Genomic DNA, 115343 nt, shown 5'->3' on the forward strand with positions numbered 1-115343 from the left:
CTGAAAAATAAGATGGCACAAATTATGTCATCCATTGCTGGATTCACGCTGGAACAACAGGTTCCCTTCACCGATAAACCGGAAGAATTTGGTCGCCTGTGGGCTATTCGTAAAGGCATCTTCCCGGCGATTGGTGCCGTTCGTCCGGTGGGATCAACGGTAATTATTGAGGATGTAGCGTTTCCGATTGAGCATTTGGCTGCCGGGGTACGCGACCTGCGTAAATTGTTTATCAAACATGACTACAATGCGGTTATTTATGGTCATGCGCTGGATGGCAATATGCACTTTGTCTTCCAGCAATCTTTCGACTCTCCGGCAGAAGTCTCCCGCTATCAGATCTTTATGGAAGATATTGCTCACTTAGTGGCGGTTGAATATAAAGGCTCACTCAAAGCTGAACATGGTACCGGCCGTAATATGGCGTCTTTTGTCGAGCTGGAGTGGGGAAGTGAAGCTTATGAGCTAATGTGGCAACTGAAAAATCTGCTCGATCCAAATCATCTGTTAAGTCCTGGAGTACTGCTTAACCGTGACCATCAGGCCCATCTGCAAAACTTAAAATTGCTGCCTGCCGCCGATAAACGCGTAGATAGCTGTATTGAATGTGGATTCTGTGAACCCGTTTGTCCTTCCACCAGCCTCTCTTTCTCTCCTCGCCAACGCATCGTGATGTGGCGCGAGATTAGCCGCCTGCGCCGCAGCGGTGATGATAATAAGCGACTCAAAAAACTGGAGAAAGACTTCCTTTATCTGGGTGATGCAACCTGTGCCGCTACCGGCCTGTGCGCGCGCCGCTGCCCAGTGGGAATTAACACAGGTGAACTGATCCGCGACATTCGTACCCAACGCAATATGCGCTATGAACGCATCGCCCGTTGGACCGCCGACCACTTCACGACGATTACCGGTGGTGCTCGTCTGGCATTAAATACCATTGCCGCCACGGGTAAGATTATTGGTCAGCCACGTTTTGGCAAAATGACCAAAGCGATACACGTTGCCAGCGCAGGATATATACCGCTGTTAACTCCGTCTTTCCCGCGTGGAGCCACATCACCAAAAGCGCCGAAATTAGTCGCCGGCGATCTGAAAGTGGTCTATTTACCAAGCTGTGCATCACGCACCATGGGACCATCAACCAATGATGCAGACCAACGTCCTCTCACAGACATCGTAGAAAGCCTGTTAAATAAAGCGGGCTTCTCGGTGATTTATCCACAAAAGCTGGATAGCCTGTGCTGCGGTATGCCTTATAACAGCAAAGGTATCACCTCTGTTGCATCGGAAAGACTCGCTGATATGGAACAAGCGCTTTGGGAAGCCAGCGAACAGGGGAAATATCCAGTACTGATTGATACCAGCCCTTGTGCCCTGCGCGCGGTAGAAGGCTTCACCAAACCAATGGCACTGTTTGAGCCGGTCGGTTTTGTAAATCACTATCTGTTGGATAAGTTAGCGTTCACTCCGGAAGATAGCCCAATCATGCTGCATGTCACCTGTTCCAGCGTGAAGATGGGTTTATCAGCACCAATGAAAAACCTATTAGATCGCTGCTGTACTCAGGTCGTTATTCCTGACGGTATTCACTGCTGTGGTTTTGCCGGAGATAAAGGGATAAAGACCCCAGAGCTAAATGCCAGTGCACTGCGTCTGTTGAGTCAGCAAGTACCGGCTAACTGCGTAGAAGGCGTATCCAACAGCCGCACCTGTGAGATTGGCTTAACGGAACATTCCGGTGTGCCTTATCGTTCCATATTGTATGTCGTGGACAGGGTGACTAAGCCGTTAAGTTAGTCAGTGCTTACATAAAAACCTGTTTTTTTTATAGTGTGTGCCCGGTTTCTTTAGCCAATCAAATGGATTGGATAGAGGAATCAGGCGCAATATCCTTTAGCTCGTTGGAGGATGACCTTTACAGACGCAGGCGAGCGCTGGCCCAAAGGTGTTTTTGTCATGGCCCTAGGCCGCCCGACGCACACTCAAGCTGAGTAGATGGCCTTCACGGCCAGCACCTAGTGATATTTGCTGATGTTTTTTACGGCCGGAATATACGCTGAAATGGAAATGGGCAAATCTGTTAGTAGCCCAAGATTCCTTAGACTACTAACAGTATAAATTACAAGATTACGGCATGACCTTCGCCGACTTAATCACAATCGGCGTAACCGGAACATCCTGATGTTGACCAGAAAACTGAGTTTTCTCTTTCATCATTTGGTCTACAACGTCCATTCCTTTCACCACTTTACCAAACACCGCATAACCAAAGTTACCTGCAGACTGGTCAAGGAAATCGTTATCAACCACGTTAATAAAGAACTGGCTGGTTGCGCTGTCAACCGCATTGGTACGCGCCATCGCAATAGTTCCTCGCTCGTTTTTCAAACCATTAGCCGCTTCGTTTTTAATTGGAGCATTTGGCTTCTTCTGATTCATCTCAGCGGTGAAACCACCGCCTTGCGCCATAAAACCGGGGATCACGCGGTGGAAAATCGTTCCGTCATAAAAACCATCTTTAACATAAGCAATAAAATTTTTGGTAGAGATCGGAGCTTTGTCCTGATCCAACTCAATTTCAATATTACCCATAGAGGTGGTCAGCATAACGTGTGGATTCGCAGCCAGTGCAGCAGGAGCAAGTAATACCAGAGAGAATAGCGCCGTTAAGGTGATACAAATACGCTTCAACATAGGAAAATACCTTCTTGTTAGGTAGCAATAAATTTAAACCTTCCCGATTCTAGTGATTTTCCCCCTCATCGGCTACTGATTTAGCGGACAAAAAAAGGGCCGGATAATCTATCCGACCCTTCATCTATTCAGCAAACGTAAATCAACGCTTAAAGCTCACGTTTTCCGGCTGATTCAGATACAACGTGGTTTGGCTTGGAATAGTCTGGGCAATCACCTTGCCCCGGCGTACAGAATAACGTACCGGTGTCTGACGGCGAACCGCATCAAAACCGTTCTCCGCCGGTAAAATCACCAGATTACCTGAACGCCCGGTTTCAATACCATAATCCTGTAGGTTCAACGTTTTAGCACTATGGGTAGTAATCAGGTTCAAACCATCATTAATCTGACCATAGCCCATCAGTTGGCAAACATGCAGCCCCATATGCAACACCTGCAGCATATTCGCCGTACCCAGTGGATACCAAGGGTCATACACATCGTCATGACCAAAGCAAACATTGATACCCGCTTCCAGCATCTCTTTTACCCGCGTAATTCCACGGCGTTTTGGGTACGTATCAAAACGGCCCTGTAAGTGAATATTCACCAGCGGATTAGCAACAAAGTTGATACCAGACATCTTTAACAAGCGGAACAGACGAGAAGTATAAGCCCCATTATAAGAGTGCATCGCGGTAGTATGGCTGGCGGTAACGCGCGCACCAGTACCATCACGATGGGCCAAAGCCGCCACCGTCTCAACAAAACGTGACTGCTCGTCATCAATCTCATCACAATGCACATCAATTAAGCGATCGTATTTCTGCGCCAGTGCAAAAGTCTTATGCAGTGATTCCACGCCGTATTCACGGGTGAATTCAAAATGAGGAATGGCACCAATAACATCTGCACCGAGGCGCACCGCCTCTTCCATCAGCGCCTCACCGTTTGGATAGGAGAGAATCCCCTCCTGCGGGAAAGCAACAATTTGCAGATCCACCCACGAAGACACTTCCTGCTTCACTTCCAGCATCGCTTTCAGCGCAGTCAAGGTTGGGTCAGACACATCCACATGAGTACGAACGTGCTGGATTCCATTGGCCATTTGCCATTTCAGGGTTTGCATTGCACGCTGTTTCACATCGTCGTGAGTCAACATCGCTTTACGTTCAGCCCAACGCTCAATACCTTCAAACAAGGTACCAGACTGGTTCCAGTTTGGCTCACCGGCGGTTTGGGTAGTGTCCAGATGGATATGTGGTTCAACAAACGGAGGAATAGCTAAGCCGCCTTCCGCATCAATCGTCTGTCCAATAACCGGTGCCGCAGAATCTTGTGGCTCAATGCGACTAAAGACACCATTTTCAATAGAAAGCTGCCAAAGGCCATCACGCCCCTGTAGACGAGCATTGGTAATAACAACGGAATTATTCTGCATGACCTACCTCTGGCAGTTTGACAAATTTACGGTTAACTAACGGATTAAACAGCATGTAGCTAATAACACCACCTAACACGGCATTAACCGGCACAATACCCGGTAAGTAGTTACCGGCCACGATACCGATAGCAACAGCCAGAATTGCTACCCAGTTTACCGTCAGAAAATGAGCCTTACTGAAGTCAGCAGCGTAGCGGCGATGGTTCATCAGATAGTCAGCGATAATCACGCCACCAATTGGTGGGATCGCGGCGGACAGGAAAGTCAGCCAACCAACGAAGTTATTATACAGCCACAGTGCCGTCAGCGTACCGATAACGCCGTTAACCACGGACAGAGTTCGGCTGGAAAATCCGGTAATATTGGCAAAACCCAGACCAGAAGCATACAGCGCGTTATCATTGGTGGTCCAGATATTCAAACCCAGTACCACAATGGCCGGAATCAAAAGGCCCTGAGCAATCATTACGTCAGAAATATCCGCCTGCCCTACCGCAGCAGCACCTGCCGCTCCAAAGATAAACATCAGGGAGTTACCGAGGAAAAAAGCAATCATTGCTACCAAAACGGCACCTTTAGCACTGCGGCCAAAGCGCACAAAATCAGCGGTTAACGTACCGGCACTGATAAATGAACCGACTACCAACGCCAGCGCGGTAGAAAAGTTAAGTGGAGTTTCAGGCACAATAGCGCGTAAGTGATCCAATCCACCAACATCATTCACCGCTAACCAGACAGAGTAACTACCAAGAATCGCAATCGCTGGTACCGCAATGGCTGACAAAACCGTTAACGCAGAGATACCGAAGAAGATAGTTACCGTCATCAACAGACCGGAGACCATAATCAGCATATTGGTATCCAATCCCGTCGCTTTGCTAACCGGAATAGCAAACATTGCCACGCCCACGCCAAACCAGCCAACCTGAGTACCGCCTAACAAGAAGGAAGGGAGCCATGAACCTTTAATACCAAATGAGTAACGCGCCAGAAGGTGGGTAGAGAGTCCGGTTTTAGAACCGATATAACCAAGAAATGCTGTATAGATACCGAGGAGGAGATTACCGAAGAGAACCGCTAAAAAGAAATCATTATAGGAAAGACCGGTACCGAGCGTTCCTCCGGTCCACATACTGGCTGAAAAAAACGTTAATCCCAACATGACGAATGTCAATGAAATCACGCCTTTCCGCGCAGTCAGGGGGACAGGCCCCTGACTATAATTGTTATCTTGCGACACAATATCTCCTTAAATCCGGGCCAAAAAATTCGCCGTATAATATATGCATCTCATAATAAAGCAATCGGTTTCGTTGAGTTTAATGTCGAAACACATCCTATATAAATGAATTGTAAAGTGATTTTTTGTCAGAAAATGAGCGTGAATCGCCCTCGGGCAATAGATTAAGAAAAGTATTGGAAAAATAGTTATGATGTGAAGATGACATCATTAAAATATTCAGGCTAAAAATCGATGCTCGTGGTGATAAGACTATGTGTTGTATTGCCACAGCGTTCGAAAAATACAGGGATGCGATAAAATAACAGAATGAGTAGTTTACTGACATTGAAGAACTGGCGAACTTATGAACTTGTTTGGCTCGCTACCTTTTCAACCATCGCTATTGTCTTAACCATTCTTTGGCGCGATAGTGGGTTCGGCCTCTCCGTTTTTTTAACTGGGGTTTTCTGCGTAGTGCTGGCTGCCAAAGGCCACATCTACACCTACATTTTCGGGATGTACAACACCCTCGGCTATGCTTACCTGTCTTGGATAAATCATCTAAACGGCGAAGTCGCATTGAACCTGCTGTTTTTTGTGCCAATGAACATTTTTGGTTTCATGATGTGGAAAAAGAAAATGAATGGTCATCAGGTGGAAATGCGTAGCCTGTCCTGCCAAGGGCTGATGCTATCAATAGCTGTCTGTATTGTTGGTAGCCTCGCTGTGGGTGTCATACTGGCTCAGATCCCGAAACAAAATACGCCCTATATTGACGCCACGACCGTTGTTCTGTCCATTGTCGCTACTCTACTTATGGTTTGGCGCTATAAGGAGCAATGGCTAACCTATATCGTCCTCAATATTTTCACCATCATTATTTGGATTTACCGCTTTGTTCATGGCGCTGAAAACAGTGCCATGATGATCGTTATGTGGAGCGCCTTTTTACTCAATGCCATCTATGGTTATTGGAATTGGCATCAAGGGACGAAAAAACAAGTTTGAAGGATAACCATGAGCACCACAGGATTAACATTAGGAAAATTCGCGCCGTTTCATAAGGGGCATCAATATGTCATTGAGACGGCTCTGAAAGAAGTCGATGAACTTTACGTCCTAATTTACAACACATCAGTGACGACTATCCCACTTTCAGTACGGGCTAACTGGATTCGCAAACTCTATCCGCAGGTTAAAGTGATTGAAGCTTGGGATGGCCCTGAAGGCTATTCCAACGATCGCGATTTTGAAATTGAGCAAGAGAACTACATCTTAGCCATGCTGAACGGTCAAAAGATAACCCACTTTTATTCCAGTGAATTCTACGGCGATCATGTCAGTAAAGCATTGGGTGCCGTAGATCGCCGCATTGATGAAGCGCGTGTGGCAGTGCCAATTTCGGCAACAGAGATTCGGCAAAATCCTTTAAAGCATCGCCAGTTTATTGATGATGTAGTTTATTCTGATTTGATTACTAAAGTTGTCTTCGTGGGTGCGATGTCCACGGGAAAATCAACCATTACAGAAGCTTTAGCCAAGCGTTACCAAACAACGTTTGCCAGTGAATATGGCCGTGACTATTGGACGCTACATCAGGTCGACCGACGTATTGGATTTGAAGATTTCAATCAAATCGCGATTGGTCATATTCAGCAGGAAGATAGGGCTGTTGTTAATGCTAATCGCTATTTGTTTGTTGATACCAATGCTATAACTACCTATATGTTTGCTCTGGATTACCACGGGAAAGCGCCTGAGTTATTAACACAATTGGCATTGGAAAATTTCGCACGCTACGATCTGTTCTTTCTATGCGAAGATGACATTCCCTATGATGATACTTGGGACCGCAGTGGCGAGCAGAAACGTCACATATTCCATCAACAGATTATCGCTGATTTGAAAGTAAGAAAAATCCCTTATATTTCACTACAGGGATCGCTGGATGAACGGATAAAAAAAGTTGATGCAGTACTAAAACGATTTGAAAAATACAGCAACGCAATGATGCAACCTTGGAATGATTAAGCTCAAAATCGCAATGATACACTTACCATCATATGGATTATTCATGAATATTTTCAGAAAGATAGGGGTTATTGGTTCCACCCTGCTGGTTTTATTCTCTGCTTCTGCGATCGCTTCAATCCCCGTTGAAACCGATGTGCATACGCCAGCAGCCAAAGTGAGCGATACCACACTAGCGAATTTTTATCAGGTGGATAAAAATCTCTACCGCTCCGGTCAACCGGGTGCAGAACAGATGCAAGAGCTGGAACGTCGGGGAGTTAAATCCATTTTGAACCTGCGTAACTTCCATACTGATAACCGCGAAGCAGAAGGCACATCACTGAAGCTTTACCACATCCCTATGGAAGCGGGTCGTTTCACCGAGCAGCAAGTAATACAGGCTCTAAAGCAGCTCTACCATGCACCAAAACCGGTGCTGATTCACTGTTGGCATGGCAGCGATCGTACTGGGTTGATGGTAGCAATGTACCGTATGGTATTTCTCAACTGGTCAAAGCAAGAGGCGATTGAAGAACTTAAAAAGCCCGAGTTTGGCTATCACCAATGGGCTTACTACAACATTATTCAGTATCTGGAAAAAGTGGACGTAGAGAGCATTCGTAAGCAGGTAACGGAAGCCGAAGAATAGAACGGCAGTAGTGACAATCGTTTGTATCAGCATTCCATCTTTTTAATGGAATGCTGATATAACGGCAAAATAAGTTATGGCATCGCCACAAACCCAACAGCCTGATTAACCTTTTCTATTGTCTCTTTGGCGCGTGCACTGGCTTTGGCTGCGCCTTCACGCATCACTTGCTGCAAGAAAGCTTCATCATTACGAAAACGGTGATAGCGTTCTTGAAGTTCAGTCAACATATTCGCTACCGCCTCAGCCACTTCAGTTTTCAGATGGCCGTACATCTTGCCTTCAAACTCTTGTTCCAGCGTAGCGATCGACTTGCCGGTTACCCCAGACAACATATCTAACAGGTTAGAAACTCCGGCTTTATTCTCAATATCATAACGCACCACCGGCGGCTCATCGGAATCAGTGACCGCACGTTTCAGTTTTTTCATCACTGATTTTGGATCTTCCAGCAGGCCAATAACATTATTGCGATTCTCGTCAGACTTAGACATCTTCTTGGTTGGCTCCAGCAGAGACATCACTCGAGCACCAGACTTAGGAATGAACGGTTGTGGAATTTTAAACACATCGCCATACAGTGCGTTAAAACGTTGTGCCACATCACGACTCAACTCCAGATGCTGTTTCTGGTCTTCTCCAACCGGAACCTGATTGGTCTGATACAGTAGAATATCCGCCGCCATTAACACCGGGTAGTCAAACAGGCCCGCGTTAATATTCTCCGCATAACGGCTGGATTTATCTTTAAACTGAGTCATACGGCTCAGCTCGCCAAAATAGGTATAACAATTCAGAACCCAGCTCAACTGTGCATGTTCAGGAACATGGGACTGAATAAAGATGGTGCTCTTCTTTGGGTCGATACCACAAGCCAGATACAGCGCCAGCGTATCCAGCGTGGCTTTACGCAGTTTTTCTGGATCCTGACGAACGGTAATCGCATGTAGGTCAACAATGCAGTATATACAGTCATACTCATCCTGCATCTGAACCCATTGACGCAGCGCTCCCATATAGTTACCAATGGTCAATTCACCTGATGGCTGTGCGCCACTAAATACAATGGGTTTACTCATGATTTCGTCCTAATTCATCTTTGATGTAAGCTGCCCGATAGCGGGCAGAAGATCGGCGAATGAAGCTAATACACGGTCAGGATGACTCAGTGCAATAGATTCGCCATAGTTATATCCGTAGGAAAATCCTATCGTTGGGCAACCAGCCGCCTGGCCGGCCTGAATATCGTTGCGGGAGTCGCCGACAAAAACCAGTTCATCCGCTCGCAATCCTAACTGGCCTAAAACCAGATAGATCGGTGCCGGATGCGGTTTCTTTTCAATCACATCGTCTCCGCCGATAATCACACTAAAATAGTCTAAAATACCCAATGAACTCAATAAAGGCCGAACAAAGGGAGTCGGCTTATTGGTTACCAGTGCCATCTTCATGCCACTGCGAGCTAGCGCTTTCAGGGTTGATTCCACGTGGGGGTAGAGCTGAGTTCCCGGTTCCACAAATTTATTATAATAACGGTCAAACAGGGTACGAGCACCATCCTGATACTCTTTTGATGACTCACCACCGGCCCAGCTCAATGCACGCATAATCAGCACATTTGCGCCATTACCAATCCAATGAGAAACGCGCTCTTCACCAGCAGCAGGCAGGCCTAACGATTTCAATGTGGCATCAATAGCCGCAGCCAGACCCGGTAAACTATTTACCAGCGTACCATCAAGATCGAACCCAACCCCTTTAATACCGGTCAACATACTCATTGAGTGGCCTTTGCCAGTTCCTGTCTCATTTGATCAATAACCGCTTTATAGTCAGGCTGATTAAAAATAGCTGAACCAGCAACAAACATATCCGCACCTGCCGCTGCTATCTGCCCAATGTTATCAACTTTAACGCCACCATCGACTTCCAAGCGAATATCAAAACCACTGTCATCAATCATCTTGCGAACCTGCCGCAACTTATCGTAAGTGGCTGGTATAAAAGACTGTCCGCCAAAACCTGGGTTAACCGACATCAGCAAAATCACATCCAGTTTATCCATGACATAATCGAGATAGCTTAACGGTGTAGCGGGATTAAAGACTAAACCGGCTTTACAACCCTGTTCTTTAATCAACTGAATCGTGCGATCAACATGTTCCGACGCTTCAGGATGGAAAGAGATATAAGATGCTCCAGCCTTAGCAAAATCAGGGATGATTCGATCAACCGGTTTCACCATCAAATGCACATCGATGGGTGCAGTAATACCGTAGTCACGCAGTGACTGACAAACCATCGGACCAATGGTTAAATTCGGTACATAATGGTTGTCCATAACGTCAAAATGCACTACATCAGCACCGGCTGCCAATACTTTCGCCGTATCATCACCCAAGCGGGCAAAATCAGCAGAAAGAATAGAAGGAGCTATCAGAAATTTATTCATGCATATATCCACTGGTTATCGAAACATTGTTTAAAACAGGCGGTTTGGTTTAAGAATGTTTAACTTCCTGTACCCAGAGTATTTAATCAACTTGGGCGATACAAGGCCAATAATTCATCAACTTTTGTTCTGCCCGCCACATTGCGGCTGATGGTCCTACGCCCTCTAACTACTACCAACTGAGCCTCTTTATACCATTCACGGGTCAATTCGGTTGCATGGTTAGAGATCAGTACCGGAACACCTAAATTACCAGCCACATCCCGCGCCAGCAAGGCCAAATGTTGTTGATCTTTAAGGTTGAAGTTATTGGTGTGATAGGCCGTAAAATTAGCGGTTGCAGATAAAGGAGCATAAGGCGGATCGCAATATACCACAGCACCCGACGAAGCTTTCATCATGGTCTGCTCATAATTCTCACAAAAGAACGTAGCTCTTTTCGCCTTTTCAGCAAAAAAATAGATTTCGGCTTCCGGAAAATAGGGACGCTTATAACGACCAAAAGGCACATTAAATTCGCCACTCAGGTTATAACGGCACAATCCGTTATAACAATGACGATTCAAATAGATAAATAGCAATGCCCTACGATAGCGATCGCGGCTTTGGTTAAACTCTCTACGCAACTCGTAGTAAACCACTTCCTGATTATGCTCGTCATTAAACAATTCTCTGGCATCTTTTACTACTTGCTTGGCACACGCTTTAACAATCTCATATAAATTAATCAGATCGCTATTTATATCTGCCAGAATATATTTATCATAGTCAGTATTAAGAAACACGGAACCTGCGCCAACAAAAGGCTCGATTAGACACTTCCCTCTAGGCAAATGCTCGCGAATTTCATCGACTAGAGGATATTTTCCCCCGGCCCATTTTAAAAAAGAACGATTTTTTTTCATGCTGCGAGTCAGTTACTTATACAATTCACAACGGCGTTTTGCACTCTGTTTCAAGCAGCACATTTGCTCATCTTATGGTTATTTTTGTTTTAGATCCTGATGCACTTGTTGCATCGATCTTACCCATGGCTTGTTAGCCTGAACTTCTTGCGGCATACCTGATAATGCAGAACGCGCTTCCGTAGCTGAAGCATAATTGCCGGTGACCAAAACAAACCACGGCTTTCCATCGCGGAGAGTTGAATACACCCAGTAATCCGTCATGTTGTTCTTTTTAGCAAAAGCTAACAACGAATCAGAACGGGAAGCACTGCTAACCTGTAGCGTCACTCGATTCGCCGGAATAGCTGACAGTCCAGAAACGGTGCCTGCCGTCGTAGAACTTTTAGCCACAGGCGCAGTTGGCGCTTCGCTTACCTTTGGTGTGGCTGGTTTTGGTGTCGAGGTTGGTTTTGGTGTTGTCGTTGGCTGACTTACCGGCTTAGACTGGGTTGTTGACCGTGGGGAGCTTGCTGCTGGCTGAGAATACTGCGCCGGTTTTTTTACTGGAGCCGTACCCGTTGGCTGCTGCCCAGCAACAGTAGTTGGTGTACCAGAACCTGGCATTTCAGTCTCTTTCAAACGGTTCAGTTGCTCTTGCTGTGCAGTTAGAGCATCTGTTATCTCCCCTGGAATTTCAACACGCTGTTGATTTGGTGAACCAGATAGTGGTTGAGATTCTGTCGGTGTACCGGAAATCGGAGGTGGCGTAATTTCCTGCGGTGGATTATTAACTGGCGGAGTATCCGTCGTTTGCTGTGGCGTACCAGAACCTGAGTTGGTGCCCAAATTGACTTCACGAGGCCCATTATTTTGTGGTGAAGGCGCTTTTAAGGCCGAACTCACCAAAAAAATCAGAAGCAGTAGCACCAGAATACCAATACCAATCTTGATATGCTGACGAGATACCGATGCGCTCTTTTGTGGTTTGCTACGCTCACGACGTGCAACCCGATCGTCAACATCCAGTTTCATTTCATCAGATTCAAAATCGTCTTGATCTTCTACTCGCACTTTCCAACCCCTTCAGGTAAATGATATATAGCAATAACAACGCATTTATAAATGACAAAAAATATAGGCGTTGGAATTATATCAGGCAATTTCCTATTGCTGACAACACAACTTGGTGGTCAACTCCACTTTTTACTTCAGACTGGCCGATGGCCGTCGGCAATACCAAACGTAATTTACCCGCCAGCGTTTTTTTATCGCGCAACATGTGAGGAATATAGGCTTCTGGTTTCATACTATCAGGCCCATAAATCGGGAGATCGGCACGTAGTAGCAAGTGTTTAATTCGCTCAATATCCTGCTGGCTAAAAATGCCCAGTAATTTAGCCGTTTCAGCAGCCATTACCATACCCGCAGATACCGCTTCACCGTGCAGCCAGTTACCGTAACCCATTTCAGCTTCTATCGCATGACCAAAGGTGTGACCAAGATTTAACAGTGCTCTGACACCGTTTTCCCGCTCATCAGCGGCCACCACTTGTGCTTTAATCTCACAACAGCGGCGGATGCAGTACCCCATCGCTTGTTCATCCAATGCCATCAATCGATCAATATTTTGTTCAAGCCAATCGAATAAATCCGCATCCAAAATGATGCCGTACTTAATCACTTCAGCCATGCCCGAGGAGAGCTCACGCTTAGGCAGTGTTTTCAAACAGTTGAGATCGATAACCACTGACGCAGGCTGATAAAACGCGCCGATCATATTCTTACCCAGCGGATGATTAACCGCGGTTTTGCCACCAACGGATGAATCAACCTGAGACAAGAGTGTGGTTGGCACCTGAATAAAACGCACGCCGCGTTGATAACATGCCGCTGCAAAACCGGTCAGGTCGCCAATCACACCACCACCTAACGCAACCAGCGTGGTATCACGACCGTGATTATTCTCCAGCAAGCGGGTGAAGACCAGATCCATCACTGACAGCGTTTTATATTTTTCACCGTCAGGCAATATCACAGAATCAACAATAACACCTAAGGTTTCCAAGCTCCTTCTTACTGTTTCCAGACAGAGCGGAGCAATAGATTCATTAGTAACAATTAATGCTTTGTCTCCAGACCGGAGAGGAAGAAAAGAATCCGGGTGGCTAAACAAACCAGCCTCAATCGTAATAGGATAGCTACGCTCTCCTAAAGTAACACTTACCCTCTCCATAGCATGCCTTTTTAATCTTATTCTTAGATTTAATGCAAAATGAACACATTAAAAATCAGCGGTTTTCGATTAACTGAATAATTTGGTTTGCAACAACTTTAGCGCTTTGATCGTCCGTCTGAATGGTGACATCGGCAATCTCTTCATATAAAGGATTACGTTCCAACGCTAAAGCTTCTAACACTTCGCGCGGTGTATCAACCTGCAACAGAGGACGCTTCTTATCGCGCTGAGTACGCGCCAGCTGCTTTTCGATTGTGGTTTCTAAATACACCACAATACCGCGTGCGGATAAGCGATTACGGGTTTCTTTCGATTTTACAGAACCGCCGCCAGTCGCGAGGACAATGCCTTGCTTTTCCGTCAGTTCGTTAATAACTTTTTCTTCACGATCGCGAAAACCTTCTTCGCCTTCTACGTCGAATACCCAGGCTATATCAGCTCCAGTACGGCGTTCAATCTCGTGATCGGAGTCTACAAACTCCATATTAAGCTGTTGAGCCAACTGACGACCTATCGTGCTTTTACCTGCACCCATAGGACCGATCAGAAAGATATTGCGTTTCTCTGCCATATTTTATTGGTATTACTAAGATAATTCGTTAATGACAACCCGCCCCTTAAGGTAAATACATAAACGGGAGTTCACCTGAAACCTCATATGCATGATGTGTGAGATCAGACTGGAAATTATCTCAACACTATAGGTGGTTTGGCAACCTAATAAATTTTAGCACCCCAACTTCCTGATGGCAGAACACAAATAATTCCATCAAATTTTAGGCTCAAACCTCATGCCAGACCAGTTTCAGATAGACACTTGTAAGCTAAATCCGCCTACGCGTCAAATTTGGATGCTATTGGATAAATCACTTTCTGGCAATTTATGCCATTTTTAATGGTCATTATCATGAAAAATATATTTTCTCCCAGCGCTATCCATTCAATGTTTTCCCTGTTGATATTACTGCTGGGGATGTAATGATAGTCGGAGTGATAAATATCACCAGCTCTCGTTTACTCTGCTTATGTGAATTACGCTGAAACAATGCGCCCAAAACAGGTATGTCGCCCAATACGGGAACCTGCTCTTTTCCTGATACTTTATTTTGCTGAAAAATACCGCCCAGCACGATGGTTTCTCCATCAGCCACAGAAACCTGAGTTTTAATTTCTTGTGTATCAATCGTTAGAATTTCACTTCCATCGCCCTTTTTCAGCCCTTTTCCCGGCATGTTCTGGCTAATTTGCAGCGCCAGTTCTAGCTGACCTCCCGGAAAGATTTGTGGCGTAACTTCAAGTCCAAGCACCGCTTGCTTAAATTCAATGGATGTTGCACCGCTGGCGCCACTGGAAACTTCATAAGGAATCTCCGTTCCCTGCTTGATACTGGCGGTCTGCCGGTTTACCGTCATGAGTCGAGGACTGGCAATAATATCTACACTGCTTTCAGCTTCCATGGCTGACAACTCCAACCCCAGCAAGCGCCCGTTTAAACGTGCTACCTGAAAGCCTATTTGTCCAGCAGCCGAGCCTGCGGCCAATGTCACATTAAACTGGCTGTTGATACCCGCGCCCTCTGACAGCGAGTCACCACCCCATCCCCATCTGACGCCCAGTTCCTGCAAATTTTCATGGCTGATGGTGACAATATGTGCGGTTAACAAGACTTGTGGTTGCGGACTGTCTATCTCCTGTAGAAAAGACTCTATTGACGGCATGGCTGATGCGATGTCCCGGACAATAACAATATTGGTTCTTATATCAGCAACGATATTTCCCCTGTCTGACAGAAAATGGCCTTTTTGGCCGTTGAGTAACTTAACTAACTCATTAACATCCGCATACCGAACCCGATACTTAAAGGTAGTTAGTGGTAATTCCTCGGTTTGCTGCTCCTCAAGCTGTTTATCACGCTGATTTTGAGCTTCTTTCTCCTGACGCGGGATAACCACCATCACATTACCATCCAGTTCTGCATCCAACTGGCCTGCCTTTAAAATAGCGGATAACGCCTGCTGCCAAGAAACTTGATTAAGGCGAATACTCAACTTTCCTTTTACGCTATCCATCACCACTAAGTTCAACTGTTGGTAGTCCGCTAACGCTTGCAATATCACACTTATCGGCGCATCTTGAAAATCCAGCGAAACAGGGGTTTCAGCCACCGGTTCTACGAGCGCAGGCGCAACATCAGCCGGGAATGCTGGCAATGGTAGGCATAGAACACCACACAGACAAATAAAGCGTATGTGTATAAGAAAATCCATTACTTACTTCCTTAGTTTAAGTTCAATAATACTTCGACTGCGACAGGTGCGACTGCCCGCTGATTTATCGGAGAATTGAGCGCTGCCGTACAACAGATGATCCAGTTGCCAATAAAACAAAGGCAATGGCTTTTGCCTCGTAATACGTATCCAGCTACCGGCCTGAGTTTGTATCCATCCATACCAGTTTCCATCACGCCCAATCACTCCACGTAGAGCCCAATTCAGCAGTTGTTGCTCTTCTTCAACAATAGCTGCCGGGCACTGTGCAACTTCATCAGGTATAAAGGGATTACGGCGAGGCGCGTCTTGCGTTAACACCTCGGCAGGCAAGAGCAGTAATAAAACCAGAAAGCGCCACTTCATACTGGGCCTTGGTTTAACTGGTATAAACGAACGGTCATATTGATAGTCAAGCGAGGCCCCCCGTCCAGCGTTAGGTGGCTAATAGTTGTTAGACGGACTCCGTCACTAATCAATTTAATTAATTCAACAAATTGGAAATAGTTAGCACTCACTTTTAATTGCCAGTCGTATAAGGTCAGCGTTCCTCGCTGAGAAACGAAGGGGGCACCGATGTCGATCAGATGACAGCCCGATGCTGAAATATATCCGGTAATCAGTCGAATAAACTCAGCGCCATTGTCCGGTTGATAATGATAGGGCTGGAGTTCACTCTCAATCTGCTGGATTTGCGCCTTCAGCAGGTTTATCTCCGGCAGAGCGGCCCATTGCTGTTGGTAAACCAACGCCTGTTGCTTTGCTTTATCTAACTGAATTTGAACCTGCTGATTAACCTCAGTTAAAGGGACAACGGTGAAATACCAACCCAACATCCCCATCAGAATACTGGCAAAAGCGATGATGGAATGGCGCAGCCATAGCGGTGCGAATATCACATACTGCCAGTCAATTTGTGCCCCCCCTATCACAACGCAGCCCCTGTCCAGTTGGCCGTAAAAATAAAAGAGAACACAGAAAATTCATCGTCCACGGCCATCATTTTCCCCAATTGAAGCCCTGCCATTAATGATGAGCGCCCTAACTTTTGCTGAAACTCCATAGCGCTCAGATAGCCATTACCCAGACCTTCAATCACCAGTTTCTTTTCCTGAAATGCTATTTTTTTCAACCAAATGGAATTAGGTAAAGCAGATTCAATATCGGTAAATAATGTCTGCAATAAGAGAGACTGCTGTCTTATTTTCTGAGTTTGGTTCTGTAACTGAGTTAAGGTCGAGACAGTTTGTTGAATATCCTTAATGTGTTTAATTTCATTCAGCTTTATTGTGTTAGATGCCGTCATATCTACCAGTCGTTTAGAGAGCATTTGCTGATGACTCATTGCAGCAAAGTAAGGGGCTATCAAGCAGAGTAATGTGGCCACTACATAGCAGAAAACCATCACAACAAAGCGTCGAATCGCCTTTTTTTGCCGTTGGGCTCGCCAAGGCAGAAAATTCACCAGAAGCATCAACAATCCTCTGAACGTAGGGCAAGACCACATGCTAAAACAAACTGTTGAGGCGCTTCGGGTAACGGCGGTTGCATTTGTTGCAGTGCCACGAAAGGTGACCAGCATTGAATGTAAGAGGGAAAAGCTTCCGATGTTGGCAAACCGCTATAGCTAACCTGACTAACGGCATAGCCGCTGATTTGCCGATAAGTTTGCTGCGCATACTCGATTCGTTCCAAAACCGTCATCGCATTATCAGGGATAACCTGATAATAAAAAGGATGGTTAAGCGGTGAAACCAACAGGTACTTTTCATACAGTTGATGAATCAACAACGAATCAGTAGGTACACCGCCAGACAGTGCCATATAACGCAATACACAGGGGGTAGTATCGATAATGTCGGGAAAAATATCGGCACGAGCCAACTCGGTTTTCCAATGTTCGATAACCGATCGCCGTGTTGCACTAACCACGATTTCCCCACTCGCCGACCGTTCGGAGCTCGTTGAAGAAATGAGCCGGTAATCGACTGCCAATTCGCGAGCAGCTAACGAAAATAGCTTACTCATCGATGCCTCGACTAACCATGTCTGTTCTTGAAGAGAGAGTGAAGGCTCTGGTAGCTTTATTGACTGCTGTAGAATAACTTCAGCCGGTAGTGCAATTCGCAAAGAAACACGCTTTGGTAAATTACGCCGCCATTCCCTTAGAGCAGCCATGATTTCTGGTGATAACATGGCTGTATTATCGCCAATACACGAGGATGAAACCGGCTGACAATGCCAGTGACGCAATTGCCAACCATATCGCTTGCGCTGTACCGCCAGTGCACAGAAGCTATTTTCCTGAATATCTAAGCCAACCTGCCAAATCTGCATATTCCAGAAATCTCCTTTCCCTTATTTTCTCTTATCCATCGATAAAAGAACGTATCCACAATGTCATGTTGCCTTTATACTATCGGCCGATTGTTTATAAACCACTCAATGTCCATTGCATGGGAATTATCAGGTGAAGTTCGTAAAGTATTTGTTCGTCATTGCAATTTTTTGCTTTTTTTTGGGAATTGGCGCGATTTTTGGCCTCTATAAATACCTTGAACCGGAGCTACCGGATGTTTCAACGTTAAAAGAAGTCAAATTACAGATGCCTATGCAGGTATTTAGCGCTGAGGGTGAGCTTATTGCTCAATTTGGTGAAATGCGCCGTATTCCAGTGACGCTGAAACAAATGCCGCCTCAATTAATTCATGCATTTCTGGCAACCGAAGATAGCCGTTTCTATGAACACCACGGTCTTGACCCTATTGGTATTGCCCGTGCGCTAGTTGTTGCCGTTGGTGCAGGTTCAGCCCAACAAGGGGCTAGTACCATCACACAGCAGTTGGCAAGAAACTTCTTCCTTAGCCCTGAAAAAACCATTACGCGTAAGGCTAAAGAAGCCTTTCTGGCCATTCGTATTGAAAGATCGTTGACCAAAGATGAAATTCTTGAACTTTATCTGAATAAAATTTATCTAGGCTCACGGGCGTATGGTATTGGTGCTGCCGCACACGTCTATTTCGGTAAAGATGTCAGCCAACTGACTTTAAGCGAAATGGCGATGATCGCCGGTCTGCCCAAAGCCCCATCCAGCTATAATCCGATCAATAATCCTGAGCGCGCTCTGGCACGTCGTAATACCGTGCTTTATCGTATGCAGGAAGAAAAATACATTACTCAACAAGAGTATATGGATGCCAAAAATTCACCATTGGTCGCCAACTACCATGAACCCGAAGTCGCATTTACCGCTTCTTATCTGTCGGAAATGGTACGTCAGGAAATGATTGATAGATTTGGCGAAAATGCTTATACCGATGGCTATAAGGTTTACACCACTGTTACCAAATCCTTGCAAACAGCAGCAACCGATGCTGTTCGCAACAACATTATTGATTACGATATGCGCCACGGCTACCGCGGTCCAGAACACGTGTTGTGGAAAGGGGCTGAAACCCCGTGGGGAAAAAAGCAAGTTATTGATTTTTTGAAAGGGGTGCCTAGTTATGGGCCTCTGATCCCTGCGGTGGTAACGAAAACGGAAAGCCAACATGCTACCGTTATGCTAAACGATGGTGAAGCGCTGGCATTACCTTTCTCGGCAATGCGTTGGGCCAGACCGTTCATTAACGATCGCGCAATGGGCGGCAGCCCAGGAAAAGTGACCGATGTCGTTAAAGTAGGTCAACAGATTTGGATCCGCAAAAGTGGTGATCACTGGGTTCTGTCACAGATCCCTGGCGTTAACTCTGCACTAATCTCATTAGACCCGCATGATGGTGCTATAAAAGCATTAGTAGGTGGATTTGATTTTAACCAAAGCAAATTCAACCGAGTGACTCAATCTGTTCGTCAGGCGGGATCTAACATTAAGCCATTTGTCTATGCTGCGGCGCTGGATAAAGGATTGACCCTTTCCACGCTGTTAACTGACTTGCCAATTACGTTAAACGTTGGCGGCGGCAGAACTTGGTCACCTAAAAACTCACCGCCAACCTATGCAGGGCCTCTACGTTTACGGGTTGGTTTAGGTTTATCCAAAAACGTCATGATCGTTCGCGCAATGCGCACCATTGGCGTGGATTATGCCGCTGATTTTCTACAACGCTTTGGTTTCCCTGAGCAAAATATTTCACGAACCGAGTCATTAGCACTAGGAGCCGCATCATTTACTCCGATGCAATTAGCTCGTGGTTATGCGGTATTTGCTAACGGTGGTTATTTGGTTGATCCTTATTTTATCGCCAAGATTGAAAACGATACCGGTACGCTCATCTACAGCGCCACCCCTAAGGTCGCCTGTGGGTTTACCTGCGATCTTCCCGTTGTTTATGGTCCTACCGCAAAATCTCAGGCGATAGTGAGTAATACCGTTGACCCGCACAGTAAAGAAGATGCGGAGGCCACTGCTGCGGCGCTGGCTGCGGTGGCAACAGGCAGCCTACCGAACGCAGATCCTGCCGATGACAGTTCCGATGATGTCGATCCATTAACTGAAAATGCGGTTAACAACATAGCTCCAGTGCCAAATCTGGCGAAAATTGATCCGTCCAAGACCCCTCCGGCGGATCCTTACGCTCCTCACGTTATCAGTTCTGAGTTGGCCTTCCTTATACAAGATGCACTGAAGAGTGATATCTCTGGCGAGCCGGGCGGTGGTTGGAACGGTACTGGTTGGCGTGCAGCAAGGGATCTGAAGCGTAATGATATCGGTGGTAAAACAGGGACGACCAACAGTTCAAAAGATGCTTGGTTCTCTGGTTTTGGCCCGTCTACCGTAACGTCGGTCTGGATTGGATTTGACGATCACCGTCGTGGCCTAGGCCGTGGTGAAGCCGGTGCACAGAGTGCTCAACCCGCTTGGATTGACTTCATGAAGGTGGCTCTGGATGGCTTACCAGTACAGACGACGCCACAGCCTAAAGGCATTATCAGCGTGACTATTGATATGTCTACAGGGCAGCTTCCAAGCGGTGGTCGTAGCCGTTCAGAGTACTTTATTAAAGGTACTGAACCGACTTCACGCGCTTACTCTGAGGTTGGTACTACCGTCACCGATAGCGGTGGTAACACCCATGAGTTGTTCTGATAAATTTTAGAATCATTAACGTAGAAAGGCCGTTCAGTTGAACGGCCTTTTTGTCATTTAATCGATACTACGACTCGACTCGCTGCTGCAAATATTCCCGCGCTAAAAACAATGCGCTAACATTACGCGCTTCGTTAAAATCCGCTTCATTAAGCAAATCGATCATGGTCTCCTGCGGCCAAGTCACCAGCGTCAGGGGTTCCGGCTCATCCCCTTCCAGTTTCTGGACATAGAGATCTTCAGCCAACACGATGGTCATGGTACTGGCAAAATAGGTCGGGGCCAATGTCAACTTTGATAGGATAGTCAGTTTTTTTGCACCATAACCAATCTCTTCCATCAGTTCACGGTTAGCAGCAACCAACACATCCTCATCCGGTTCTACCAGACCCTTAGGAAAACCCAACTCATAGTCTTCAATGGCTACGGCATATTCACGAATCAATAAAATATTGTCACCACTCACGGGAACGATCATCACCGCTTGGCGGCCTTCCGGTAGCAGGCGTTCGTAAACCCGGTTTTCTCCGTTGCTGAAAGCTAAATCAACTGACTGAATACGAAACATGCGAGAACGTGCGATTGTCTCAACATTTAGTATCTGGGGCTTCTGCTGCACTTTACTCATCAAAGATGACCTCGGGGATAATTCCTTTCATACCAATAATAATGTTAACTGGCTTATACTTATTATTACTGACAATATGAAGCATTAATATGACAATATTTCGGAAGTAGCACGCAATTCGTCTTACTGGCTTTGTATTCTGGCTGATACCACTTTACTATAAGTAAATGTTTACATCAGCTTTTTGATACCATCGTAAACTAACTATAAGATAGTTTAGATCAACAAAACTGATACGCTAAAAGGTGCAGACAAGAGAGCTTCTGACAGTTGCCCGCTGAATGAAAAACTTAGCCCCTATTTATCAATCAATATACGACAGAATGGCAGGCCAACGAGTGAGAGTTATCCATGTTTCCCAGTGATGATATAAGCATATTTACCCTATTACTGCTTATCATTTTTATTGCGCTGTCCAGCGTAGGGTTCTACCAATTGTTTATTCACTGGAGGGCGAAAAACGACCAATCTCAGGCTGATCATCTGCCTTTTGTACATAATAGCACCCGTAAACTCTCAACAGATGAAACGTTGGCCATCAATGAGTATCTCGAATTCTTGGAAAAAGTACGCAAAGAGGGAAATAAATCAGGTTCTTTCCTGAAATCAGCCCTGATTCCCTATAGCGATAATGTATACTCTTCCAACTCACCGATTATGTCGTTACCTTCTCCTGACGATAAAGAAAATATAAGACGTTATTACATTGATGGTATTGAGGTTTATTTAGAACCTGAATGGATTGAGTATATTGAAAATAATAATCAGGTTGATATCATCAAAACACAGACCATTCCGCTGGTTATCTCGCTAAACAATCATAAGCTGACTGACTTTGTACAGTCCAAGCACCCAAATAATACCGCTACGGTACCTCAACTTAAACATCCGGCACCAAAAGACAAAGAGAACAGTGATAATGTTGAGTTGATTCGTCTACGCAAAGAGACCACGGCTGAATACAATCTAAAGCCGAAAAAGAAAGTGTATGAATCCCTCATTATCGCCCTCTCTTACGTTCTTTTCTTCTTTAGCCTGATTAGTTCTACTGAATTGTTACCTTGGCTAGTCGTTCTGGCGATCATGCTGTTGGGTATCGGTATTTGGCGCATGTTCCGTGGTGAACTAAAGCAAACTCAATATAATATCCACTGCTTACGTGGTATTCCCAAGCGCTGGGGATTATTTGGTGAATCGGATAACGGTCAGTTAACCAATATTTCTATTGGCGCTATCGACCTCATCTACCCACCGCACTGGCAGCCTTATGTCGGTTACGATCTCGATCATAAAACCAATATTGATATTTATCTGAATCGTTATGTGGTAAAGCAGGGGAAATTCCTCTCGCTGCATAATGAATCGGTTAATTTTCCACTCTTTCATTGGGGAAAAAACCTTGTACTGGCGTTATCTTCTCTACTCGTGATCATATTCTTGCTGACGTCAATTCCTATGAAGCGGCCTCTGGATCTCAGTTTGGCCCTGCTGGATGGTTCAAAAAACATCAGTGTGACCTCGCCGGAACAGCTTAAGACCTCACAAATTGAAATTGGCGATCACTTAACTGTTCAAGGCTCCGGTATGTGCAGTATTCCCGCTATTTACCGTAGCGATATCCTTTATCCCTTTATGCCTTTTGACTGTACAGAAATGTATTGGGGTTCAGTAAATTTACCTTCTCTACCGTCATCAGAAGTGATTGATAACGCGATTGCGCTGCTAGATACCATGAACTATCAGCTTAATCCGCTAAATAATCAGGCGATAAAAAACAATCCTGACTTGGCCAGAACCGCAGAACGCGCAGGCATGACTGTAGTGCCAGATTTTTCTGACATTGTGCTAAAAACCGAAAATTTATGTAAAGATTCGGGTGACTGTCGCCGGTTGAAGAGTTCATTGCTGATTTTAAGTAATGAAAAAGACTGGGATGAACTGGTAGAAAAATCGCAGGTTCATTCATTGAAAGACACCGATGTTTTCCTACGCCCAGTAGCGGCGGATACACTTCGTTCACAGGTAAATTCGATTGTTTCATCATTCTTCTACAGCCAGACCCATCAGGCAGCACAAGCGCTATACAATAAACCGAAAGGCGGATTTTATATTCGTAATGATGATGACGAGATGCAGATGGTCGACAGTGATGAAATCAAAGAATTGACCCATCCAAGCATTCCGTTGAACACTCTGTATGACAATACAGCGATTAAACAGTGGTTTGAGTTACAGCGCCTATCGAACAAGCTACTGAACGCTCACTTTAGCGCCAGCGGTATTGTGATTGATATTCAACCCATTGAAAATGGCACCACCAAAATCTCACTACACAGTGAGTCCAGCTTGGTTTCATTCTGGCGTTATGTGGGAGCCAGCCTACTGTTTATCATTATGACCTTTAGCCTGATTTATAACATCACGCTATTCATTATTCGGCTACGCAAAAACACCCATCGGACAGAAAAAATTCAGGGTTATTACGATCGCTGTTTTGCCAAGGATTTCAGACACACCGTTCAACAAAGCTAATATCAGCTTTTCATCTTTAGGGCGAAATACCTTGATTTATTGTATTTCGCCCATATGTTGAAGTATCGGCAATTTCATCCCCGTTTCATACTCCCGGCAAGCGCAATAGCGAAGTTAGCTATTCCATCTATTGCCGGAGTCATTCAGGAGAATCAGTGATGGCAACTCCACTCGAAGAACAGGGCATTCGGCTCGATAAGTGGCTTTGGGCTGCCCGCTTTTATAAAACGAGAGCCATTGCTAGAGAAATGGTTGATGGTGGCAAGGTTCATTACAACGGTCAGCGTTCCAAACCCAGCAAACTGGTAGAGATTGGTGCTGAAATTCGCCTGAGACAGGGGAATGATGAAAGAACCATCATAGTTAATGCCTTGAGTATACAGCGCCGGGGAGCCAACGAAGCACAGCAGCTTTATCAGGAAACGCCGGAGAGCGTGATTAAAAGAGAAAACATTTCTCAGTCACGCAAGCTGAACGCATTAACAATGCCTCATCCGGACCGCCGCCCGGACAAGAAAGAGCGCCGTAATCTGATAAAATTTAAATATGGTGATGATGAGTAATCTCCCGCTGTTTTGAGAATAGTCATTGCCCTAACGAGAGAAAATACATGCAAAACGCCGATCTGTTACACCGCTATTTATTTGAAAAACATGATGTTAGAGGTGAACTGATCTCACTCAGTGACACCTATTGTCAAATTCTTGAGAACCATGACTATCCGGTTGCGGTACAGCGCCTGCTGGGGGAGATGTTAGTTGCTACCAGCTTGCTTACCGCTACACTAAAATTTGATGGTGATATCACCGTTCAACTTCAGGGCGATGGCCCGGTTAAGCTGGCGGTGATTAACGGCAATAATCTCCAAGAGATGCGCGGTGTTGCTCGCCTCCAGGGAGAGGTGAGTGATAACTTCACGCTGAAACAAATGATTGGCAATGGTTATCTGGTTATTACCATCATTCCTAAAGAAGGCGAACGTTATCAGGGCGTCGTTGGTCTGGAAGGTGAAACCGTTGCTGAATGTATTGAGGCCTATTTCCTCCAATCCGAGCAGCTCCCTACTCGCCTGTTTATCAGAACTGGAGCTTATCAAGGGAAAGCGGCGGCAGCGGGGATGCTGTTACAAGTTCTGCCGGCCCACAAAGGCAATGATAATGAATTTGAGCATCTGGCAACGTTGACGGGAACCGTCAAAGCAGAAGAGCTCTTCTCTCTGAACGTCGAAGAAGTTCTGCACCGTTTATATCATGAAGAGGATGTAACCCTATTCGATGGTCAAAACGTTAGCTTCCGTTGCACTTGCTCCAGAGAGCGTAGCGCACAAGCCTTAATGGCTGTTGCACAGGATGAAATTGATTCTTTAATTGCTGAAGAGGGTCATATTGATATCCACTGCGATTATTGTGGTAATCACTACCTGTTTGAAAAAATGGATATTGATGCCTTAAGATTAAATGGCAGCACCACGTTAGAAAACGACACGCGTCATTAATACACGCAGTGCCGGGAATGAAGCATCATTATTCCCGGCATTTTTATCTTTATTCTCTGCTTATATCCCCTCATTAATCGTTTCACTTCTCAGTTACAGCAATGCAGATCGCATCTTCTATCAAAATTTAGAACAATATGCCGATCCTTGATAGTTATCTCAGTCATCGTCAGGAAAGCCTTTACAATAAGCATCAGTATTCATCTTTTTAAGGAAAAATTATGAGCACAACACGTATCACTCCCCAAGATCTGACTACCTACGGTATCCAAGACGCCACTGAGATAGTGTACAACCCGAGCTATGATTGCCTATATAAAGAAGAAACTCGTCCTGATTTACAAGGATATGAGAAGGGAACAATGACAACCTTAGGTGCCATTGCAGTAGATACCGGCATTTTCACCGGTCGCTCGCCAAAGGATAAGTATATTGTTCGTGATGACACCAGCCGCGACACTGTTTGGTGGGCCGATCAGGGTAAAGGTAAAAACGATAATAAACCTATCACTCCGGCTGTCTGGGCAGAACTCAAAAAACAGGTTGCGAATCAATTGTCAGGTAAGCGTCTGTTCGTGGTCGATGCTTACTGTGGCGCTAACCCTGACACTCGTCTGAAAGTACGCTTTATTACCGAAGTTGCATGGCAGGCCCACTTCGTGAAAAACATGTTTATCCGCCCAACGGATGAAGAACTGAAAAATTTTGAGCCCGACTTTATTGTTATGAATGGCGCAAAATGTACCAATCCTAACTGGAAAGAGCAGGATCTAAATTCAGAAAACTTCGTTGCCTTTAACCTGACTGAACGCGTCCAACTGATCGGCGGTACTTGGTACGGCGGCGAAATGAAGAAAGGTATGTTCTCCATCATGAACTATCTGCTGCCATTAAAAGGCATTGCTTCTATGCACTGCTCTGCCAACGTGGGCAATAAAGGCGATGTGGCGATATTCTTCGGTCTGTCCGGCACCGGTAAAACGACACTTTCAACCGATCCCAAACGTCAGCTTATTGGTGATGATGAACACGGTTGGGATGATGATGGCGTATTCAACTTTGAAGGCGGCTGCTACGCGAAAACCATCAAACTCTCCCAAGAAGCTGAACCTGATATCTATAACGCTATCCGACGTGATGCCCTACTGGAAAACGTGACGGTACGTGCCGATGGCAGCGTAGATTTTGATGATGGTTCAAAAACTGAAAACACCCGGGTTTCCTATCCGATTTATCATATTGAAAATATCGTTAAGCCCGTGTCTAAAGCAGGACATGCGAAAAAGGTCATCTTCTTAACCGCTGATGCCTTTGGCGTTCTACCTCCGGTGTCTAAGCTGACGCCAGACCAAACCCAGTATCACTTCCTGTCCGGTTTTACTGCGAAACTAGCAGGTACCGAACGCGGTATTACTGAACCAACGCCAACCTTCTCTGCCTGCTTTGGTGCAGCCTTCCTTTCATTACACCCAACTCAGTATGCTGAAGTATTGGTGAAGCGAATGAAAGCGTCCGGCGCACAAGCCTATTTGGTTAACACCGGCTGGAATGGTACCGGCAAGCGCATCTCCATTAAAGATACCCGTGCCATTATCGACTCGATTCTGAACGGTGAAATCGAAAATGCAAAAACTATCCAACTGCCAATCTTTGATCTGGCAATACCAACCTCTCTACCGGGCGTAAATCCTGCGATTTTGGATCCGCGTGATACTTACGCCAGTGAAGCAGAATGGAAAGAGAAAGCGGAAAAATTAGCAGACCTGTTCGTCACTAACTTTGATAAATATACCGATACGCCAGCCGGTGCAGCACTGGTCGCGGTTGGCCCCAAAGTGGTCATTAACTGTTAGTTAAATAGAAAGGCACCGACTGGTGCCTTTCTTCTTTGTTAAAATTTGTTAAGACCTATTCCACCATCAAAAATGACTACTCATCAGATTTACTTTCCGTCAGGTAAATCTTAACGCTGAGCCCACCACGTTCACTGGTTCCCATCATGATCTCGCCGTCATGACCATCAATAATGCGACGCAAGATCGATAAGCCTAGGCCTGTACCGCTGATGCTACGAGCGCTATCACCTCGAACAAAGGGTTGGAATAGCATTTCTAACTGATCTTCAGGAATACCAGGGCCATCATCATCGACTTGAAACCACACCCGGCCCTCTTCCTTACCGCTGCTAACTTTAATCCAACCATTACCATAGCGGGAAGCATTCACAATCAGATTAACAATCGCGCGTTTAATAGAAAGTGGATGAATATTGGCAATCAACTCACCTTGATATAAATCGGTGGCAATATCTCGATCGAGCCCACTGGCAGACACCACTTCAGCCAGAATAATATTGATATCACCCGGTTCAGTACGCTGTTCTCTACCGGTACTCAGATAATCAATAAACTGCTCAATAATGGCATTACACTCTTCAATATCTTTATTAATCGACTCCGCCAGATACTCCTCTTTCGACCCCATCATCTCGGTTGCTAGACGGATTCGGGTCAGCGGAGTTCTGAGATCGTGGCTCACACCAGCCATCAGTATGGTGCGATCATTATCCAACTGCTTAACGCCGGAAGTCATGCGGTTAAATGCTCGGGTAACAGAACGTACCTCTGATGCACCATACTCTCGTAATGGTGGAGGCGTCATGCCCATCCCCACCTGCTGGGCGGCATGTTCAAGATCTGCCAATGGCCGGTTCTGAATACGAATAAATAGCCAAGCACCGCCAATGACCATCAGAATAATAGCCAAGGTATAACGAAACAGGGGGGCAAACTCGCCCTGACGTATCTCAGTCAGAGGAACACGAACCCAAACCTTAGGAGCAAACTCTGTCTTTAGCCACACAACCGGCGAGTGATTCCCTAACTGAATGCGAACCTCTGTCGGTCCATCAAGCTGCTGTGACATCTGCTTACTGAGAAAATCATAGCGCTGCGACCAGCGCAATCCACTCTCTTCTGCCGATTCATCCGTATGCAATGAAATCCCCAATTCTCGGTACATCTCTTGCTGGAATTGGGGAGGAATAATCAGGTAAGTTCCATCCTCAAGTTTTAAGCGATCGGTCGTTAACATCCGTACTTCATAAGCTAATACTTTATTAAACTGCTGAATACTTGGCAAAATGGCAAAGTTCAGCACAACAAAGTAGGTCGTCACCAAGCTGATAAACAGCAAGAAGATAATCAGTAATAAAGTACGTGCAACCGCACTGCGGGGAGGGAACCGCCAAAAAATCATGCAGCGCTACCGTCCGGCACAAAAACGTAGCCTAGTCCCCATACGGTTTGGATATAACGCGGGTGTGCCGCATCTTCTTCCACCATGCGGCGCAGGCGAGAAATCTGAACGTCAATAGAACGTTCCATCGCACTGTACTCACGCCCACGAGCCAGATTCATCAATTTATCCCGGGATAATGGCTCTCTCGGATGGCTTACCAAGGCTTTCAATACCGCAAATTCACCGCTAGTTAACGGCATTGGCTCCTCACCTTTAAACATTTCACGAGTGCCCAAGTTCAGCTTAAACTTACCGAATACGATAACCGCTTCTTCCTGTGATGGCGCACCAGGCAGTTCACTGGCCTGACGGCGTAACACTGCTCTAATTCGGGCCAATAGCTCTCTCGGGTTGAATGGCTTAGGAATATAATCGTCCGCACCAATTTCAAGGCCGACAATACGATCAACTTCTTCGCCCTTGGCGGTAACCATAATAATAGGTATCGGATTACTCTGACTGCGCAAACGGCGGCAAATTGATAGCCCATCCTCACCGGGAAGCATTAAATCCAGTACCATCAGATGGAAGGATTCCCGAGTTAATAAGCGATCCATCTGTTCTGCGTTTGCAACGCCACGTACCTGAAAGCCCTGTTCGGTAAGATAACGTTCTAATAGACTACGCAAACGCATATCGTCATCAACGACCAGAATCTTATGATTCTCTTGCATGATTTCGCTCCAAAGGTTTCCTGTGAACAGCTAAACTCAAATCTCAAAATAGGTTTAGCTGAGACAACACAATTTGCATAACTGACACGGGAAAATTGTTACAAAGATTAATCACTGTAAACTTGTGTCTGGTCAGCGCCATAACGCCTATCGGTTAACGCTTGTTACGAACCTCGTTAACCGACTTTAAAACAGTTTTATTCTTCAAAGGGTTGATAGCGAATATCCAATACCCAATAGCTAACTCGACCATTCGGTGTATCTACACTCACTTCATCATCCACTTTTTTACCAATCAGTGCCCGGGCCACCGGCGAATCGATAGATATCCATTTTTTTGCCGGATTAAACTCATCAGGCCCCACTAAACGGAAAACGTTAGTCTCTCCCTCTTCGTTTTCCACTTGAACCCAAGCACCAAAAAATACTTTACCTTCCTGCTGTGGGTTAGGGTCAACAATCTTCAGTATTTCCAGTCGCTTAGTCAGAAAACGAACCCGGCGGTCAATTTCACGCAACCGTTTCTTACCATAGATGTATTCAGCATTTTCAGAGCGATCGCCCATCGCGGCGGCTTCAGACACAGCTTGAGTCACGACAGGGCGCTCTTCACGCCATAAATACTTCAATTCCTTGTCCAGTGCTTCCCAGCCCTGACGGGTGATGTAATTACTTTTTGCCATTAGATTCTCTGCACTTCAAACTATTTCAAATTGTAGCTTAATCAGAATATTTTCACCTTAGTTTATAGTCATTCACCCAGCCTTGTGTCGGTTTCTTCTGGCATTTTTATTCAGTAATCCGTATAACGACTCTAATTTTTCACTCAGACAGATATAGGGTTTATGAATAATCTATTAAGTCGCACTATTGCCAATGAGCTACAGGTAAGACCTGAACAGGTCCTGTCCACCATTAACTTATTAGATGAGGGCAACACCGTTCCCTTTATTGCCCGTTACCGTAAAGAGGTCACTGGCGGGCTGGATGATACGCAACTCAGACAGTTGGAAACTCGATTGGTCTATCTGCGCGAACTGGAAGACCGCCGCCAGACGATTCTGAAGTCCATTGACGAGCAGGGTAAACTGTCTGATGAGCTGGCTTCTGCCATTCATGGCACCATGAGTAAAACCGAGCTGGAAGACCTCTACCTGCCTTATAAACCTAAACGCCGTACTCGTGGGCAGATCGCAATCGAAGCGGGTCTAGAGCCATTAGCTGATTCATTATGGCAAGACCCGCAACAGGAACCGGAACAAGCGGCGTTACCTTACGTAGACAGTGACAAAGGCGTGGCAGATGTCAAAGCCGCACTGGATGGTGCTCGTTACATTCTGATGGAGCGATTTTCAGAAGACGCTGGGTTACTCAGCAAAATACGGGAATACCTGTGGAAGAATGCTTATCTGACCTCTCGCGTGTTAGAAGGCAAAGAGCAGGAAGGTGCAAAATTCCGCGATTACTTTGCCCATCAGGAGCCCATTTCAAGTACCCCTTCCCACCGGGCGCTGGCTATGTTCCGTGGCCGCAATGAAAGTATTTTGAGTCTGGCACTGAATGCCGATCCGCAGCATGATGAGCCACCGCGTGAAAGCTATTGCGAACAAATTATTAGCGACCATCTGAATTTACGCCTGAACAATGCTCCCGCAGATAGCTGGCGTAAAGCGGTGGTTAACTGGACTTGGCGCATCAAAATTTTGATGCATATGGAAACCGAATTGATGGGCAGCCTGAGAGAACGGGCTGAAGATGAAGCGATCAACGTTTTTGCCCGAAATATGCAAGATTTACTCATGGCTGCGCCGGCGGGTATGCGGGGCACCATGGGCCTGGATCCAGGTCTGCGTACCGGTGTGAAAGTCGCCGTGGTAGATGCAACCGGTAAGCTGGTAGCCACCGATACCATTTATCCACATACCGGTCAGACAGCCAAAGCCGCCGCTATTGTTGCTGCACTCTGCATCAAACATAACGTAGAGTTGGTTGCCATTGGTAATGGTACGGCTTCAAGGGAAACTGAACGTTTCTATCTGGACTTGCAACACCAGTATCCGGAAGTAAAAGGCCAAAAAGTCATCGTTAGTGAAGCCGGTGCATCCGTCTATTCAGCTTCTGAGTTAGCCGCTCTGGAATTCCCTGACTTAGACGTATCTTTGCGCGGCGCAGTTTCTATTGCCCGTCGCCTGCAAGATCCGTTAGCGGAGTTGGTGAAGATTGAACCGAAATCCATTGGCGTAGGTCAGTATCAGCATGACGTTAGCCAAACGCTGCTGGCTCGCCGTCTGGATGCGGTGGTTGAGGACTGTGTAAACGCCGTTGGCGTCGATCTGAATACCGCTTCGGTTCCCCTGCTAACCCGCGTTGCCGGTTTAAGCCGGGTGATTGCACAGAATATTGTCGACTGGCGCAATACCCACGGTCGTTTCAATAACCGTAGCCAATTAATGGATGTTAGCCGCCTCGGCCCGAAAGCATTTGAACAGTGTGCGGGCTTCCTGCGTATTAATCAGGGGGATAACCCACTGGATGCCTCAACGGTTCACCCAGAAACCTATCCGGTGGTTGAACGTATTTTGCAGGCGACGCATAAAACCCTGCATGACTTGATGGGCAGCCCTGATGCATTGCGCGGTATAAAAGCGTCAGACTTTACCGATGAACGCTTTGGTGTACCTACCGTTACCGATATTCTGAAAGAGCTGGAAAAACCGGGCCGTGATCCACGCCCTGAGTTTAAAACCGCTAATTTTGCTGAAGGGGTGGAAACCCTGAATGATCTGAATATCGGTATGATTCTAGAAGGTACGGTGACTAACGTAACTAATTTTGGTGCGTTTGTGGACATTGGTGTGCACCAAGATGGTCTGGTACATATCTCTTCTTTGGCTGATAAGTTCGTGGAAGATCCCCACACCGTGGTCAAAGCCGGTGATGTCGTTAAAGTCAAGGTGATGGAAGTCGATCTGGACCGTAAGCGTATTGCCTTATCCATGCGGCTAGATGAACAGCCTGGGGAAGGAAGTAGCCGGAAATCAGCACCTGCCGATAACGATAGCAAGCCACAACGTCGCTCGGCGCCACAGAAGGCAAAACCAGCCTCCGGCGGCAACAATAACAATAGTGCGATGGGCGATGCACTGGCTGCGGCATTGAATAAAATGAAGCGCTGATAGAAATGTAATCAATTATCATGGCTGCCAATGAATAAATATTTTCTGACCGCAGCCGTGATTATTATTCCGTTTGGCATGAATCATTACCCTATGTAATCCTTGGGTTATTAACCTGTTAGATCAATAGTGATAACACATTCCACTTAACCACTTCTGAAATAAGCCTAATTTATTTTTTCGGCGGTTAAACGATAGCAACTCCACACACGTTCTTTTCTGACATACTGCAATACCTGTCAAATTAATCACAACATAATCAGTATGTTAAATTTATTTGCATTTTGATCAGCGCTTCAATTTTCCGATACTTTCTATTATGTCGGCCTAGATTGGTAGACAAAAGCAGTAATAATTATTTACGCTTAGTCAGCCACATAGTATTGTATACGAGAATCATTCTTAATAGCATTATTATTACGGACATGAAGCGTTGCGTAAATGACCGGATGACAAGGTTCATCCCGGGAAGCAGAATTTAGAACATCATTTATAGCTAAAGATCATTTCCCGATAAATCTTATATTGTTATAAACATGAGTTAAGGTTAACCAGAACGCTATGACTCCTCTACAACCTCAGTGCTCATACAAAATCACCGGGTTCGCACCTGAGATCAACCCTGCATATCGTCAAAAATTGTTATCTCTCGGGCTATTACCCGGTTCAGTATTCCGCGTTATTCGCGTAGCACCATTAGGCGATCCGATTCAAATCGAAACACCACGGGTGTGCTTAGTTTTGCGAAAGAAAGACCTGAATTTTATTAGGCTCGCACTGGTTGAATAACTTAAAACCAGTTCGGTAAATAGAAGTCTTACTCACTTTTATCTCTTTTTGGCTGAAAAATGAAACAACTTACTATCGGGTTAATCGGTAACCCAAACTCAGGTAAAACCACACTGTTTAATCAGCTTACCGGCTCGCGTCAACGCGTAGGCAATTGGGCTGGGGTCACTGTTGAGCGTAAGGAAGGCCATTTCAAAACCGATGACAGCCAGGTAACCTTGGTAGATTTACCGGGAACCTACTCGCTAACCACAATCTCTGAGCACACTTCCCTTGATGAGCAGATTGCCTGTCATTATATCCTGAGCGGAGAAGCCGACCTGCTTCTCAATGTGATGGATGCTTCCAATTTGGAACGCAGTCTGTATTTGACGCTTCAGCTGTTGGAGCTGGGTATTCCCTGCATTATCGCTCTCAATATGCTGGATATTGCTCGCGATCAGCATATTGAAATTGATATTGAAGCCTTATCGAAAAAGTTAGGGTGCCCAATCATTCCATTGGTTTCAACCCGTGGGCGGGGCCTGAAAGAACTGAAGTCTGCGATTGACGGCCCGCAGCTAAATCAACATCAATCGCTAATCACTTACCCTGATATCATTGAAGATCAGGCGGCCAAGCTGGCTAGCCTGATGCCAGCCCAATTGCCAGACCAACAAACTCGCTGGCTGGCTCTCCAAATGTTAGAAGGTGATATTTATAGTCGATCGCTGTCCGGCGCGGCGGAAACCCAGCTACTGCAGGCCCGTTCTGTGCTGCAACAGCATTATCAGGAAGATCCGGGGCTAATCATTGCTGATGCACGCTATCAAACCATTGCCACCATTTGTCACGATGTGCATAACCTGAGTCAGGCACAACCGAGCAAGCTAACCCAAACTTTAGATAAAATCTTGATTAATCGCTGGCTTGGGTTGCCTATCTTCCTGTTTGTGATGTATCTGATGTTCGTGCTGGCCATTAACATCGGTGGTGCACTACAACCGCTGTTTGACGTTGGTTCTGCGGCCATTTTTATCTCTGGCATTCAATGGGTTGGTCACGCACTGAGCTTCCCTGAATGGCTAACAATTTTTCTGGCGCAGGGTGTCGGTGGCGGTATCAACACGGTACTCCCATTGGTACCGCAAATTGGCCTGATGTACCTGTTCCTCGCTTTTCTGGAGGATTCCGGTTACATGGCGCGCGCAGCCTTCGTCATGGACAAACTGATGTATGCGCTAGGATTACCCGGCAAATCGTTTGTTCCGCTGATCGTCGGCTTTGGTTGTAACGTGCCTTCCATCATGGGTACCCGTACTCTGGATGCACCACGCGAACGTTTAATCACGATACTGATGGCCCCGTTTATGTCCTGCGGTGCCCGATTGGCGATCTTTGCGGTTTTCTCCGCTGCTTTTTTTGGCAAAGATGGCGCACTGGTGGTCTTCTCGCTGTATATACTGGGTATCGTAGTGGCTATTCTTACCGGCCTAATGTTGAAATTCACCATTATGCGCGGCGAATCGACGCCATTTATTATGGAGTTACCGGTTTACCACGTTCCCCACTTCAAAAGCCTGTTGTTACAAACCTGGCAGCGTCTGAAAGGCTTCGTGTTGCGTGCCGGTACGGTTATCGTTATCGCCAGCGTATTAATTGGTGGTCTCAACAGTTTTTCATTTTCCGGCAAACCGGTGAATAACCTGAATGATTCGGCCCTAGCCTCTACCAGTAAAGTGCTGACGCCGCTGCTTCATCCTATTGGCGTTACTCAAGATAACTGGCAGGCTACTGTTGGCTTAATTACCGGTGCTATGGCGAAAGAAGTGGTGGTAGGTACCCTAAATACCCTGTACACCGCAGAGCAGATTACCAACAAGCCATTCGACTATGAAAACTTTAATCTGCTAACTGAGCTGGAAGGTGCGGTAATAGAAACGTGGGAAAGTCTGAAAGGTACTTTCACTCTCAGCGCATTAAGTAACCCGATTGAGGCCAGTAAAGGCGATGGCGAGATGGACGGCACCTCAATGGGCGTCATGAGCAGCAAATTTGGCAGTATTTCTGCCGCCTATAGCTACCTGATCTTCGTGTTGCTTTACGTTCCTTGTGTTTCAGTTATGGGGGCAATTGCCCGTGAGAGCAGTAAAGGCTGGATGATCTTCTCTATCTTCTGGGGATTGGATATCGCCTACAGCCTGTCAGCAGCGTTCTATCAAATAGCCAATTTCTCTGCTCACCCGCAGCAAAGTAGCGTGATTATTGCCGCCATTGTGATATTTAACCTACTTCTGATGTATGCCCTGTACCACTTACGCGATAGGGTAACCACCAGCATGCCGAAAGCGGCCCCAGAAGTTTGCTGTAAAAATAATAAAGCGGGGAATTGCCACTAAAATGGTCAGCTTAATTGCCATCCGTGATGCCGTTGCCCTACAAGGCATCGCGGAATTAAATCAGCTCAGCCGTCAGTTTGACCAACCTCCAGTGCTGATGCAGGCTATGCTAAAACAGTTGGAAACAATGGGAAGAATTGAACGGGTAGAAGCTGACAACAGTTGTCTGATAGGCAACTGTAAGGATTGTCCTGAAGGGAAAAAGTGCCTGACTGAAGCTTACAGAATCAAAAAGAATATCTCAGCCTGAATCAGTCCATTCCCTTCGTTACCCCATCCTCATTTTCTAGCGACAACGCCCGGATAAAACTCAGCAACTGATGACAAAACTCATCCGGATGAGAGATAAACGGTGCATGGGCCGCATGATTAATCAGAATCGAGCGGGATTGTGGCCATAATGCATCTAACTGAGGAATCATCCGTCTCGGTACTAACCCATCAAGAGAACCATAAATTCGTAGTAGAGGTATGGGTAAGTTAATCAATGCCTGACGCAAATCATTCTCTGCCAGCAAGTCCAATCCACCGTGCAACACACTAACTTCGGGCATCGGACAATCCAGCACCACTTGGTTTAATTTTTGGGCATCGTTTCTAGCATTAGGCGCCCCTAGCGTTTGTAACGCCATAAACTGAGCGACCGTTTGTTCAAAGTTCTGACTGAGCTGCACTTCAAAACCACGTAACACATCGGCTCGAATACCCGGCCACTGATCTTCATCGCTGGCACAAAAACAGGGGGAAGAAGCCACAGTAATTAAAGCCTGCATGCGCTCTGACGCCATTAAAGCTATTTTACTGGCAATCAGTCCCCCCATTGACCACCCGAGCCATACTGCCTGTTGAGGCGCATTCTCCAGCACAACCTCTGCCATCTCTCGTAAACTGAGTACACCGTATCCCTGACTACGACCATACCCGGGCAAATCCACCAGATGAAGTCGAAAATGCGGCGCAAGTCGGTCGGTAATGCAACCCCAAACCTCGGCATTCAGTCCCCATCCGTGCAGTAGCACAAGATCGATCTGACCTTCACCAAAAATCCGCCAGTAAAGAGATGTCATGAAGTAAAGTCCACTAAGCAAACCCGTCAGGGAAACCAATCAAGAGAAGATAACCTACTATGCCTTTTATCGATAGCCTATGCTGGCTCTGCCAGCGACCTCTAGCGATAGCTCACCACGGTATTTGCAGTATTTGTTTGAGCCTGTTACCCACATTACCTCACTGCTGCCATCGCTGTGGTTTACCCGCAGAACCACTATTATCATTCTGTGATGAATGCCAACGAAAGCCTCCAGCCTGGTCACAGCTTATTGCCGTCAGCGACTATAGCTATCCGATAAAATACTTTATCACCCGACTGAAATTTTATAGAGAGGATAAATATGTCCCTCTGCTTTCACGGCTGCTGCTTTTAAGGTGGCTCGATGCTCACCGCAACCAACAAATAGAACGCCCGCAACTATTGCTTACCGTTCCACTACACCATACACGCCATTGGAAACGAGGGTTTAACCAGACCGCGCTGATTGCCCATCGGCTGGTACGTTGGATCAACATTCCTTACCGAGAAGATATCCTTATCCGCCATCGCGCTACACCACCTCAACAAAGCTTAAAAGCCGAGCTGCGCCAGCATAATCTAACCAATGCCTTTTCCTGTGCTGGGGATATACGTGGCCTACACATCGCTTTGCTGGATGACATTGTTACTACGGGCAATACGGTGGCAGAAATCACCCATTTGCTATTACACCACGGGGCCGCTTCAGTACAAATTTGGTGTTTATGTCGAACCTTGAAGAGTGAGGGTAAATAGGCGTATTATATCCGACAAGAAAGGTCAACTACTGAGTATGTCATGATTACAATTACTGATTCGGCACAAACCCACTTTAAAAAATTACTGGCTAATCAGGAAGAAGGCACGCAGATCCGTGTTTTCGTGATTAACCCTGGTACGCCTACCGCTGAGTGTGGTGTCTCTTATTGCCCACCGGATGCGGTTGAAGCCAATGACACTGAGCTAAAATTTAATGAGTTCTCTGCCTATATTGATGAAATTAGCGCGCCCTACTTAGAAGATGCAATGATTGATTTTGTTACCGACCAACTGGGCGCACAGCTTACGCTGAAAGCACCAAACGCTAAAATGCGTAAAGTTGACGACGATGCACCTTTGATTGAGCGCGTTGAATATATGCTGCAATCACAAATCAACCCTCAGTTAGCAGGACACGGCGGCCGAGTTTCTCTGATGGAAATTACCGATGAAGGTTATGCCATTCTGCAATTCGGCGGCGGCTGTAACGGCTGTTCGATGGTGGATTACACGCTGAAAGAAGGCATTGAAAAAGAACTGCTCCAAAAATTCCCTGAGTTGAAAGGGGTTAAAGACCAGACCGAGCATGAGAGTGGTGAGCATTCTTATTATAAGTAATCGTTGAACAGGGGCCGTTGGCCCCTTTTTGATTCATTCAGAAAATACAGAAGATAAAACTATTCCACGTACGGTTGCTTTCTGACCGCAACATCCGCCAGCCATGCGGTGACTCGTTGTTTTTGGCTTTCGTCCAGCCACATGCCCATCTTGGTGCGACGCCAGATGGCATCATCTAAGTTATGTACCCATTCTTTAGCAACCAGATACTCTAGTTCTGCTTCATACAGACCGTGACCAAAGTCTTCGCCTAAATCTGTCAGGCTAGTTTTGTTTTCCAGAATCATCTGACTACGAGAGCCGTAAGTATGGGCATAGCGAATGGCTAAGCTAGCCGGTAACCAGCTATATTTACGGCGCAATGCTTCTGCATAACTATTACGATCGGTTCCCATTCCGCCACCTGGCAATATGCTGTTTTTGGTCCAGGCTGGGCCAATACCGGGGTAATAGTTAACCAGTTTTTCCATCGCATGCTCAGCCAGTTTACGGTAGGTGGTTAGCTTACCGCCAAAGACAGATAGCAATGGTGCTTTACCTGCATCGTCCGCCACTTCCAGCGTATAGTCACGGGTTACTGCCTGTGCTGAATCAGACTCATCATCACACAGTGGACGCACGCCAGAATAGGTCCAAACAATATCATCTTTAGCCAGTTGCTTTTTAAAATGATCGTTATATACCTTAAGCAGGTAATTCACTTCATTATCATCAATTTTTACATCAAGAGGATCGCCATGATATTCCACATCGGTGGTACCAATAATAGAGAACTCACCCAACCAAGGAATAACAAACACAATACGGTTATCCTCGTTTTGCAAAATATAGGCTTGCGACTCAGAATGCACCTTTCGCACCACGATATGGCTGCCCTTAATCAGGCGAATACCCCGTGGAGACTTAAGCTGTAGGCCATCATCATAAAATTGTTTTACCCATGGGCCAGTCGCATTAACCAAACCTTTCGCTCGCCAAGTCGATACTTCACCGCTGACTTCATCTCGAGCTTCAACCACCCAAAGATTCTCTTCACGCCATGCGCGAGTCACTTTGGTTTGGGTCCGGACTTCACCACCACGTTCAACCACTTCAAGGGCATTCAACACCACTAACCGCGCATCGTCTACCCAGCAATCAGAATATTCAAAACCGCGAGTCAGCTCAGGCTTTAACACCGAGCCAGAACCAAACTTTAAACCGTTACTGGCCGGTAAGCTGGTGCGCTTACCTAGATGATCATAAAGAAACAGCCCAGCGCGAATCATCCAAGCTGGACGCAAATGCGGCTGATGTGGCAAACGAAAACGCAGAGGAAAAGCAATGTGTGGTGCCAAGCGTAACAATACTTCGCGTTCAGCCAATGCTTCACTGACCAGACGAAATTCATAGTGTTCCAGATAGCGTAATCCGCCATGAATCAACTTGGAACTGGCTGATGAGGTAGCGCAGGCAAGATCTTTAGCTTCCAGTAGTAAAACGGAAAGCCCACGCCCGGCAGCATCCGCAGCAATACCCGCGCCATTGATCCCTCCGCCGATAACAATCAAATCTTTGGTTTCCATTTTATCTACCTCAGCATGCTCGAAAGAGCCTTTAATGTTCGAATTCGAGCATTACTGTAGATGAAAACAAACAAATTAGCCAGTAATTAACCAAATAAAAACATTAACGCGTGATAGCAATAACATTATATCCACAATAATATAAAGGTTAATTCAGGCTGTTCTTATGAACTGTTATATAATTAGCGTTACCATCAATAAGTGATATGCATCGTTTCTGGAGGGGCTATGAACAAATCTATGCTAGTGGGTATTGGCTTTGGAATTGCGATCGCATTAGGTATTACCGCCATTGCTTCTGATGGTATTAGCCTCTTTTCTACTCAGCCAAAGTATGCTGAGGTCGTTTCCGTCACGCCAGTTAAAGAAACCATCAAAACACCCCGTAAAGAGTGCCAAGATGTCACCGTAACCCATAAAAAACCGGTGAAAGACCAGCATCAAATTGCAGGTTCAATTCTGGGTGCCGTTGCCGGTGGAGTACTGGGCCATCAGTTTGGTGGAGGGCATGGTAAACAGTTAGCAACCATTGCTGGCGCAGCCGCCGGGGGCTATACCGGTCACGAAGTTCAGGGGCATTTACAGAACAGTGATACCTATGCCACTACAGAAAAACGCTGCAAAACCGTAGAAGAGACTTCAGAGAAAATTCTCGGTTACGACGTGGCTTACAAAGTCGGGGATAAACCGGGAAATGTTCGTATGGACCACCAACCCGGAAAACAGATCCCGCTGGATGATAAAGGCCAGCTCATAGTGACGGCACCTGTAGTTCACGCGAAATAAGGGGGTAACCTCAACGGGCCGTATAATCCAACAACCCTATTGGGCTATCAAAACTCACTTAGCACAGTTCCAACTTCACGTCATACTGTTTGATAATACTCATTACGCTGGCGGGTGGTTCTTCGTCGGTAAACAGATAGTCAATCAGCCCCATATTGCCTAAATTAACCATCGCATTACGACCAAATTTGGAATGATCGGTAACCAGCATCACACTGCGGGAATTTTCTATAATCGCCCGTTTGGTACGAACTTCATGATAGTCAAACTCCAGCAAGCTACCGTCCATATCAATACCGCTGATGCCCAAAATACCGTAATCCAGACGAAACTGAGAGATAAAATCCAACGTTGCTTCGCCAATAATACCGCCATCCCGGGAACGAACTTCTCCCCCGGCCAAAATCAAACGAAAATCAGGCTTGCTGGTCAACAGCGTTGCAACGTTCAGGTTATTAGTGACTACCCGTAAATTCTTATGGTTCAACAACGCATGAGCCACCGCTTCCGGTGTGGTACCTATGTCGATAAACAGCGTTGCACCGTCGGGAATATAACTGGCAACACGCTCAGCGATACGCGCTTTTTCCTCCAGCCGCATCACTTTACGATCGTGATAAGCCGCATTGACAGCCGAGCTTGAAGGCAGTGCGGCACCGCCATGATGGCGCTGGATTTTATTTTGATCCGCCAACTCATTCAAATCGCGACGAATAGTCTGTGGGCTTACACCAAAATGTTCTACCAGTTCTTCAGTACTAACATAACCATGCTTACGCACTAAATCGATAATAGACTCATGCCGTTGAATTTGTTTCACTTAGAGACCCTATACGCGTATATCCTTCGCGCCCTTTATGAGTGTTTATTAAGACCTTTTAGACGGTCGGGTATCCCACCATGCTAATGCCAGACCAACGACTAACCCACCCAAATGAGCGACATTGGCCACTGACATACCCAATATGCCAAACGCATCAAAATAGCCTGCAACTAACCACACAATCGCAAATACCATCAGAGAACGCTGTAAAGAGATGCCTCTTTCCGGTGCTCTCTCACCAGACAGCCAGCAATATCCCATCAGGGCATAAACCACTCCGGATAACCCACCAAATAGATGACCGCTAAATACGGCCTGTCCATAACCCGAGAGGATGGCAGACAGCAACGTGATTTCTAATAGCTTTCCTGTTCCCAATCGTTTTTCCAGTGGGCCACTTAGATACCACCACCACACCAGATTGAAAAGAATGTGTATCAGAGAAAAATGTAAAAACGCATGGGTTACCCAGCGCCATATCTGAATATATTGGCTACTGTCTGCCGGATAGGCAAGTATCTCCATTAATGCATCATCACCGAACAACTGCATCAACAGATAGACAATCACGCAGGCTGCAATCACGATAAACGTTAAAGGCCCCGCCTGATTTCTCAGCGTTGCCAATGTATCCGTTCGACGATAAGTAATATTGGCATCAGATCGCCCTGATTGCCAACTAGCAGCCAGATAGCGGGGATCGTTTGGATTATGCAGAAATTTACCCAGTTCCTGATGCGCCAATTGCTCAGATGCGTCATCAGCCAGCCATAGCTCTACTTGCTGCTGTTGATAGCGAATATCGATAGTCACATTTAGCGTAGCCATATAGTCAACAAAAGCTTGTGCCATACGGGGATTAGAAAGAACGATTAGCCGAACCATCCAGACTCACTTTACTATTAGTCAGATAATATAAAATTTAGCGTATCTATACCGATTGCCCTAATACATGCCGCCAAAGGTAATACACTAACGCTTGCGTAGACATAATCTACCACAACATCAGGGGATATATTAACAGGGCGAACCCCAAGCTAATAAATGAATAATGTAGAGAAACCCGTCAACAAGCGAAGAGTATATAACGCGGGGGAATAAAAAGATTTATCAGCAGGCTACCTTAAAAACAGTAGCCTAGTCGTTCACACAATCAGGAGGTGACCACCTGCTGTGGATAGTGGCGAGCCCAAGACTCGAAACCGCCTTCAATACTGTAAACCTGTTCAAAGCCCTGATGAACCAGATACTGTGCCGCACCACGGCTGCTAATGCCGTGATAACACATAACAAAAATCGGGTGGTTGAATTCAGTCTCTTGCATAAAGCGATTTAGGCTAGCGTCCGTTAAATGAATTGCTTCGGGAGCATGGCCTGAGTGAAAACTCTGTACATCACGAATATCGACCAGCGTTGCTTCACCCTGTTGCAAACGTAAAAAGGCATCACTCACACTGATAGTACTAAACTGTTCCATAATTTCGCTATATCATAGTAAAACACTCAACTATTATAACGAAATTTTCTGATTGTCGTCACCCTTTGGCTAACAAAATTTATGATTTTTATATCCCCAGCCCGACTCAACGGAGCCAACTAAAAGTCAGGCAAAATCGATGCCAATAAAAAGGTGGCTTTACGCCACCCTTTTTCAATTTCCAGTTGCCCCGAATCAGGCTTCAATTGCGACGCGAAGTTTTTTCATCGCATTCTTTTCAAGCTGACGCACACGCTCGGCAGAAACACCGTAACGATCTGCCAGTTCCTGCAAAGTTGCCTTGGTCTCATCATTATTGAGCCAACGGGCACGGATAATATGCTGACTGCGTTCATCCAGACCATTCATAGCCTGAGTCAATTTATCCGCGGCATCATTGTCCCAGTTTTCGTCTTCAATGCTTTCAGCAAAATCTGACGTTTTATCTTCCAAGAACATGGCTGGCGCAACGACGCTATTTTCATTTTCATCATCAGGAGAGATATCAAAAGCCATGTCCTGAGCCGCCATACGGGATTCCATCTCAAGCACATCTTTACTTGAAACCCCTAGCTCGCGGGCAACCAACTCCACTTCATCCTGATTAAACCAACCTAAACGCTGCTTAGACTTACGCAGGTTAAAGAACAGCTTACGCTGTGCCTTAGTGGTTGCGATTTTCACAATACGCCAGTTACGCAGAACGTATTCGTGAATTTCAGCCTTAATCCAGTGAACCGCAAAAGACACCAAGCGGACACCCACTTCCGGATTAAAACGGCGAACCGCTTTCATCAGACCAATGTTACCTTCCTGAATTAAATCAGCCTGAGGTAAACCATAGCCTGAATAGTTACGAGCAACGTGAACAACGAAACGTAAATGAGACAGAATCAGCTTTTTAGCCGCTGCCAGATCGCCGTCGTAATGCAGCCGTTCAGCCAGTTCACGCTCTTCATCCGCTGTTAACATCGGATAGGTATTGGCAGCCCTGATATAGGCCTCCAAGCTACCTTGAGGAACCAGAGCCAAAGTTTGCATTTCTTTAGTCATTCAAACCCTCTCATAGAGAAACTAATATACTGGTACGTTTGAACTGCATCTTTACAGATCTATCCGATTGATGCGTAAAGGTCAACCAATTGCATATTCGATAATTAGACTAATATCTCAGTCATAAGTTCACAATCTAGAGGATAAATCTTTTAACTCCATGATTGATAATACCAAAACAAGCACTGTGCCTTCAACATGTTCAATTTATGAACCAAACGTCTCCTAGTATACCAAAAATTCACTACCTCGGTGTAAATTGGCGTAAATGTCTGATCGTTGCTAACCAGGCCGCAACCCAGCCAATCATGGCGGCAATCACCAGTAATAACAGGCTTTCATCCCAGCCTAATCCGTTGATCGAGAATAGTGTTCCAAAAACTTTTGCCGTTTCTGCTACTGAAGCATCCAACGACCAAACCAGTGCCTGAGACATAATCAGCGAAAGTACTGCACCAAATAGTCCCAGCAACATACCGCCATTCAAAAATGGTCGCAAAATAAACCCGTCGGTTGCACCAATCAGTTTCATAATGCTGATGGTCTCCCGACGGCTGAAAATATTGAGCCGTACGCTATTACCAATCACCAAAAACACCGCAACAATCATCAATATGGCGATGGTACCGGAGATATTCCCCACCAGATGCGTCAAGGCTGACAAGCGCGAGAACCAGCTATCATCGGTTTTCACCTCAGTGACACCCTGAATCTGCCCTATATTGTCTCGTAGCTTAACCAATGCATCAGAGCCAAGAAAATCGGCTTTCGGAGAAACAATCACCAGCGCAGGTAGCGGGTTATCGCTCAACATATCCAGTGCAGAACCAAACCCAGACCACTCACGGAACTCACTCAGCGCGCTATCCCGTGACACGTAGTTAATACTATTGACGCCATCCAGCCCTTTAATCTGAGTACTGATGTCATCAGCCGCTTTATCATTAAGTTTCTTGTCCAGATACACCGTAATTTGTGGCGTTGGATACCATTGGGATGCCGCAGAATTCACGTTTTTCCACACCAAGTAACACAGGCTGGGTAGCGTTAACGAAATGGCAATCACCATCACCGTCATAAACGTAGCTAACGGCTGGCGCAGCATATCAACCAAAGTATTATTCCAGGCATAGCGCCACTGTTCACGCCATCCCCCTGTACTACGAGTGGGTATTTTAGCCGCTGGCTTGGCTTTTTTAACCGGTGCCTTATTCCCCCGCATAACTTTCTCCTCCACTCAGTCGCCCATGACTCAGCGTCAATATCCGGTAGGAGCGGCTAGAAATCAGCCCGGTATCGTGGGTCGCCATCAGTACGGTTACGCCAGCGCGATTAAACTCTTCAAACAGACGTAATATGCCAGCCGATAACTCATCGTCCAGATTTCCCGTTGGTTCATCGGCCAATAGCACTGCGGGTTTATTCACCACCGCACGAGCAATACCAACACGCTGCTGTTCACCGCCAGACAGTTGTATCGGGAAACACTTTGCCTTATCTAACAAACCGACTTTATCCAGCGCAGCAGAGGCGCGACGGCGAATCTCTTCCGGACTGGTTCCGCAGATAATCAACGGAAGCGCGACGTTGTCGTACACCGTGCGATCCGCCAGCAGGTTATGATCCTGAAAGATCATGCCAATCTGACGTCGTAAAAAGGGAACTTCCGCAGACTTTAATCGGCTGACATCATGACCAGAAAACCAGATATGCCCTGTACTTGGACGTTCAATACCACAAATCAGTTTGAGCAGCGTACTCTTCCCTGCACCGGAATGACCGGTTAAAAAAGCCATTTCGGCCTGCTGCAGATGGAAGTTCACTCCCTGTAACGCCTGCTGTCCACCTAAATAGGCTTTACTGACTTGCTCAAAACGAATCATCGTTTTAATCCTCTCGGGCAAAAAGCGCCTCTATAAAATCATTGGCTTGGAAAGGCCGTAAATCTTCAATACCCTCTCCTACGCCGATATAGCGAATAGGAATACCAAATTGATCAGCCACCGAGAAAATCACCCCCCCTTTCGCCGTTCCGTCGAGTTTGGTCAAGGTGATACCGGTTAAACCAATAGCTTCATTAAATAATTTTGTCTGGCTGATGGCATTTTGGCCGGTGCTGGCATCAATGGTCAGCATAATTTCATGAGGCGCATTTTCATCCAGCTTTTTCATCACCCGCACAATCTTTTTCAATTCTTCCATCAGGTGAGATTTATTTTGCAAACGCCCAGCAGTATCGGCGATCAGCACATCAATACCCCGAGACTGCGCTGCCTGAATAGCGTCAAAAATCACTGATGCGGAATCAGCACCGGTATGCTGGGCCACAACCGGGATCTTATTGCGCGTGCCCCATACCTGCAACTGCTCAACGGCGGCGGCACGGAAAGTATCACCTGCGGCTAACATCACTGATTTTCCCTGATCTTGGAACTGACGGGCCAGCTTACCGATGGTGGTGGTTTTTCCAACGCCATTAACACCGACCATCAGAATCACAAATGGCTTATGAGCGGTAACGTCCAGCGGTTGCTCAACGTTTTTCAGAATGTCAGCCATTTCCTCTTTCAGTTTACCGTACAGGGCTTCGGCATCTTTCAGATCGCGACGGCTGGCGTGCTCAGTCAGGGAGTTAATAATTTTACTGGTGGTGGTAACACCCACATCGGCAATCAGCAACTGCTCTTCTAACTCTTCAAACAGTTCATCATCAATGCGTTTACCGCGAAACAGACTGATAAAACCGGAACCGAGATTTTGCTTGGTCTTTAACAAGCTGCGTTTCAGACGCGCGAAAAATCCCTCTTTGGTCGGCCTTTCCTGCTCTTGCTGAAGCTGTTCTTCTTCCAACTGCTCAAGAATTTGTTCTGGATCTTCGCCATCGATGCGATCGGATTCAGCCAGTAGCGCCTGTTCAATTTCGTCATCCAACTCGGCGTGAGAAAGCTGAGGTTCATCGACAATGTCGGTATCCTCAAACTCCGCTACGGCATTGGCAGTCAGTGCCTGCGCGACTTCATCATCCGTTGCGGTCAATTGTTTTTCACTGGCAGGCTCACCGACGATCTGAAACTCATCGGCCTGTGGTTCCACCCACGGTGTCAGCGCATCATCATAAACCGGTGGTGTGGCATCAGACTCTGCGGTTTGTGACAGATCCAGATCCGGCGTCACTTCTGAAGAGGGATCCTGCTTCAGTTCATCACTGTAGTTGGTTTCATCAGATGGGTTAGCGGCATCCACTTCTTGTGGATTACTCTGTTCCATATCGTTTTGTAATTCATCATCTTGCTTAGATTCTTCATCCTGTCGGTTGAAGCCTAACCAGGAAAATAAACCGCGTTTTTTATCTTTTGCCATGTTGTAAAAACAACCTCCACCCTAGTATTACGCACGCTGTCATTAAATTAAGTTTAACACTCATCAGGTAACGATAGATATCAATTCACTATCCGATTTCCCCGCTGTTGCAAGAGCGACGCATTTTAACATTCCATCAGACAAAATCATTCAATCCTCGTGCCGGACTACTCGGAAATTGTCAGACGTTACCCTTTAATCAACTTTCTCCGCCAAATGCGTAAACCAAATACATTGATATACAAACCCGCCATGATCAAAAATGCGCCCAGTAGCTGTAATGACGTTAGCTTTTCGCCCAATAGCAGCGCGGAACTTGTCATGCCAACCACCGGCACCAGAAGGGAGAGCGGCGCAACCCGCCAGGTTTCGTAACGCCCAAGCAAAGATCCCCAAATGCCATAACCAATAATGGTCGCCACAAACGCCAAATACACCAGCGATAAAAGCGTGATGGTATCAATCTCAATCAGACTCTGTAGCATCAAACCAGGCCCTTCGAAAAGGGCGGATGCCAGCAGAAATGGAATAACCGGAATCAGCGCACTCCACACCACCAGCGACATAACGGCAGGGCGCGCTTCATGTTGCATAATCAATTTGTTAAAAATATTTCCGCTAGCCCAGCTAAAGGCAGCCCCCAGCGTTAGCATAAAACCCAGCATGGTCACATCCTGACCATTGAGGCTCGCTTCCACCAACACCAATACACCTATCACCGCCAGTGCAATACCCGCAAACTGTTTAGCCTGCAGACGTTCATTAAACACAGAAGCGGCAATGATGAGGGTAAAAAATGCCTGAGATTGCAGCACTAATGAGGCCAATCCGGCAGGCATTCCAAACTTGATAGCGCTAAATAACAAGGCAAATTGACCAAAACTGATAGTCAGCCCATAACCCAGCAGTAGCCGGAACGGTATCTTTGGACGCGCTACAAATAGCAGTGCGGGAAAGGCCACCAGCATAAAACGTAATCCTGCCAGCAACAGCGGCGGCATATTGTGGAGACCCATTTTAATCACCACAAAGTTAAAACCCCACACCACCACCACTAATAACGCCAGCAGTCCATCTTTGCGTGTCATACCCTTCCTCACGAACTCGTCTATTTTTATAAAAGAAACCACGTTAACCAAAAAATCCCTTACGGGAAAGGTCATTTATTAACATAGAAGTGAAAAGTACACTATGATACGTAACTCGCAATACAACTTTGTAATAGCGTGATATCTCTGACTAATTAATAAAACATACCCTAAGTTATATGCTTGGCAGGAAAATGCTCTCAACCATCACGCGCTCAACCGTTGCATTATTAGCATCATCGCTGCTTTTAACCATCGGCCGTGGCGCAACATTACCGTTTATGACCATCTATCTGACACGGCGTTTTGCCATGTCCGTTGATGAGATCGGGCTGGCAATGACCATTGCGCTAACAGTCGGCGTGGTGTTTAGTCTCGGGTTCGGTATCTTGGCCGATAAGTTTGATAAAAAGAACTATATGCTGCTGTCCATTCTGGCATTTATCGGCGGGTTTGTCGCAATTCCTCTGGTTGCTCAAGTAGAACTGGTCATCTTCTATTTCGCGCTGATTAACTGCGCCTACTCGGTTTTTTCTACTGTGTTGAAGGCTTATTTTTCTGATGTACTTGGGCCCAGTGAGAAAGCAAAAATCTTTTCTCTCAACTACACCTTTTTGAATATCGGCTGGACCGTTGGCCCGCCATTAGGCACGCTGCTGGTTATGTACAGTATCAATATGCCGTTCTGGCTGGCGGCTTGCTGTGCTGCATTTCCACTGGTATTCATACAGCGTTATGTCGAGCGAGTTCGTATCGATATGCGCTCAGAGAACAGCGTTGCTTGGTCTCCTTCAGTATTATTACGCGACAGGGCACTGCTTTGGTTTACCCTCTCCGGGATACTGGCGGCGTTCGTCAGTAGATCGTTCGCCTCCTGCATTTCTCAATATATTTTGGTGGTCGCTGACAGCGACTTTGCCGAGAAGGTGGTCGCCGTGGTACTACCGGTAAACGCCGTGGTGGTAGTCACCCTGCAATATGCAATAGGCCGTCGACTCTCCGAATCTAACATCCGCCCCTTAATGACCATCGGTACCTTTTGCTTTGTTCTTGGCCTGCTGGGCTTTATGTACTCAGGCAACAATCTGCTCTTTTGGGGGCTTGCGGCGGCGGTTTTTACCTTTGGTGAACTCATTTACGCGCCGGGGGAATATATGTTAGTCGACAATATAGCCCCACCGGGAATGAAAGCCAGCTATTTTTCTGCTCAGGCGTTGGCTTGGCTGGGGGCTGCGGCCAATCCACTGGCAACCGGTGTGATCCTGACTACGTTACCGCACTGGTCACTGTTCATCATTCTGATCGTCGGAATTGTGCTGGCTTGGCTATCGATGCTGCGAGGTATGCAGGTAACACCTTGGAACCGTGCATAACAAACCCACGGATAGACATCAGCCGTGTAGAACATGACGGTCAATAATGTGCATTTCTAAATATCACAGGCTATCGCTATAATAGCCGTAGAATAATCAGTCACCGTCAGTCAATAGCAGAGCGTATGAGTAAGAAACCACAGCCGCAGAAAACCGGACAAATACGAATCATCGGAGGCCAATGGCGAGGCAGAAAGCTTCCTGTGCCTGATAGTCCTGGGTTACGCCCTACGACCGATCGGGTGCGTGAAACGCTGTTTAACTGGCTGGCTCCAGTATTGGATGAAGCTCGATGCCTTGACTGTTTTGCCGGCAGCGGCGCATTAGGGTTTGAGGCACTCTCCCGTTATGCGGGAAAAACGGTGCTGCTGGAGTCGGAAAGATCGATTGCCCAACAGTTACAACAAAACCTGCAACGGCTGAATTCCGATAAAGGTCAGGTGATCCATACCAATGCCCTTCAGTGGCTGGCTCAGGCCGGTACGCCGTTTGACGTGGTGTTTCTCGACCCGCCCTTCCGCCGTAACTTACTGACTGAAACCTTCACGCTACTGGAACAACAGGGCTGGCTGGCTAACGAAGCTTGGATTTATGTAGAAGCTGAAACAGAACATGCCGTTAGCGATGCTCCGGCTAACTGGCATCTGCATCGTGAAAAAACGGCCGGACAGGTAGCTTATCGGCTGTATGTTCGACGAGCTCCCTTTCTCCATGAACCGCAGGAAATGAATAATGATTAAACAACTATTTATCAATCTGGGCCGCCTGCTAATGCTTGGGGTCTGGGGAATCCTGCTGTTAAACCTGTTTCAGCCGTTCCCCAGCCCGCTGAAATACTTTATGCACGTGGCGATGGTATTTATGTTCTTTATGCACGGGTTACAGTTGATGATGCTCAAATCTACGCTGCCTAAAGACGGCCCTAAGCTCACGGCCTCGCAAGAATTTACTATTTTCGTCTTTGGTGTATTTGAATTGCTGGCATGGCAGCAGAAGAACGACAAGAAGTAGTTTCTGATGTCCCCAGCGTCCACCATTTCAATGTGAGAGGCCGGGGAAAGCCATCACATGATTATTTCCGTTACTCATTCCGCGGGCAATCTCTGGGCGCGTTATCGGAAAAAGTCATCAACACAATCGTTCCATTCATGGCCTAAAACTGACCATTCACCACTAGCCGCTGGCGGAAAACCACTCCGGCAGTACCCCTGTTTACCATCGAAATCAAATACCGCATGCGGATAGCCATTTATCAGCAAAACACATTTTCGGCTATCTTCTGACCATCCGATTTTAACCTCAGAAGGAATATGACCATCAGATACATCTGACGCATTATAAATATGCACCGCATCTTTAATTGGATTACCTTCCAAAGACTCATCAAGTGCATAAAAATAGCCAGTCCCACCGTCATCTTCGAACACCGTCACGAATGTCCCGTCAGGCGATCGACTTTCAATCACCTGAGCCTCTCCGATGATTAGTTGAGCCTGCATCGTCACTAAAACTGTCATATATTATCTCGTAAAAAATTAGCCATATGCGTTTACCAAAAACAGTAAAAGAACTATTCGCTAACCTTACGGATCAAATAGCGATACGGCAGTTCATCCGTAGAAGATTCCAGCAGTTCATGGTCCATAAACCGACAAAAACCGGGAATATCACGCGTCGTCGCAGGATCATCAGCCACAATCAGCAGCGTTTGACCGGCATCCATATGACGAACGGCTTTACGCACCATCATCACAGGCTCAGGACAACGCAATCCTAACGCATCAAGGGTTTTATCAGGATTATCAAATAAATCAGTCATTAAGTTCTCAAGTCACTTTATCAATACCACCAATAACGTGGCTAGTTTAATACGATAAGCCCCCAGTGCAAATCCACTGAGTAAAAATCTGTTACCTTCCTGCAAAGGTATAAGCCATGAGATAAGCAACAAAACTGACGAAAGCCAATCGAAAGAAGAGATTTACAGGCTGGCAGATGAGTTTTATCCACATCACCATTGCATTCCCCTCTCAACTGAGTATCATCTCCACCTCGCAATAAACCGCGTATAATTTATTCACTATTTCATTTAATGCATAGGTTGGGTTCCCTTACCCCAACAGAGTGTTGATACTCATTTAAAAAGGCTACTATCATGTTTAATTTTTCTCCGCAGCAGCGGCTAAAAGCGCTGTTCTGGCTATCGTTCTTCCATATTTTGATTATTGCCTCCAGCAATTATCTGGTTCAATTACCGATTAATATTTTCGGTTTTCATACCACTTGGGGCGCATTTACTTTCCCGTTCATCTTTCTGACCACCGACCTCACCGTCAGGGTATTCGGCGCGCCATTGGCACGCAAAATTATTCTGGTGGTCATGATACCGGCACTGGCCATCTCTTATCTGTTATCTACCCTATTTTATGATGGTACATGGCAGGGCTATCACGCGATTTACAGCTTTAATCTGGTGGTTGCCAGAATTGCCATCGCCAGCTTTATGGCCTACGTACTGGGGCAGATTCTGGATATCTATGTATTTAACCGCCTGCGCCAGCTAAAAACGTGGTGGATCGCTCCCAGTATCTCTGCCGTTTTCGGCAACCTGAGTGATACCATCGCCTTCTTCTCTATCGCATTTTATAAGAGCAGTAACACCTTTATGGCCGAGAACTGGGTGGAAATTGCGCTGGTGGATTACGCCTTTAAACTGATTATCTGTGCGCTGTTCTTCTTGCCAATGTACGGCCTTCTTTTGAATGTGCTGCTAAAGCGATTGGTTCAAGTAAATACCCCACCGCAACTCCAACACGGCTAAGTGCAGGATAAAATTTGGCGGAAAAGCGGTAGAAATGATATTTTTAGGTCCTGTTAACTAAATCTGGAAAGCATTTGCTTATCAATGTTAAGGAAGTACCATGCAAAAGTTAGTCAAAATTGTAGGAGTCTGTTTGTTTGCCGCCAGCCTTATGGCTTGTGATGGTAGTAAAGATCAACCGGCAGCAACCGGAAGTGGTACTTCAGCAGAACAAATCGACGAGGCCAGCGTATTAGGTGGTAAGGTCAGCTTCACCGTTCCAGATGGCCTGCAAGATCAGAGCGGTAAGAATACTTCCCAAATGACCAATATGGCGGTATATGCCGATAATGCCGCCCAGAAAATGCTGATTATTATCAGCAGTTCAATGCCGGATGACGTCTTGGAAAATTTGATGACTCGCATGGAAGCACAGCAGAAAATGCGTGATGCCGATCTGGCCATCGTCAAAAAAGAAGAAGTTACTGTTGATGGTCAAAAGCTTCAGCGTCTTGATACCGTTATTCGTATCGACGGCAAGAAAAACTACTCATCCACCCTACTGGGTCAGATTGATAAGCAACTGTTGACCATGCAGCTCACCTATCCGATCGAGCAGCAAGCAGATGCTGAGAAAGCGATGAACCAGTTCATCAGTTCACTGAAAATCAAACCATAATATTGCCCATTTCAGCGCAATAAAAAAGGGGCAGCCCATCGGCAGCCCCTGATAACAACGCCATCTCTACAATGTCCCGTCATCGAATAACGCAATTATATTGAAACTACTGACAACGAATAAATCAGCCCCTGCGAATATTCCAACCGTAAAAACAGTGTGCTTGCTCCAATCAGCTACGGAACGCGCTGTGCCATTTTAAGGTACCGAACTATCAAACTTTGTCATCAATCTGATTATATTCGTCATTTATTCTGCTAATGCCTGAGCCAGTAGGGTTATCGGATGCTCGCACTTCTTACTGGTGGACATCTCGATTTGCCACTTACAGGTTTCACAATCGGACACTACAAAATCAACGCCGCTTTCCTCAATTTGGCGAAACAGCGATGCGCCAATCCCTTGCGATGTTTCATAGTTCTCTTTCTTAAAACCATAAGTCCCGGCGATACCACAGCACTGAGATTCCAACACAATTAATTCAACCCCAGGAATTCGCGCCAACAGCGACAGGGTATATGCCGTCCATCCCATTTTCTCCATATGACACGGCGTATGATAGGCAATACGCATCGGAGTATGTTTCAACTTAAGCGCTCGCCCTTCAGACAACAGGCGATAGAGATAACGTGTCGCTAATTCAACCTGTTCACGCACCGGAGAGGTATCAACCCCTAATAAATGCGGATATTCATCCCGCAGCGTAAAAGTACAGGTGGAGGAGGTGGCTACCACGGGAATCCCCTTACCGATCACCGCATCAACTAACGACTCAGCATTCACCTTAGCCTGCTTTTTAGCCTGATTGATAAATCCATTGGCAATCAGCGGAACACCACAGCACTTCTCTCTTTTCAACAATTGCACACCAATGCTCATGGCGTTAAACACCCGTACCAGATCTTTCCCCAACTGCGGATGGTTATAATTAACGAAACAGCCGTGGAAAAAGGCAATCTGCTCATCAAACTTCTGCTGCTCTGCCGCCTGTTTGCGGTACCAGTGACGAAAAGTACCAAAAGAGTACTTCGGTAACTGGCGACGATGGTCAATTTTTAGTGCACTATCCAACAGTTGCTTAACCGGTTTCAAACCCACGGTCGCATTGACGATGGGAGCAAAAGGGGTGGAAAGGGTACCCATCAAATCCGTATTACTGAGAATGGCATCACGCAGCTTGAACTTAGGCCTGCTGTAATTAATCCGCGCTCGCTGGATAATATCGCCAATCTTCACATCTGACGGACAGGCAACCTCACAGCGTTTACAGTTGGTACAGTATTTCAAGGCTTCATCAAACAACGAAGGATCTTTTAAGCGTAAGCGCTCACCGTCTGGCCCGGCCTGCTTCGGCCCCGGATAGTCAGGATTCACTTTTGCCACCGGGCAATAGGTAGTACAAGCGGTACATTTAATACAGTTCTCAAAACTGTTATCCGTTGTCAGGCTCATGCTGCCACCTCCGACAGGGCAAGGATCTGTTCTGCGGCATATTGTGCCGTCACTAGAGAAACGCCTGCTCCACAGCCTTGCGATATCGGATCATACCCCCCAATACCGCACCGATAATATAGAGATTATTTAGAGTCTGACCCGCTACCGTGCCGCGCAGTTGGCTATCGGTTTTGACACCAAAGCGCAAATAGGGCTGAGGGGAAAATAGACTTTCCTGCGTCCAATCGGCGCGCTGTGCGGCATCATAAACATCCAAGCCAAATACCGGCTCATAAATACGATCAAACTCGGCAATTAAACCGTTACTAAAAAAACTTCCGCTGGCTAATACCACCTGCTGGGCAACCACCGGAATATCCGTATGATTACGGGTATAAATACGCGTCACTCGTTGCCCTTCTGTTTCGGCACGCAGCACCGCATCACCCGGCATAAACTGACCACCCAACCGTTGAAAACGGCGGCGTAACGCCAGATGCATACGCATACCCAGTAATGAAGGCGGCAGCGTGGGTACCAGCATAATTGGTTTGCCTACTCTCTGGCGTAGCAGGGTGATCGCATCCTGATTCTCCAAGCCAATACAAGCCGGCAGAATCAGCGCTTCCGCATCATTCGACAAACGAATCAGCTCTTCCGCCAGTAATTCCGTGTTTTCCGGCAAATCGAGCACTCTCGCAATATTAATCGCGCGGAACTCGCTGGGGTTGTTACGTAAGCGATCCAATGCCGGAACGTGCAGGTAATCCGTTGTAACCTCAATACCTTTATCACTCAAAGAACCTGCGGCCAGCTGAGGTTGGAAATCCAGAAAACCCTCAATACCCACAATGGCGATCTTTTTCCACGGCAATGGCTGTTCTAGTGGGGCAACCGGTACTTCTGTAGGACTTAGCCAAGTCGCGCGCAGCGTACCTAACGGAGTAACGCGCAGGTGGTTCTGTTCGATATCGCCGTGAAACTGCAAGCCGCAATCCGTCAGTAAACGCCGGGCTTTCGCAACCATTTTGCTGACAGATTCCGCGCCTAACAGAGAATAGGGATGTTCCGGCGCTCTTACCGCCAGTTCGGCCAACTCAGCCAATGGATGGCTAATCATTGAACCATCCGCCCGATAGCTAAGAAAATCCAGAGAACCGGAGGAAAAATGCATCGCACTCTGCCCAGCACTGATAATCGCACAGCGCTTGCCCTGCTCTGCCAATCGGATACCGCAAGTTAATCCCGCTAGGCCGCCACCAATAATTGCCACATCAAATTTCATCATTCTTCTCCACCCCGGACGGAGCATCCAAACCACACAGCCCCATGTAAACCCAGTTGGTAAATTCGCTTTCGCGCAACGCATCTCCCCATGCAATCGGCCTGACACCTTTCCACCGTTCGTTCAGGAACGTCGATAATTGCGTCAACGACTGCTGAGGAGAAGAGACATTAAAACGGCTCAACAGTCCGGCAGCCCGACAGGCGCATAGCTCCCCTTGGCAGGTTCCCATTCCCACGCGAGTACGACGACGTAGGTCAATCAGATTGTTTACCGTGAGCGAGTCCACCGCATAGCGCACCTCTCCCGCCGTCACCGCTTCACATTCACACACCAAACTATTATCTAAGCGACCGTTAGCGATAAGTTGAGTCGCCCGATCGCCGTGGCGATAAACGGCAGAGCCGCGAATGGTTGAGGGTAAAGAGATCACTTTACGTAGCGTTTCTTCAGCAGAATGACGGGAACCCGGCAGCGCCTCTTCGGCAGTGGTACATTTGGCGCTGAGCCCTAACTTTTCACAGACTTTATCTGTCGCCCATTCCGCCATCAGACGATAGGTCATCAGCTTACCGCCGGTAATGGTAATAAAGCCTTCCATACCATCGCGTACTGCGTGATCCAGTAGCACAATACCGCGGCTCACGTTACGGCCAGAAGGATCGTCATCACGGGCAATCAATGGACGAACACCGGCATACGCACGCAGAATACGCGTTTTCGCCATTCTAGGTGAAAGTTTGGTCCCTTCACGAATCAGAATGTTTACCTCTTCAGGAGTGACAATCATGTTATCTATCCGATCGTAAGGAATACGCGTTGAGGTAGTGCCAATTAATGAAATGGTATCTCCCGGCACCAGAATATCCGCATCAGCAGGCTTGCGGCAGCGGTTGATCACCATATTGTTAATACGGTGTCCCATAATTAATAAGGCACCTTTCGCCGGGAACATCCGCACACGCAAATCAGCATATTCCGCAATATGTTGCCCCCAGATTCCCCCCGCATTCACCACAATCGACGCATAAAGCTCTTTGGTCTCTTTTTTGTAATGATCGAAAACTTTCACGCCGGTCACACGGTCGTTATGGCGGATCAGGCCAATCACTTCATGGTAAGTCAAAACCTGTGCACCGTGCTCCCTCGCATCCAGCATGTTGGCGGCTGTTAAGCGAAAAGGATCAACGGTGCCATCCGGTACACGTACAGCCCCCAACATCATTGGGTTAGCGGAAGGTTCTAGCCTTAAGGCTTCTTTTGGATCCAGCGCCTGAGCATTGATGCCTGCCTGTTGGCAGGCATCAATAAAAGTCGACTGAAACCCAATATCATCTTCTGGCAAGGTTAAAAACAGGCCATCAGTGGGTTCCACACAGTGACGAGCGATGCGCTTCAGGATCATGTTTTCTTCGATACATTCACGGGCAGATTCTGCATCAGTTACCGCATATCGAGCTCCGCTATGCAATAAGCCATGATTACGTCCTGTCGCACCGGTGGCAATATCATGGCGCTCCAGCAAAATAGTTCGCAATCCACGACGAGAACAGTCACGGGCGATACCCGCACCGGTTGCGCCACCACCAATAATGATGACATCCATCTCTGCTGGGGAAAAACCGCTCATCATCAATGACTCCTGATCCTGTATTGCTTATATAAGGAATATCTCATCCTGCTATTTACGCACAGTTTTAAATCAAAATGTTTGATAAGGAGCAAATTCGAACGAAAATAAAATAAAAACGCTCATAAAGGAATATTAATGTGAGAGATATCACAACAACCCTATAAATTAAGCGCAGTAAGTGTTAAAGAAGTGATGGATTTCGCGTAAAACAAGAAAAAAACGATATCAATCGTGTTTTATCACATGCTATTTGTTAGTAAAGGAATAACACCATGAGCGATAAAGAAAATAACATGAAAATATTAACCATGATCAGCGAAAACAAACACAAAGCAGCAATGCGGGCTAAACAAGCGACAGAATAATCATGAGTTAAATACTGTCGTCGGAGCAAATCGTCGACGGTGCAAAATAGAAAACAATTCGACCAGCACAAGTGCTGGTCGAAATTTAATACGTTATGTCACTCAGCAATTATAAATACAGCTTACGCAAATAGTGCATCACCGCATCATCCACATTGCTGCCAATCACTTCCAAGTGGGGTAGCGCCTGCTTTAAGCGCGGAGACGCATTTTTCATAATGCAGCCTTTGCCCGCCATCGACAGCATCTCTTTATCATTCATGCCATCGCCAAAGGTAATACAGTCTTTCAGCTCATAACCGAGAATACCGGAAACGTCCTGCAACGCATGTCCCTTAGACACCCCCGCCCCCATGACTTCCAAACAGCTATCAAGAGAGAAACTGACATTAACCTGGCCGTGCCAGCGATGGTTAATCGTCTCTTCCAAACGCAGCAACCGTTCATGGTCAGTACAGGTATAAAAAACCTTACATATACCGTCGGTTGCCAGCGAATTGGGTTCAAACAGCTTGTAACTAAAATCAGACTCTTTATGGTATTTTTTCAGCTCTTCACCACTTTCGCGATTGGTTAGCCAATCATCGTTACGATAAACGTGGGTTTCAATATCCGCACAGTCATTCACCATGCCGAAAAGCTCGTAGGCAATCTGTTCATCCAGATTATGGCTGAAAAGCAGCTCACCCTGCCCATTGTGCACCCGGGCACCGTTAGAGGTGATCATATAGGATTCGATCCCCAGCCCATCACGAATTTGCCCAACGTCTACATGGTGACGACCGGTAGCAAAAATGAAATTAACACCGTGTTGAGAAATTAACTTCAGCGTCTCTTTCGCGAAGGGGGACAGCGTATGGTCTGATTGCAGTAAAGTACCATCAAGATCCGATGCAACGATTTGATACATATTGAATGACTAACCTCTGACTAAAATTATGTTTATTGGTTTGACGATCAATACCGGTCGAAAAAACCTAATATGTCCATCAATGCCTCAGTCCGCAGCTCGTCACGTTCAAACAGAATCTCATGACGAGCGCCCTCAATCACCCTGGGTGAACCACCTTCACAAGGGTGACCCGCGTCAGCCAAAGCCTGACAAAAGGCAACATGTGCATCATTATCCACTAAACGCTCCTGACTTGCCTGCAAAATAATCAGTGGCGTGGTAATTTCTGGAGCCAGTTCGATGGCGCGCTCACCGGCCATCATCGACTCTCGCACCCAGCGATAAGTTGGGCCGCCAATCCGTAGCTCTGGGCGGTCAGCATAGTGGCGAGAAAACAGACGATAGCGATCTTTACTATGGGTCAATAAGTTCACCGCGTAGGGCATGGGCAACCAGCGTCCAGTACCCATCGCATAATACTCCCGGGCACTTTGCCAGCGCTCGGTAAAATCAGTAATCCTTTTCGCCAGCCAAGACGGCATAGGCAAAGCAATCCCTAACATTGGCGAACAAAGTGCCGCTGCCTTGACGGAATTCGGGTGCCGAGCCAAAAACAACGCGGCAATCGCCCCACCCATAGAGTGCGCCAGCATGAAGGCATCTTTACGGTTTTCAGCTTCAAAAATGGTACGCCAAAAGAATTCAAAGTCATCCACATAGTCATCAAATTTTTCAACGTGGCCGCGCTGCTCATCTTCCAGCAGGCGCCCAGAAAAACCCTGACCGCGATGATCTAACATCCAAACGTCGTAACCACAGTGAAACAGGTCATAAGCCAATTCCTGATATTTGATATACCCCTCAGTACGGCCAGTCACTACCACAATAGCGCGCTGATTCTCCTCGGCGGTAAATTTCACATACTTAATGGGCACACCATCAGCACCGTTAAAGCTGCACTCTTCTCGCTGTTGCCAGAAGCTTAATAATGGCCCAGCAACAAACGAAGAAAAGCGATTTTCACGGTTTAGCCACTCATTTTTGAAGGATGAAAATTCGACTGTCATGGGCTTCACATATCCGATGTTGATGTCTGTTTATCTCCCATGCCGCAGAAATTATCAATAGAATATTATAAAATAGCGCACGATAGGAAAAAGGGGATTGGCCAAGCAAATTCTTCATATCACCCTGATTAAAAAGGAACAAACATGAACTCTCGAACCAATGATGACATTTTAGCTGCGTTAGAAAAAGAGCGGTTGGAAAAAGAAGCGCTGACTGAAGATGAAATGACAGCGCGATATAACACATTGTTGGCTGGCAACAGTTCGAAAATAGACATGCTTAACTATGCGACCGACCTTGGTAGAAGTAAGTTATTAGATTATCATTTTTCGCTGCTCTGCCAACAATGGGATAATTTACCAATAGAATACAGAGCGTTATACAATTCATTTTATCGACATGATCTTGATGGCATCGACTTTCTATTTGAGAAAATAGCGGATAGCTCGCTGGAAAAATATCACTGTCGAATAACCCACCTAATAGCCTCTTGCCTAACAAAATTTACTCACCGAGATTTCTATCCGGATCGCTGCAAAAAGCTCAACCCTTACTTAATACAATTTATTGATATTAAAGACAATGAACAGAGACGCGATATTATTATTGCCTTGGGGTGGGTCGGCACCGCCTCTGACATCGAATTACTTTGCCATCATATGAAAAATGATGGGGATAGTCTTTGCAGAGCATGGTCTGCCTCGTCATTAATGCAGTTGTCATTTCATGGCGTTACGATAACAAACATTGTCAGCCGGTCGCGCGTGGATTTTATTTCCGCTATCGACACAGAAACCGATCTGTTTGCCCTCGGCTGTATGATTGAATCAGCCCAAATACTGTGGAAGAAAAAATGGGTAAGTGCAACCAACGTTGAGAAGCGTGACGCGGAGAAAATACTCAAAGCGCAAGCGTCTGCCATTCGTTTTTTAAGTAAGCCGTAATTGGCGTCTAATCTATATGCGTCTCTCATCAGATATAGGGACTAAATTCCACGCTATCTGGTGACTTATGCCAAAACATCAGATAAAACTATACAATTCCTGTATTTGTCTTGTGCGGCAACGCACTAATGGTGAGCGATTGTGACTTTCGAGTGGTGGCTAACCTATCTGATAACAACCATTGTCCTTAGCCTTTCTCCTGGCCCAGGAGCAATAAATACCATGAGCACTGGTATTTCCTATGGATTTCGCGGTTCTATTCCCGCTATTGCCGGTTTGCAGGTTGGGCTAGCCGTACACATTGTGCTGGTCGGTTTTGGGTTAGGGACGTTGCTTTCTCAGTCTGCATTGGCATTCGAGATGTTGAAATGGCTAGGTGCCGCCTACCTTATCTGGCTGGGAATTCAGCAGTGGCGCACCGCCGGAGCCATCGATTTAAATGCGGTTTCTAAAGCCTTACCGGGCAGTGGGTTATTTAAACGTGCCGTATTAGTCAATCTGACCAATCCTAAGAGCATCGTATTTTTAGCCGCGCTGTTTCCCCAATTTATTATTCCGCATCAGCCACAAGGCATACAATACCTGATTTTAGGCGTGACCAGCATCGCCGTGGATGTGGTCGTCATGGCAGGCTACGCCACACTAGCGACTCACGTCGCCAAATGGCTACGTCGGCCTCATCAGGTGAAGCTGCTTAACCGCCTGTTTGGTACGCTGTTTATAATAATTGGTGCCCTATTGTTATTTGCCCGCAGAAGTCATAGTTAAAAGGCTACAGACGCGATGATTGTTGGATTATAAGTTTTACTGCTGAATAACTTTTCTATATCGAATTATTTTACTTGCACGCTCCGATACATTTTGTAAGGTTGAAGGGGCCTGTTCACGATAATTCAGTAAAAAGTAACGCGGCAAACACACACTCACATTGATTACTGCAAAGTTAGGATTGCTAATATGAAAAACGTCGGTTTTGTTGGCTGGCGCGGTATGGTCGGTTCCGTTCTGATGCAACGCATGATAGAAGAACGTGATTTTGATGCTATCCGCCCGGTATTCTTCTCTACTTCACAAACAGGTCAGGCGGCCCCCACTTTCACCGGTCAAAGCGGTACGCTGCAAGATGCCAATGATATCGACGCGTTACGCGCACTGGATATTATTATCACCTGTCAGGGTGGTGACTATACCAGTGACATCTATCCTAAACTGCGCGCTACCGGTTGGAACGGCTACTGGATTGATGCAGCGTCAACTCTGCGTATGAAAGATGACGCCATTATTATTCTCGATCCGGTGAACCATCAGGTTATTCATCAGGGTCTGAATCAGGGTATCAAAACTTTTGTTGGCGGTAACTGTACTGTTAGCCTGATGCTGATGGCGCTGGGCGGCCTGTTTGCTAACAATCTGGTGGAATGGGCTTCCGTTGCCACCTATCAGGCAGCCTCCGGCGGCGGTGCTCGCCATATGCGTGAACTGCTGACGCAAATGGGCATGCTGCACGCCACCGTTGCCAAAGAACTGCAAGATCCGGCGTCAGCCATTCTGGATATCGAACGTAAAGTGACGACAGAAATGCGTAGCGGCGTATTACCTGTTGATAACTTCGGCGTTCCATTAGCCGGTAGTTTAATCCCGTGGATTGATAAGCAGTTAGAAAATGGCCAAAGCCGTGAAGAGTGGAAAGGTCAGGCAGAAACCAACAAGATTCTGAATACCAGCGCCGTGATTCCAGTCGATGGCCTGTGCGTTCGTATTGGCGCTTTGCGCTGCCACAGTCAGGCATTTACCCTGAAGATGAAAAAAGATGTTCCTCTGGCGGATATCGAAAGCATGCTGGCTGAACATAACCAATGGGTGAAAGTGGTACCAAACGACCGGGAGATCTCCATGCGTGAGCTGACTCCGGCGGCGGTTACCGGTACGCTCTCTACGCCAGTTGGTCGTCTGCGTAAACTGAATATGGGGCCTGAATATCTGTCGGCCTTCACCGTGGGCGATCAGCTCCTGTGGGGCGCGGCAGAGCCGCTGCGCCGTATGCTGCGGATTCTACTGCAACAGGCCTAATCTTGTTAGCCACCCCCTTCCAGCCTGCGCCGGAAGGGGCTCTCCACGGCCACGCTGCACTTCGCCTTTAGCGCATGATATTAGGCATGACATCAGGAATTATCACGGTTGCCGTTAAGCCGGTTTCTGCCTGAGGATCGGTAAAATCAAACGCGACGCTGGCCCCCATCCGTTGTGAAATGGCTTTCACAATCGACAACCCCAAACCTGAGCCAACTTCACCGCTGCCTACTATGCGGTAAAATGGATCAAATACCCGCGTCCATTCTGACTTAGGGACACCCGGCCCATTATCCGTAATGATCAAGACCGCTGCCCCGCCAGAAGCGAGCGCACAGAGATCGATACGTCCCCCCTTTGGTGTGTATCGAATCGCGTTATCCACCAAGTTTTTAACCAATGTGGCTAAATCAACGGCATCGGCAACAATGTGAATATCCCTATCGCTTACCACCCCGATATCAATGCCCTTGGCATCCGCTAACGGCATTAAATCCTCCAGAACCTGTCGATAAACGTAAAGTATCGATATCGGCTCATTAAAAAGAGGGCCTGAGGCCTGCACCCGTGCCAGCGTTAATAACTGCGACAATAGCGCTCTGTTACGGTCAATCCCCTGACGCAATAAATCCAGCCGTTCTTGTGCACTGGCTGACATTTCGCTGGCGGCAAGTCGCTCGACTTGGAGTGATAGCGCAGTCATCGGCGAGCGCAGTTCGTGAGCCGCATCGGCAATAAAGCGCTGCTGGGCAGCCATCTCCTGCTCAATTCGCGCTAAAAGGCGATTAATCGCGGCCACAAAAGGCTGGATCTCAATCGGCAATGGTGCTGAGTCGATAGGGTAGAGTTCCCGATCGCCTCGTCGGTCAATATCAAGGGAGAGTGCGGCCACCGGCTTAAATAGGGTGCGGACTAATCCCGCCACCACTAACAACAGCACCGGAACCAAAATCAGAAACGGCATCAGTGTACGCAGAGCACTGTCACGGGCAATTTCGTCACGCACCTCCGTATCCTGAGCCACCGCTAAACGCTCTTCAGTACCCAACGGTGTCACAAACACCCGGTAGGTTTTTCCACTCATGTTGACGGTATTCATCCCGTCGCTGAGACCTTGGGGTAGGCCGAGTAATTCATCATTTTTTTTTGCCGAAACCAACGCCGTGGTAGGTAGCACCTGAACAAAAACCTGTGACTCAGTATCCTCCCCCAGATCGGTACCCGCGATACCGTTTTCCGGCAAGGGGAAACGCTGCTTATCAAACAGCGTGGCGATCTGGCGTAGAACATCATCCTGTAATTCATTAGCTTCACTAAACGCGGCAAAAAAAGCAAAGATACCGGCAATGATGGCAATCGTCAGAATAGCCAATGACAACCCGAAAGAGAGACGGAACTGTAACGAGTTTCTTACCCACCTTTTGCGACCATCCATCCCACGCCCCGTATGTTTCTAATCATCTGGCTACCCAGTTTTTTACGCAACGCATAAATCAAAAACTCCACCGCGTTACTCTCTACTTCGTTACCCCAACCATAGATTCTCTCCTCCAGATCGCTGCGGGACAAAATCGCGCCGGGGCGAACCATTAAGGCCTGCAAAAGTGCAAACTCCCGATTTGACAATGTTAATGCCACGGCACCATTCAGACGCACCTGATGGGTTGCCGGATCGAGAAATATCACGCCATTACTCAACTCAGGGGAGGCCGCCCCCCCTTTTCGGCGAATAACCGCCCTCATGCGCGCCAATAGCTCACTCATGGCGAAGGGCTTCACCATATAGTCATCAGCCCCGGCGTCCAAGCCGCGTATCCGTTGTTCGATACCGTCGCGAGCGGTAATAATCAGCACGGGTACCGAATTATCTTTACCCCGAATCTCGCTCAGTATCTCCAAGCCATCCTTTCCCGGTAGCCCCAAGTCGAGCAATACCAGATCATAATGCTGGCAAGCCAGAGAATGAGCCGCACCTTGTCCATCATCAACCCAGTCCACCGCGTAAGACGCATCGTTTAGCGCGGCGAGTAAGGCCTGACCAATCATCGTATCGTCTTCCACAACTAACACTCGCATTGACAGCCCTCCTGAGTGACTGCGGGTACATGAATTAAAAGCCTACGGTGACTTTGATGACCTTTGCTACTCCTGCGATACCGCTTTTTGAGCCAGTGACAAATAAACCACTAACAGCACAATAGTCACCAAAAAGAGGGCGCTGACCCAAGTGGTACCAAAACCCAAGCCACCATGATCTGCCGGTTGCGACAGTAAGTCACCGCAAGCTGCACCAAATGGACGAGTTAACACATAGGCTATCCAAAAACAGAGCACTGAATTAACCTTAAAAACGTAATAAGCCAATGCCGTTACCGCAATCAGACCACCAAATAACAGGGCGGCGTTGATATAGCCTAAGCTCAATCCTTCAGCAATCCAATCGCCAAGCGCAGTACCTAACGCAAACGTAAACAGAATAACAACCCAGTAGAAAAGCTCACGCCTCAGGTTATTGATCGAATGAATAGAGAGAGTCTGTTCTCTGGCATACCATAGCGCAAATGTGACTATCAACCCGATGCTGAATACGGTTGAGGATACGGAGAGAGGAATAGCCCAATTATCCGTTAGATTATCGGTAATTAATGTACCTAATACGCTAACAAAAACTACGGCTATCCAATACAGTGCGGGTATGTAACGGCGGGCGCTAATCTGAAAGAATAGCGAAATCACCAGCAGTATCGCCATCACCACCGAAGTCTCCACCAGCCCAAAACCAAGGTCAACGTTCAAATAATCTGCGGCGGTTTCCCCTACCGTGGTGGACATCATCTTGATGATCCAAAAAAGCAACATCACTTCAGGGACTTTATTCAACCATTGTCGTGTCGATAGTGTAGGAAGGACATTCATAACTCGCTCCGAAATAAGTTTGGTATAGAGGACTTATTCTGAAGCACAAAACTTAGGTCAGACTTAGGGGATAGCGGCCAGTGACGCTATCTCCATATTCTATTGGTGATAAGGCTAACTCTCCCTCGGTCACGCTGTCAGGTATTTGTCCTGTACTCTGGCCCGAATCCCCGGCGTTAATCCAAACTCCTGTTCCAGCCAGTTATCCGTATTGCCATAACGCTGGTCGATAGCGTGCAGCGCGGTGCCAATGAAGCTCTCTTTGGCAGACATCACATAACTCAAGCTATCAATACCGTGCTGTTCGTTCAGGTGCGCCGACATATGGCTGAGGATCTCTTTACGATAAGGTGCCAACGTGGTTTCTGTCAGCATGTAATCTTCAATGACCGTGTTACGATCCGCCCCCAGCGTCAACAGCACAATGGCGGAACCAATACCAGTACGATCCTTACCCACCGCACAATGCTGCACTAAAGCGCCAGAGCTTGGCTGTTGCATCACCTGCGTTAGGTAACGATAAGCTCGGTTATTAAAAGGCAGTTGGTTATACAGACGGGTCATAAAATCAACCGCATTAAAGGATGCCAGTGACTCATCCGTCAGCTTACCAAAGTTAGCATTCACATCATCCGATAAAGGATTCGCCGGTATATTTTCATAATCAACACCCTGCCACAACACATCAGGGCGGGTCTGTACTTCATCCGCATCGCGATAGTCAATAATCTGGGTCAGCGGCATTTGGCTAAGGTAGTGACAGTCATCCACCGTTAGCCGATCCAGAGAACCCGCCCGCAACAATAAGCCGGATTTCACTCTGCGTCCGTCTTTAGCGAGATTTCCACCCTGATCGCGGAAGTTAATGCCGCCTTGCAGCGGTAACAGTGATGAATGCAACAGCTTGATTGTAGTCATAGGCCCTTCTTCATTTAGCTATCAGATTATGGCAACAGCACTCAGATAAACGAGAAAGCATCACCAAACATGCGAGTTTCGTCCGCGCCACGCTCGTTGCAGAATCGTTCTCTGGCAATCTTAACCATTTCAAAGCGCCCGGCGATATAGATATCATGTTCAGCCAATGAACCGAAATCTGCCAATACGGCGGTTAATACGGTTCCACTGCGTCCTCGCCATTCAGGTTCTGGCTGCTCCACCACCGAAATAACGCTCAGGTTCGGATACTGAACCGTCAGTGCCTCAAGACGACCCAAATCATATAAGTGAGCCTCTTCACGCCCACCCCAGTACAGCGATATCTGGCGTTCCGGCTGCTGAGCCAGTACGGTCATTAAAATCGAGTTCACATAAGAGAACCCGGTACCGCCGGCAATCAGCAAAACAGGACGCTGAGAATCCGTACGCAGCCACGCCTCTCCGTGAGGAATATCAACGGAAATGGTCTCTTCCTTCAGTAAACGATCCATAACCGCCATAGCATACAGATTGAGTTCGGAAGCGCCGATATGCAACTCAATAGATTCGTTCGCCATAGGGGTCGAGGCCATTGAGAACGGGCGCTTATCGCGCTCGTCCATCACGACCATCAAATACTGACCCGCCTGAAATGAAACAGGTAAATCAGGAACTAAACGCACGCGAAATACCGTATCAGTGATGGGCTCCACTGAGGCAACCTTACAATTCAATATAGCCATGTACTCCCTCTACAGAGTCATTAAGTTCCAACTATCGCTAAGTGATGCGAGAGTTAACGAGGCGATTTGCCATCTTCAAATATTGCCAGCTCATCCCAGATGGCATCGATACGTGAACGCACGGCGGGATCCATAACGATGGGTCTTCCCCATTCACGCTGCGTCTCTCCCGGCCATTTATTGGTGGCATCCATACCCATCTTGGAGCCTAATCCTGAAACGGGTGAAGCAAAATCCAGATAATCGATTGGCGTATTTTCCATTAATACGGTATCACGCGCCGGATCCATTCTGGTGGTAATTGCCCAAATCACATCGTTCCAGTCTCTGGCATTAATATCATCATCACAGACAATAACAAACTTGGTATACATAAACTGTCGCAAGAAGGACCAAACGCCCATCATCACGCGTTTGGCATGACCGGCATACTGCTTCTTCATGGTCACCACCGCCATCCGATAGGAGCAGCCTTCAGGCGGCAGGTAAAAATCGACAATTTCCGGAAACTGCTTTTGCAGAATCGGCACAAAAACTTCGTTTAACGCCAGCCCTAAAACCGCCGGTTCATCCGGTGGACGGCCCGTGTAGGTTGAATGGTAGATGGCATCAGCCCGGCGAGTAAGATGGGTTACGGTAAACACCGGGAAGCTGTCCACTTCATTGTAGTAACCCGTATGATCGCCATAGGGCCCTTCCGGTGCCATTTCGCCGGGTTCAATGTAACCCTCCAACACCATTTCGGCACTGGCCGGGACTTCGAGATCGTTGGATACACACTTCACCACATCGGTTTTATATCCGCGCAGCAAGCCTGCAAATGCATATTCAGAGAGGGTATCCGGCACCGGCGTTACCGCAGCCAGAATGGTCGCAGGGTCGGCCCCTAGCGCAACAGAAACCGGGAAACGTTCACCGGGATGCTGCTGGCACCATTCCTGATAATCCAACGCACCGCCTCGATGAGAGAGCCAGCGCATAATCACTTTATTTTTGCCCAATACCTGCTGGCGATAGATGCCCAAATTCTGCCGCTCTTTGTAAGGGCCACGGGTTACCGTCAGCCCCCAAGTAATTAACGGCGCGGCATCTTCTGGCCAACAGTGCATAATGGGCAGCGTGGTCAAGTCAACATCATCACCCTGCCAAATTTGCTCCTGACAAGGGGCGGAAGCCAGCCGCTTAGTCGGCATATTTAAAACCTGTTTAAACTGCGGCAATTTATCCATCAGATCGCGGAACCCTTTTGGTGGTTCCGGCTCTTTCAGAAAGGCCAACAATTTACCGACTTCGCGCAGCGCACTCACATCCTCCTGGCCCATCCCCATCGCAACCCGCTTAGGCGTGCCAAACAGGTTACAGAGTACGGGGATCTGATATCCCTTGGGGTTTTCAAACAGTAGCGCAGGACCACCGGCACGTAGGGTGCGATCGGCAATCTCTGTCATCTCAAGATAGGGGTCAATCGGTTGTGTAATGCGTTTTAACTCCCCTTGCTTCTCCAGCAAATCAAGGAACTCACGCAGATCTCGGTATTTCATAGTTTATTTACAGGCCAGTTAAGATGTCATTATAGAAAGGTTTCCCTGACTTCGCCGTCATTATACTTACTTTTAGCCATTAACAGCAGGTAAACGGAACCAGTTCACTCAGCGCAGCAGTATCAAGATGTTCCGTGGTTTCCTGACCATGACGGAAAATTTTGAAGCCCTGATCTTTAGCGCTGTAATAGCGAAGTTTAGTACCAGAGATTTGCAGCAGGCTGCCTTCACGCAATGCCACCACGGACTCCGTCTGGTTTACCGCACAAAATTCAGCAATACGCTCATCACGGGTTTCACCCATATGCCCGCTCAGGTGAGCATCAATATAATGCGGGTTAATTTGCACCGGGAACAGCCCTAATGATGGTAATACTACACTGCTGCGTACTGGCATATCATTGGTGGTTCTGATGGATGGGCAAGCCACGTTACAACCGGCACTCCAACCAATATACGGAACTTCACGTTCGCGAACTGCACGTTGAATTGGCACAATCAAATCTTTCTCATGCAACATCTGATTCAACATCCATGTATTACCGCCGCTAACAATAATGCATTCTGCCTGAGCGATAGCTTCTGCTGGCTTATCAACGTGGTGAATGCTGGTGACAGAAATACCTAAACTGCTTTCCAAGTCACGAGCACGCGCATCATAGTCACTACGAATCAGGGCATAAGGAATCAATATTGCTTTGGCGACCTTCCGGCGTTCTAACACCGCTAAAATTTGTTTTTTAGCGTAGCCCAGTAACTCTTCGTCACCGGATGTCTTACCATTACTTAACAATATCAGTTCCATACCAAATACCTCTGTTTAGTTATTAACGCTCTATTTATACAGGAAAACACACGCCTTTACTGTGATCGCTTTCCATTTAGTTCGAAACTGTCTCAATGTATTAGCCCAGCATAGTATTTATCGTTGGATTAATCGACCATCACACTGAACCTGATGTCTATTATCCTACTATTTTGCTATGCTTAAACCGTGTTTTTCTTCGGTGAATTAACTCATGGAATCATGGTATTTACTTTATTGTAAGCGTGGTCAATTGGCCCGCGCGCAAGAGCATCTTGAGAGGCAACAGGTACCCAGCTTTAGTCCTATGTATCAGATAGAGAAAATCGTTCGGGGCAAAAAAACGCTGGTGGATGAGCCATTGTTTCCCAACTATCTGTTTATTGAACTGGATCCGGAAAGAGTTCACACCACCACGATCAGCGCAACCCGCGGTGTTAGTCACTTTATTCGTTTCGGTAAGTTGCCAGTGACAGTACCTTTTAGCCTGATAAAAAACCTGATGATGCAGCCAAAGCTGCAGCTGATAGACCCCGCACAACCTAAAAGCGGTGATAAAGTATTTATTACTGAGGGGATATTTGAAGGGCTGGAAGCTATTTATGCAGAACCGGATGGCGAAGCGCGCTCGATACTGTTATTAAATCTGATTAACCAAAAGGTTGAACATAGAATTAGTAATTCTCAGTTTGAGAAACGGGATTAATATTCAAGCCGTTACCCCATTTGTCTATTTTAATTTCCGTGAACATTCCGACCAGAAAAACCATTCACTCCGCTTTAGTGTTTGTCGGGCCACTGGCCCGACAATTAACCCATTATTTTTAGCGTTGCATCGCGTCTTCATGTAGCCACTGAGCTACACGTTTCGCAAAATAGGTTAAAACACCATCCGCACCAGCGCGTTTAAAGCACAGTAATGATTCCATCACCGCAGGCTTCTCTTGCAACCAACCATTCTGGAATGCCGCCATATGCATGGCGTATTCACCAGACACTTGATAAGCGAACGTTGGTACCCCAAAGGTATCTTTCACTCGGCGCACAACGTCCAGATAGGGCATACCAGGCTTCACCATCACCATATCTGCGCCTTCTTGCAGATCTTGAGCCACTTCCTGTAAAGCTTCATCGCTGTTGGCCGGATCCATCTGATAGGTTTTCTTATTTCCCCCTTTCAGATTACCGCTGGAGCCCACTGCGTCACGAAACGGTCCGTAATAGCACGAAGCATACTTGGCGGAATAAGCCATGATTTGGGTATTCACAAAACTCTGAACTTCCAACTGCTGGCGTATTGCGCCAATGCGACCATCCATCATATCGCTGGGAGCAACAATATCCGCCCCTGCTTCAGCATGGCACATTGCCTGACGGATCAGGACCTCTTTAGTAATGTCATTAATGACATAGCCATTGTCATCAATAATGCCATCCTGACCGTGTACCGTATAAGGGTCGAGCGCCACATCCGTTAAGATACCCAGCTCAGGCACTGCCTGTTTCAGCGCACGTATTGCGCGTGGCACCAGACCTTGTGAATTGTAGGCTTCTTCTGCATACAGGCTTTTTAGATCGGATCCAATCACTGGGAAAAGTGAAAGCACTGGAATACCCAGTTTCGCTAACTCTTCAGCCTCTTTTACCAATAAATCGACGGTCATACGGCTAACGCCCGGCATGGAAGGCACCTCCTGACGCTGATTCTCACCTTCCATAATAAATACTGGATAGATCAAATCATTAACCGTTAACTGATTTTCAGACACCAGACGACGGCTAAAGTCATGATAGCGCATGCGGCGCAATCGACGTTCAGGGAAAGCACTCGGAATAATATAGCTCACAAACATTCTCCTCAATTCTCAACGCTGAGGGGAATCAACACCCACCAGCTTTTTCGTTATTTATCACACGCTGCTCTCGCAGTGACTCAACCTAATCTCAATAAACGGTTAGCATTTTGCTGGGTTATTTCCCCCAGCCAGGCGGCATCTTCACCACGTAACATAGCAACTTGCTGCACGATATGGGCTAAAAATGCGGGTTCATTACGTCGTGAGGTTGGTTTGGGCGAGAGATCCCGCGGCAGCAAATAGGGAGCATCTGTTTCCAGCAGCAGTTTATCGGCCGGTATCAGTGGAACCAGATCTCGCAGCGCTTGCCCTCGGCGCTCATCGCATATCCAACCGGTTATACCAACATACAGCCCCAGTGACAAATACTCTTCTAATGCCTGACGATTGTCGGTAAAACAGTGCACGACAGCGGCAGGCACTTTATCCAACCAAGGTTTCAGTAACTCAATAAACCGATAATGGGCATCACGGCAGTGCAAAAACAGTGGCATTTCAAGCTCCGCCGCTATCGCTAACTGGGCGCTGAAGGCATGTTCTTGTTCCTGTGGCGTAGAAAAATTACGGTTAAAATCCAGCCCGCACTCACCGATAGCGACGACGTTTGGTTCCGCCGCCAGTTGATATATGTGCTGCTCACAGGCGGTTGACCAGCCAGAAGCATCATGAGGGTGAACCCCTGCGGTACTCCAGCAATAATCAGGATAATGATTGGATAGCTGGTGGGCCGCAATGCTCTCTTTCAGTGAGGTGCCAGTCACCAGCATGCCGTTAACCCCGGCCCGTTTAGCCCTCTCCACCACCTCATGCCGATCCTGAGCAAACTGGCGGTTGGTCAGGTTAACACCTATATCGAACATTGTTTTCTCTCCTGACGGACGGGGAATATCGTTACTAAAACAAACCGCCCATTTAAGTTTCGGTGAAGGTTCCGGTCGTAAAAAAACAGGGCTGTATTTATATTGTGCCCGGCCGGAAGACCATCTGTGCTTAACTTTGGAGGGCTTAGCTTCCCTCTGTTTGATTTCATTAATAATTTAAAGCCGCCTATAAGGCGGCTAAAATTGATGGCAAAGCCTGACTTGTTCGGTTTTGTGTTTAAAAAGAATCAATTGTCGGGAGGAGCTTCCGTGGGAGTCGACTTGGCGTGAGCCAACGACAAACAGGCGAAAGCCTGTTTGAACAGAGCTCGCGCTGGCCCGAAGGGCAAAACACCGAAGGTGTTTTGTAACAGCCCGTAGGGAGACTCGACCCGACACGCCCTGAAGCCAAGTATGGCGGTCTTCCGGTCGAGCACAAAGCCAATATAAGCACTTTAGATTTTACGACCGGAAAACGCATTGAGGCTAATCTATCTGGTTTGTCAGTTGCCTGAACCGCCTATAGAGGCAGCTCTATTTAAATCACTTAACAGTAACAACTACGCTGATGGTTTTTCGCTGTCGTCGGAATGCTCATCTTCGCAGTCCTCTTCGTCTTGCTCATTCGCTTTTTTGCGGCCTTTCCCTACATAGAAACGAGCGAAGAAGACGCCAATTTCAAACAGGATACACATGGGAATGGCCAACAGCGTTTGCGAAAATACATCTGGGGGCGTCATTAACATACCCACCACGAATGCACCCACAACGATGTAAGGTCGTTTCTTTTTCAGGTCGTCCGGCGTAGTCACACCACTCCAACACAGTAGAATAATCGCGACCGGTACTTCAAACGACACGCCGAAAGCAAAAAACAGCGCCATAACGAAGTTCAGATAGTTATTAATATCTGTCGATATCAATATGCCTTCAGGGGCAGTTTTAACGAAGAAGCCAAATGCCAGCGGGAACACCACAAAGTAGGCGAACGCCATACCCAGATAAAACAGTGCAGTACTGGAGAACAGTAACGGCATCATTAAGCGGCGTTCGTGCTTATACAGCGCTGGTGCAATAAAAGACCATACCTGATACAGAATATAAGGTGCTGAAAAAAACACGGAGACAATCAGCGTCAACTTGATTGGCGTCAGGAATGGCGAAGCCACATCCGTTGCAATCATGCTGGCGCCATGTGGCAATTGGCTCATCAACGGTGCGGACACCATATGATAGATATCGTTTGAGAAATAAACTAACGCCAGAAATATCAATAGAATACAAATCATTGACCGTAACAGGCGAGAGCGTAATTCAATCAAATGGCTGATAAGCGGCTGGGTATCTTCTACGGACATGGATTATTTTTCGCTATCAGGTTTATTGATGGATACCGGCTCTGGCTGAGCTGCCGTTTCAGCAACGACCGGTTCTGCAACAGACGCGACGGGAGGGACTTTACTTTTGTTCGCCGCTGCTGCTTCCGCTGCTTTTGCAGCAGCATCAGTGGCCGATACCGAAGGCTTATCGGCATCAGCAGCAGACGTTGGTGAAGCATTGAAAGACTCAGCCGCATTATTGAGATCGCTCTGGATATTGCGCTTCATCCCAGTTGCCATCTCTTTTAATTCATCCATCGACGCTTTTAGCTCCGGAGATAAATTCTGCAGACCCGCCTGTTCAGCTTTCTTCAGGCTCTCTTTCAGCTCTTGCAGCTTCAGTTCCTGAGTCAGCTCATTTTGCACGGATGAAGCCAGAGAACGCATCGCTCTAATCCAGCCCGTGACTGTTTTAACCGCAACCGGCAACCGCTCAGGGCCAAGCACAACCAGGCCAATGATCAGTACCAGTACAATTTCACCAAACCCTATATCGAACACGGATTATACCTGCTCTTTATTCTGGCTCTTTTGCTCTTCGGTTTTAACCGAAGGTTGTTGCTGTTCTTGAATAGATTTCACATCAAAATCAGCATCGTTCTGGGCGTCTTCTTTGCGGGCTGTGGTTGCCTGATTAGACGTCGTCTCTTCATCGCTCATGGCCTTTTTGAAGCCTTTTACGGATGCGCCAAGGTCAGATCCTAAAGTACGCAGTTTCTTTGTTCCGAACAGCAATACGACAATCGCAACGATTATCAGTAATTGCCAAATGCTAATTCCACCCATGTTATATGCCTCTATTTAATTGCGGGTTGATTTTGAGATTGCTGACCAGTATACGGTAGTTTCAGCAAGCTGTAGTAATAAAATCTGGTAATAAAACGTTAAGCTGCTTTTTGCCATCCAATCAGCCAGACAACTGCTCCGGCACCCGCCAGACAGACTGGCCAGACGGGGATATGATTTGCGAGCAAGATTGTAGCACCAATCAACAAAGTAGCACCTACCCCAAAGAGGTAGCGCGACTGGTTCTGCTTCTCCTGACGATGACCAATTTGCGCGTTGAGTTTATCAATACTATTTTGCAATTCTTTGTGCTGCCGCAAACTGTCGTAAAACAATTCGGGTAATTCAGGTAATTTCTCTATCCAGTAAGGTGCTTTTTCCTTCAGGGCACGAGCCAGAGCGGGAATACCCACCTGATCGCGCATCCATGTTTCTAGAAAAGGCTTGGCGGTAGTCCATAAATCCAACTGTGGGTAGAGCTGACGGCCTAATCCTTCAATATATAACAGGGTCTTTTGCAATAGCACCAGTTGAGGTTGCACTTCCATGTTGAAACGGCGCGCAGTATTAAACAGATTCATCAGTACGTGACCAAATGAGATTTCGGATAACGGTTTCTCAAAAATAGGTTCACAGACGGTACGAATAGCGAACTCAAACTCTTCCACATTGGTGTCTAGCGGCACCCAACCTGAGTCCACATGGAGTTCAGCGACTTTGCGATAATCACGATTAAAAAAGGCAATGAAGTTTTCCGCCAGATAGCGTTTATCCCCTTTGCTCAACGAACCAACAATACCGCAGTCAATACCGATATATTGTGGATTCTCCGGCGTAGCATAGCTGACAAAAATATTTCCCGGATGCATATCCGCATGGAAAAAACTGTCGCGAAACACCTGAGTAAAGAAGATTTGAACCCCACGCTCTGCCAACACTTTCATGTTGGTGCCATTGGCTTCTAGCGCATCGATATCCGCAATCGAAATACCGAAAATGCGCTCCATAACCAGCACATTTTCATGACAGTAATCGCTGAAGACTTCGGGTACATACATCATTGGGCTGTTATCAAAATTGCGGCGCAGTTGGATGGTATTGGCCGCTTCACGCAGCAGGTTTAATTCATCCAGCAGCGTTTTCTCATATTCACGGACGACTTCACGCGGTCGCAGGCGGCGACCATCTGGCAGTAATTTTGGTACCCAACCAGCAATGCGGTACATCAGGCGAATATCCGCCTCAATAATGGGCTTAATATCAGGGCGAATAACTTTAAGTACCACTTCCTGGCCGTTGCTTTTCAGCACCGCAGTATGAACCTGAGCAATAGAAGCCGATGCCAGCGCCTGAGGATCAAAATCATCAAACCACTGCTCGAGCTTACCGCCCATTGACGCTTCAATATGCTGACGGGCTAATTCACCATCAAAAGGAGCGACCTGATCCTGCAACAATGCCAGTTGGTCAGCGATGACCGGTGGGAATAAATCCCGACGCGTTGACATCATCTGCCCAAACTTAATCCACACCGGCCCTAACGTTTGCAACGCCAAACGTAATCGCTCCCCCAAGGCTTTATCCGGATGCTTATTTCTCATCCAAAACAGCGAGCGGCACCACATTCTCAATGGCCAAGTCAGGCGCATTTTGGGGATCAGTTCATCTAACCCATGAGTCAGAAAAACGCGCACAATGACATATAAACGACAAAATTCAGATGGGGTCATCGGGTGCTCTCCAGCTTCTCTATTCTTTTCGCCAGAGCATCAACCTGCTGACTCAATATTTCAGTTTCATCGCCAAAGTGCAGCACTTCCAGCCGTCCCGGAGCCAAACGCCACTCCTCAGTCACCGCTTGTGCCAGATAATTTTGTTGATGTTCCACCCATCGCTTCGCTTTTTTAGCGCCATTTTGCGCCCCCTGACTCAGGGTTTCCGCAGCGACATCACCAATATAAGGAGAGAGCCATTCAGCGGGATCCCACTCGGCCAGATCGATTAAGGTGACAAATTGCTGTATCACCTGCATATCCCCTTCAACCACCACCTCACCATCGCGCATTAATGCAGACAGACGCTGACGGTCACGCAGAGAAAACAGGGTTGGCAGTTTGGTTATCAGTGTGCAGCTTGCCGCAGATTCCCACTGGCTCACAACATCAATATGGTTAACGCTAAATACTAACGTCAGAGAAGTGGACAGCTCTTGCAGGCTCAGTTTCAGCGTTTTGCCCGCCAGCCGATGGCTCATCGACTGCATGCTGCGATCGCGAAAAAGCAAGCTGTTCAGCGAGGTTTCAATAATGCCGGCAATCAAGGGAACAAACAACATAGCGATCCTTTGTAAGAACTGAAATACAACACAGGTATATTGATGATATTCAACCGTGAAGGCAACGACTGAATGAAGAGATAAACCAAATTGGCGGAATATAATGTCTGTATTGAGACGATAACATCATTGTTGATGATCGCTGATTAAGATCGTCTACCTCATCGAATCGGTCAGACAGTAGATCAACGAGTTACCCGGCCATCACACGGTGTAACGCATTGGAAACAATAAAAAACACTCTTGTCGTGAATCAAAAATGACCACCTGATGAGAGCGCGAATATTTATTCACATTTTCCCATAATAGCTGAATAATTCAGCACAATCTCCCTATCAATCATGATAATCACTTATCCTTACACCCACCATGCTATACAATCGTAACTATATCATGGGTAACTAATTACCATGACTCATACTTGAATAACTGACAGGGATGTTATCTCCTTATAGTACTTATGGTTATCTCTGCTATGGATAGCGGTGACAACAATATATTACGTTTCAATATTACGTTTCAGTGCCCCACTTTACATCTGTTCTTAGCTGGCGAGATCCCGACAACGTTATCCTCAGTTAACGCTTTCATTCTGAAAGAATATATTCAAGGAATCAGAAATGAACACCACTAAAATCATTAAGCCCTATCAACGCGTTTTAACTTACCTGCTTTCCGCTATGTTGGTGTGGCAACCGGTATGGCCTGCGTTTGCCGCCGCGATTGAAATGGATGGCCGCCCTAATAATGGTCAGGTCACCCCCGCCGGTAACGGTGTGCCCGTTGTTGATATTGCCGCGCCGAATCAGGCTGGCGTATCACACAATACCTATCAACACTTTAACGTTGGGCCTGATGGCGTGGTATTGAATAACAATACCGAACGCCTGCTGCAAAGCCAGCAGGCAGGGATAATTCAAAATAACCCTAACCTGCGTAACGGCGCTGCCAGCGCGATTATTAATGAAGTGACCGCCCCAAATCGTTCAGAGCTGAAAGGCTATATTGAAGTCGGAGGCAAAGCCGCCAATGTGATAGTGGCGAACCCTTACGGTATCACCTGTGATGGCTGCGGTTTCATTAATACCCCACAGGCAACGCTGAGTACCGGTAAGCCGGTGCTGGATGAACAGGGCCGATTAAAAGAACTGGATGTTAAGCAAGGCAGTATCACCATCGATGGTAAAGGCATTGATGCGAAAGAAACGGAGTATTTTGCCATTGTCTCGCGAGCGGCGGAAATCAATGCAGACATTCATGGTAAACACATTGATGTGATTGCCGGTGCTAACCGAGTCAATACGCAAACCGGTGAAATTACGCCGCAGGCTGGGAATGGAAACCCACCTCAAGTCGCCATCGATACCAAAGCGCTAGGCGGCATGTATGCCAACCGCATTCGGCTGGTCTCCACCGAACATGGCGTCGGTGTTAATACCGGTAATCTGATTGCCAGAAGTGGCGACATTCAACTGTCTGCCGATGGCAAGGTCACTCTGCACGGCGGTACCCGCGCAACCAACAACCTGAACGTTCAGGCAAATGATATTCACCTGACGGATTCTGCCACGCTCAATGGCAATAACCTCAGCCTGAAAGCACAAACGATTACTCAAGACGCGGGTAGCCGCTCGCTGGCACAACACAGCGCTAACTATCAGGCTGACAACATCACTTTAAACGGGGAGCTGGTTAGCGAGCAAAACCTGCAAATTAACGCCCGAAAGCTGACCACCCACACTCAGGCGGCAATCAACGCTAAAACCAGCACTATCCATGCCGAGCAAAGCCAATGGTCTGGCGCCTTAATGGCTGATGAGGTCTATTTTCAGGGGCAGACGCTAAACTTAGAGCCGCAGGGCGTTCTCTGGGGCAAGCAGACATTAACCCTCAATGCCAGTCAGGCGCTGAACCAGCAAGGCTCGCTGCTGGCGGGCGATTTCCTCAATCTGACCACCCCACAGTGGAACAGCCTTAACGGGCTAACCGCTACCGGTGTTTCTGCCAACGGAGAGCTGCAAAGCGGCGGAATACTGAATATTCAGGCGGGCAACACTCAGCTCAACAACACCCACCTTAGCGCCGGACAAATCAGCCTCACTGGGCAAGCGCTGTTACAGGATGAAAAATCGGTATTTAATGCACAGGACAGTTTGGTGCTGAATGCATCACGCCTTGAACTGAATGGTAAAAACTTAACTAACGGCACCCTCGAACTTCAGGGCGATCGCTTAACCGCAGGCAGCAGTGCAAAAATGTCGGCTCAAAGCGCGAGCTGGAATCTAACGGGTGACATCGACTGGCTTGGTCAGGCCAGTTTCAACGCGTTAAGCATCAATGCGCTTAATCTGAACAACGCCGGTGTAATCCAGAGTTCAGGCCATAGCCGATTGACCGTTAATCAACTGGTTAACGGTGCCGGTGCGGCACTGAATGCCGGGGAGCTAACCATCAATGCCCCTACCCTCTACAATCAGGGGCTAATCCAAAGTACCAACACCAGTCAATTTACCCTTAATCAATTCACCAACGCGACTGGCGCTCAGTTGTACGCCAATGAGCTGACCCTCGACGCTGAGATGTTGAACAATCAGGGGGTAATTCAAAGTACCGGTGAAAGTGCGCTGACGCTTAACCAGCTAACTAACGGCGCCACTGCACAACTTAATGCCGGTTCGTTCGTCATCAATGCTTCTCAGCTCAATAATCAGGGAAGAATCCAAAGCATTGGCGAAAGCGTATTAACGCTCAATCAGCTCACCAATGACGCCAATGCGGAGATCTACGCCAGTGACGTATCGCTGAGCGCCGCAACGCTGGACAACAACGGAAAAATCACCGGTCGCGATAATCTGGATATATTCCTGAGCTCAACGGGTTCAAGCCTTAACAATGGCGACATCTCCGGGGATGTTGTCACCCTTCAGACTCAGGGATCGTTTGAAAACAACGGCATTCTGTTTGGGGCCAGTGAACTACGGCTAAATGCCTTAAATGGTCAGGTAATCAATAGTCAGCAAGCCGGGTTGTACAGCGGCGGTTTGCTCGATCTCACCGCGAATTCACTGCGCCAACAGGGCGATATTTTGGCGGATGGGGATATCACCTTAACCCTCACCGGAGCGGAACGCTTTGATCAACAAGGCACCATTGCCAGTCGTGAAAATTTACTGTGGCTGAAAACTAACGGGACTATCAATAATCAGGGCACACTGTATGGTCATTTGCTGGATCTGGAAGCATCCAATGCACTCACCAATCAGGGGAAAATCTCCGGTGATATTGTTAGCCTGACGGCAGGCGGCGAATTAAGCAATCAGAACGGTGCCTCCATTACCGCCAGCAATTTAATCACCGGCAGCGCTCAGTCCATCGCCCAGCAGGGAAAAATTCAGTCCGGCGGCAGCATTGACCTCACCAGCCGCAGCCAAATTGATAATACCGGGTTTATTGGTTCCCTTAATGACCTGTTTCTGAAAGCCGATAGCGGCCTCAGTAATACCAATGATGCCTTCCTGTATGCGGGTCGCGACATGTACCTGTGCGCTAATCAGGTTAGCAACCTGCTGAGCAATATTCTGGCAGGACGTCACCTGACTATTCAGAAGGATTATCAGGGCAATAAGAGCGCGGAAATAATTAACCGCTCGGGGGTGATAGAGACCCAAACCGGCGACATTACGCTGAAAGCTGAGCATATCAAAAATGAAGGTGACGGGCAGGCTTCCACTACCACTGAAGATTATTCCGATACGGTACTAGGTGGAGGAGCCACTGAGATCACGATGAGGGTTGGCGCACCGGGTACGCCAGCCATGGATGATCTGGCGTCATGCCTTGGCGGTGGTGGTGCGGGCGGTGGTGCAGGCAGTGGACATGGATCACCAAGCTGTCGCTATACGCCTAAAAATGATAAGGATCTGCGGTTAACCGGGCTGCTTTCACGCACCATTGTGACGCTTTCAGCCATAGAAGCGACGGGGAAAATCGTTTCCGGACGAGATCTGAATATTGAGGCTGGGGTAATTGACAACCAGTTTAGCCACTTGCTGGCGGCCCGTGATGTCAATATTACGGCTCAGGAACTCAATAACCTCTCCGCCAAACAAGGGGTCACTGAGACCTATTACGTTTATGAGTTTGTTTTTGGTAATTACGTTTCGATCGATAAACTCAGAGAAGACAAGACGGTTAAATACGCCCGAGCCGCCAATAATGTCGTCACCAGCGAAGGTGAGGAATATTTTTCCACCGTTGAAGCGGGTCGTATCGTTAATCTCAACGTTCAGAACGCGGTCAGAAACGAAAGCATCAAATCCTATTCCATGCAGATTGCGCCAACCCTCAGCGCACCGACCGGTCTGGATAATCTGGATCCACGTTCCGGCATTGAACATACCCTGCCTAGCGCTATCCCTACTGCGAACGGATTCCCGGTACCAACCGGAAACAATGGCCTGTTTGTCTGGAATTTAGACCCAGACAGCCCTTATCTGATCACCGCTAATCCGGCATTAGGTGAGCTGGGCTATCTGTCGTTGGGCGGACGCTCCAGTCAAATTGCTGGCTTTAGCGTGCTAGACCGCCTGATGGGCCGCCAGCCAACCTTTGGCCCACCCCATGAAACCGGCGCTCAATGGACTGACGTTAACCAATACCTCGGCTCCGCCTACTTCCTCAATCAACTGGGCTTACAGCCAGAATCACGCTATCGCTTTTTGGGGGATGCCTGGTATGACACGCGCTACATTACCGATGCCATTTTGCGGCAAACCGGACAGCGCTATATCGGCGGTGTCGGCAGCGATTTAAGCCAAATGCGCTGGCTGATTGATAACGCAGCCCAAGCCGCTAACGGCCTCGGGCTGGCATTGGGTGTCAGCCTGAGCGACAAGCAGATTGCCCAACTGAGTCACAGTATCGTCTGGTGGGAACCCGTCACCATTAACGGTCAAACCGTACTGGCTCCGAAGCTCTATCTGGTGGCGGCGGATCAATCCAATGTCAGCGGCAGCGTTATCAGCGCTCAACATGTAGCCATTACCGCCGGTGATATTCACAATGACGGCGGCACCATCAAGGCTGACGGCATGTTGCATATGGTCAGCCGTGACGCCCTTATCAACCGCGAAGGGCTAATTCAGGCGGGGGATAACCTGACGGTCATCGCTAAAAACGATATCCAAAACCTGAGTGGCACCATTGAAGGACGTAACGTCACACTACAAAGCCTTGATGGCAATGTAATTAATCAAACCTTACATCAACAAACCCATATCAACGCCGATGGTAGCGAAAGCCGCCAGAACGCTAACACCGCCCTCTCCTTTGGGGTTTCCGGTATCACTGCCGGTATTCACGCCAAAGAGAATTTGGGGATTTCCGCAGCAAACGATATTCAGATTACCGGGGCGGAACTCAGCGCCGGGCAAAATGTCACGCTGAATGCCGGTGACAATATTGATATCACCGCCAATGAAACGGTGAACTTACGCACCGGTTTCACTACCACGCCGGGCGATCATCGGCTGGATATCCATCAGCAAAAGAGCCATATCAACGCAACCGATGGTGCCGTCGCCCTGACGGCGGGCGACAGCATCAGCGTGATCGCCAGTGATATTCGCGCCAACGATAACATAACGTTACAGGCTAAAGAGGATATCGCCATCCTCTCCGCTCGAGACCAGACCTCTCAAGCGAAAGACGGTAAGTTACAGCACGCCACTACCGATGTGCAGAGCAGCGACATTCAGTCGGGTCATAACCTGATTGTGAATGCCGGTAACGATATCGTTATGCAGGCCAGTACGCTCAATGCCAAAGATAATGTGCTGTTAGTGGCGGGTAACGACCTGACGCTGCTGTCGGATGCCGAATCCCGCTATGACCGAACCCGTATCAACGGCGGTTATAAAATTGAGCAACAGGTCACTCAGCAATCTACCGAGATTAATGCGGGTCAGAACGTGCTGATCGGTGCCGGAAACGACGCCACATTACAGGCCACGCAGATCGGCGCCGGTGGGGATATTCGTCTTCAGGCCGAGGGAGATTTGCGTCTGCTGACGGCGGAAGAATCCAGCTACTACTATGAAAAAACCAAAACCGGTGGCTTCTTAAGCAGTAAATCCTATGAGGAAGAGCGTTCCAGCACCACTCATAAAGCCAGCGAGCTGAACGCAGGCAACAACATCGCCATCACCAGCGGCGGCGATAGCCTGTATCAGGCCAGCAAACTGAATGCGGGCAATGACATCGCCCTGACCAGCACCGGCGGGCAGATTCAGTTTAGCGCGGTTGAAAACACCGATTTCCTGAAGGTAGATTCAAAATCCAGCAGCGTGACCACCCGGGTTGCCGGTCATGGTCATAACAATACCACCCAGCAGTTTGGTGAAATCACTCAGGGCGGTGAGTTAACCATTCAAGCGGAGAAAGGCATTCGTGCCGATATTCGTCAGTCATCAGCCCAGAGTTTAAGCACTGCGCTGGAGCAAATGGAAAGCGCGCCGGAAACCGCTTGGGTCGCCGAATTGGCGGTACGTAATGATGTTGAGTGGCATGCGGTTCAAGATGCCTACGATGATTGGGAGTATGACAGCGAGAGCCTGAGCCCGGCGGCAGCGGCAGTGATTGCGATTGTTGTTACGGTATGTACGGCAGGTGCGGGGGCTGCGGCAGGCGGGGCGGTTGCAGGGACATCCACTGTGGCCGCCGCTGGCGCGACAACGGCGGCGGCCATTTCTGCCGCTACGGCAGCGGCGGTTCAGGCGTTAGCGGCGCAGGCTACTCTCTCATTGATTAATAATCAGGGAGATGTGGGTAAGGTACTGAAGGACTTAGGCTCGAAAGATAACGTGAAGAGTCTGGCGGCTTCGGTGGTTGCGGCGGGGGTGATTGCCGGTGTGGATACGCAGATGGGCTGGTCGCAAAGTGGTAAAGCGGCGTCTACCTCCTACACCGCAGGCAGTACCACCGAGCAAATTGCGACCATTACGCCGGTGAGTCAGCCGAGTTTTGATACTTGGTGGACGGGCAATAGTCAGTTAAGCAGTTGGGATATCGCCCAGCGCACCGTGGTGCATTCCGGTATTTCCGCCGGAGTGGACACTGCCATTAACGGCAGCAACTTCCTTGAATCATTCGGTACCAGTTTGATGTTTAACGCCGGTAACGAGATGGGCCGCGCTTCGTCGTGGTATATCGGGGAGAATGCGGCGCTGTTTGGTGGCGATGGTTCCTTTGGTAAATCGGTGATCCACGGCCTGAACGGTGGGTTGATTGCCGAGCTGACCGGCGGTGATTTTGCCGCTGGCGCGGGCGCGGGTTTTGCTACCGAGTTGGCTTCGGGTGTGATTGGCGGTTTTGCACTAACGCCGGAAGAAAAGCGTCAGGTGCAAAACGGTGAGAAGCTGTTCTATGTGGATGATAACGGGCTGGCCCGTATCATCGGCGGTAGCGTGGGTGCCATCATCACCAACACCGCCGACGGTGCGAATACTGGGGCGAACGTTGCCAATATTATTGACCAGAATAACCGTCAGCTTCACCAGACGGAAAAGGAACGGCTTAAAGAGCTAGCGGGTGGCGATGAAGATAAAGAAAAACAGCTGACGGCAGCGGCCTGTGCGTTAGTGAAATGTTCGGCAGAGTTTGCGGAAGGTACGGCTGAGAAGGCTGCTTATGAAGCATTAGAACTGGCTGGCAACCGGCCAGAATATGCCGCTCTTCGTGAACAACTGTCCCAAGAAAAGTTCCTCGTGAGCTATACCGACCCGCTAACCGGTGAGAGAGTTTTACAGGACTTTGCTATGTTCCAGTACAGCAACGCAAGCGCTATTTTAGATGGTGCAGTGTATGCCAATGGTGAATACCAACTCACAACGCGCGGAGGGGGATTAATACAGGCCACCACGGGTGCAGCAGAAATCATCGGAGGAGGTGTCGCCTGTGTGGGTGTAATCACATGTGCTGCGGGTGTCATCGTTGCCTCAGTTGGGTTTGATAATCTCAATGCGGGTACAAACACCTTAGTTTCAGGAAGCCCAAACAAAACAATCGGCGCGGGTCTGTTAGAAACAATGGGTGTTCCTGCTGAATATTCGGAACTGGTATATGCTGGCGTGAGTGTCGCAGGGATAACGACAATAGCCGTTAAATCGGTTAAAACCGGTGAAATTTTAAACCTGAGTATTACCAAAGAAGGGCAAGTTACTAAAGCTGGTAATGGTGAAAACTTCTTTTCAAAAGCAGATATTGGCCCGTATACACCACCAAAAGATAAAATAGTGTATGGGCAATTAGATGAAAGTTCATGTGTTGCTGCCAGTTGTCGTATGGCGGCTAATTTGGATGATACCCCAGAGGCATACATTCGCTATTACATAAAAACAGGTCCGGATGGCACATTTTTGTCAGATGTTCCTAATGGACTAAAAGAACTTGGTTTGAAAGGAAATGCAACTTTTACAGACAATATTACAACTAAGACTATTACCCACGAAGTTAATAGTGGATCATCTATCATTGTGAATATCAAGAATGCAAACAACGATATACATGCAGTTGTTGTTGATTCCGTCAAAGATGGAAAAGCATTTATTCGAGATCCTTGGCCACTGGGTATAGGCTCTTCATATTCAGCACCGGTCAGTAAGCTAGAAGAGTTGCTTACTGGCAATGGCGTCATTATTAAAAATTAAGGAGAGAAAAATGAAAAATATATGTGACCTATTTATAAAAAATGAGACTAATACTAATCATTTTAGGCATTTGACTATATTCGACAAAAGTTTTTTATATATTCCGGGGAAATTTTATTCCGGCTATTTAGGCTTAAATGTAGAGCGAATTACACTAGTCTCCGTAGTTATAGAACTAAAAAAAGAAGGTGTGGTAGCTCTAAATGTGCCTATACGTTATCGTGATAATACTCTTTTAAGTGTTACTGATGGATTTAATTCTGCAAAAGAGTATGGATTATCCAAGGGTTTAGAAACAAGAGAAGATAATACATACCATGATGCTCAGATCCCTCTATACTGGACATTTCCCATAACAAATAACCCTCCTGATAAAGCTGGTGGTGTTATTTATGTGGATAAATTAGATGGTCATATATGGACATATTTGGAACATCAAGAGTATATGTATGATTATAACAATATAATATAAATCCACTATCTTCGATTTGATGCTCACCTTGTTTTCAAATAAACAAATGAAAACAAATGAAAACAAGGTGATTATAATTCGCTAGCATATTTGCATTGAAATAACCTCATAGGTAATTGATTATTATTAATTTATAAAATTACTTGGTAGGAGTAAATTCAAGGTAAAATTATTCTGGTGCAACAGAAATTCGAACTGCTTTTCTGGAAAGCAAAATGAACTATAATGAAATCGTTCTTAAATGATAAATGTTAACGAATTAATTAATCAAGAAATTACAAATGAGCCGGTGTTGGTTGAAGGGCATGTTGTTTATTTCAATGATGGAAGGTTATATCTAATTAATTTAAATTATGGAAGTGATTATTCAAATCCCCCTTCTATTTTCATTGAAAATGATAACCTTTCAGACAACCTTGAGCGTAATGTCAGTCTATATGGTGGTGTTTCACGTTTATTTCACCATGCAAAAATAAAAGGTTATATAAAAATTAATTCAATATCAGGTGAGTTATCTTTACATGTCGAAGAGATGACGGTGGAAAATAATAAAAAATGGATATCCATAGATCTTAATAAAAAATATGAGCCTAGAAATAGAGATGGCATAGATTGGTTCGATGTGTCCTTAGATGGAAAAATAACTCACAAATAACACATAAGGTTGCTTATATGGTTAGTAAGATAAATTTTTATCAAGAAGTCGAGGTCTTATCTGGTTGTAATAGTAAAAATAAGAAGTATGTGGGGAAGAAAGGGGGTGTTATGGGAGTAAGTGAGGAAAATGGAATTCTTTATGGTTACTCTGTGAAACTTTATGATGAGGAATATCTCTTATCCTTTGATAAAGATGAGATTGTCGCTACAGGAAGGCAACTGACGCAAGATGACTTTTATTGAGCGAATCCCGGTCATCGAGCCGGAATTACGCTTTTTAGCCGTCAGAATTTAATCTCAGTCTCAATCACTAACCGTCCCCGTTCCGTAGTGACGGTGACCGGCTGGCCGGTGGTGAATCCAAACTGTTCCAGCCAATAACCGCTGATGGTCAGCTTCGGACAGGGTGCTTTCTTGCCCAAGTTAGGAGTATAACCCACTGTATAATAACGCTTTTGGGGTTCTTTAAACTGGGTTGTGCTTGTGACGGGTTCTTGTCCACGTCCCTTTTTGCGATACATCCCCAAAATATAACATTCCCCCACTAAAACGGTCTTCCACCAATTGACCCAATTGCTGGATAAATATACCGTAGTCAAGCAGGTGAATATTTCGCCGGAAAAGCAAAACCCCGCAGTGCGACTAACACTAACGGGGTTTCTGACCACAACGTTACTGGGAGGTAACATCATGGCTGTTAAAGAGCATACCCAAACTCACTCTAAATTTATACCCATCAGATCTTATTTCCGATCCGGATCCAATAAACGATCTTCTGTCGTAGCCGGTTGTTCATTGAGCGAGGTAAATTCCTATGCTTAATTCAACGGATATCGCATCAAACAATCTGGCATCAAGCGATCCATTAGAACTGGCGGAGCAGTGCCTCGCCCTGATTAGCGTGGTGGTTAAACTGGAAGAAGCCCCGGTAAAAGAGTCGCTACAGTTTATCTTACACGAGAAAATGGCGGCGTTATTTTCAGTGCTTTATACCAGCAACGGATAATTTCAGATCCGCCATTATCACTAAAACTTATAGACGCCAATGTGCGTCTATATTTTTGCGCCAACCCTCAGCGCACCGACCGGTCTGGATAGTCTGGACCCGCGTTCCGGCATTGAACATACCCTGCCTGGCGCTATCCCTACTGCGAACGGATTCCCGGTACCAACCGGAAACAATGGCCTGTTTGTCTGGAATTTAGACCCAGACAGCCCTTATCTGATCACCGCTAATCCGGCATTAGGTGAGCTGGGCTATCTGTCGCTGGGCGGACGCTCCAGTCAAATTGCTGGCTTTAGCGTGCTAGACCGCCTGATGGGCCGCCAGCCAACCTTTGGCCCACCCCATGAAACCGGCGCTCAATGGACTGACGTTAACCAGTACCTCGGCTCCGCCTACTTCCTCAATCAACTGGGCTTACAGCCAGAATCACGCTATCGCTTTTTGGGGGATGCCTGGTATGACACGCGCTACATTACCGATGCCATTTTGCGGCAAACCGGACAGCGCTATATCGGCGGTGTCGGCAGCGATTTAAGCCAAATGCGCTGGCTGATTGATAACGCAGCCCAAGCCGCTAACGGCCTCGGGCTGGCATTGGGTGTCAGCCTGAGCGACAAGCAGATTGCCCAACTGAGTCACAGTATCGTCTGGTGGGAACCCGTCACCATTAACGGTCAAACCGTACTGGCTCCGAAGCTCTATCTGGTGGCGGCGGATCAATCCAATGTCAGCGGCAGCGTTATCAGCGCTCAACATGTAGCCATTACCGCCGGTGATATTCACAATGACGGCGGCACCATCAAGGCTGACGGCATGTTGCATATGGTCAGCCGTGACGCCCTTATCAACCGCGAAGGGCTAATTCAGGCGGGGGATAACCTGACGGTCATCGCTAAAAACGATATCCAAAACCTGAGTGGCACCATTGAAGGACGTAACGTCACACTACAAAGCCTTGATGGCAATGTAATTAATCAAACCTTACATCAACAAACCCATATCAACGCCGATGGTAGCGAAAGCCGCCAGAACGCTAACACCGCCCTCTCCTTTGGGGTTTCCGGTATCACTGCCGGTATTCACGCCAAAGAGAATTTGGGGATTTCCGCAGCAAACGATATTCAGATTACCGGGGCGGAACTCAGCGCCGGGCAAAATGTCACGCTGAATGCCGGTGAAAATATTGATATCACCGCCAATGAAACGGTGAACTTACGCACTGGCTTCACGACCACCCAAGGCGATCATCGGCTGGATATCCATCAGCAAAAGAGCCATATCAATGCAACCGATGGTGCCGTCACCCTGACGGCGGGCGACAGCATCAGCGTGATCGCCAGTGATATTCGCGCCAACGATAACATAACGTTACAGGCTAAAGAGGATATCGCCATCCTCTCCGCTCGAGACCAGACCTCTCAAGCGAAAGACGGTAAGTTACAGCACGCCACTACCGATGTGCAGAGCAGCGACATTCAGTCGGGTCATAATCTGATTGTGAATGCCGGTAACGATATCGTTATGCAGGCCAGTACGCTCAATGCCAAAGATAATGTGCTGTTAGTGGCGGGTAACGACCTGACGCTGCTGTCGGATGCCGAATCCCGCTATGACCGAACCCGTATCAACGGCGGTTATAAAATTGAGCAACAGGTCACTCAGCAATCTACCGAGATTAATGCGGGTCAGAACGTGCTGATCGGTGCCGGAAACGACGCCACATTACAGGCCACGCAGATCGGCGCCGGTGGGGATATTCGTCTTCAGGCCGAGGGAGATTTGCGTCTGCTGACGGCGGAAGAATCCAGCTACTACTATGAAAAAACCAAAACCGGTGGCTTCTTAAGCAGTAAATCCTATGAGGAAGAGCGTTCCAGCACCACTCATAAAGCCAGCGAGCTGAACGCAGGCAACAACATCGCCATCACCAGCGGCGGCGATAGCCTGTATCAGGCCAGCAAACTGAATGCGGGCAATGACATCGCCCTGACCAGCACCGGCGGGCAGATCCAGTTTAGCGCGGTTGAAAACACCGATTTCCTGAAGGTGGATTCAAAATCCAGCAGCGTGACCACCCGGGTTGCCGGTCATGGTCATAACAATACTACCCAACAATTTGGTGAAATCACTCAGGGCGGTGAGTTAACTATTCAGGCGGAGAAAGGCATTCGTGCCGATATTCGTCAGTCATCAGCCCAGAGTTTAAGCGCTGCGCTGGAGCAAATGGAAAGCGCGCCGGAAACCGCTTGGGTCGCCGAATTGGCGGTACGTAATGATGTTGAGTGGCATGCGGTTCAAGATGCCTACGATGATTGGGAGTATGACAGCGAGAGCCTGAGCCCGGCGGCAGCGGCAGTGATTGCCATTGTCGTTACGGTGTGTACGGCGGGTGCGGGGGCTGCGGCAGGCGGGGCGGTTGCAGGGACATCCACTGTGGCCGCCGCTGGCGCGACAACGGCGGCGGCCGTTTCTGCCGCTACGGCAGCGGCGGTTCAGGCGTTAGCCGCGCAGGCTACTCTCTCATTGATTAATAATCAGGGAGATGTGGGTAAAGTTCTGAAGGACTTAGGCTCGAAAGATAACGTGAAGAGTCTGGCGGCCTCGGTGGTTGCGGCGGGTGTGATTGCCGGTGTGGATACGCAGATGGGCTGGTCGCAAAGTGGTAAAGCGGCGTCTACCTCCTACACCGCAGGCAGCACCACCGAGCAAATTGCGACCATTACGCCGGTGAGTCAGCCGAGTTTTGATACTTGGTGGACAGGCAACAGTCAGTTAAGCAGTTGGGATATCGCCCAGCGCACCGTGGTGCATTCCGGTATTTCCGCCGGGGTGGACACTGCCATTAACGGCAGCAACTTCCTTGAATCATTCGGTACCAGTTTGATGTTTAACGCCGGTAACGAGATGGGCCGCGCTTCGTCGTGGTATATCGGGGAGAATGCGGCGCTGTTTGGCGGCGATGGTTCCTTTGGTAAATCGGTGATCCACGGCCTGAACGGCGGGTTGATTGCCGAACTGACCGGCGGTGATTTTGCCGCTGGCGCGGGCGCGGGTTTTGCTACCGAGTTGGCTTCGGGTGTGATTGGCGGTTTTGCGTTAACGCCGGAAGAACAGCGTCAGGTGCAAAACGGTGAGAAGCTGTTCTATGTGGATGATAACGGGCTGGCCCGTATCATCGGCGGTAGCGTGGGTGCCATCATCACCAACACCGCCGACGGTGCGAATACAGGGGCGAACGTTGCGACGATTATCGATCAGAATAATCGGCAGCTTCACCAGACGGAAAAGGAACGGCTTAAAGAGCTAGCGGGTGGCGATGAAGATAAAGAAAAACAGCTGACGGCAGCGGCCTGTGCGTTAGTGAAATGTTCGGCAGAGTTTGCGGAAGGTACGGCTGAGAAGGCTGCTTATGAAGCATTAGAACTGGCTGGCAACCGGCCAGAATATGCCGCTCTTCGTGAACAACTGTCCCAAGAAAAGTTCCTCGTGAGCTATACCGACCCGCTAACCGGTGAGAGAGTTGTACAGGACTTTGCTATGTTCCAGTACAGCAACGCAAGCGCTATTTTAGATGGTGCAGTGTATGCCAATGGTGAATACCAACTCACAACGCGCGGAGGGGGATTAATACAGGCCACCACGGGTGCAGCAGAAATCATCGGAGGAGGTGTCGCCTGTGTGGGTGTAATCACATGTGCTGCGGGTGTCATCGTTGCCTCAGTTGGGTTTGATAATCTCAATGCGGGTACAAACACCTTAGTTTCAGGAAGCCCAAACAAAACAATCGGCGCGGGTCTGTTAGAAACAATGGGTGTTCCTGCTGAATATTCGGAACTGGTATATGCTGGCGTGAGTGTCGCAGGGATAACGACAATAGCCGTTAAATCGGTTAAAACCGGTGAAATTTTAAACCTGAGTATTACCAAGGAAGGGCAAGTTACAACAACCGCTGGTAATGTCTTGGATACTGCTGGGATGTCAACTTCGCGACATCCTCTATTAGACGACGCTATACCTCGTAACGGTGATAGGTTAGTTGTGAATCAAGGTGTTTCACCAACGTGTGGGCATAATACTTGTGGAATGGTATTGGACACACTGGGTAAACCTGTTGATATTATAGGATTAATTTCAAAAGTCCCACCTGAAGCGGGTGGTATAACCTCACTACAAGTTGCTAATATATTAAAAAGTGAAGGTGTTAGTGCTGCTGCTTGGGTTAACCGTACTGTAAGTGATTTAACTCGTTATACTGCTAATGGGACACCAATTATTGTCCGTATAGTAGATAAGACAGGTGGAAGTAGTTTCTCTCATTTTGTTGTTGTTGACGGAGTTACAACACGAAATGGAATATCTGTAGTCGCAATAAGAGATCCTTGGGGTAAACAATATTTTAGCCCAGTAAGTACATTTGAAAAGAATTTCACAGGGGACGTTGTTGTTCCTAAAGGATGGCAAAAATGATTATACATATAGATTTTCCAAATAATCTAATTACAGGTTCTTTAACTAAACAGAAAAATATACCTTGTACAATTAGAGTTTCCGATAGATTTGAAATTATATTTTCAGTTGTTTTTCCACAGACCGTTGGTACTGTTTTATTGTGGGATCGAAAATTATTAGAAGAGCGTGCAATAGCTAGAGCTGGAGGTACTTACACACACGACGAACCAGCCTTAATAACATTAGGTGAAAAAACGGAAAATAGTTATGAAGTGGTTGATTTATTTGTTTTTTATAATGATTTTGGATGGTGTCCAGTAATTAATAATAGCAAATATGCAATACCGACTAAATTCTGGGATAGTGATGATGAAGATCCTGATTACGTACCAAAGGCGTAAAAATAGACGTCTCGCTCAATTTAGCCACTTAAGTGGGGTGTTTTATGTCGAATGATCTTTGTGCTTATATCACTCCTACGCTTACTCAAGTGTTAAGAAGTATCTAGCTCAGACCCGATCTGGTGGCGGCGGATCAATCCAATGTCAGCGGCAGCGTTATCAGCGCTCAACATGTAGCCATTACCGCCGGTGATATTCACAATGACGGCGGCACCATCAAGGCTGACGGCATGTTGCATATGGTTAGCCGTGACGCCCTTATCAACCGCGAAGGGCTAATTCAGGCGGGGGATAACCTGACGGTCATCGCTAAAAACGATATCCAAAACCTGAGTGGCACTATTGAAGGACGTAACGTCACGCTACAAAGCCTTGATGGCAATGTAATTAATCAAACCTTACATCAACAAACCCATATCAACGCCGATGGTAGCGAAAGCAGCCAGAACGCTAACACTGCCCTCTCCTTTGGGGTTTCCGGTATCACTGCCGGTATTCACGCCAAAGAGAATTTGGGGATTTCCGCAGCAAACGATATTCAGATTACCGGGGCGGAACTCAGCGCCGGGCAAAATGTCACGCTGAATGCCGGTGACAATATTGATATCGCCGCCAATGAAACGGTGAACTTACGCACCGGTTTCACTACCACGCCGGGCGATCATCGGCTGGATATCCATCAGCAAAAGAGCCATATCAACGCAACCGATGGTGCCGTCACCCTGACGGCGGGCGACAGCATCAGCGTGATCGCCAGTGATATTCGCGCCAACGATAACATAACGTTACAGGCTAAAGAGGATATCGCCATCCTCTCCGCTCGAGACCAGACCTCTCAAGCGAAAGACGGTAAGTTACAGCACGCCACTACCGATGTGCAGAGCAGCGACATTCAGTCGGGTCATAATCTGATTGTGAATGCCGGTAACGATATCGTTATGCAGGCCAGTACGCTCAATGCCAAAGATAATGTGCTGTTAGTGGCGGGTAACGACCTGACGCTGCTGTCGGATGCCGAATCCAGCTATGACCGAACCCGTATCAACGGCGGTTATAAAATTGAGCAACAGGTCACTCAGCAATCCACCGAGATTAACGCGGGTCAGAACGTGCTGATCGGTGCCGGAAACGACGCCACATTACAGGCCACGCAGATCGGCGCCGGTGGGGATATTCGTCTTCAGGCCGAGGGAGATTTGCGTCTGCTGACGGCGGAAGAATCCAGCTACTACTATGAAAAAACCAAAACCGGTGGCTTCTTAAGCAGTAAATCCTATGAGGAAGAGCGTTCCAGCACCACTCATAAAGCCAGCGAGCTGAACGCAGGCAACAATATTGCCATCACCAGCGGCGGCGATAGCCTGTATCAGGCCAGCAAACTGAATGCGGGCAATGACATCGCCCTGACCAGCACCGGCGGGCAGATCCAGTTTAGCGCGGTTGAAAACACCGATTTCCTGAAGGTGGATTCAAAATCCAGCAGCGTGACCACCCGGGTTGCCGGTCACGGTCATAACAATACTACCCAGCAATTTGGTGAAATCACTCAGGGCGGTGAGTTAACCATTCAAGCGGAGAAAGGCATTCGTGCCGATATTCGTCAGTCATCAGCCCAGAGTTTAAGCACTGCGCTGGAGCAAATGGAAAGCGCGCCGGAAACCGCTTGGGTCGCCGAATTGGCGGTACGTAATGATGTTGAGTGGCATGCGGTTCAAGATGCCTACGATGATTGGGAGTATGACAGCGAGAGCCTGAGCCCGGCGGCAGCGGCGGTGATTGCGATTGTCGTTACGGTGTGTACGGCAGGTGCGGGGGCTGCGGCAGGCGGGGCGGTTGCAGGGACATCCACTGTGGCCGCCGCTGGCGCGACAACGGCGGCGGCCGTTTCTGCCGCTACGGCAGCGGCGGTTCAGGCGTTAGCCGCGCAGGCTACTCTCTCATTGATTAATAATCAGGGGGATGTGGGTAAAGTTCTGAAGGACTTAGGCTCGAAAGATAACGTGAAGAGTCTGGCGGCCTCGGTGGTTGCGGCGGGTGTGATTGCCGGTGTGGATACGCAGATGGGCTGGTCGCAAAGTGGTAAAGCGGCGTCTACCTCCTACACCGCAGGCAGCACCACCGAGCAAATTGCGACCATTACGCCGGTGAGTCAGCCGAGTTTTGATACTTGGTGGACAGGCAACAGTCAGTTAAGCAGTTGGGATATCGCCCAGCGCACCGTGGTGCATTCCGGTATTTCCGCCGGGGTGGACACTGCCATTAACGGCAGCAACTTCCTTGAATCATTCGGTACCAGTTTGATGTTTAACGCCGGTAACGAGCTGGGCCGCGCTTCGTCGTGGTATATCGGGGAGAATGCGGCGCTGTTTGGCGGCGATGGTTCCTTTGGTAAATCGGTGATCCACGGCCTGAACGGTGGGTTGATTGCCGAGCTGACCGGCGGTGATTTTGCCGCTGGCGCGGGCGCGGGTTTTGCCACTGAGTTGGCTTCGGGTGTGATTGGCGGTTTTGCACTAACGCCGGAAGAACAGCGTCAGGTGCAAAACGGTGAGAAGCTGTTCTATGTGGATGATAACGGGCTGGCCCGTATCATCGGCGGTAGCGTGGGTGCCATCATCACCAACACCGCCGACGGTGCGAATACTGGGGCGAACGTTGCCAATATTATTGACCAGAATAACCGTCAGCTTCACAAGTCGCAGTTGGAACGCATTGATGAACTGGCGGGTGGAGATAAAGAGAAGAAAGATCGCCTGTTCGCAGCAGCCTGTGCGTTAGAGAAGTGCTCGGCAGAGTTTGAGGTGGGAAGCCAAAGTTACAACGATATGTTGGCCTTTGAAACTCTGGGGGCCAGCGATGAGTTTGCGGCAGAACGTGCGTTACTTGCCATGCAAACCGCTTATGTCCCGGTGTATGCCGGAGGGATGAATCAGCAGGCCGAGTTGCCATTATTTGACTATTCCTCTCGCGATTATGTGAGCGACCTGACGTTACGGCTGGATAATACCTATGCCGTTACCAATCGGGCGACCGGATTAGTGATGACCGTCGGCGGTGAAGTTCAGGCTATTGCGGGAACGGGGCTTTGTACTACCGGTGTTGGTTGTTTATACGGTGTAGGGCTAACTGCATCAGGGTTGGATACTGCTTATACGGGTAGTAATGCCGTCATCACTGGAAGTCTGAGCACTCATACTGCTGGGGCGCAGTTGCTGGAAAGTTTTGGGGTGCCGCGTGAGTACTCGGAAATTGTTTATAGCCTAATGCAGATTAGTGGGGCTGCGGGGGCAAGTCGTTATGCGGGTGGATTGATTGATAATGCGGTACCGGTTAGTCGGAGCGGTGTGGTTGATGATATTGCTGTAACGCATGAGATATCAATTACCGAAGAAAGTGCGGGTTCAATTCGAAATGTTAATCCCGGCTACCCTATATTAGGACGCACTCATAACTGTACGAATTGCGTTATAGCAACGGATGCTACTTTGGGGGGAAATCCTGCTTCAGCATTACCTATATATTCGACTAGTGGCGTTCCTTTAACTGTTTTAGAGAAACACTTTGGTACCAAATTTAAATATGTATCTTCATCTAAAGATATTACTCAACAAATGATAAATGAAGGTTCAGGAGCAAGAGGAATTGTGTTTGGTTCATATGGACCGGGCCAAGTCGGACATGTATTTAATGTTGTTAACCAAAATGGCACAATTAGATTTCTTGACGGACAAATAGGTAAATCTGCTGATCTTAGCCAGTTTAAATCATTCCAATTATTGAGAACAAATTAATGATAACTTTTGATGAAGCAGTAAAAAAAGCTAATGACTATTTAGAAAATATAGGTATTCCTGCTGTTATGACTCTTCAGGGGCGCTTTTCCGAAGGATGGTTTTTTTGCTTTCAGTCTCGTAAATATTTTGAAACAGGGAATTTTTCAGATCAGCTTACTGGAAATGCTCCATTCATAATTGATAAAGATAGCGGTGATATCCACACATTAGGAACAGCATACCCTCTAGAAAAATATTTAAAGGATTACGAAGACGGGAAAAATAATAACAATCTTCTCTAATAATATATTGATGATAATGGATTAACGGCGATTATCGATCAGAATACTTACCAAAAAAACCAGCAATGTCCCTCTGTATAAAGTCCCTCTATCAAATGGAGGAAAAGGGCCCGGATATGAACTGTTCACATAGGCCTATCCGGAGTACGGAAAAGGCGGAGCATTACAATTATTACCTATTGAAAAAGGATATCTTGTTACTTTCGATAAAGTAACTATTCTTCCAGAGTAACATTATGACTAATGAAGAACTTAAAATAAATCTTAAATATCTTATAGATAAATACGTTCAAGAGGACCAAAAGGATAGCTTATATTCTTATATTATTCATGAAGACATTCCAGTAAAAGGGGTTTTGGCTGATTTGAATAAATATAAGACAAGAGCACTTGATCAAGCTGATAGTGACTTAATTAAAAACATTTATTTCTATAATTGCTGATGATTATATGAAAGAGGTCAAAAAATGACAAAAGAAGCTCTTATTCATCAATTGGATATGTTAGGTGTGTATAAGAGCAGTTATTCTCTAGGCAAATTGAAAATAGTGATTGTATTTGCATCATAAAAGAAAATGAACAATGGATTGTTTATTATGTAGAAAGAGATAAACCTGTCGTTTTAGCATCTTTCCCAACAGAAAGTGATGCGTATATATTTGTTTTAAAACAATTCAAATAACGAGCCGGGCGCGCTTCTTCATGGTATATCGGGGAGAACGGCCGCGCTGTTTGGTGGTGATGGTTCCTTTGGTAAAATTGAAGTTTTTGGAAGTGATGGTAAATTTTACATGGAGGTTGGCTCCGGACTAACGCCTAAGATTGATAATTATTTGGCGACGTTGGCTGGGGCTGAGAAGAGGATTGGTGGAACAGCATTAGATCGCTTACCTGATGCAGAACTAGGGTTATATAACTATAGGGGTGTACATTTAGGTCATCCTGAATGGGATAATGCATTAAATGGTAAGGTTGTTCCTGGAAATATTAATTCACAACTATCAGCAGAAGAACATAATCTTGGTGGTTTTTCGGATATTAGTCCTTTCACTTCATGGACCGATAATCCAAACATTGCAAGATATTTTGCTGGAGATGATGGAATAATTCTGAGAGTTCCAACTGGTAGCCCTAAATCAGGAGATAATTGGTCATGGAAAATATCTATGGATGAGTATCTTGAAAGAGAAATTTTACTTAAAGGCCCAAGAAGCGGCGACGTAGAGGTATTTTTGCCATGAAAAACGAATTTATACTATCTGAAGTTATATTACCGGAAGACATAAAGGGAAAAATATTATCCTCAGAATTATCATTCTCTAAATTTTATGCTCGTAACCCACGAGATGAATTACGGGAATTAATAATCCACCTTAAGAATACTGAAATATCTGGTCTGGTTATTTTGGGTGGGAAAGAGTCAATAGAAGTATTACAGAACATCCAGGATGAATTAATTGATATTTTTGCAGGAAAAAATAGCTCTTACTTTTTCAAAATATATATAAATAAAAATAGTAATGATGCCATATCATTTATAATGATAGATAGAGACAAAGGTAACATTATCAACTGATAGAACTTCTTTGGTACCTTGCACAAAATGCTGGCAAAAAACAATCGGGAGTTATGTATATTGATTACAGAAAATCAAGTTGAACCCGATTCATTAACAATGCATTAATCTCAATTATCTTAGTAGGTTATTGGAAAGTGTAATTGCTATTTTTAGTCTTTCTGACGATGTCTTATCACCCAAAAAAGGGGATACCGCCGCGTGGTGAAACCAAAACGGGTAGTATTGAGATTTTGGGTAGTGATGGAAAACTTTATACGGAGGCAGGCTCTGAGTTACCTAATAAGCCCTTGGATAATATCTATATATTTACTAATACTGAGTAGGGGATAAATGGGGTAGGAGATGCTGTTCTAAATCCTTATGAGATGACTCAGTCACGCGTAAACATTATGAATGGAAGTCAATCGAGTGTGCTGATTGGAATCATGCATGACAGTTCTTACTGATAAGAGTGGAAATCTTATTACTGCTACACCGGGGAGAATTAAATGAAACTAATAGGATCTCGAACAGAGGCTATCCGGCGCGTTCAATTACTAAACTCTGAATCATTAATTAATGAAAATCCAATAATAGTTAATTTTTTGAATAAACAATATGGGAATATAAGATCAGTATACGCTTTAGCGCACACGCCAGAACAAGGGGTGGATATATACAGATTAATAATTAATGGTAATTTAATTATTGGTTTTGAGTTATCACACATAGATAATCAAATCAGTGAAATTTTCGATATGTCAGTTGAATACTACTCAAAACAGTTGAATAGTAAATCTGATAAATTAGATTTAGCCATTGTATTAGATTTAGCTAATAACTGAACTGTCCTAAATATAGGGAAGTGGACACCGTAGTCAGGCAGGTGAATATTTCGCCGAAAAAGCAAAACCCCGCAGTGCTAGACACACTAACGGGGTTTCTGACCACAACGTTATTAGGAGTAACATCATGGCTGTCAAAGAGCATACCCAAACTCACTCTAAATTTATACCCATCAGATCTTATTTCCGATCCGGATCCAATAAACGATCTTCTATCGTATCCGGTTGTTCATTAAGCGAGGTAAATTCCCATGCTTAATTCAACGGATATCGCATCAAACAATCTGGCCCCAAGCGATCCATTAGAACTGGCGGAGCAGTGCCTCGCCCTGATTAGCGTGGTGGTTAAACTGGAAGAAGCCCCGGTAAAAGAGTCGCTACAGTTTATCTTGCACGAGAAAATGGCCGCGCTATTTTCGGTGCTCTATGCCAGTAACGGATAACATCTGACCCATCGCTATTATTGAAACTTATAGACGTCGGTATGGCGTCTATATTTGTTAGCCAGAGGAATAATAATGAAACACATCTCCGTCCCCACCAGCAAAGCAGCCATGAGCCGTTTGAATCTTGATACTTACATCACAGGAGATTTAATTGAACTTTATCTCAACAAAGAACAGTATCAGGCGCTCTGGAAGACTGGTGTTATTGAACAGATGAATAAAGCCCTGAACATCATGATTGATGATTTTGAAGATGAGAAGCTATCAGGTAACGATCGCCTTCTTCATGCCCAGCAGATTATTGAATCTAAACTGATCTCAACCCATTGTGAAATCCTGCAAAAACTACTCACTCTGGTCAATAGCGCTATAAAACACAACACCGGACTCTTCTTCTATTTCTAAACCAGCAAACCACACGCTACCTATAAACCCTCTCCAACGGCAACAACGCCGCTGCCCGTTCCATCGCCCCTTCCACCACCAACGCCCGAATCTCATGGGCTAGCGGCGTCACGTCAGTAATCCGACATATCCACTGGTTTACATAACGCTCTACTGCCTCTTCCCCTAAACCAATCTGGATAGAACGATATTCAAGAGGCTGAAGCAGTAAATTGCGCTCAGGATCCCACTGGATACGAACCGGAGAGTCACGTTTTACTTGCTCCCATTCTTCCTTGCTCATTGATGGTTCAGCATGGCTGCCACAACTGTGCGCCAGCGCCCATTCAAAACCTTCACGGGTGATATCAATGGCCAGAATACGCGCCTGACCGGCGTCTTTATAGCCCCACCCGGCGCGATACATCATCCAGAGAAATGAGGGCTTTATCCAGGTCATGCGCGCCATCTTAAAAGGGGGAGAAATAAACGAGCCGTGAGCCAGTGCCGACTCGGCAATTTGGTTGGAATAGGCCTGATAAACTCGGATGGTATTATCGTCGAACAGCGCTCGAATTTGGCGATAGGGGGGCAATGCCATCATGTCAGAAATCCTTTTATTACTTGATGATGAAGCACTTTGTCAGTGGGGAGAAATCATAATACAGGAAGAGATTTGGTGGAATACGGCTAACACTCACGCGACTATAAGGTAAATATGGCGGTCTAAACGCTCGTTACCACTGGCAACTCAGCCCACTTTATCTCTACCTGCTCCCTCAGACAGAAAACCATATCTACCCAACTATCAAAATATCCGTACCCGCAGGCGAAATAGGCGCTGCGGTTATGATTAGTACTTAAAGCCCCGATGCAGCGCAACAATCCCACCGGTCAGATTAAAGTAACCAACGCCGTCAAACCCGGCCTCTTCCATCATGCTTTTTAACGTTTCCTGATCGGGATGCATACGGATAGATTCAGCTAAATAACGATAGCTATCGGCATCGCTGGTGATCATTTCGCCAATCTTTGGCAAAATATGGAACGAATAAGCGTCATAGGCCGAATTGAGTAACTTCACTACCGGTTTAGAGAACTCCAACACCAGCAGACGACCGCCCGGTTTCAGCACGCGAAACATTGAGCGCAATGCTTTATCTTTGTCGGTGACGTTACGTAACCCAAAGGAAATAGTAATACAATCAAAGTAGTCGTCTGGAAAAGGCAGCGCTTCAGCGTTAGCCTGTACATAATTGACGTTGCCGATAATTCCCATGTCGCGCAGCTTAGAGCGGCCCATTTTCAGCATAGAATCATTAATATCGGCTAAAACGACTTCTCCCTTTTCACCCACCAGCCGTGAAAATTTCGCCGTTAAATCGCCAGTTCCACCCGCCAGATCGAGCACTTTTTGCCCTTCCCGAACGGCACTACAGTCAATAGTGAATCGTTTCCAAACCCGGTGAATCCCGAATGACATTAAGTCGTTCATCAAGTCATATTTTGAAGCTACAGAATGGAAAACCTCAGCAACCATTGCGACTTTTTGATCTTTTTCTATCGTGCGAAAACCAAAGTGCGTCGTGGTTTCCTGCGTTTCGTTCATCATGATTAAACCTGATTTAATAAGTCATATGAATTAATTGAGTCTACCAGAAACAATCTGAAACATATCCACCAATAACTCTTTTTTACTATGTTTCAGTAATATCAGAAGAATTCTCTATTCCTGAGGTGTTATCTGGCATTTTTGATATCGATTCAGCTAAAGCTGGTTCAGATATCGCAGTATTCATCGGGCGTTTTACTTCAACGCCTAATGCTCGAAAACTTTCTACCTGCCCAATGACGTTACCCCGCCCCTGAGACAGTTTATTCATCGCTTGCCGGTAATTATCCTGCGCCTTGTCCAGACTCATACCCAGCGATGTCATATCATCAACAAACAGCCGAAGTTTATCATACAGGCGCGCAGCCCGGTCGGCGATCTGTTGAGCATTCTGACTTTGGTGCTCATAACGCCATAAATTACCGATGGTTCTTAATGCCACCAGCAATGTCGTTGGGCTAACCAGCATAATATTGTTCTGTAGCGCTTCACCGATCAATTCGGGTTGCCGATCGATGGCTAATAAGAAAGCAGGCTCTACCGGAATAAACATCAGCACGTAGTCTAAAGAGCGTAACCCCGGAAGCTGGTGATAATCTTTACGACTGAGCAAACGGATATGTGATTTGATGGAAGCAATATGTTCATGCAGTGCTTGGCTGCGTACCTGCTCATCATCACTGTTAAAATAGCGCTCATAACTAACGAGGGACATCTTAGCATCAATAACAACATCTTTCCCCTGTGGAAGATGAACGATCACGTCTGGCTGTTGGCGATTGCCCTCTTCACCCTTCATATTAACCTGGGTTTGATATTCATGGCCTTCGCGTAAACCCGATGCTTCCAGCACCCGGCTTAAAACCACTTCGCCCCAGTTACCCTGAGTCTTATTATCACCTTTCAGGGCTTTGGTCAGGTTAAGCGCTTCCCGAGCCATCTGGGCGTTCAACTGTTGTAAATTACGGATCTCATGGGTCAGGGTGTGGCGTTCCCGCGATTCCTGCCCATAGCTGTCCTGAACTTGACGGCGGAAACCGTCCAACTGTTCATACAGTGGGAGAAGTAGCCTATCGAGACTCTGGCGATTCTGCTCATCAACCTTACGACCGCTCTGTTCAAAAATACGATTGGCTAAATTTTCAAACTGTACCGTTAACCGCTGTTCGCTACTGATTAACAAACGCTGCTTTTCTTCAGAAGCAAAACGCGTCTCTTCCAGACGGGTGGACATCTCCCGTAGCTCAACTTCCAGCGAATTATTAATGCCTTGCAGGCTGCGTAGTTCCTGATTCAAACGCTCGCACTCTTCGTGCCATAACGCCTGTTGCTGGGCTTTTTCTTGCAGCGCTGCTAGGCGAGCATACAGTTCGCGCAGGTCTAACTGCCCTTTTTGCAGCTCCTGCTGTTGAATTTTTCGTTCTGATTGTAACTGCTGATTGTCTGAATCTGCCTGATCCAAGTGTGCCGTCAGCAATGCGATTTGATTTTCTAGCTGTAAGTTATGGCGCTGGTTATAAATAGCCATCACCAGTCCACCCATTAATAGCCCTGCCAGCGCAGCAGCAAAAATCATCATCAAGCTGTTATCCACCGCGCCTCCGGCTTTTGATATGCGAACATCACAAATTAGTAGGGGTTAAAAGTAAGAGAATACTGTATAAATGTCCATATTATTTTGGCTAATTATGCGTAATTGTTCCCATTATCGCTAAACAGAATGGCTAAAAGCGCAGATAGTGAGCAATCCATTGAAGACCAAAGGCTCCGGGAGCCAGAATCAGAAAGCCCCACAGCATGGCGGAGGTCAGATTAACTATCTGAAAAGATTTCAACGGCATATCACAAATACCGGCCACTAACGGTACCGTTGCGCGAAAAGGGCCAAAAAAGCGGCCGACAAATACGCCGATGGTTCCCCAACGGTCAAAAAAGTGCTGACCACGTACCAGCATTTGTGGGTTACGTGATAACGGCCAGATATGCGCAATGCGTTCTTTATAGTGCCAACCCAGCCAGTAAGATATCCAGTCGCCAAAAAAAGCACCGAAGGATGCCGCTATCCATATAGGCCAGAAAGCGATACCGCTTTCACCAATAATTGCGCCAATACCTATCAGAATCACCGTTGCAGGAATAAGCAAAGAAAGAAAAGCGATAGACTCGCCAAATGCCAGAAAAAAAACGACAGGAACGCCCCACGCCTGATGGTCGCGAACAAAGTTCATGGTTGATGTGATGATATAGTCAAGGGTCACACTGCTACTCCCGTTTTCAACGCCTACATTTAGCAAGGTTCTGGCTATAAAAAGCAATATTCTTTTGATGTTTATGCAGTAGACAACATGCTATTTTCACCCGTTCTATGCCACAAAAAAACCGGGCATATCCCGGTTTCTCTTTCCATTAACCGCGTTGAGCGATTAAGCCGCAGGTCTGGCCTCTGATGATATACCGCCCATTTCCTCACCGCCGATAGCCGGGACGCGAATAATAACGCGCGTATAGACTTCCGGCTGGCTTTCCACGGTCACACCATAATCATAACCGTGACGCGCCTTAATTCGCCGATCCACCAGACTCATTCCCAAGCCATCACCATTCGGTCTTGGGTAGTAATTACCGGCGTTATCCTCCACCAATAAAACCAGTGCATGATGGTGGTGATCGGTCGTATCAAAATAGCCTTTAATGCTGATATGGCCTTCGGTCAATATCTGAGAAGTACCGTGCTTAATGGCATTTTCCACTATAGGTTGCAGGGAGAATGCCGGTAAAGAGAGAGGCAGTAACGCATCGGGTATATCAATATCAACGGTTAGCCGGTCGGCAAAACGTGCTTTTTCAATTTCCAAATAGGCATTGATGTGCTCCAGCTCATCACTCAGGCTAACTTCATCGTTACTACGCTTTAGGTTCTTACGGAAAAAGGTCGATAATGACAGTACCAAACGACGCGCGTGCCCGGGATCTTTGCGTATCACCGCCGACAGCGTATTTAACGCATTAAACAGAAAGTGCGGGTTAACCTGCGCATGGAGTAATTTGATCTCTGATTGTGCCAGCAGTTGTTTTTGCTGTTCGAATGTTCCCGTCAGAATCTGCGCCGACAGCAGGTGAGCTATCCCTTCCCCTAACGTGCGGTTAATGGAGGAGAAGAGCCGACTTTTCGGTTCATATAACTTAATGGTTCCAATGACCGTCCTTTCTGCACCACGCAGCGGGATAACCAGCGTTGATCCCAGTTTGCAGTTAGACGTAATTGAGCAGGCATAATGAACTTCGTTGCCATCGGCATACACCACCTGATTATTCTCAATGGCTTTATGGGTATGGCGAGATGTGATTAACGCGCCGGGTATGTGGTGATCGTCACCAATCCCAATAAACGCCAGCAGCTTTTCCCGATCGGTAATCGCCACGGCTCCAACGCCAAGTTCTTCATACAGAATTTGAGCAACGCGCATACTGTTTTTCTGGTTAAACCCTTGCCGCAAGACCCCTTCCGATCGGGCCGCTATCTTCAATGCTTTGGCGGAGAATGCAGTTGTGTACTTTTCAAAAATCGCCCGACGGTCCAGCAGGATTCGCATAAACATCGCCGCACCAACGGAGTTAGCAATCATCATCGGTAGTGCAATATCGTTTACCAAATGTACCGCCTGAGAGAACGGTCGGGCAATCAGTAATATGAGCAGCATTTGCAGCGCTTCGGCAAACAGCGTAATAGCAGCAACGATCAGCGGCTGAAAAAGAATATCCATTCGATTATGACGGATCAGATAGCGGTGCAGTAAGCCCCCGACTAAACCTTCTACAATCGTCGACAACATGCAGGCCGTTGCTGTCATACCGCCCATAGAATAGCGATGCAAACCACCGGTCAATCCCACAAAGAAACCAACGGATGGCCCGCCCAATACTCCGCCTAAAACAGCACCCATTGCTCGTGTATTGGCAATGGAATCATCAATTTGTAAGCCGAAGTAGGTTCCCATAATGCAGAACATGGAGAAGGTGAAATAACACAGCAATTTGTGAGGCAGGCGAATAGTCACCTGCATCAAAGGAATAAACAGTGGTGTCTTACTCAGCAGATAGGCAATAACCAGATAAACACACATTTGCTGTAATAAAGAAAAAATGAGGTCAATCTGACTAATTTCCATGAGGTGTGTTTCTCTGCGTGGTCAAAAATGGTTCGCTGACTATTCTAACATCAGTTACTAATTATCCCCGTCTTTTTACACTATCTGACCGCATTTCGGTACTCTTGGTCCAATATAGGAACGTTCACGCCAAAACAGATAAAAAAAAGCCAGCACGTGGCTGGCTAAAATAAACATTGGAAGCAATGTGAGCAATGTCGTGCTTTCTCGAGGTGAGCATAAATAACCGCCCCTTGAAAACACGTAAATAATAATCATTATCAATATCATCTGTAAAGCTCTTTTTTATTAAAATGAGAATATTTCTCATCTAAATGGCTATACCTATATTTTTCAACTAAATAACGATTATTAATTCCTATACTATAATTGGGGATACTGCCTGCTTGGTTCCGCGTTTCCTTCCGCTCTTCCAAATGTGTTAATAAAAACAAGATATTAATTAATACTGCCAATAATCATAAATATACAAAATAAAATATTAAAAAATAGAAAATCAAAAATAAATTTCGAGATATTAAACTAATATGATGAGTAATCGTTCTGTTATGGAATGTGATTCCACGCTGATAAAACAGTATACAACCAGCACATGTTACGAAGTTTATTTTTGGAGGTTGATGATGATCCCTGCTTTATCTCTCAGGGGGCTGGCGAGCGCTCTGGTAATCGTAAGTCCGTTAGTCTGGGCTCATGGCTTCATTAGTGAGCCGCCATCTCGCGCTTATGCCTGTACCCTTGGGCAAAACGTAGATTGTGGCGATGTGGAATATGAACCACAAAGTCTGGAGGCCCCTACCGGCTTCCCTAATAGCGGCGGCCCGGCTGACGGTAAGATGGGCAGTGCAGGGTCTTCACGATTCACCCAGCTAGATGAACAAACCGCCGTGCGCTGGAAAAAAGTCAGTATGAAACCCGGCGACAATACATTCACTTGGAAATTTACGGCCGCCCACCCGGTCAATAACTGGCGTTACTACATCACCAAACAGGATTGGGATCCCAATCAACCACTGACTCGCGCTTCCTTTGATCTCACCCCATTCTGTAAGATCGACGGGAAAATGGCGATGCCTCAAACCATCACCAGTAAAAACTGTAATGTACCTAATCGTACTGGCTACCAAGTGATTCTGGGCGTGTGGGAAGTCGCAGACACCCCTAACAGTTTTTATAATTTGATCGATGTTGATTTCTCTGGCGGTAGTGAAACGGGCGGTGGCGGTTCAAATACCCCAGCCGTTATCGATACTTGGGCAAAAGAAGTGGGTAGCATTCAGCCATTCGTCGATCTGAAACGTGGCGATAGCGTTAAGTTACGGGTTTTCGATAGCCGTGGTGAACGTTCCGATCTATCGATTCCTTACACGATTGAAAGTGACGAAGGCGGTGCTAAAAACGTTTGGGCACATGACTTTGCGGATAAAATTAATGCATCTCAGCAATTAATTCGTGCCGGACAAAAAGCAGGAGCCGACCAGTTTAACTCGGTATACGGTAGTAATACCGTGTATGCCACCGAAGCCAGCGGGATAAACCATACTGAAATTCAAATTGATCAACAGCCTGTGCCAGTGACGTCATCCGTTACCGTTACCGGTGTTGAACCAACGTATACCACCAACCAGAGCGGCGATCTGACATTGACATTCAATGTGGCGGTTAGCGGGAAGTTAACTGTTGAAACATCCGTTTATGATAGTGCCCATATGCAAAAAGTTTATGATAGTGCCGAAATGGACAACAACCATAAGGGCTTCTCACTGACCATGAAAGGACTGGCTTCAGATAATTATGGGCTGCTTGTTGTCGGAAAAGATGAGAAGGGTAATGTTCAGCAACAGATCGTTAAGTTCGCAGTTACCGTTCCGGCCAGTGGTGGCGGTGGTACCGCAAGTTATGATGCGGTCTTCCCGGAAAAAATCACCACCTACAAAGCGGGCACTAAAGTGCTGCAACAAAAAGATGGAAAGGTTTATCAATGTAAACCTGCACCTTACAGCGGTTTCTGTAAACAATGGGCTACAACAGCGACCGGTTTTGAACCCGGAGTCGGTGCCAGTTGGGAGATGGCCTGGTCGTTGGTCAAATAACCCTTCACGGTAAAACATCCTCTAAAAGAGCCTCCAATACTGGAGGCTCTTTGCATAATATGGCATACGCCAACTCGGCTATGACCTGCTAAAATTAAGTTATCCCAGTTCAAATAATCGGCTGATTGAGGCGTTCTATCATGGCAAGCGGATGGACGGCAGACGGCGCCGTGCAGGATCAAATTGATAGCACCATTTCAGATGCGGTAGCTAAAGCCCGTTCTCAATTACATCATGGTGAAAGTGCCACTCACTGTCTGGAGTGTGGTGACCCTATTCCACAAGCAAGAAGAGATGCCCTTCCCGGCGTTCAATATTGTCTGGCCTGTCAAACCGAGCTAGACAAGAAAAACCTGCATCAGGCTGGCTATAACCGTCGGGGAAGTAAAGACAGCCAACTGAGATGACTGCTGCTGTCTATAGGTAAAATAAAGGCCCGCAATCACTGATTGCGGGCCTTTAAACTTAGTTGATGTCTGATTTAAAACTTATATTTAAATCCAAAAGTTACTGCGGTATTACTGTAGCCAACGTCACACTCAGATACTTTAACGATGAACTAACGCCTGCGCGCACGCCCATGCTGAACTCCATGCCCACTGGAAGTTATAGCCTCCCAGCCAACCGGTAACGTCTACCACTTCGCCAATAAAGTAGAGGCCGGGAACCTGTGCCGATTCCATCGTTTTGGATGACAGCGCTTTGGTATCGACACCACCCAGCGTAACTTCCGCGGTACGATAACCTTCGGTACCATTCGGCTGAATTTGCCATTGCTGCAATACCTCGGCTAACTGCTGCTGTTGAGGGCCGGTTAACTGCTTTAGCGTCACATCAGGCACTTTATTCAACATTTGCAGGCTTTCCACCAAACGTTTAGGCAGATGACGCGCTAAGGTGTTCTTCAGGCTTTGATTAGGGTGCTCTGCCCGTTCCGCATTCAAGAAGGCATCCAGATCTAAATCTGGCAGCAAATTAATGGTGATCGACTCACCCGGCTGCCAGTAGCTGGAGATTTGTAGTATTGCCGGCCCAGAAAGGCCACGGTGGGTAAACAGTAGGCTCTCTTTGAAGCAAGTACCATTTTCTGCCGTTACGCTTACCGGTACCGCAACGCCAGACAGCGCTTGCAGCACTTCCAGCAGCGGCTTATGCAGCGTTACTGGCACCAGCCCTGCTCGAGTTGGTAGCAGGTTAATGCCGAACTGCTCCGCTATCTTATAGCCAAATGGCGTCGCCCCCAATCCGGGCATAGACAAGCCACCGCTAGCGATAACCAAAGACTTAGCTTGAACCTCTCCCGTGGATAACTTAACCAGAAAACCCTGTTCATTACGTTCTACGCTGAATACTTCACTACGCATCCGCAAATCAACATGTCCCTGTTCACACTCTTTCATCAGCAGGTCAACAATATCTTCCGCGGAGTTATCACAAAACAGCTGCCCCAGCGTTTTCTCGTGGTAAGCCACCCCATGACGAGATACCAGCTCGATAAAATCCCACTGGGTATAGCGGGCCAGCGCTGATTTACAGAAATGCGGGTTGTGGGATAGATAGGCCGTATGGTCAGCATACATATTGGTAAAATTGCAGCGACCGCCGCCGGACATCAATATTTTCCGCCCTGGTTTTTTGCCATTATCCACCAACAGAACATGAAGCCCCAGTTGCCCAGCCTGAGCAGCACAAAACAACCCGGCAGCGCCGGCACCGATAATCAATACGTCCGCTTGTTCAACCACAAAAACCTCTGAAATTTCGGTCTGCCGACCGCACGACTTCCTATTCTGTGCCAGAATTGTATTCATCATCTGCGGTTCTCGCCAGAAGATTAGATTTTACTAGCGTTGCAAAATTATTTTCAGCGCCAAGTTTATGTTAATAATAACAGTTGGTTACATTTGTAAATACATGTAAACGAGTCCGCAGAATCGAAAAAAAAGTTAATTTTTTCTTTGCCGATACGTTAATTGTGCTGATAATGCGCCGGTCTACCTCCATTACTGACAGTAAGGTTTATGCTAAACATATTTGCAGGACTAGAAATTCATACTGCCCTAATGCTGGGTCTCGCATTACTGTTTGTTTTATTTTATGAAGCTATCAATGGCTTTCATGATACAGCAAACGCAGTAGCCACCGTTATTTATACCCGCGCAATGCGTGAGCAGCTTGCTGTTGTTATGGCGGGTGTTTTCAACTTTCTTGGTGTCGTGCTTGGCGGATTAAGCGTTGCTTACGCTATCGTGCACCTGCTTCCAACGGATTTGCTGCTTAACATCAATTCAACACATGGCCTTGCTATGATGTTCTCGGTGCTATTGGCGGCGATTATATGGAACCTAGGAACCTGGTATTTTGGTATTCCGGCTTCCAGTTCACATACTCTTATTGGTTCTATCATTGGTGTTGGTTTAACGAACGCCATCGTGACAGACTCCTCTATCGTTGATGCGCTAAATCTGCCAAAGATGATTCAAATTTTCCTGTCGCTGATTCTGTCACCGCTGGTTGGTTTGGTTCTGGCGGGTGCCATGATTTTCTTCCTGCGTCGCTTTTGGAGCGGCAACAAGAAGCGCGAACGCATTCACTTAACACCGGCAGAACGTGAAAAGAAAGATGGCAAACGTAAGCCGCCATTCTGGACCCGTATCATGCTGATCCTATCCGCCATTGGTGTCAGTTTCTCCCACGGTGCGAACGACGGTCAGAAAGGCATTGGTTTGCTAATGCTGGTATTGATTGGTGTGGCTCCGGCTGGGTTCGTGGTGGATATGAGTGCTAACGGTTATGAGATTTCCCGTACTCGTGATGCCTTGGGCCACCTTGAGCAGTACTATCAAAATCATCGTGATGCCATTCCTCACATCGTAGGTCAAAACAACAATGACCCGCTGCCTGCCATGAGTACAAGCACAGAATATCACTGTGATAACTCCCGGGCGCTGGTTGCTATCAGCCATTCACAACAGATGCTGAGTGGTCTCGATAACTATGAACCGCTTGTTCCAGAACAACGTAGTCAGCTTCGTCGCCTGTTGTTATGTGTTGCTGATACCGCCGCTAAAGTCACCAAACTGCCGGAAACCACTTCTCAGGATAAGCGTTACATTAAAGAACTGCGAGAAGACGTGCTGGTTACCGTTGAATATGCACCTATCTGGATTATCATTTCTGTCGCATTAGCGCTAGCGCTGGGTACTATGGTGGGCTGGCGACGTGTTGCCGTGACTATCGGTGAGAAAATCGGTAAGAAAGGCATGACCTATGCTCAGGGCGTTTCTGCACAGTTAACCGCAGCGCTCTCTATCGGCGTTGCCAGTTACACCGGGATGCCGGTTTCCACCACACAGGTTCTTTCTTCTGCCGTTGCCGGTACTATGCTGGTTGATGGTGGCGGCGTGCAAAGTAAGACCGTTAAAAGTATTTTCTTAGCTTGGGCTTTAACCCTTCCTGTTGCCGTTATTCTTTCCGGCACTCTGTACTGGATTGCTCTAAAGCTGATTTAGCAGGGTGAGAACGTATGAATAAAAGACCCCGTCGTGTGATAAACACGCGGGGTTTTTTATTATCTGTAACTTTAACGATCTCACACGGTCAACTCTCAGCAAAATCGGCAATAACATGATGATTCTTCATAAGAATTAATATCAAACCTATTCGGCAATAAAAGCGCACGTCATGTGATCGATATACCACTTTAATCAGGTATATTGAGCTATTATTAAGTCAAGTGAACGGATCTTACAGAAGGAGCCATCCTATGTCATATAAACACATTCTGATTGCAGTTGACCTATCTCCGGAAAGCAGCGTGCTGGTTGAAAAAGCGGTATCGATGGCTAAACCATACAACGCCAAAGTTTCTCTGATTCATGTAGATGTCAATTACTCCGATCTGTATACCGGGCTGATCGACGTCAATATGGGCGATATGCAAAAACGCATTTCTGAAGAGACCCATAATGCACTGGCCGAGCTGGCAAGCAATGCGGGTTACCCTATTACTGAAACCCTCAGTGGCAGCGGCGATTTGGGTCAGGTACTGGTTGATGCGATTAAAAAGTATGATATAGACCTCGTACTCTGTGGGCACCATCAGGATTTCTGGAGCAAGTTGATGTCTTCTGCTCGTCAGCTCATTAATACCGTACATATTGATATGCTGATTGTTCCTTTACGGGAAGAGGAATAACGCATCACATAAACCACTCAACGCCCGCTCCATGTGGGCGTTTCTTTATTTAACTGATTAAATAATTAGCCTATATTCAGCAAACCCTCTCTTATAAATAAGAATATCCGCCCTTTATCAAGGCTACTTTTACATTCAGATAAATATACTGCCCTTTTGAATTCTATTACTTCAGATAACTACTTTAATAGAATATTCCCCTATTAATAAATTTGTAACTCACTGTAAAATCATGTGATTATCATGTTTTCAATATATCGAAATAAGTTTTATTACTTATTGAATTTCCATAATTATTGGCTCTAATGATTTTTAGCCTGAGTATAAATAATATTAATCCACCTCAAAAAACGGCTTGCCTTATCACTATTGGTTAGTGTTATATTCGGACAGAACATACATCACATCATGAAGCCCGCAATATTCACTTTCTGAATAGCGTTTTTTCGTGGATAAAATAAAAAAGACATAGGAAATAGCATCAATGAACCATTACTCCACTGTGGACGATTTTCTCGTCATGCTACAAAAACGCGATGGCCACCAACCAGAATTCCTGCAGGCGGTTCGCGAAGTATTCACTTCTCTCTGGCCTTTTTTGAAAGAAAATCCTCGCTATACCGAGCAGGGTTTGCTGGAACGTTTAGTTGAGCCAGAGCGCGTCATTCAGTTTCGCGTTTCATGGGTAAATGACAAAGGTGAAGTTCAGGTTAACCGCGCTTGGCGGGTACAGTTCAGTTCAGCCATTGGGCCATTTAAGGGCGGCATGCGTTTCCACCCATCGGTTAACCTGTCTATTCTGAAGTTTTTAGGTTTTGAACAAACCTTCAAAAATGCACTGACTACCCTACCAATGGGCGGCGGTAAAGGCGGTTCGGATTTCGATCCAAAAGGTAAAAGCAACGCTGAAATCATGCGGTTCTGTCAGGCTCTGATGACCGAACTGTATCGTCATTTGGGTTCTGACACTGACGTGCCTGCCGGTGATATCGGCGTAGGCGGTCGTGAAGTTGGCTATATGGCCGGTATGATGAAGAAGCTGTCTAATAACACTGCCTGTGTGTTTACGGGTAAAGGGCTTTCATTTGGTGGCAGCCTGATCCGTCCTGAAGCTACGGGCTATGGGCTGGTTTATTTCACGCAAGCCATGCTAAAACGCCACGGTTCTGGTTTTGAAGGCCAGCGCGTTTCGGTTTCTGGCTCGGGTAATGTGGCACAATACACCATTGAGAAAGCGATGGAGCTGGGTGCCAGAGTGATTACCGCATCAGACTCTGCCGGTTCTATTGTGGATGAAGAAGGCTTCACGACCGACAAACTGGCTCACCTGATTGATATCAAAAACAGCCGCTATGGTCGTATCAAAGACTACGCTAACGAGCGTGGTTTAACCTATCTGGAAGGTCAGCGTCCTTGGGGCGTTCCCGTTGATATCGCTCTGCCATGTGCCACTCAGAACGAGCTGGAACTGGCTGATGCCAAACTGCTGATCCAAAACGGCGTGAAGGCCGTTGCCGAAGGTGCCAACATGCCAACCACTATCGATGCAACAGAAGCACTGATGGCAGCGAATGTGCTGTTTGCTCCGGGCAAAGCAGCTAACGCGGGTGGCGTTGCTACTTCTGGTTTGGAAATGGCACAAAATGCTGGCCGCGTCAGTTGGAAAGCCGAGAAAGTCGATTTACGCCTACAGCACATCATGCATGATATCCATGAAGCCTGTGTTAATTATGGTGGCGAGAAAGCGCAAACTGACTACGTCAGCGGCGCGAATATTGCCGGTTTTGTGAAAGTGGCTGATGCCATGTTAGGACAAGGCGTGTTATAAAAGTTTCCTACTGGCGATAGCGTATTTCACGTTATCGCCATTTTAACCAAAGGGAACACTGATGAAGAAAAAAACAGTCATTTAAGGCTAGTTGTTGATAACACCAAATCCTCGCCGAAACCTATTCCCACCGATCATGCGTTTTTTTAACCCAGAAGTCATTCAAACTATCAACGTTCTACAAAACAACGATCGCACGGGAACCCGATGACGATTAAGTTTGCCATCGGAAGCAGTTAAAATTTACCTACAGTGTGACGTAGAGATCAAACCGATGACTCTTGGTGTTAATCGATGCCTGCGGCTTAACGTTGGCTAACGGTGGAGCATAATCAGGGCGCTTTACTACCACGCGCTTTTTCGCCAATTGACAGGCGGGTTCCAACAGGCCATCAGCATCTAAGTCTTCGCCCACTAGCGACTGGAACACTCTCATTTCCTTTTTCACCAATGCACTTTTTTGCCGATGAGGAAACATAGGGTCAAGATAGACCACATCAGGGGCAGGCTGAATCGAAGATAATGCCGTCAGGCTGGACGCATGTAGTAATGTCAGGCGCTGTTGTAACCAGCCGCCAATTTCTGCATCCGCATAGGCCCTCTGCAAGCCATCGTCCAGCAATGCTGCCACCACCGGATTGCGTTCCAGCATTCTCACCTTACAGCCGACAGATGCCAATACAAAGGCGTCACGACCTAAACCCGCCGTGGCATCGACCACATCCGGTAAATAGCCACCTTTAATACCGACCGCTTTTGCTACCGCTTCACCTCGACCGCCGCCGAACTTGCGTCGATGGGCCATCGCGCCAGCAATAAAATCGACATAAATAGCGCCCAGTTTAGGCTCATCACGTTTACGTAATTCGAGGCGCTCTGGCGTTAGCACCAGCGCCATAATAGCCTGTTCGTCGGAGATCAAACCCCAGCGGTTGGCTAAAAGTGATAAGGCGCCGGAATCGGCGCCTGCTTCACAAATTAAACTCACTGACACGAGAAACGTTATCCCTTTATGCCGTAATGGCGCAGCATGGCATCAAGCGCTGGCGCACGACCACGGAAATTTTTGAACAGCGTCATCGGTTCATCAGAACCGCCCTGAGACAGAATATTGTCTAGGAAAGACTGGCCGGTTGTGGCGTTGAAAATACCTTCTTCTTCGAATCGGGAGAAGGCATCAGCAGACAGCACTTCAGCCCACAAATAGCTGTAATAACCTGCCGCATACCCCCCCCAAAGATGTGGCTGAACGCGTGCG

At 47.0% G+C, this 115343-nt stretch carries 102 protein-coding genes and 2 pseudogenes (2 of these 104 running past the window's edge); 45 read left to right on the forward strand and 59 right to left on the reverse strand.

From position 1 onward, the window contains the following. Positions 1 to 1797, forward strand: the 3' portion of a protein-coding gene (locus tag HYN51_RS14195; RefSeq protein WP_108900611.1) for an FAD-binding and (Fe-S)-binding domain-containing protein. Its footprint begins 1020 nt before the window's first position; only the last 1797 of its 2817 coding nucleotides appear in the window; the start codon falls outside the window, past its left edge; it ends in the stop codon at positions 1795 to 1797. Positions 1798 to 2127: 330 nt separating this feature from the next. On the opposite strand, the gene HYN51_RS14200 is transcribed toward HYN51_RS14195, so the two are convergent. The 3 genes from HYN51_RS14200 to codB form a co-directional block, all read right to left on the reverse strand. Further along, complete coding sequence (locus tag HYN51_RS14200; protein WP_108900612.1) at positions 2128 to 2694, reverse strand: peptidylprolyl isomerase; 567 nt, start codon at positions 2692 to 2694, stop codon at positions 2128 to 2130. 142 nt (positions 2695 to 2836) lie between these two features. Continuing rightward, positions 2837 to 4117, reverse strand: coding sequence for a cytosine deaminase (locus tag HYN51_RS14205; protein WP_108900613.1), 1281 nt, complete (start codon positions 4115 to 4117; stop codon positions 2837 to 2839). After that, on the reverse strand, positions 4107 to 5360 hold the full coding sequence (gene codB, locus HYN51_RS14210; protein WP_108900614.1) for a cytosine permease: 1254 nt from the start codon (positions 5358 to 5360) through the stop codon (positions 4107 to 4109). Before codB ends, HYN51_RS14205 begins: the two co-directional genes overlap by 11 nt. 309 nt (positions 5361 to 5669) lie before the next feature. On the opposite strand from codB, the gene pnuC reads away from it, so the two are divergent. From pnuC to HYN51_RS14225, 3 genes are read left to right on the forward strand one after another with little or no spacing between them, the layout of a single operon-like run. Beyond that, the gene (pnuC, locus tag HYN51_RS14215) at positions 5670 to 6350 is read left to right on the forward strand and encodes a nicotinamide riboside transporter PnuC (protein ID WP_108900615.1); all 681 of its coding nucleotides are present in this window, start codon (positions 5670 to 5672) and stop codon (positions 6348 to 6350) included. A gap of 9 nt (positions 6351 to 6359) precedes the next feature. After that, positions 6360 to 7373 (forward strand): AAA family ATPase, encoded by a 1014-nt coding sequence (locus tag HYN51_RS14220; RefSeq protein WP_108900616.1) that lies wholly within the window; start codon positions 6360 to 6362, stop codon positions 7371 to 7373. A gap of 43 nt (positions 7374 to 7416) precedes the next feature. Next, entirely contained in the window at positions 7417 to 8004 is a 588-nt protein-coding gene (locus HYN51_RS14225; protein ID WP_157953052.1) for a dual specificity protein phosphatase family protein, read from the forward strand. A 74-nt stretch (positions 8005 to 8078) separates the two neighbouring features. Here the strand turns inward: HYN51_RS14225 and trpS are convergent, their stop codons facing one another. The 12 genes from trpS to pilM all read right to left on the reverse strand — a co-directional run bounded on the left by trpS (position 8079) and on the right by pilM (position 18183). Continuing rightward, on the reverse strand, positions 8079 to 9083 hold the full coding sequence (gene trpS / locus HYN51_RS14230) for a tryptophan--tRNA ligase (RefSeq protein ID WP_108900618.1): 1005 nt from the start codon (positions 9081 to 9083) through the stop codon (positions 8079 to 8081). 9 nt (positions 9084 to 9092) lie between these two features. Further along, a complete protein-coding gene (locus tag HYN51_RS14235) occupies positions 9093 to 9785 on the reverse strand; it encodes a phosphoglycolate phosphatase (protein WP_108900619.1) in 693 nt (230 codons plus the stop codon). Then, positions 9782 to 10456, reverse strand: coding sequence for a ribulose-phosphate 3-epimerase (rpe, locus tag HYN51_RS14240; RefSeq protein ID WP_108900620.1), 675 nt, complete (start codon positions 10454 to 10456; stop codon positions 9782 to 9784). The genes HYN51_RS14235 and rpe overlap by 4 nt, the downstream gene beginning before the upstream one ends. An 86-nt stretch (positions 10457 to 10542) precedes the next feature. Beyond that, on the reverse strand, positions 10543 to 11361 hold the full coding sequence (gene dam, locus HYN51_RS14245) for an adenine-specific DNA-methyltransferase (protein WP_108900621.1): 819 nt from the start codon (positions 11359 to 11361) through the stop codon (positions 10543 to 10545). A gap of 78 nt (positions 11362 to 11439) precedes the next feature. After that, positions 11440 to 12414, reverse strand: a complete 975-nt coding sequence (locus tag HYN51_RS14250; RefSeq protein WP_108900622.1) for an SPOR domain-containing protein — start codon at positions 12412 to 12414, stop codon at positions 11440 to 11442. 76 nt (positions 12415 to 12490) lie between these two features. Continuing rightward, entirely contained in the window at positions 12491 to 13576 is a 1086-nt protein-coding gene (gene aroB / locus HYN51_RS14255) for a 3-dehydroquinate synthase (RefSeq protein ID WP_108900623.1), read from the reverse strand. A gap of 55 nt (positions 13577 to 13631) precedes the next feature. Beyond that, a complete protein-coding gene (aroK, locus tag HYN51_RS14260) occupies positions 13632 to 14150 on the reverse strand; it encodes a shikimate kinase AroK (protein ID WP_108900624.1) in 519 nt (172 codons plus the stop codon). A gap of 361 nt (positions 14151 to 14511) precedes the next feature. Then, on the reverse strand, positions 14512 to 15846 hold the full coding sequence (gene hofQ / locus HYN51_RS14265; protein WP_108900625.1) for a DNA uptake porin HofQ: 1335 nt from the start codon (positions 15844 to 15846) through the stop codon (positions 14512 to 14514). A 3-nt stretch (positions 15847 to 15849) separates the two neighbouring features. Continuing rightward, the gene (locus tag HYN51_RS14270; RefSeq protein WP_108900626.1) at positions 15850 to 16212 is read right to left on the reverse strand and encodes a hypothetical protein; all 363 of its coding nucleotides are present in this window, start codon (positions 16210 to 16212) and stop codon (positions 15850 to 15852) included. Beyond that, positions 16209 to 16778, reverse strand: a complete 570-nt coding sequence (locus HYN51_RS14275) for a hypothetical protein (RefSeq protein ID WP_108900627.1) — start codon at positions 16776 to 16778, stop codon at positions 16209 to 16211. Before HYN51_RS14275 ends, HYN51_RS14270 begins: the two co-directional genes overlap by 4 nt. Then, positions 16775 to 17320 carry a PilN domain-containing protein gene (locus HYN51_RS14280; RefSeq protein ID WP_157953053.1) on the reverse strand — a complete coding sequence of 182 codons (546 nt, stop codon included), beginning with the start codon at positions 17318 to 17320 and terminating at the stop codon, positions 16775 to 16777. Before HYN51_RS14280 ends, HYN51_RS14275 begins: the two co-directional genes overlap by 4 nt. Next, positions 17320 to 18183 (reverse strand): pilus assembly protein PilM, encoded by an 864-nt coding sequence (gene pilM / locus HYN51_RS14285; RefSeq protein ID WP_108900629.1) that lies wholly within the window; start codon positions 18181 to 18183, stop codon positions 17320 to 17322. The genes HYN51_RS14280 and pilM overlap by 1 nt, the downstream gene beginning before the upstream one ends. A gap of 133 nt (positions 18184 to 18316) precedes the next feature. Here pilM and HYN51_RS14290 point away from each other — a divergent pair, with 133 nt between their 5' ends. Next, positions 18317 to 20935: a PBP1A family penicillin-binding protein gene (locus HYN51_RS14290; protein ID WP_108900630.1), complete on the forward strand. Its 2619-nt coding sequence runs from the start codon at positions 18317 to 18319 to the stop codon at positions 20933 to 20935. Positions 20936 to 21002: 67 nt separating this feature from the next. Here HYN51_RS14290 and nudE read toward each other — a convergent pair whose 3' ends face one another. After that, the gene (gene nudE / locus HYN51_RS14295; RefSeq protein WP_108900631.1) at positions 21003 to 21563 is read right to left on the reverse strand and encodes an ADP compounds hydrolase NudE; all 561 of its coding nucleotides are present in this window, start codon (positions 21561 to 21563) and stop codon (positions 21003 to 21005) included. Positions 21564 to 21914: 351 nt separating this feature from the next. Here nudE and HYN51_RS14300 point away from each other — a divergent pair, with 351 nt between their 5' ends. The 4 genes from HYN51_RS14300 to pckA all read left to right on the forward strand — a co-directional run bounded on the left by HYN51_RS14300 (position 21915) and on the right by pckA (position 27443). Further along, entirely contained in the window at positions 21915 to 24095 is a 2181-nt protein-coding gene (locus tag HYN51_RS14300) for an IgaA/UmoB family intracellular growth attenuator (protein ID WP_108900632.1), read from the forward strand. A gap of 158 nt (positions 24096 to 24253) precedes the next feature. Continuing rightward, positions 24254 to 24658: a ribosome-associated heat shock protein Hsp15 gene (gene hslR / locus HYN51_RS14305; protein WP_108900633.1), complete on the forward strand. Its 405-nt coding sequence runs from the start codon at positions 24254 to 24256 to the stop codon at positions 24656 to 24658. Between the two features lie 47 nt (positions 24659 to 24705). Beyond that, a complete protein-coding gene (gene hslO, locus HYN51_RS14310) occupies positions 24706 to 25590 on the forward strand; it encodes an Hsp33 family molecular chaperone HslO (RefSeq protein WP_108900634.1) in 885 nt (294 codons plus the stop codon). A gap of 221 nt (positions 25591 to 25811) precedes the next feature. After that, positions 25812 to 27443: a phosphoenolpyruvate carboxykinase (ATP) gene (gene pckA / locus HYN51_RS14315; protein ID WP_108900635.1), complete on the forward strand. Its 1632-nt coding sequence runs from the start codon at positions 25812 to 25814 to the stop codon at positions 27441 to 27443. 76 nt (positions 27444 to 27519) lie between these two features. On the opposite strand, the gene envZ is transcribed toward pckA, so the two are convergent. From envZ to greB, 3 genes are all read right to left on the reverse strand, one after another. After that, positions 27520 to 28848 carry a two-component system sensor histidine kinase EnvZ gene (gene envZ, locus HYN51_RS14320; RefSeq protein WP_108900636.1) on the reverse strand — a complete coding sequence of 443 codons (1329 nt, stop codon included), beginning with the start codon at positions 28846 to 28848 and terminating at the stop codon, positions 27520 to 27522. Next, a complete protein-coding gene (gene ompR, locus HYN51_RS14325) occupies positions 28845 to 29564 on the reverse strand; it encodes an osmolarity response regulator transcription factor OmpR (RefSeq protein ID WP_108900637.1) in 720 nt (239 codons plus the stop codon). The genes envZ and ompR overlap by 4 nt, the downstream gene beginning before the upstream one ends. Before the next feature lie 197 nt (positions 29565 to 29761). Further along, positions 29762 to 30247: a transcription elongation factor GreB gene (gene greB / locus HYN51_RS14330; protein ID WP_108900638.1), complete on the reverse strand. Its 486-nt coding sequence runs from the start codon at positions 30245 to 30247 to the stop codon at positions 29762 to 29764. Between the two features lie 162 nt (positions 30248 to 30409). Between greB and HYN51_RS14335 the strand changes: the two genes are divergently transcribed. The 4 genes from HYN51_RS14335 (at position 30410) to HYN51_RS14350 (ending at position 36157) form a co-directional block, all read left to right on the forward strand. Then, on the forward strand, positions 30410 to 32740 hold the full coding sequence (locus HYN51_RS14335) for a Tex family protein (protein ID WP_108900639.1): 2331 nt from the start codon (positions 30410 to 30412) through the stop codon (positions 32738 to 32740). 561 nt (positions 32741 to 33301) lie between these two features. Continuing rightward, the gene (gene feoA / locus HYN51_RS14340) at positions 33302 to 33529 is read left to right on the forward strand and encodes a ferrous iron transporter A (RefSeq protein WP_108900640.1); all 228 of its coding nucleotides are present in this window, start codon (positions 33302 to 33304) and stop codon (positions 33527 to 33529) included. Positions 33530 to 33588: 59 nt separating this feature from the next. Further along, positions 33589 to 35907 carry a Fe(2+) transporter permease subunit FeoB gene (gene feoB, locus HYN51_RS14345; RefSeq protein ID WP_108900641.1) on the forward strand — a complete coding sequence of 773 codons (2319 nt, stop codon included), beginning with the start codon at positions 33589 to 33591 and terminating at the stop codon, positions 35905 to 35907. 1 nt (position 35908) lies between these two features. Continuing rightward, positions 35909 to 36157, forward strand: a complete 249-nt coding sequence (locus HYN51_RS14350) for a FeoC-like transcriptional regulator (protein ID WP_108900642.1) — start codon at positions 35909 to 35911, stop codon at positions 36155 to 36157. A gap of 1 nt (position 36158) precedes the next feature. Here the strand turns inward: HYN51_RS14350 and bioH are convergent, their stop codons facing one another. Continuing rightward, complete coding sequence (gene bioH / locus HYN51_RS14355; RefSeq protein WP_108900643.1) at positions 36159 to 36974, reverse strand: pimeloyl-ACP methyl ester esterase BioH; 816 nt, start codon at positions 36972 to 36974, stop codon at positions 36159 to 36161. Positions 36975 to 37033: 59 nt separating this feature from the next. On the opposite strand from bioH, the gene HYN51_RS14360 reads away from it, so the two are divergent. Both HYN51_RS14360 and nfuA read left to right on the forward strand, forming a co-directional pair. Beyond that, complete coding sequence (locus HYN51_RS14360; RefSeq protein WP_108900644.1) at positions 37034 to 37732, forward strand: phosphoribosyltransferase family protein; 699 nt, start codon at positions 37034 to 37036, stop codon at positions 37730 to 37732. 42 nt (positions 37733 to 37774) lie between these two features. Then, positions 37775 to 38353, forward strand: coding sequence for a Fe-S biogenesis protein NfuA (gene nfuA, locus HYN51_RS14365; protein ID WP_108900645.1), 579 nt, complete (start codon positions 37775 to 37777; stop codon positions 38351 to 38353). 59 nt (positions 38354 to 38412) lie between these two features. On the opposite strand, the gene glpD is transcribed toward nfuA, so the two are convergent. Beyond that, a complete protein-coding gene (gene glpD / locus HYN51_RS14370) occupies positions 38413 to 39918 on the reverse strand; it encodes a glycerol-3-phosphate dehydrogenase (protein ID WP_108900646.1) in 1506 nt (501 codons plus the stop codon). 228 nt (positions 39919 to 40146) lie between these two features. On the opposite strand from glpD, the gene HYN51_RS14375 reads away from it, so the two are divergent. Next, positions 40147 to 40704, forward strand: coding sequence for a glycine zipper 2TM domain-containing protein (locus HYN51_RS14375; protein WP_108900647.1), 558 nt, complete (start codon positions 40147 to 40149; stop codon positions 40702 to 40704). A gap of 58 nt (positions 40705 to 40762) precedes the next feature. Here the strand turns inward: HYN51_RS14375 and HYN51_RS14380 are convergent, their stop codons facing one another. From HYN51_RS14380 to eamA, 8 genes are all read right to left on the reverse strand, one after another. Next, on the reverse strand, positions 40763 to 41524 hold the full coding sequence (locus tag HYN51_RS14380; RefSeq protein ID WP_108900648.1) for a DeoR/GlpR family transcriptional regulator: 762 nt from the start codon (positions 41522 to 41524) through the stop codon (positions 40763 to 40765). Between the two features lie 48 nt (positions 41525 to 41572). After that, positions 41573 to 42412, reverse strand: coding sequence for a rhomboid family intramembrane serine protease GlpG (glpG, locus tag HYN51_RS14385; RefSeq protein ID WP_108900649.1), 840 nt, complete (start codon positions 42410 to 42412; stop codon positions 41573 to 41575). Positions 42413 to 42680: 268 nt separating this feature from the next. After that, complete coding sequence (gene glpE, locus HYN51_RS14390; RefSeq protein WP_108900650.1) at positions 42681 to 43004, reverse strand: thiosulfate sulfurtransferase GlpE; 324 nt, start codon at positions 43002 to 43004, stop codon at positions 42681 to 42683. Between the two features lie 195 nt (positions 43005 to 43199). Continuing rightward, positions 43200 to 44057: an RNA polymerase sigma factor RpoH gene (gene rpoH / locus HYN51_RS14395; protein WP_108900651.1), complete on the reverse strand. Its 858-nt coding sequence runs from the start codon at positions 44055 to 44057 to the stop codon at positions 43200 to 43202. A gap of 244 nt (positions 44058 to 44301) precedes the next feature. Next, a complete protein-coding gene (gene ftsX, locus HYN51_RS14400; protein WP_108900652.1) occupies positions 44302 to 45279 on the reverse strand; it encodes a permease-like cell division protein FtsX in 978 nt (325 codons plus the stop codon). After that, the gene (ftsE, locus tag HYN51_RS14405; protein ID WP_108900653.1) at positions 45266 to 45940 is read right to left on the reverse strand and encodes a cell division ATP-binding protein FtsE; all 675 of its coding nucleotides are present in this window, start codon (positions 45938 to 45940) and stop codon (positions 45266 to 45268) included. Before ftsE ends, ftsX begins: the two co-directional genes overlap by 14 nt. A gap of 4 nt (positions 45941 to 45944) precedes the next feature. Beyond that, the gene (gene ftsY, locus HYN51_RS14410; protein ID WP_108900654.1) at positions 45945 to 47417 is read right to left on the reverse strand and encodes a signal recognition particle-docking protein FtsY; all 1473 of its coding nucleotides are present in this window, start codon (positions 47415 to 47417) and stop codon (positions 45945 to 45947) included. 188 nt (positions 47418 to 47605) lie between these two features. After that, a complete protein-coding gene (gene eamA / locus HYN51_RS14415; RefSeq protein WP_108900655.1) occupies positions 47606 to 48505 on the reverse strand; it encodes an O-acetylserine/cysteine exporter in 900 nt (299 codons plus the stop codon). Positions 48506 to 48699: 194 nt separating this feature from the next. On the opposite strand from eamA, the gene ydeE reads away from it, so the two are divergent. From ydeE to HYN51_RS14430, 3 genes are all read left to right on the forward strand, one after another. Then, positions 48700 to 49878: an efflux MFS transporter YdeE gene (gene ydeE, locus HYN51_RS14420; RefSeq protein WP_108900656.1), complete on the forward strand. Its 1179-nt coding sequence runs from the start codon at positions 48700 to 48702 to the stop codon at positions 49876 to 49878. A 125-nt stretch (positions 49879 to 50003) separates the two neighbouring features. Further along, a complete protein-coding gene (gene rsmD, locus HYN51_RS14425) occupies positions 50004 to 50618 on the forward strand; it encodes a 16S rRNA (guanine(966)-N(2))-methyltransferase (RefSeq protein WP_108900657.1) in 615 nt (204 codons plus the stop codon). Next, positions 50611 to 50889: a DUF1145 family protein gene (locus tag HYN51_RS14430; protein ID WP_108900658.1), complete on the forward strand. Its 279-nt coding sequence runs from the start codon at positions 50611 to 50613 to the stop codon at positions 50887 to 50889. The genes rsmD and HYN51_RS14430 overlap by 8 nt, the downstream gene beginning before the upstream one ends. A gap of 101 nt (positions 50890 to 50990) precedes the next feature. On the opposite strand, the gene HYN51_RS14435 is transcribed toward HYN51_RS14430, so the two are convergent. Further along, positions 50991 to 51395: a DUF2251 domain-containing protein gene (locus HYN51_RS14435; RefSeq protein ID WP_108900659.1), complete on the reverse strand. Its 405-nt coding sequence runs from the start codon at positions 51393 to 51395 to the stop codon at positions 50991 to 50993. A 53-nt stretch (positions 51396 to 51448) separates the two neighbouring features. After that, positions 51449 to 51697 (reverse strand): sulfurtransferase TusA, encoded by a 249-nt coding sequence (tusA, locus tag HYN51_RS14440; protein WP_108900660.1) that lies wholly within the window; start codon positions 51695 to 51697, stop codon positions 51449 to 51451. Between the two features lie 336 nt (positions 51698 to 52033). On the opposite strand from tusA, the gene HYN51_RS14445 reads away from it, so the two are divergent. Both HYN51_RS14445 and HYN51_RS14450 read left to right on the forward strand, forming a co-directional pair. Continuing rightward, positions 52034 to 52699: a 7-cyano-7-deazaguanine/7-aminomethyl-7-deazaguanine transporter gene (locus HYN51_RS14445; protein WP_108900661.1), complete on the forward strand. Its 666-nt coding sequence runs from the start codon at positions 52034 to 52036 to the stop codon at positions 52697 to 52699. A gap of 100 nt (positions 52700 to 52799) precedes the next feature. Then, the gene (locus tag HYN51_RS14450) at positions 52800 to 53357 is read left to right on the forward strand and encodes a DcrB-related protein (protein ID WP_108900662.1); all 558 of its coding nucleotides are present in this window, start codon (positions 52800 to 52802) and stop codon (positions 53355 to 53357) included. Between the two features lie 249 nt (positions 53358 to 53606). Here HYN51_RS14450 and glpC read toward each other — a convergent pair whose 3' ends face one another. The 5 genes and pseudogenes from glpC to pldB form a co-directional block, all read right to left on the reverse strand. Next, positions 53607 to 54809, reverse strand: a complete 1203-nt coding sequence (gene glpC, locus HYN51_RS14455; RefSeq protein WP_108900663.1) for an anaerobic glycerol-3-phosphate dehydrogenase subunit GlpC — start codon at positions 54807 to 54809, stop codon at positions 53607 to 53609. Continuing rightward, positions 54806 to 56076, reverse strand: a pseudogene (glpB, locus tag HYN51_RS14460) (glycerol-3-phosphate dehydrogenase subunit GlpB). Before glpB ends, glpC begins: the two are co-directional and overlap by 4 nt. Then, positions 56066 to 57709 carry an anaerobic glycerol-3-phosphate dehydrogenase subunit A gene (gene glpA, locus HYN51_RS14465; protein WP_407936323.1) on the reverse strand — a complete coding sequence of 548 codons (1644 nt, stop codon included), beginning with the start codon at positions 57707 to 57709 and terminating at the stop codon, positions 56066 to 56068. Before glpA ends, glpB begins: the two are co-directional and overlap by 11 nt. Positions 57710 to 58183: 474 nt before the next feature. Further along, positions 58184 to 58984 carry a sugar/pyridoxal phosphate phosphatase YigL gene (gene yigL, locus HYN51_RS14470; RefSeq protein WP_108900664.1) on the reverse strand — a complete coding sequence of 267 codons (801 nt, stop codon included), beginning with the start codon at positions 58982 to 58984 and terminating at the stop codon, positions 58184 to 58186. A gap of 47 nt (positions 58985 to 59031) precedes the next feature. Then, complete coding sequence (gene pldB / locus HYN51_RS14475; protein ID WP_108900665.1) at positions 59032 to 60033, reverse strand: lysophospholipase L2; 1002 nt, start codon at positions 60031 to 60033, stop codon at positions 59032 to 59034. A 144-nt stretch (positions 60034 to 60177) separates the two neighbouring features. Between pldB and HYN51_RS14480 the strand changes: the two genes are divergently transcribed. From HYN51_RS14480 to asd, 3 genes are all read left to right on the forward strand, one after another. Further along, on the forward strand, positions 60178 to 60978 hold the full coding sequence (locus HYN51_RS14480; protein ID WP_108900666.1) for a HEAT repeat domain-containing protein: 801 nt from the start codon (positions 60178 to 60180) through the stop codon (positions 60976 to 60978). A gap of 141 nt (positions 60979 to 61119) precedes the next feature. After that, positions 61120 to 61746: a homoserine/homoserine lactone efflux protein gene (gene rhtB, locus HYN51_RS14485; RefSeq protein WP_108900667.1), complete on the forward strand. Its 627-nt coding sequence runs from the start codon at positions 61120 to 61122 to the stop codon at positions 61744 to 61746. Between the two features lie 189 nt (positions 61747 to 61935). Continuing rightward, complete coding sequence (gene asd, locus HYN51_RS14490) at positions 61936 to 63048, forward strand: aspartate-semialdehyde dehydrogenase (protein WP_108900668.1); 1113 nt, start codon at positions 61936 to 61938, stop codon at positions 63046 to 63048. 67 nt (positions 63049 to 63115) lie between these two features. Here asd and HYN51_RS14495 read toward each other — a convergent pair whose 3' ends face one another. From HYN51_RS14495 to pepE, 7 genes are all read right to left on the reverse strand, one after another. Further along, positions 63116 to 64483 carry a sensor histidine kinase gene (locus HYN51_RS14495; RefSeq protein WP_108900669.1) on the reverse strand — a complete coding sequence of 456 codons (1368 nt, stop codon included), beginning with the start codon at positions 64481 to 64483 and terminating at the stop codon, positions 63116 to 63118. Continuing rightward, entirely contained in the window at positions 64459 to 65124 is a 666-nt protein-coding gene (locus HYN51_RS14500; protein ID WP_108900670.1) for a response regulator, read from the reverse strand. Before HYN51_RS14500 ends, HYN51_RS14495 begins: the two co-directional genes overlap by 25 nt. 66 nt (positions 65125 to 65190) lie before the next feature. Beyond that, positions 65191 to 65964 (reverse strand): COG4705 family protein, encoded by a 774-nt coding sequence (locus tag HYN51_RS14505; RefSeq protein WP_108900671.1) that lies wholly within the window; start codon positions 65962 to 65964, stop codon positions 65191 to 65193. Between the two features lie 129 nt (positions 65965 to 66093). Next, a complete protein-coding gene (locus tag HYN51_RS14510) occupies positions 66094 to 66882 on the reverse strand; it encodes a tyrosine-protein phosphatase (protein ID WP_108900672.1) in 789 nt (262 codons plus the stop codon). 41 nt (positions 66883 to 66923) lie between these two features. Then, positions 66924 to 67625: an NAD(P)H-flavin reductase gene (gene fre / locus HYN51_RS14515; protein WP_108900673.1), complete on the reverse strand. Its 702-nt coding sequence runs from the start codon at positions 67623 to 67625 to the stop codon at positions 66924 to 66926. 53 nt (positions 67626 to 67678) lie between these two features. Beyond that, positions 67679 to 69166, reverse strand: coding sequence for a 4-hydroxy-3-polyprenylbenzoate decarboxylase (gene ubiD, locus HYN51_RS14520; RefSeq protein ID WP_108900674.1), 1488 nt, complete (start codon positions 69164 to 69166; stop codon positions 67679 to 67681). Positions 69167 to 69245: 79 nt separating this feature from the next. After that, positions 69246 to 69971 (reverse strand): dipeptidase PepE, encoded by a 726-nt coding sequence (pepE, locus tag HYN51_RS14525; RefSeq protein WP_108900675.1) that lies wholly within the window; start codon positions 69969 to 69971, stop codon positions 69246 to 69248. Positions 69972 to 70185: 214 nt separating this feature from the next. On the opposite strand from pepE, the gene rfaH reads away from it, so the two are divergent. Beyond that, positions 70186 to 70677 (forward strand): transcription/translation regulatory transformer protein RfaH, encoded by a 492-nt coding sequence (rfaH, locus tag HYN51_RS14530; RefSeq protein ID WP_108900676.1) that lies wholly within the window; start codon positions 70186 to 70188, stop codon positions 70675 to 70677. Positions 70678 to 70795: 118 nt separating this feature from the next. On the opposite strand, the gene hemB is transcribed toward rfaH, so the two are convergent. The 7 genes from hemB to ubiJ form a co-directional block, all read right to left on the reverse strand. Continuing rightward, positions 70796 to 71818 (reverse strand): porphobilinogen synthase, encoded by a 1023-nt coding sequence (hemB, locus tag HYN51_RS14535; protein WP_108900677.1) that lies wholly within the window; start codon positions 71816 to 71818, stop codon positions 70796 to 70798. Between the two features lie 86 nt (positions 71819 to 71904). Continuing rightward, the gene (tatD, locus tag HYN51_RS14540) at positions 71905 to 72687 is read right to left on the reverse strand and encodes a 3'-5' ssDNA/RNA exonuclease TatD (RefSeq protein WP_108900678.1); all 783 of its coding nucleotides are present in this window, start codon (positions 72685 to 72687) and stop codon (positions 71905 to 71907) included. A 560-nt stretch (positions 72688 to 73247) separates the two neighbouring features. Beyond that, positions 73248 to 74045, reverse strand: a complete 798-nt coding sequence (gene tatC, locus HYN51_RS14545; protein ID WP_108900679.1) for a Sec-independent protein translocase subunit TatC — start codon at positions 74043 to 74045, stop codon at positions 73248 to 73250. Positions 74046 to 74048: 3 nt separating this feature from the next. Next, positions 74049 to 74567, reverse strand: coding sequence for a Sec-independent protein translocase protein TatB (gene tatB / locus HYN51_RS14550; RefSeq protein WP_108900680.1), 519 nt, complete (start codon positions 74565 to 74567; stop codon positions 74049 to 74051). A gap of 3 nt (positions 74568 to 74570) precedes the next feature. Beyond that, positions 74571 to 74852 (reverse strand): Sec-independent protein translocase subunit TatA, encoded by a 282-nt coding sequence (tatA, locus tag HYN51_RS14555; protein WP_108900681.1) that lies wholly within the window; start codon positions 74850 to 74852, stop codon positions 74571 to 74573. Positions 74853 to 74950: 98 nt separating this feature from the next. Beyond that, positions 74951 to 76582, reverse strand: a complete 1632-nt coding sequence (ubiB, locus tag HYN51_RS14560) for a ubiquinone biosynthesis regulatory protein kinase UbiB (RefSeq protein WP_108900682.1) — start codon at positions 76580 to 76582, stop codon at positions 74951 to 74953. Further along, entirely contained in the window at positions 76579 to 77187 is a 609-nt protein-coding gene (gene ubiJ, locus HYN51_RS14565) for a ubiquinone biosynthesis protein UbiJ (RefSeq protein WP_108900683.1), read from the reverse strand. Before ubiJ ends, ubiB begins: the two co-directional genes overlap by 4 nt. A gap of 620 nt (positions 77188 to 77807) precedes the next feature. On the opposite strand from ubiJ, the gene HYN51_RS14570 reads away from it, so the two are divergent. The 4 genes from HYN51_RS14570 (at position 77808) to HYN51_RS14585 (ending at position 87264) form a co-directional block, all read left to right on the forward strand. Beyond that, complete coding sequence (locus HYN51_RS14570) at positions 77808 to 85892, forward strand: two-partner secretion domain-containing protein (protein ID WP_108900684.1); 8085 nt, start codon at positions 77808 to 77810, stop codon at positions 85890 to 85892. A gap of 10 nt (positions 85893 to 85902) precedes the next feature. Further along, positions 85903 to 86364, forward strand: a complete 462-nt coding sequence (locus HYN51_RS14575; RefSeq protein WP_108900685.1) for a hypothetical protein — start codon at positions 85903 to 85905, stop codon at positions 86362 to 86364. Between the two features lie 241 nt (positions 86365 to 86605). Further along, positions 86606 to 87019, forward strand: a complete 414-nt coding sequence (locus HYN51_RS14580) for a hypothetical protein (protein ID WP_108900686.1) — start codon at positions 86606 to 86608, stop codon at positions 87017 to 87019. A gap of 17 nt (positions 87020 to 87036) precedes the next feature. Then, entirely contained in the window at positions 87037 to 87264 is a 228-nt protein-coding gene (locus HYN51_RS14585; RefSeq protein WP_108900687.1) for an Imm31 family immunity protein, read from the forward strand. Between the two features lie 41 nt (positions 87265 to 87305). Here the strand turns inward: HYN51_RS14585 and HYN51_RS14590 are convergent, their stop codons facing one another. After that, on the reverse strand, positions 87306 to 87461 hold the full coding sequence (locus HYN51_RS14590) for a SymE family type I addiction module toxin (protein WP_407936324.1): 156 nt from the start codon (positions 87459 to 87461) through the stop codon (positions 87306 to 87308). A gap of 374 nt (positions 87462 to 87835) precedes the next feature. Between HYN51_RS14590 and HYN51_RS14595 the strand changes: the two genes are divergently transcribed. From HYN51_RS14595 to HYN51_RS14650, 11 genes are all read left to right on the forward strand, one after another. Beyond that, entirely contained in the window at positions 87836 to 88027 is a 192-nt protein-coding gene (locus tag HYN51_RS14595; RefSeq protein WP_108900689.1) for a hypothetical protein, read from the forward strand. A 39-nt stretch (positions 88028 to 88066) separates the two neighbouring features. After that, a complete protein-coding gene (locus tag HYN51_RS14600; protein WP_108900690.1) occupies positions 88067 to 92494 on the forward strand; it encodes a DUF637 domain-containing protein in 4428 nt (1475 codons plus the stop codon). Next, complete coding sequence (locus HYN51_RS14605; RefSeq protein WP_108900691.1) at positions 92491 to 92877, forward strand: hypothetical protein; 387 nt, start codon at positions 92491 to 92493, stop codon at positions 92875 to 92877. Before HYN51_RS14600 ends, HYN51_RS14605 begins: the two co-directional genes overlap by 4 nt. A 122-nt stretch (positions 92878 to 92999) precedes the next feature. After that, positions 93000 to 96668 carry a DUF637 domain-containing protein gene (locus HYN51_RS14610; RefSeq protein ID WP_108900692.1) on the forward strand — a complete coding sequence of 1223 codons (3669 nt, stop codon included), beginning with the start codon at positions 93000 to 93002 and terminating at the stop codon, positions 96666 to 96668. After that, on the forward strand, positions 96668 to 96952 hold the full coding sequence (locus HYN51_RS14615; protein WP_108900693.1) for a YrhB domain-containing protein: 285 nt from the start codon (positions 96668 to 96670) through the stop codon (positions 96950 to 96952). Before HYN51_RS14610 ends, HYN51_RS14615 begins: the two co-directional genes overlap by 1 nt. A 236-nt stretch (positions 96953 to 97188) precedes the next feature. Continuing rightward, a complete protein-coding gene (locus HYN51_RS14625; protein ID WP_108900694.1) occupies positions 97189 to 97395 on the forward strand; it encodes a hypothetical protein in 207 nt (68 codons plus the stop codon). Positions 97396 to 97743: 348 nt separating this feature from the next. Beyond that, positions 97744 to 98193 carry a hypothetical protein gene (locus tag HYN51_RS14630; protein ID WP_108900695.1) on the forward strand — a complete coding sequence of 150 codons (450 nt, stop codon included), beginning with the start codon at positions 97744 to 97746 and terminating at the stop codon, positions 98191 to 98193. Continuing rightward, a complete protein-coding gene (locus HYN51_RS14635; protein WP_108900696.1) occupies positions 98190 to 98528 on the forward strand; it encodes a hypothetical protein in 339 nt (112 codons plus the stop codon). The genes HYN51_RS14630 and HYN51_RS14635 overlap by 4 nt, the downstream gene beginning before the upstream one ends. Before the next feature lie 491 nt (positions 98529 to 99019). Next, positions 99020 to 99355, forward strand: a complete 336-nt coding sequence (locus HYN51_RS14640; protein ID WP_108900697.1) for a hypothetical protein — start codon at positions 99020 to 99022, stop codon at positions 99353 to 99355. A gap of 251 nt (positions 99356 to 99606) precedes the next feature. Then, positions 99607 to 99798, forward strand: a complete 192-nt coding sequence (locus HYN51_RS14645) for a hypothetical protein (protein ID WP_108900698.1) — start codon at positions 99607 to 99609, stop codon at positions 99796 to 99798. Between the two features lie 75 nt (positions 99799 to 99873). Continuing rightward, positions 99874 to 100206, forward strand: coding sequence for a hypothetical protein (locus HYN51_RS14650; RefSeq protein ID WP_108900699.1), 333 nt, complete (start codon positions 99874 to 99876; stop codon positions 100204 to 100206). Between the two features lie 16 nt (positions 100207 to 100222). On the opposite strand, the gene HYN51_RS14655 is transcribed toward HYN51_RS14650, so the two are convergent. The 5 genes from HYN51_RS14655 to HYN51_RS14675 form a co-directional block, all read right to left on the reverse strand. After that, positions 100223 to 100789, reverse strand: a complete 567-nt coding sequence (locus HYN51_RS14655) for a DUF4291 domain-containing protein (RefSeq protein ID WP_230513981.1) — start codon at positions 100787 to 100789, stop codon at positions 100223 to 100225. Positions 100790 to 101038: 249 nt separating this feature from the next. Next, positions 101039 to 101794, reverse strand: a complete 756-nt coding sequence (ubiE, locus tag HYN51_RS14660; RefSeq protein ID WP_108902080.1) for a bifunctional demethylmenaquinone methyltransferase/2-methoxy-6-polyprenyl-1,4-benzoquinol methylase UbiE — start codon at positions 101792 to 101794, stop codon at positions 101039 to 101041. An 88-nt stretch (positions 101795 to 101882) separates the two neighbouring features. Continuing rightward, complete coding sequence (gene rmuC / locus HYN51_RS14665) at positions 101883 to 103391, reverse strand: DNA recombination protein RmuC (protein ID WP_407936325.1); 1509 nt, start codon at positions 103389 to 103391, stop codon at positions 101883 to 101885. Between the two features lie 130 nt (positions 103392 to 103521). Then, entirely contained in the window at positions 103522 to 104055 is a 534-nt protein-coding gene (locus HYN51_RS14670) for a DedA family protein (RefSeq protein ID WP_108900700.1), read from the reverse strand. 165 nt (positions 104056 to 104220) lie between these two features. Further along, positions 104221 to 105966: a sensor histidine kinase gene (locus tag HYN51_RS14675; RefSeq protein WP_108900701.1), complete on the reverse strand. Its 1746-nt coding sequence runs from the start codon at positions 105964 to 105966 to the stop codon at positions 104221 to 104223. 620 nt (positions 105967 to 106586) lie between these two features. Between HYN51_RS14675 and gbpA the strand changes: the two genes are divergently transcribed. Next, positions 106587 to 108059: an N-acetylglucosamine-binding protein GbpA gene (gene gbpA, locus HYN51_RS14680; protein WP_230513982.1), complete on the forward strand. Its 1473-nt coding sequence runs from the start codon at positions 106587 to 106589 to the stop codon at positions 108057 to 108059. A gap of 140 nt (positions 108060 to 108199) precedes the next feature. Further along, the gene (locus HYN51_RS14685) at positions 108200 to 108466 is read left to right on the forward strand and encodes a DksA/TraR family C4-type zinc finger protein (protein ID WP_108900703.1); all 267 of its coding nucleotides are present in this window, start codon (positions 108200 to 108202) and stop codon (positions 108464 to 108466) included. A 141-nt stretch (positions 108467 to 108607) separates the two neighbouring features. Here the strand turns inward: HYN51_RS14685 and HYN51_RS14690 are convergent, their stop codons facing one another. Next, positions 108608 to 109873 (reverse strand): BaiN/RdsA family NAD(P)/FAD-dependent oxidoreductase, encoded by a 1266-nt coding sequence (locus HYN51_RS14690; protein ID WP_230513983.1) that lies wholly within the window; start codon positions 109871 to 109873, stop codon positions 108608 to 108610. Between the two features lie 207 nt (positions 109874 to 110080). Between HYN51_RS14690 and pitA the strand changes: the two genes are divergently transcribed. The 3 genes from pitA to gdhA all read left to right on the forward strand — a co-directional run bounded on the left by pitA (position 110081) and on the right by gdhA (position 114085). Next, a complete protein-coding gene (gene pitA, locus HYN51_RS14695; protein WP_108900704.1) occupies positions 110081 to 111571 on the forward strand; it encodes an inorganic phosphate transporter PitA in 1491 nt (496 codons plus the stop codon). Between the two features lie 254 nt (positions 111572 to 111825). Beyond that, positions 111826 to 112257: a universal stress protein UspA gene (gene uspA, locus HYN51_RS14700; RefSeq protein WP_108900705.1), complete on the forward strand. Its 432-nt coding sequence runs from the start codon at positions 111826 to 111828 to the stop codon at positions 112255 to 112257. A gap of 484 nt (positions 112258 to 112741) precedes the next feature. After that, positions 112742 to 114085 carry an NADP-specific glutamate dehydrogenase gene (gdhA, locus tag HYN51_RS14705; protein ID WP_108900706.1) on the forward strand — a complete coding sequence of 448 codons (1344 nt, stop codon included), beginning with the start codon at positions 112742 to 112744 and terminating at the stop codon, positions 114083 to 114085. Between the two features lie 247 nt (positions 114086 to 114332). On the opposite strand, the gene rsmJ is transcribed toward gdhA, so the two are convergent. Continuing rightward, positions 114333 to 115079, reverse strand: coding sequence for a 16S rRNA (guanine(1516)-N(2))-methyltransferase RsmJ (rsmJ, locus tag HYN51_RS14710; protein ID WP_108900707.1), 747 nt, complete (start codon positions 115077 to 115079; stop codon positions 114333 to 114335). Between the two features lie 8 nt (positions 115080 to 115087). Beyond that, a pseudogene (gene prlC, locus HYN51_RS14715) lies at positions 115088 to 115343 on the reverse strand (oligopeptidase A) (it continues 1786 nt past the right edge of the window).

It is taken from the genome of Limnobaculum parvum (assembly GCF_003096015.2).
Classification (GTDB): domain Bacteria; phylum Pseudomonadota; class Gammaproteobacteria; order Enterobacterales; family Enterobacteriaceae; genus Limnobaculum; species Limnobaculum parvum.

Excerpts from the sequence above, each read along its gene's own strand:
- HYN51_RS14640 (WP_108900697.1), top strand. The coding sequence starts at position 99,020 with ATGAAACTAATAGGATCTCGAACAGAGGCTATCCGGCGCGTTCAATTA.
- tatC (WP_108900679.1), bottom strand. The coding sequence starts at position 74,045 with ATGTCCGTAGAAGATACCCAGCCGCTTATCAGCCATTTGATTGAATTA.
- ubiB (WP_108900682.1), bottom strand. The coding sequence starts at position 76,582 with ATGACCCCATCTGAATTTTGTCGTTTATATGTCATTGTGCGCGTTTTT.
- HYN51_RS14445 (WP_108900661.1), top strand. The coding sequence starts at position 52,034 with ATGTTTAATTTTTCTCCGCAGCAGCGGCTAAAAGCGCTGTTCTGGCTA.
- HYN51_RS14655 (WP_230513981.1), bottom strand. The coding sequence starts at position 100,789 with ATGATGGCATTGCCCCCCTATCGCCAAATTCGAGCGCTGTTCGACGAT.
- rpe (WP_108900620.1), bottom strand. The coding sequence starts at position 10,456 with ATGAATAAATTTCTGATAGCTCCTTCTATTCTTTCTGCTGATTTTGCC.
- hofQ (WP_108900625.1), bottom strand. The coding sequence starts at position 15,846 with ATGGATTTTCTTATACACATACGCTTTATTTGTCTGTGTGGTGTTCTA.
- HYN51_RS14595 (WP_108900689.1), top strand. The coding sequence starts at position 87,836 with ATGCTTAATTCAACGGATATCGCATCAAACAATCTGGCATCAAGCGAT.
- pldB (WP_108900665.1), bottom strand. The coding sequence starts at position 60,033 with ATGACAGTCGAATTTTCATCCTTCAAAAATGAGTGGCTAAACCGTGAA.
- HYN51_RS14690 (WP_230513983.1), bottom strand. The coding sequence starts at position 109,873 with ATGATGAATACAATTCTGGCACAGAATAGGAAGTCGTGCGGTCGGCAG.
- envZ (WP_108900636.1), bottom strand. The coding sequence starts at position 28,848 with ATGATTTTTTGGCGGTTCCCTCCCCGCAGTGCGGTTGCACGTACTTTA.
- HYN51_RS14505 (WP_108900671.1), bottom strand. The coding sequence starts at position 65,964 with ATGAATGTCCTTCCTACACTATCGACACGACAATGGTTGAATAAAGTC.
- glpE (WP_108900650.1), bottom strand. The coding sequence starts at position 43,004 with ATGGAACAGTTTAGTACTATCAGTGTGAGTGATGCCTTTTTACGTTTG.
- HYN51_RS14300 (WP_108900632.1), top strand. The coding sequence starts at position 21,915 with ATGTTTCCCAGTGATGATATAAGCATATTTACCCTATTACTGCTTATC.
- HYN51_RS14220 (WP_108900616.1), top strand. The coding sequence starts at position 6,360 with ATGAGCACCACAGGATTAACATTAGGAAAATTCGCGCCGTTTCATAAG.
- bioH (WP_108900643.1), bottom strand. The coding sequence starts at position 36,974 with ATGACATCTCTTTACTGGCGGATTTTTGGTGAAGGTCAGATCGATCTT.
- HYN51_RS14630 (WP_108900695.1), top strand. The coding sequence starts at position 97,744 with ATGGAGGTTGGCTCCGGACTAACGCCTAAGATTGATAATTATTTGGCG.
- pitA (WP_108900704.1), top strand. The coding sequence starts at position 110,081 with ATGCTAAACATATTTGCAGGACTAGAAATTCATACTGCCCTAATGCTG.
- HYN51_RS14580 (WP_108900686.1), top strand. The coding sequence starts at position 86,606 with ATGATAAATGTTAACGAATTAATTAATCAAGAAATTACAAATGAGCCG.
- hslR (WP_108900633.1), top strand. The coding sequence starts at position 24,254 with ATGGCAACTCCACTCGAAGAACAGGGCATTCGGCTCGATAAGTGGCTT.
- HYN51_RS14480 (WP_108900666.1), top strand. The coding sequence starts at position 60,178 with ATGAACTCTCGAACCAATGATGACATTTTAGCTGCGTTAGAAAAAGAG.
- uspA (WP_108900705.1), top strand. The coding sequence starts at position 111,826 with ATGTCATATAAACACATTCTGATTGCAGTTGACCTATCTCCGGAAAGC.
- HYN51_RS14615 (WP_108900693.1), top strand. The coding sequence starts at position 96,668 with ATGATAACTTTTGATGAAGCAGTAAAAAAAGCTAATGACTATTTAGAA.
- HYN51_RS14575 (WP_108900685.1), top strand. The coding sequence starts at position 85,903 with ATGAAAAATATATGTGACCTATTTATAAAAAATGAGACTAATACTAAT.
- HYN51_RS14605 (WP_108900691.1), top strand. The coding sequence starts at position 92,491 with ATGATTATACATATAGATTTTCCAAATAATCTAATTACAGGTTCTTTA.
- HYN51_RS14570 (WP_108900684.1), top strand. The coding sequence starts at position 77,808 with ATGAACACCACTAAAATCATTAAGCCCTATCAACGCGTTTTAACTTAC.
- ftsX (WP_108900652.1), bottom strand. The coding sequence starts at position 45,279 with ATGCGGGGGAATAAGGCACCGGTTAAAAAAGCCAAGCCAGCGGCTAAA.
- fre (WP_108900673.1), bottom strand. The coding sequence starts at position 67,625 with ATGGCTATATTGAATTGTAAGGTTGCCTCAGTGGAGCCCATCACTGAT.
- feoA (WP_108900640.1), top strand. The coding sequence starts at position 33,302 with ATGACTCCTCTACAACCTCAGTGCTCATACAAAATCACCGGGTTCGCA.
- HYN51_RS14625 (WP_108900694.1), top strand. The coding sequence starts at position 97,189 with ATGACTAATGAAGAACTTAAAATAAATCTTAAATATCTTATAGATAAA.
- ubiJ (WP_108900683.1), bottom strand. The coding sequence starts at position 77,187 with ATGTTGTTTGTTCCCTTGATTGCCGGCATTATTGAAACCTCGCTGAAC.
- ydeE (WP_108900656.1), top strand. The coding sequence starts at position 48,700 with ATGCTCTCAACCATCACGCGCTCAACCGTTGCATTATTAGCATCATCG.
- HYN51_RS14675 (WP_108900701.1), bottom strand. The coding sequence starts at position 105,966 with ATGGAAATTAGTCAGATTGACCTCATTTTTTCTTTATTACAGCAAATG.
- glpC (WP_108900663.1), bottom strand. The coding sequence starts at position 54,809 with ATGAGCCTGACAACGGATAACAGTTTTGAGAACTGTATTAAATGTACC.
- HYN51_RS14235 (WP_108900619.1), bottom strand. The coding sequence starts at position 9,785 with ATGAGTATGTTGACCGGTATTAAAGGGGTTGGGTTCGATCTTGATGGT.
- HYN51_RS14350 (WP_108900642.1), top strand. The coding sequence starts at position 35,909 with ATGGTCAGCTTAATTGCCATCCGTGATGCCGTTGCCCTACAAGGCATC.
- tatA (WP_108900681.1), bottom strand. The coding sequence starts at position 74,852 with ATGGGTGGAATTAGCATTTGGCAATTACTGATAATCGTTGCGATTGTC.
- trpS (WP_108900618.1), bottom strand. The coding sequence starts at position 9,083 with ATGAGTAAACCCATTGTATTTAGTGGCGCACAGCCATCAGGTGAATTG.
- nfuA (WP_108900645.1), top strand. The coding sequence starts at position 37,775 with ATGATTACAATTACTGATTCGGCACAAACCCACTTTAAAAAATTACTG.
- HYN51_RS14360 (WP_108900644.1), top strand. The coding sequence starts at position 37,034 with ATGCCTTTTATCGATAGCCTATGCTGGCTCTGCCAGCGACCTCTAGCG.
- HYN51_RS14645 (WP_108900698.1), top strand. The coding sequence starts at position 99,607 with ATGCTTAATTCAACGGATATCGCATCAAACAATCTGGCCCCAAGCGAT.
- HYN51_RS14600 (WP_108900690.1), top strand. The coding sequence starts at position 88,067 with ATGTGCGTCTATATTTTTGCGCCAACCCTCAGCGCACCGACCGGTCTG.
- HYN51_RS14635 (WP_108900696.1), top strand. The coding sequence starts at position 98,190 with ATGAAAAACGAATTTATACTATCTGAAGTTATATTACCGGAAGACATA.
- HYN51_RS14685 (WP_108900703.1), top strand. The coding sequence starts at position 108,200 with ATGGCAAGCGGATGGACGGCAGACGGCGCCGTGCAGGATCAAATTGAT.
- glpG (WP_108900649.1), bottom strand. The coding sequence starts at position 42,412 with ATGGTTCGGCTAATCGTTCTTTCTAATCCCCGTATGGCACAAGCTTTT.
- ubiE (WP_108902080.1), bottom strand. The coding sequence starts at position 101,794 with ATGAACGAAACGCAGGAAACCACGACGCACTTTGGTTTTCGCACGATA.
- HYN51_RS14375 (WP_108900647.1), top strand. The coding sequence starts at position 40,147 with ATGAACAAATCTATGCTAGTGGGTATTGGCTTTGGAATTGCGATCGCA.
- tusA (WP_108900660.1), bottom strand. The coding sequence starts at position 51,697 with ATGACTGATTTATTTGATAATCCTGATAAAACCCTTGATGCGTTAGGA.
- HYN51_RS14270 (WP_108900626.1), bottom strand. The coding sequence starts at position 16,212 with ATGAAGTGGCGCTTTCTGGTTTTATTACTGCTCTTGCCTGCCGAGGTG.
- HYN51_RS14280 (WP_157953053.1), bottom strand. The coding sequence starts at position 17,320 with ATGCTTCTGGTGAATTTTCTGCCTTGGCGAGCCCAACGGCAAAAAAAG.
- HYN51_RS14510 (WP_108900672.1), bottom strand. The coding sequence starts at position 66,882 with ATGACTACAATCAAGCTGTTGCATTCATCACTGTTACCGCTGCAAGGC.
- ftsY (WP_108900654.1), bottom strand. The coding sequence starts at position 47,417 with ATGGCAAAAGATAAAAAACGCGGTTTATTTTCCTGGTTAGGCTTCAAC.
- yigL (WP_108900664.1), bottom strand. The coding sequence starts at position 58,984 with ATGTATCAAATCGTTGCATCGGATCTTGATGGTACTTTACTGCAATCA.
- gbpA (WP_230513982.1), top strand. The coding sequence starts at position 106,587 with ATGATGATCCCTGCTTTATCTCTCAGGGGGCTGGCGAGCGCTCTGGTA.
- nudE (WP_108900631.1), bottom strand. The coding sequence starts at position 21,563 with ATGAGTAAAGTGCAGCAGAAGCCCCAGATACTAAATGTTGAGACAATC.
- pnuC (WP_108900615.1), top strand. The coding sequence starts at position 5,670 with ATGAGTAGTTTACTGACATTGAAGAACTGGCGAACTTATGAACTTGTT.
- hslO (WP_108900634.1), top strand. The coding sequence starts at position 24,706 with ATGCAAAACGCCGATCTGTTACACCGCTATTTATTTGAAAAACATGAT.
- glpA (WP_407936323.1), bottom strand. The coding sequence starts at position 57,709 with ATGATGAGCGGTTTTTCCCCAGCAGAGATGGATGTCATCATTATTGGT.
- HYN51_RS14430 (WP_108900658.1), top strand. The coding sequence starts at position 50,611 with ATGATTAAACAACTATTTATCAATCTGGGCCGCCTGCTAATGCTTGGG.
- rsmD (WP_108900657.1), top strand. The coding sequence starts at position 50,004 with ATGAGTAAGAAACCACAGCCGCAGAAAACCGGACAAATACGAATCATC.
- HYN51_RS14205 (WP_108900613.1), bottom strand. The coding sequence starts at position 4,117 with ATGCAGAATAATTCCGTTGTTATTACCAATGCTCGTCTACAGGGGCGT.
- HYN51_RS14335 (WP_108900639.1), top strand. The coding sequence starts at position 30,410 with ATGAATAATCTATTAAGTCGCACTATTGCCAATGAGCTACAGGTAAGA.
- glpD (WP_108900646.1), bottom strand. The coding sequence starts at position 39,918 with ATGGAAACCAAAGATTTGATTGTTATCGGCGGAGGGATCAATGGCGCG.
- HYN51_RS14650 (WP_108900699.1), top strand. The coding sequence starts at position 99,874 with ATGAAACACATCTCCGTCCCCACCAGCAAAGCAGCCATGAGCCGTTTG.
- HYN51_RS14585 (WP_108900687.1), top strand. The coding sequence starts at position 87,037 with ATGGTTAGTAAGATAAATTTTTATCAAGAAGTCGAGGTCTTATCTGGT.
- ubiD (WP_108900674.1), bottom strand. The coding sequence starts at position 69,166 with ATGAAATACCGAGATCTGCGTGAGTTCCTTGATTTGCTGGAGAAGCAA.
- HYN51_RS14450 (WP_108900662.1), top strand. The coding sequence starts at position 52,800 with ATGCAAAAGTTAGTCAAAATTGTAGGAGTCTGTTTGTTTGCCGCCAGC.
- HYN51_RS14200 (WP_108900612.1), bottom strand. The coding sequence starts at position 2,694 with ATGTTGAAGCGTATTTGTATCACCTTAACGGCGCTATTCTCTCTGGTA.
- HYN51_RS14500 (WP_108900670.1), bottom strand. The coding sequence starts at position 65,124 with ATGCGAGTGTTAGTTGTGGAAGACGATACGATGATTGGTCAGGCCTTA.
- ompR (WP_108900637.1), bottom strand. The coding sequence starts at position 29,564 with ATGCAAGAGAATCATAAGATTCTGGTCGTTGATGACGATATGCGTTTG.
- pilM (WP_108900629.1), bottom strand. The coding sequence starts at position 18,183 with ATGCAGATTTGGCAGGTTGGCTTAGATATTCAGGAAAATAGCTTCTGT.
- greB (WP_108900638.1), bottom strand. The coding sequence starts at position 30,247 with ATGGCAAAAAGTAATTACATCACCCGTCAGGGCTGGGAAGCACTGGAC.
- HYN51_RS14495 (WP_108900669.1), bottom strand. The coding sequence starts at position 64,483 with ATGGATGGTCGCAAAAGGTGGGTAAGAAACTCGTTACAGTTCCGTCTC.
- dam (WP_108900621.1), bottom strand. The coding sequence starts at position 11,361 with ATGAAAAAAAATCGTTCTTTTTTAAAATGGGCCGGGGGAAAATATCCT.
- asd (WP_108900668.1), top strand. The coding sequence starts at position 61,936 with ATGAAAAACGTCGGTTTTGTTGGCTGGCGCGGTATGGTCGGTTCCGTT.
- aroK (WP_108900624.1), bottom strand. The coding sequence starts at position 14,150 with ATGGCAGAGAAACGCAATATCTTTCTGATCGGTCCTATGGGTGCAGGT.
- HYN51_RS14435 (WP_108900659.1), bottom strand. The coding sequence starts at position 51,395 with ATGACAGTTTTAGTGACGATGCAGGCTCAACTAATCATCGGAGAGGCT.
- pepE (WP_108900675.1), bottom strand. The coding sequence starts at position 69,971 with ATGGAACTGATATTGTTAAGTAATGGTAAGACATCCGGTGACGAAGAG.
- ftsE (WP_108900653.1), bottom strand. The coding sequence starts at position 45,940 with ATGATTCGTTTTGAGCAAGTCAGTAAAGCCTATTTAGGTGGACAGCAG.
- pckA (WP_108900635.1), top strand. The coding sequence starts at position 25,812 with ATGAGCACAACACGTATCACTCCCCAAGATCTGACTACCTACGGTATC.
- rpoH (WP_108900651.1), bottom strand. The coding sequence starts at position 44,057 with ATGACTAAAGAAATGCAAACTTTGGCTCTGGTTCCTCAAGGTAGCTTG.
- gdhA (WP_108900706.1), top strand. The coding sequence starts at position 112,742 with ATGAACCATTACTCCACTGTGGACGATTTTCTCGTCATGCTACAAAAA.
- eamA (WP_108900655.1), bottom strand. The coding sequence starts at position 48,505 with ATGACACGCAAAGATGGACTGCTGGCGTTATTAGTGGTGGTGGTGTGG.
- HYN51_RS14225 (WP_157953052.1), top strand. The coding sequence starts at position 7,417 with ATGAATATTTTCAGAAAGATAGGGGTTATTGGTTCCACCCTGCTGGTT.
- tatD (WP_108900678.1), bottom strand. The coding sequence starts at position 72,687 with ATGTTCGATATAGGTGTTAACCTGACCAACCGCCAGTTTGCTCAGGAT.
- rfaH (WP_108900676.1), top strand. The coding sequence starts at position 70,186 with ATGGAATCATGGTATTTACTTTATTGTAAGCGTGGTCAATTGGCCCGC.
- aroB (WP_108900623.1), bottom strand. The coding sequence starts at position 13,576 with ATGGAGAGGGTAAGTGTTACTTTAGGAGAGCGTAGCTATCCTATTACG.
- feoB (WP_108900641.1), top strand. The coding sequence starts at position 33,589 with ATGAAACAACTTACTATCGGGTTAATCGGTAACCCAAACTCAGGTAAA.